The 113,867-nt window shown below is 64.1% G+C and carries 101 protein-coding genes and 2 pseudogenes (2 of these 103 cut by a window edge); 66 read left to right on the forward strand and 37 right to left on the reverse strand.

What is annotated here, in order from left to right:
- Positions 1-1,232, reverse strand: the 5' portion of a protein-coding gene (locus OKW41_RS03635; protein ID WP_429571612.1) for a gluconate:H+ symporter. 145 nt of this gene lie to the left of the window's left edge; the window shows 1,232 of its 1,377 coding nt (coding positions 1-1,232); it begins with the start codon at positions 1,230-1,232; the stop codon falls past the left edge of the window.
- Between the two features lie 247 nt (positions 1,233-1,479).
- Between OKW41_RS03635 and OKW41_RS03640 the strand changes: the two genes are divergently transcribed.
- Entirely contained in the window at positions 1,480-2,463 is a 984-nt protein-coding gene (locus OKW41_RS03640) for a sulfonate ABC transporter substrate-binding protein (RefSeq protein ID WP_429571613.1), read from the forward strand.
- Positions 2,464-2,518: 55 nt separating this feature from the next.
- On the opposite strand, the gene arsC is transcribed toward OKW41_RS03640, so the two are convergent.
- Positions 2,519-2,878 carry an arsenate reductase (glutaredoxin) gene (gene arsC, locus OKW41_RS03645; protein ID WP_018424018.1) on the reverse strand — a complete coding sequence of 120 codons (360 nt, stop codon included), beginning with the start codon at positions 2,876-2,878 and terminating at the stop codon, positions 2,519-2,521.
- 724 nt (positions 2,879-3,602) lie between these two features.
- Between arsC and parA the strand changes: the two genes are divergently transcribed.
- Together parA and OKW41_RS03655 are read left to right on the forward strand one after the other, a co-directional pair.
- Positions 3,603-4,265: a ParA family partition ATPase gene (gene parA / locus OKW41_RS03650; protein ID WP_013092840.1), complete on the forward strand. Its 663-nt coding sequence runs from the start codon at positions 3,603-3,605 to the stop codon at positions 4,263-4,265.
- 24 nt (positions 4,266-4,289) lie between these two features.
- On the forward strand, positions 4,290-5,345 hold the full coding sequence (locus tag OKW41_RS03655) for a ParB/RepB/Spo0J family partition protein (RefSeq protein WP_429571614.1): 1,056 nt from the start codon (positions 4,290-4,292) through the stop codon (positions 5,343-5,345).
- 58 nt (positions 5,346-5,403) lie between these two features.
- On the opposite strand, the gene OKW41_RS03660 is transcribed toward OKW41_RS03655, so the two are convergent.
- The gene (locus OKW41_RS03660) at positions 5,404-6,753 is read right to left on the reverse strand and encodes a replication initiation protein (RefSeq protein ID WP_184057688.1); all 1,350 of its coding nucleotides are present in this window, start codon (positions 6,751-6,753) and stop codon (positions 5,404-5,406) included.
- Between the two features lie 1,979 nt (positions 6,754-8,732).
- On the opposite strand from OKW41_RS03660, the gene OKW41_RS03665 reads away from it, so the two are divergent.
- Positions 8,733-9,962 carry a DNA-binding protein gene (locus OKW41_RS03665; protein ID WP_429571615.1) on the forward strand — a complete coding sequence of 410 codons (1,230 nt, stop codon included), beginning with the start codon at positions 8,733-8,735 and terminating at the stop codon, positions 9,960-9,962.
- Positions 9,963-10,031: 69 nt separating this feature from the next.
- Here OKW41_RS03665 and OKW41_RS03670 read toward each other — a convergent pair whose 3' ends face one another.
- The 3 genes from OKW41_RS03670 to OKW41_RS03680 all read right to left on the reverse strand — a co-directional run bounded on the left by OKW41_RS03670 (position 10,032) and on the right by OKW41_RS03680 (position 12,355).
- Positions 10,032-11,114, reverse strand: coding sequence for a tyrosine-type recombinase/integrase (locus OKW41_RS03670; protein ID WP_429571616.1), 1,083 nt, complete (start codon positions 11,112-11,114; stop codon positions 10,032-10,034).
- A 115-nt stretch (positions 11,115-11,229) separates the two neighbouring features.
- Positions 11,230-11,640, reverse strand: a complete 411-nt coding sequence (locus tag OKW41_RS03675) for a DUF2471 family protein (protein WP_429291929.1) — start codon at positions 11,638-11,640, stop codon at positions 11,230-11,232.
- Positions 11,641-11,707: 67 nt separating this feature from the next.
- A complete protein-coding gene (locus OKW41_RS03680; protein WP_429444759.1) occupies positions 11,708-12,355 on the reverse strand; it encodes a helix-turn-helix domain-containing protein in 648 nt (215 codons plus the stop codon).
- A gap of 137 nt (positions 12,356-12,492) precedes the next feature.
- On the opposite strand from OKW41_RS03680, the gene OKW41_RS03685 reads away from it, so the two are divergent.
- Complete coding sequence (locus tag OKW41_RS03685) at positions 12,493-13,698, forward strand: glycine C-acetyltransferase (protein ID WP_429571617.1); 1,206 nt, start codon at positions 12,493-12,495, stop codon at positions 13,696-13,698.
- Positions 13,699-13,726: 28 nt separating this feature from the next.
- Complete coding sequence (gene tdh / locus OKW41_RS03690; RefSeq protein WP_090810329.1) at positions 13,727-14,758, forward strand: L-threonine 3-dehydrogenase; 1,032 nt, start codon at positions 13,727-13,729, stop codon at positions 14,756-14,758.
- Positions 14,759-14,799: 41 nt separating this feature from the next.
- Here tdh and OKW41_RS03695 read toward each other — a convergent pair whose 3' ends face one another.
- Positions 14,800-15,450: a YceI family protein gene (locus OKW41_RS03695; RefSeq protein WP_429444764.1), complete on the reverse strand. Its 651-nt coding sequence runs from the start codon at positions 15,448-15,450 to the stop codon at positions 14,800-14,802.
- A gap of 123 nt (positions 15,451-15,573) precedes the next feature.
- On the opposite strand from OKW41_RS03695, the gene OKW41_RS03700 reads away from it, so the two are divergent.
- From OKW41_RS03700 to OKW41_RS03710, 3 genes are all read left to right on the forward strand, one after another.
- Entirely contained in the window at positions 15,574-16,239 is a 666-nt protein-coding gene (locus tag OKW41_RS03700) for a TetR/AcrR family transcriptional regulator (protein ID WP_429571618.1), read from the forward strand.
- A 13-nt stretch (positions 16,240-16,252) separates the two neighbouring features.
- On the forward strand, positions 16,253-16,732 hold the full coding sequence (locus OKW41_RS03705) for a DUF1348 family protein (protein ID WP_429444767.1): 480 nt from the start codon (positions 16,253-16,255) through the stop codon (positions 16,730-16,732).
- A gap of 249 nt (positions 16,733-16,981) precedes the next feature.
- Positions 16,982-17,500, forward strand: coding sequence for a hypothetical protein (locus OKW41_RS03710; protein WP_184004560.1), 519 nt, complete (start codon positions 16,982-16,984; stop codon positions 17,498-17,500).
- 664 nt (positions 17,501-18,164) lie between these two features.
- Here OKW41_RS03710 and OKW41_RS03715 read toward each other — a convergent pair.
- The 3 genes and pseudogenes from OKW41_RS03715 to OKW41_RS03725 all read right to left on the reverse strand — a co-directional run.
- A pseudogene (locus OKW41_RS03715) lies at positions 18,165-19,240 on the reverse strand (mechanosensitive ion channel family protein); the annotation flags it as partial.
- Positions 19,241-19,345: 105 nt separating this feature from the next.
- Entirely contained in the window at positions 19,346-19,873 is a 528-nt protein-coding gene (locus OKW41_RS03720) for a paraquat-inducible protein A (RefSeq protein WP_429571619.1), read from the reverse strand.
- A 13-nt stretch (positions 19,874-19,886) separates the two neighbouring features.
- Positions 19,887-20,843, reverse strand: a complete 957-nt coding sequence (locus tag OKW41_RS03725) for a LysR family transcriptional regulator (RefSeq protein ID WP_429571620.1) — start codon at positions 20,841-20,843, stop codon at positions 19,887-19,889.
- A 200-nt stretch (positions 20,844-21,043) separates the two neighbouring features.
- Here OKW41_RS03725 and OKW41_RS03730 point away from each other — a divergent pair, with 200 nt between their 5' ends.
- Positions 21,044-21,667 carry a TetR/AcrR family transcriptional regulator gene (locus OKW41_RS03730; protein WP_429444771.1) on the forward strand — a complete coding sequence of 208 codons (624 nt, stop codon included), beginning with the start codon at positions 21,044-21,046 and terminating at the stop codon, positions 21,665-21,667.
- 60 nt (positions 21,668-21,727) lie between these two features.
- Here the strand turns inward: OKW41_RS03730 and OKW41_RS03735 are convergent, their stop codons facing one another.
- The 4 genes from OKW41_RS03735 to OKW41_RS03750 form a co-directional block, all read right to left on the reverse strand.
- Positions 21,728-22,804, reverse strand: coding sequence for an AI-2E family transporter (locus OKW41_RS03735; RefSeq protein ID WP_429573342.1), 1,077 nt, complete (start codon positions 22,802-22,804; stop codon positions 21,728-21,730).
- 105 nt (positions 22,805-22,909) lie between these two features.
- Positions 22,910-24,451, reverse strand: a complete 1,542-nt coding sequence (locus tag OKW41_RS03740; RefSeq protein WP_429571621.1) for a DHA2 family efflux MFS transporter permease subunit — start codon at positions 24,449-24,451, stop codon at positions 22,910-22,912.
- A gap of 12 nt (positions 24,452-24,463) precedes the next feature.
- Complete coding sequence (locus OKW41_RS03745; protein WP_429573343.1) at positions 24,464-25,630, reverse strand: HlyD family efflux transporter periplasmic adaptor subunit; 1,167 nt, start codon at positions 25,628-25,630, stop codon at positions 24,464-24,466.
- Between the two features lie 56 nt (positions 25,631-25,686).
- The gene (locus tag OKW41_RS03750; RefSeq protein ID WP_429571622.1) at positions 25,687-27,195 is read right to left on the reverse strand and encodes an efflux transporter outer membrane subunit; all 1,509 of its coding nucleotides are present in this window, start codon (positions 27,193-27,195) and stop codon (positions 25,687-25,689) included.
- 190 nt (positions 27,196-27,385) lie between these two features.
- Between OKW41_RS03750 and OKW41_RS03755 the strand changes: the two genes are divergently transcribed.
- Together OKW41_RS03755 and OKW41_RS03760 are read left to right on the forward strand one after the other, a co-directional pair.
- Positions 27,386-28,006, forward strand: coding sequence for a TetR/AcrR family transcriptional regulator (locus OKW41_RS03755; RefSeq protein WP_429573344.1), 621 nt, complete (start codon positions 27,386-27,388; stop codon positions 28,004-28,006).
- 1,622 nt (positions 28,007-29,628) lie between these two features.
- On the forward strand, positions 29,629-29,811 hold the full coding sequence (locus OKW41_RS03760) for a hypothetical protein (RefSeq protein WP_429571623.1): 183 nt from the start codon (positions 29,629-29,631) through the stop codon (positions 29,809-29,811).
- A gap of 561 nt (positions 29,812-30,372) precedes the next feature.
- On the opposite strand, the gene OKW41_RS03765 is transcribed toward OKW41_RS03760, so the two are convergent.
- Together OKW41_RS03765 and OKW41_RS03770 are read right to left on the reverse strand one after the other, a co-directional pair.
- The gene (locus OKW41_RS03765) at positions 30,373-30,777 is read right to left on the reverse strand and encodes a DUF3331 domain-containing protein (RefSeq protein ID WP_429571624.1); all 405 of its coding nucleotides are present in this window, start codon (positions 30,775-30,777) and stop codon (positions 30,373-30,375) included.
- Positions 30,778-30,808: 31 nt separating this feature from the next.
- The gene (locus OKW41_RS03770; RefSeq protein ID WP_429573345.1) at positions 30,809-32,122 is read right to left on the reverse strand and encodes an NAD(P)/FAD-dependent oxidoreductase; all 1,314 of its coding nucleotides are present in this window, start codon (positions 32,120-32,122) and stop codon (positions 30,809-30,811) included.
- 480 nt (positions 32,123-32,602) lie between these two features.
- Between OKW41_RS03770 and OKW41_RS03775 the strand changes: the two genes are divergently transcribed.
- From OKW41_RS03775 to OKW41_RS03830, 12 genes are all read left to right on the forward strand, one after another.
- Entirely contained in the window at positions 32,603-32,779 is a 177-nt protein-coding gene (locus OKW41_RS03775) for a hypothetical protein (RefSeq protein ID WP_429444783.1), read from the forward strand.
- Positions 32,780-33,100: 321 nt separating this feature from the next.
- Entirely contained in the window at positions 33,101-34,456 is a 1,356-nt protein-coding gene (locus OKW41_RS03780; protein WP_429444784.1) for an MFS transporter, read from the forward strand.
- Between the two features lie 35 nt (positions 34,457-34,491).
- Positions 34,492-35,709 carry an acyl-CoA dehydrogenase family protein gene (locus OKW41_RS03785; protein WP_429571625.1) on the forward strand — a complete coding sequence of 406 codons (1,218 nt, stop codon included), beginning with the start codon at positions 34,492-34,494 and terminating at the stop codon, positions 35,707-35,709.
- A gap of 20 nt (positions 35,710-35,729) precedes the next feature.
- The gene (hpaC, locus tag OKW41_RS03790) at positions 35,730-36,251 is read left to right on the forward strand and encodes a 4-hydroxyphenylacetate 3-monooxygenase, reductase component (RefSeq protein WP_429444788.1); all 522 of its coding nucleotides are present in this window, start codon (positions 35,730-35,732) and stop codon (positions 36,249-36,251) included.
- A 2-nt stretch (positions 36,252-36,253) separates the two neighbouring features.
- A complete protein-coding gene (locus tag OKW41_RS03795) occupies positions 36,254-36,958 on the forward strand; it encodes an EthD family reductase (RefSeq protein ID WP_429444790.1) in 705 nt (234 codons plus the stop codon).
- 49 nt (positions 36,959-37,007) lie between these two features.
- The gene (locus tag OKW41_RS03800; protein WP_187612472.1) at positions 37,008-37,928 is read left to right on the forward strand and encodes a LysR family transcriptional regulator; all 921 of its coding nucleotides are present in this window, start codon (positions 37,008-37,010) and stop codon (positions 37,926-37,928) included.
- 171 nt (positions 37,929-38,099) lie between these two features.
- Entirely contained in the window at positions 38,100-39,407 is a 1,308-nt protein-coding gene (locus OKW41_RS03805; protein ID WP_429444792.1) for an MFS transporter, read from the forward strand.
- A gap of 137 nt (positions 39,408-39,544) precedes the next feature.
- The gene (locus tag OKW41_RS03810) at positions 39,545-40,447 is read left to right on the forward strand and encodes a LysR family transcriptional regulator (protein WP_429571626.1); all 903 of its coding nucleotides are present in this window, start codon (positions 39,545-39,547) and stop codon (positions 40,445-40,447) included.
- A gap of 206 nt (positions 40,448-40,653) precedes the next feature.
- A complete protein-coding gene (locus OKW41_RS03815) occupies positions 40,654-41,862 on the forward strand; it encodes a CaiB/BaiF CoA transferase family protein (protein ID WP_429571627.1) in 1,209 nt (402 codons plus the stop codon).
- Positions 41,859-42,635 (forward strand): enoyl-CoA hydratase, encoded by a 777-nt coding sequence (locus tag OKW41_RS03820; protein WP_184004534.1) that lies wholly within the window; start codon positions 41,859-41,861, stop codon positions 42,633-42,635. The genes OKW41_RS03815 and OKW41_RS03820 overlap by 4 nt, the downstream gene beginning before the upstream one ends.
- A gap of 69 nt (positions 42,636-42,704) precedes the next feature.
- Entirely contained in the window at positions 42,705-44,009 is a 1,305-nt protein-coding gene (locus OKW41_RS03825; RefSeq protein WP_429571628.1) for an MFS transporter, read from the forward strand.
- Positions 44,010-44,131: 122 nt separating this feature from the next.
- Entirely contained in the window at positions 44,132-45,100 is a 969-nt protein-coding gene (locus OKW41_RS03830) for a PDR/VanB family oxidoreductase (RefSeq protein ID WP_429571629.1), read from the forward strand.
- A gap of 15 nt (positions 45,101-45,115) precedes the next feature.
- Here OKW41_RS03830 and OKW41_RS03835 read toward each other — a convergent pair whose 3' ends face one another.
- Entirely contained in the window at positions 45,116-46,036 is a 921-nt protein-coding gene (locus OKW41_RS03835; RefSeq protein WP_429571630.1) for a LysR family transcriptional regulator, read from the reverse strand.
- Between the two features lie 175 nt (positions 46,037-46,211).
- Between OKW41_RS03835 and OKW41_RS03840 the strand changes: the two genes are divergently transcribed.
- The 8 genes from OKW41_RS03840 to OKW41_RS03875 are packed head-to-tail and all read left to right on the forward strand — an operon-like array spanning position 46,212 to position 51,500.
- Complete coding sequence (locus OKW41_RS03840) at positions 46,212-47,495, forward strand: aromatic ring-hydroxylating oxygenase subunit alpha (protein ID WP_184037866.1); 1,284 nt, start codon at positions 46,212-46,214, stop codon at positions 47,493-47,495.
- A complete protein-coding gene (locus OKW41_RS03845) occupies positions 47,492-47,992 on the forward strand; it encodes an aromatic-ring-hydroxylating dioxygenase subunit beta (RefSeq protein ID WP_429571631.1) in 501 nt (166 codons plus the stop codon). Before OKW41_RS03840 ends, OKW41_RS03845 begins: the two co-directional genes overlap by 4 nt.
- 9 nt (positions 47,993-48,001) lie before the next feature.
- On the forward strand, positions 48,002-48,376 hold the full coding sequence (locus tag OKW41_RS03850) for a tautomerase family protein (RefSeq protein ID WP_429571632.1): 375 nt from the start codon (positions 48,002-48,004) through the stop codon (positions 48,374-48,376).
- Positions 48,377-48,395: 19 nt separating this feature from the next.
- The gene (locus tag OKW41_RS03855; RefSeq protein WP_429573346.1) at positions 48,396-48,659 is read left to right on the forward strand and encodes a hypothetical protein; all 264 of its coding nucleotides are present in this window, start codon (positions 48,396-48,398) and stop codon (positions 48,657-48,659) included.
- 35 nt (positions 48,660-48,694) lie between these two features.
- Positions 48,695-49,072: a hypothetical protein gene (locus OKW41_RS03860; protein ID WP_184073051.1), complete on the forward strand. Its 378-nt coding sequence runs from the start codon at positions 48,695-48,697 to the stop codon at positions 49,070-49,072.
- Positions 49,065-49,595, forward strand: coding sequence for a nuclear transport factor 2 family protein (locus OKW41_RS03865; RefSeq protein WP_429571633.1), 531 nt, complete (start codon positions 49,065-49,067; stop codon positions 49,593-49,595). The genes OKW41_RS03860 and OKW41_RS03865 overlap by 8 nt, the downstream gene beginning before the upstream one ends.
- Positions 49,592-50,734: an amidase gene (locus OKW41_RS03870; protein WP_429571634.1), complete on the forward strand. Its 1,143-nt coding sequence runs from the start codon at positions 49,592-49,594 to the stop codon at positions 50,732-50,734. Before OKW41_RS03865 ends, OKW41_RS03870 begins: the two co-directional genes overlap by 4 nt.
- A gap of 22 nt (positions 50,735-50,756) precedes the next feature.
- Positions 50,757-51,500 carry an SDR family NAD(P)-dependent oxidoreductase gene (locus OKW41_RS03875; RefSeq protein WP_429571635.1) on the forward strand — a complete coding sequence of 248 codons (744 nt, stop codon included), beginning with the start codon at positions 50,757-50,759 and terminating at the stop codon, positions 51,498-51,500.
- A 28-nt stretch (positions 51,501-51,528) separates the two neighbouring features.
- Here OKW41_RS03875 and OKW41_RS03880 read toward each other — a convergent pair whose 3' ends face one another.
- Positions 51,529-52,218, reverse strand: a complete 690-nt coding sequence (locus OKW41_RS03880) for a response regulator transcription factor (RefSeq protein ID WP_429571636.1) — start codon at positions 52,216-52,218, stop codon at positions 51,529-51,531.
- A gap of 117 nt (positions 52,219-52,335) precedes the next feature.
- Between OKW41_RS03880 and OKW41_RS03885 the strand changes: the two genes are divergently transcribed.
- On the forward strand, positions 52,336-52,872 hold the full coding sequence (locus tag OKW41_RS03885) for a flavin reductase (protein ID WP_429571637.1): 537 nt from the start codon (positions 52,336-52,338) through the stop codon (positions 52,870-52,872).
- A 119-nt stretch (positions 52,873-52,991) separates the two neighbouring features.
- Here the strand turns inward: OKW41_RS03885 and OKW41_RS03890 are convergent, their stop codons facing one another.
- The 3 genes from OKW41_RS03890 to OKW41_RS03900 all read right to left on the reverse strand — a co-directional run bounded on the left by OKW41_RS03890 (position 52,992) and on the right by OKW41_RS03900 (position 55,931).
- Positions 52,992-54,638, reverse strand: a complete 1,647-nt coding sequence (locus OKW41_RS03890; RefSeq protein ID WP_429571638.1) for an NRAMP family divalent metal transporter — start codon at positions 54,636-54,638, stop codon at positions 52,992-52,994.
- A gap of 46 nt (positions 54,639-54,684) precedes the next feature.
- Positions 54,685-54,819, reverse strand: coding sequence for a hypothetical protein (locus OKW41_RS03895; protein WP_018424053.1), 135 nt, complete (start codon positions 54,817-54,819; stop codon positions 54,685-54,687).
- A 731-nt stretch (positions 54,820-55,550) separates the two neighbouring features.
- Entirely contained in the window at positions 55,551-55,931 is a 381-nt protein-coding gene (locus OKW41_RS03900; protein ID WP_429444821.1) for a BON domain-containing protein, read from the reverse strand.
- A 504-nt stretch (positions 55,932-56,435) separates the two neighbouring features.
- Between OKW41_RS03900 and OKW41_RS03905 the strand changes: the two genes are divergently transcribed.
- Positions 56,436-56,558 carry a hypothetical protein gene (locus OKW41_RS03905; RefSeq protein WP_429444823.1) on the forward strand — a complete coding sequence of 41 codons (123 nt, stop codon included), beginning with the start codon at positions 56,436-56,438 and terminating at the stop codon, positions 56,556-56,558.
- 544 nt (positions 56,559-57,102) lie between these two features.
- Here the strand turns inward: OKW41_RS03905 and OKW41_RS03910 are convergent.
- Together OKW41_RS03910 and OKW41_RS03915 are read right to left on the reverse strand one after the other, a co-directional pair.
- Positions 57,103-57,861 (reverse strand): SDR family oxidoreductase, encoded by a 759-nt coding sequence (locus OKW41_RS03910; RefSeq protein ID WP_429571639.1) that lies wholly within the window; start codon positions 57,859-57,861, stop codon positions 57,103-57,105.
- A 53-nt stretch (positions 57,862-57,914) separates the two neighbouring features.
- Positions 57,915-58,877 carry a GlxA family transcriptional regulator gene (locus OKW41_RS03915; protein WP_429571640.1) on the reverse strand — a complete coding sequence of 321 codons (963 nt, stop codon included), beginning with the start codon at positions 58,875-58,877 and terminating at the stop codon, positions 57,915-57,917.
- Positions 58,878-59,140: 263 nt separating this feature from the next.
- Between OKW41_RS03915 and OKW41_RS03920 the strand changes: the two genes are divergently transcribed.
- The 6 genes from OKW41_RS03920 to OKW41_RS03945 all read left to right on the forward strand — a co-directional run bounded on the left by OKW41_RS03920 (position 59,141) and on the right by OKW41_RS03945 (position 64,712).
- Positions 59,141-59,782, forward strand: coding sequence for an HD domain-containing protein (locus tag OKW41_RS03920; RefSeq protein WP_429444829.1), 642 nt, complete (start codon positions 59,141-59,143; stop codon positions 59,780-59,782).
- The gene (locus OKW41_RS03925; RefSeq protein ID WP_429571641.1) at positions 59,770-60,033 is read left to right on the forward strand and encodes a type II toxin-antitoxin system RelE/ParE family toxin; all 264 of its coding nucleotides are present in this window, start codon (positions 59,770-59,772) and stop codon (positions 60,031-60,033) included. The genes OKW41_RS03920 and OKW41_RS03925 overlap by 13 nt, the downstream gene beginning before the upstream one ends.
- Positions 60,034-60,054: 21 nt before the next feature.
- Positions 60,055-60,993: a LysR family transcriptional regulator gene (locus tag OKW41_RS03930; RefSeq protein ID WP_429571642.1), complete on the forward strand. Its 939-nt coding sequence runs from the start codon at positions 60,055-60,057 to the stop codon at positions 60,991-60,993.
- A gap of 155 nt (positions 60,994-61,148) precedes the next feature.
- Positions 61,149-62,342 (forward strand): CaiB/BaiF CoA transferase family protein, encoded by a 1,194-nt coding sequence (locus OKW41_RS03935; protein WP_429571643.1) that lies wholly within the window; start codon positions 61,149-61,151, stop codon positions 62,340-62,342.
- The gene (locus tag OKW41_RS03940) at positions 62,339-63,304 is read left to right on the forward strand and encodes a hydroxymethylglutaryl-CoA lyase (RefSeq protein ID WP_429571644.1); all 966 of its coding nucleotides are present in this window, start codon (positions 62,339-62,341) and stop codon (positions 63,302-63,304) included. The genes OKW41_RS03935 and OKW41_RS03940 overlap by 4 nt, the downstream gene beginning before the upstream one ends.
- Before the next feature lie 76 nt (positions 63,305-63,380).
- Positions 63,381-64,712, forward strand: coding sequence for an MFS transporter (locus OKW41_RS03945; protein ID WP_429571645.1), 1,332 nt, complete (start codon positions 63,381-63,383; stop codon positions 64,710-64,712).
- A 393-nt stretch (positions 64,713-65,105) separates the two neighbouring features.
- Here the strand turns inward: OKW41_RS03945 and OKW41_RS03950 are convergent, their stop codons facing one another.
- A complete protein-coding gene (locus OKW41_RS03950) occupies positions 65,106-65,837 on the reverse strand; it encodes a GntR family transcriptional regulator (RefSeq protein WP_187612458.1) in 732 nt (243 codons plus the stop codon).
- A gap of 170 nt (positions 65,838-66,007) precedes the next feature.
- On the opposite strand from OKW41_RS03950, the gene OKW41_RS03955 reads away from it, so the two are divergent.
- From OKW41_RS03955 to OKW41_RS03970, 4 genes are all read left to right on the forward strand, one after another.
- Positions 66,008-67,228 carry a pyridoxal-phosphate-dependent aminotransferase family protein gene (locus OKW41_RS03955; protein ID WP_429571646.1) on the forward strand — a complete coding sequence of 407 codons (1,221 nt, stop codon included), beginning with the start codon at positions 66,008-66,010 and terminating at the stop codon, positions 67,226-67,228.
- Between the two features lie 153 nt (positions 67,229-67,381).
- Positions 67,382-68,668 (forward strand): MFS transporter, encoded by a 1,287-nt coding sequence (locus OKW41_RS03960; protein WP_429444842.1) that lies wholly within the window; start codon positions 67,382-67,384, stop codon positions 68,666-68,668.
- Positions 68,669-68,671: 3 nt separating this feature from the next.
- On the forward strand, positions 68,672-69,421 hold the full coding sequence (locus OKW41_RS03965) for a 2-keto-4-pentenoate hydratase (RefSeq protein ID WP_429571647.1): 750 nt from the start codon (positions 68,672-68,674) through the stop codon (positions 69,419-69,421).
- Between the two features lie 47 nt (positions 69,422-69,468).
- Positions 69,469-72,501 (forward strand): FAD-binding and (Fe-S)-binding domain-containing protein, encoded by a 3,033-nt coding sequence (locus tag OKW41_RS03970; protein ID WP_429571648.1) that lies wholly within the window; start codon positions 69,469-69,471, stop codon positions 72,499-72,501.
- Between the two features lie 51 nt (positions 72,502-72,552).
- On the opposite strand, the gene OKW41_RS03975 is transcribed toward OKW41_RS03970, so the two are convergent.
- Positions 72,553-73,428: a helix-turn-helix domain-containing protein gene (locus OKW41_RS03975; protein ID WP_429444848.1), complete on the reverse strand. Its 876-nt coding sequence runs from the start codon at positions 73,426-73,428 to the stop codon at positions 72,553-72,555.
- A gap of 227 nt (positions 73,429-73,655) precedes the next feature.
- On the opposite strand from OKW41_RS03975, the gene OKW41_RS03980 reads away from it, so the two are divergent.
- The 3 genes from OKW41_RS03980 (at position 73,656) to OKW41_RS03990 (ending at position 77,356) form a co-directional block, all read left to right on the forward strand.
- Positions 73,656-74,558, forward strand: a complete 903-nt coding sequence (locus OKW41_RS03980) for a DMT family transporter (RefSeq protein ID WP_429444850.1) — start codon at positions 73,656-73,658, stop codon at positions 74,556-74,558.
- Positions 74,559-74,820: 262 nt separating this feature from the next.
- The gene (locus OKW41_RS03985; protein WP_429571649.1) at positions 74,821-77,004 is read left to right on the forward strand and encodes a hypothetical protein; all 2,184 of its coding nucleotides are present in this window, start codon (positions 74,821-74,823) and stop codon (positions 77,002-77,004) included.
- Between the two features lie 94 nt (positions 77,005-77,098).
- The gene (locus tag OKW41_RS03990; protein ID WP_018424067.1) at positions 77,099-77,356 is read left to right on the forward strand and encodes a hypothetical protein; all 258 of its coding nucleotides are present in this window, start codon (positions 77,099-77,101) and stop codon (positions 77,354-77,356) included.
- A 110-nt stretch (positions 77,357-77,466) separates the two neighbouring features.
- On the opposite strand, the gene OKW41_RS03995 is transcribed toward OKW41_RS03990, so the two are convergent.
- From OKW41_RS03995 to OKW41_RS04010, 4 genes are all read right to left on the reverse strand, one after another.
- The gene (locus OKW41_RS03995; protein ID WP_429571650.1) at positions 77,467-79,197 is read right to left on the reverse strand and encodes an FAD-dependent oxidoreductase; all 1,731 of its coding nucleotides are present in this window, start codon (positions 79,195-79,197) and stop codon (positions 77,467-77,469) included.
- Positions 79,198-79,315: 118 nt separating this feature from the next.
- Positions 79,316-80,308, reverse strand: coding sequence for a DedA family protein/thiosulfate sulfurtransferase GlpE (locus OKW41_RS04000; RefSeq protein ID WP_429571651.1), 993 nt, complete (start codon positions 80,306-80,308; stop codon positions 79,316-79,318).
- Positions 80,309-80,717: 409 nt separating this feature from the next.
- Positions 80,718-80,969, reverse strand: a complete 252-nt coding sequence (locus tag OKW41_RS04005; RefSeq protein WP_008921056.1) for a hypothetical protein — start codon at positions 80,967-80,969, stop codon at positions 80,718-80,720.
- Positions 80,970-81,426: 457 nt separating this feature from the next.
- Positions 81,427-82,827, reverse strand: a complete 1,401-nt coding sequence (locus OKW41_RS04010; RefSeq protein WP_429571652.1) for a GntP family permease — start codon at positions 82,825-82,827, stop codon at positions 81,427-81,429.
- A 327-nt stretch (positions 82,828-83,154) separates the two neighbouring features.
- Here OKW41_RS04010 and OKW41_RS04015 point away from each other — a divergent pair, with 327 nt between their 5' ends.
- From OKW41_RS04015 to OKW41_RS04045, 7 genes are all read left to right on the forward strand, one after another.
- Positions 83,155-84,621, forward strand: coding sequence for a sigma-54 interaction domain-containing protein (locus tag OKW41_RS04015; protein WP_429571653.1), 1,467 nt, complete (start codon positions 83,155-83,157; stop codon positions 84,619-84,621).
- A 99-nt stretch (positions 84,622-84,720) separates the two neighbouring features.
- A complete protein-coding gene (locus OKW41_RS04020; protein ID WP_429444858.1) occupies positions 84,721-84,984 on the forward strand; it encodes a hypothetical protein in 264 nt (87 codons plus the stop codon).
- A gap of 540 nt (positions 84,985-85,524) precedes the next feature.
- Complete coding sequence (locus tag OKW41_RS04025) at positions 85,525-85,728, forward strand: hypothetical protein (protein WP_084754379.1); 204 nt, start codon at positions 85,525-85,527, stop codon at positions 85,726-85,728.
- A 143-nt stretch (positions 85,729-85,871) separates the two neighbouring features.
- The gene (locus OKW41_RS04030; RefSeq protein ID WP_429571654.1) at positions 85,872-87,071 is read left to right on the forward strand and encodes a serine hydrolase domain-containing protein; all 1,200 of its coding nucleotides are present in this window, start codon (positions 85,872-85,874) and stop codon (positions 87,069-87,071) included.
- Between the two features lie 125 nt (positions 87,072-87,196).
- Positions 87,197-87,499 carry an H-NS family nucleoid-associated regulatory protein gene (locus OKW41_RS04035; protein WP_184057608.1) on the forward strand — a complete coding sequence of 101 codons (303 nt, stop codon included), beginning with the start codon at positions 87,197-87,199 and terminating at the stop codon, positions 87,497-87,499.
- Between the two features lie 752 nt (positions 87,500-88,251).
- Positions 88,252-89,853: a peptide chain release factor 3 gene (locus tag OKW41_RS04040; RefSeq protein ID WP_013092897.1), complete on the forward strand. Its 1,602-nt coding sequence runs from the start codon at positions 88,252-88,254 to the stop codon at positions 89,851-89,853.
- Positions 89,854-90,024: 171 nt separating this feature from the next.
- Positions 90,025-92,460 carry a GNAT family N-acetyltransferase gene (locus OKW41_RS04045; protein WP_429571655.1) on the forward strand — a complete coding sequence of 812 codons (2,436 nt, stop codon included), beginning with the start codon at positions 90,025-90,027 and terminating at the stop codon, positions 92,458-92,460.
- 42 nt (positions 92,461-92,502) lie between these two features.
- Here OKW41_RS04045 and OKW41_RS04050 read toward each other — a convergent pair whose 3' ends face one another.
- Both OKW41_RS04050 and OKW41_RS04055 read right to left on the reverse strand, forming a co-directional pair.
- Positions 92,503-93,048, reverse strand: coding sequence for a hypothetical protein (locus tag OKW41_RS04050; protein ID WP_184004394.1), 546 nt, complete (start codon positions 93,046-93,048; stop codon positions 92,503-92,505).
- 114 nt (positions 93,049-93,162) lie between these two features.
- Positions 93,163-93,948 (reverse strand): IclR family transcriptional regulator, encoded by a 786-nt coding sequence (locus tag OKW41_RS04055; RefSeq protein ID WP_184037938.1) that lies wholly within the window; start codon positions 93,946-93,948, stop codon positions 93,163-93,165.
- 260 nt (positions 93,949-94,208) lie between these two features.
- Here OKW41_RS04055 and OKW41_RS04060 point away from each other — a divergent pair, with 260 nt between their 5' ends.
- Genes OKW41_RS04060 through OKW41_RS04075 form a run of 4 tightly spaced genes read left to right on the forward strand, consistent with a single transcriptional unit; the run spans position 94,209 to position 97,765 of the window.
- The gene (locus tag OKW41_RS04060) at positions 94,209-95,249 is read left to right on the forward strand and encodes an aldo/keto reductase (RefSeq protein WP_429571656.1); all 1,041 of its coding nucleotides are present in this window, start codon (positions 94,209-94,211) and stop codon (positions 95,247-95,249) included.
- A gap of 7 nt (positions 95,250-95,256) precedes the next feature.
- On the forward strand, positions 95,257-96,087 hold the full coding sequence (locus tag OKW41_RS04065) for an amidohydrolase family protein (protein WP_429571657.1): 831 nt from the start codon (positions 95,257-95,259) through the stop codon (positions 96,085-96,087).
- Between the two features lie 33 nt (positions 96,088-96,120).
- Entirely contained in the window at positions 96,121-96,864 is a 744-nt protein-coding gene (locus OKW41_RS04070) for an SDR family oxidoreductase (protein WP_429571658.1), read from the forward strand.
- A gap of 52 nt (positions 96,865-96,916) precedes the next feature.
- Complete coding sequence (locus OKW41_RS04075) at positions 96,917-97,765, forward strand: ureidoglycolate lyase (RefSeq protein ID WP_429571659.1); 849 nt, start codon at positions 96,917-96,919, stop codon at positions 97,763-97,765.
- Positions 97,766-97,852: 87 nt separating this feature from the next.
- On the opposite strand, the gene OKW41_RS04080 is transcribed toward OKW41_RS04075, so the two are convergent.
- Positions 97,853-98,287: a PaaI family thioesterase gene (locus OKW41_RS04080; protein ID WP_429333103.1), complete on the reverse strand. Its 435-nt coding sequence runs from the start codon at positions 98,285-98,287 to the stop codon at positions 97,853-97,855.
- A 282-nt stretch (positions 98,288-98,569) separates the two neighbouring features.
- Between OKW41_RS04080 and OKW41_RS04085 the strand changes: the two genes are divergently transcribed.
- Entirely contained in the window at positions 98,570-100,192 is a 1,623-nt protein-coding gene (locus tag OKW41_RS04085; protein ID WP_429571660.1) for a methyl-accepting chemotaxis protein, read from the forward strand.
- 132 nt (positions 100,193-100,324) lie between these two features.
- Here the strand turns inward: OKW41_RS04085 and OKW41_RS04090 are convergent, their stop codons facing one another.
- Positions 100,325-100,528, reverse strand: coding sequence for a cold-shock protein (locus OKW41_RS04090; protein ID WP_018424088.1), 204 nt, complete (start codon positions 100,526-100,528; stop codon positions 100,325-100,327).
- Between the two features lie 302 nt (positions 100,529-100,830).
- Positions 100,831-101,964 carry an AGE family epimerase/isomerase gene (locus tag OKW41_RS04095; RefSeq protein WP_429571661.1) on the reverse strand — a complete coding sequence of 378 codons (1,134 nt, stop codon included), beginning with the start codon at positions 101,962-101,964 and terminating at the stop codon, positions 100,831-100,833.
- A 272-nt stretch (positions 101,965-102,236) separates the two neighbouring features.
- Here OKW41_RS04095 and OKW41_RS04100 point away from each other — a divergent pair.
- The 6 genes and pseudogenes from OKW41_RS04100 to OKW41_RS04125 all read left to right on the forward strand — a co-directional run.
- Positions 102,237-102,392: pseudogene (locus tag OKW41_RS04100) on the forward strand (MgtC/SapB family protein); the annotation flags it as partial.
- Between the two features lie 281 nt (positions 102,393-102,673).
- Positions 102,674-104,044, forward strand: coding sequence for a hypothetical protein (locus OKW41_RS04105; protein WP_429571662.1), 1,371 nt, complete (start codon positions 102,674-102,676; stop codon positions 104,042-104,044).
- A gap of 163 nt (positions 104,045-104,207) precedes the next feature.
- Complete coding sequence (locus OKW41_RS04110; protein WP_429444878.1) at positions 104,208-104,366, forward strand: hypothetical protein; 159 nt, start codon at positions 104,208-104,210, stop codon at positions 104,364-104,366.
- A 493-nt stretch (positions 104,367-104,859) separates the two neighbouring features.
- A complete protein-coding gene (locus tag OKW41_RS04115; RefSeq protein ID WP_429444879.1) occupies positions 104,860-105,174 on the forward strand; it encodes a hypothetical protein in 315 nt (104 codons plus the stop codon).
- Positions 105,175-105,388: 214 nt separating this feature from the next.
- A complete protein-coding gene (locus OKW41_RS04120) occupies positions 105,389-106,264 on the forward strand; it encodes a 3-hydroxyacyl-CoA dehydrogenase family protein (RefSeq protein ID WP_429446902.1) in 876 nt (291 codons plus the stop codon).
- A gap of 110 nt (positions 106,265-106,374) precedes the next feature.
- Positions 106,375-106,986 (forward strand): flavin reductase family protein, encoded by a 612-nt coding sequence (locus OKW41_RS04125; RefSeq protein WP_184037964.1) that lies wholly within the window; start codon positions 106,375-106,377, stop codon positions 106,984-106,986.
- A 37-nt stretch (positions 106,987-107,023) separates the two neighbouring features.
- On the opposite strand, the gene OKW41_RS04130 is transcribed toward OKW41_RS04125, so the two are convergent.
- Positions 107,024-108,463, reverse strand: a complete 1,440-nt coding sequence (locus OKW41_RS04130; RefSeq protein WP_429571663.1) for a polyhydroxyalkanoate depolymerase — start codon at positions 108,461-108,463, stop codon at positions 107,024-107,026.
- Positions 108,464-108,692: 229 nt separating this feature from the next.
- Between OKW41_RS04130 and OKW41_RS04135 the strand changes: the two genes are divergently transcribed.
- On the forward strand, positions 108,693-109,346 hold the full coding sequence (locus OKW41_RS04135) for a glutathione S-transferase family protein (protein ID WP_429444885.1): 654 nt from the start codon (positions 108,693-108,695) through the stop codon (positions 109,344-109,346).
- 44 nt (positions 109,347-109,390) lie between these two features.
- Here OKW41_RS04135 and OKW41_RS04140 read toward each other — a convergent pair whose 3' ends face one another.
- Positions 109,391-111,364 carry a methyl-accepting chemotaxis protein gene (locus OKW41_RS04140; protein ID WP_429571664.1) on the reverse strand — a complete coding sequence of 658 codons (1,974 nt, stop codon included), beginning with the start codon at positions 111,362-111,364 and terminating at the stop codon, positions 109,391-109,393.
- A 194-nt stretch (positions 111,365-111,558) separates the two neighbouring features.
- A protein-coding gene (locus OKW41_RS04145; RefSeq protein WP_429571665.1) for a heavy metal translocating P-type ATPase crosses the window boundary here: on the reverse strand, positions 111,559-113,867 show its 3' portion. The gene runs 328 nt beyond the window's last position; the window shows 2,309 of its 2,637 coding nt (coding positions 329-2,637); its start codon lies beyond the right edge, outside the window; its stop codon occupies positions 111,559-111,561.

The raw sequence follows: 113,867 nt of genomic DNA on the forward strand, positions 1-113,867 counted from the left end.
TGGCAGAAGAACACCGAGCCGGCGCCGATCGCGAGTGCCATCAGCGAATTGTGCGTCGCGCTGAGGCCCGCGACGACCGGCGCGACGATGCCGGCCGTCGTCGTCGTGGCGACCGTCGCCGAGCCGGTGGCCTGACGCAGCGCGACGGCGATCAACCAGGCGAGCAAGATCAGCGGCATATGCGCCCCGACCGCGATCTTGCCGATCGTCGCGCTGATGCCCGCTGCGACGAGCGCCTGCTTCAGGCCGCCGCCCGCGCCGATCGTCAGCAACAGCGCGGCGATCGGCGGCAGGCTTTTGCGCATAATGCCCCCGACGCGCTCACGCGCCATGCCGCGCGACCAGCCGAGCGCGACCACCGCGAACAGCACGGTGAGGCCCAGCGCGATCAGCGGCTCACCAAGAAAATTCAGTGTCTCGAATAACAATGTTTCGGGCTCGAGCAGCAGCTTCGCGACCGTGCGGCCGAGCATCAGAATGACGGGCAGCAGGATCGTGATCAGAGAGATCGCGAAGCCCGGCGGCTCGAAGCCGTTCTGCTCGGCGGTGAACAGCTTGCCCATTTCTTCAGGCTCGACGACGTGCATGCGTTTCGACAGCCAGATGCCATACAGCGGACCGGCGAGGACCACTGCGGGAAGCGCCACGATCAGGCCGAGGCCCAACGTCAAACCGAGATCGGCGTGCAACGCGCTGACCGCGATCAGCGGACCCGGATGCGGCGGCAGCAGCGCATGCAGCGTCGTCATACCGGCGAGCGCGGGAATCGCGATGCGCAGAATCGGCTGCTGCGCGCGACGCGCCATGACGAAGATGATCGGCACCATCATCACGAGGCCGACTTCGAAGAACAGCGGCAGGCCGATGAGCAGCGCGACGACGGCCATCATCCACGGCAGCGTGCGCGGGGTCGAGTGCGCGAGGATCGTCGACACGAGCCGGTCGGCGGCGCCCGATTCGGCCATCAACGCACCGAGCATCGCGCCCAGCGCAATGATGATGCCGACGTCGCCGAGCAATGCGCCGGCGCCTTTGCTGAACGCGCTCGCGACTGCTTCGAGCGGCAGGCCGGCCGTGAAGCCCGCCGCGAAGGTGCCGACCAGGATCGACAGGAACGGCGCGAGCTTCAGCACGCTGATGAAAATGATGATCAGTGCTAGTCCAAGCGCGCACGACAGGATCAGTTGGGTGTCGTGGGCGGCCCACGGTGTCAGTGTTGTCGTTACAGGCACGGCGGCTTTTTTCCTCTCTTCGTTTGCAGTTGATCGATGCAGCCGCGAACTGGTGGTCGCGGGCGCTTGTTTTGCCGGTCGATTGTAGCGGGAGGGGATAGGTTGGGCTTTGGGCAATGCTTCGCTACTGCCGCATGATTTGCTTATGCGAATTTATCGGTTCGTCCAGGCCCGCAGACGAATTATCGTCGGAGCCAATCGGACCATCTTTTGGCGTCCGTTAAATTCTTTTTCGACGAGTATTCTCATGTCCCGTGATCCGCTGCTGACGCGCCGTACGTTTCTGGCCGGCGTAGGCGCAACGCTGGCCGCCGCCGCGTTGCCGGTCTTCTCCGCCGCCGCATTTGCCGCCGATGAACATGCAAAAGAACTTCGCATCGGATATCAGAAAGCCGCAAGCACCCTGGTATTGCTGAAGGCGCACGGCACGCTCGAAAAGCGGCTTGCGCCACTTGGCATCGCGGTCAAATGGACCGAGTTTCCGGCTGGGCCGCAATTGCTGGAAGGGCTGAACGTCGGCGCGATCGATTTCGGCTATGTGGGCGAAGCGCCGCCCGTGTTCGCGCAGGCTGCGGGTGCCAATTTCGTCTACACGGCGTATGAAATTCCGACGCCGCACGCCGAAGGCATCCTCGTGCATCCGGACGCGCCAATCAAAACCTTGGCCGATTTGAAGGGAAAGAAGATTGCGCTGAACAAGGGCTCGGATGTGCACTGGTTTCTCGTCGCCGCGTTGCAGAAGAACGGCGTGAAGTTCAGCGAGATCCAACCCGTGTATCTGCCGCCCGCCGATGCACGCGCGGCCTTCGAGCGCGGTGCGGTCGATGCGTGGGCGATCTGGGATCCGTTCCTCGAAGCCGCCAGGCGGCAAACGAACGCGCGGCAGCTCGCCGATGCCGAGGGTATCGTGAGTCACCACCAGTTCTTTCTGAGCGCGCGGCCCTTCGCGCAACAGAACGGCGACGTCCTTGCGATCGTGATCGATGAAGTCGGCAGGGAAGGGGAGTGGGTGCGCGGCCATTACAGCGAGGCCGCCGCCCAACTCGCGCCAATTCAAGGGCTCGACGCGAGCGTGATCGAATCAGGCTTGCGGCATTACGCGCATATCTACAAGCCCGTCGACGCGAACGTACTTGCGGAGCAACAGCGCATCGCGGATACGTTCACCGAACTGCATCTGATTCCGACGAAGATCGTGACCAAGGATGCCGCGCTGTCCGGCAAAGCCTAGCCGCAGCAGTTCGAGTCCGCATTGCCCACATCGTTTTACTTCGACGGCCGCGCGATCAGGCGAAAAGCGCGGCGACATTTTCCGGCGGGCGGCCGATGACCGCCCGTCCGTTTCTGACGACGATCGGTCGTTGCAACAGAATCGGATGCTTCGCCAATGCTTCATAGAGCTGGGCGTCCGTCAGCGACGTGTCGGCAAGATTGAGCTCTTTATATTCAGCCTCGGTGTCGCGGATCATTTCGCGGACGGGACAGCCGAGTTGAGCATTGAGCTTCTCAAGCTCTGCGACGGTGAGTGGCTTCTTCAGATATTCGACGATTTCCGTCGCTTCGTTTGCGGGATTGTAGGTGTTCGCGAGGAGTTCGCAGGTCGTGCGAGATTTGGAGCAGCGCGGGTTGTGGTAGATGGTGATCATGGCTGGATTCGGGGCTTACGCCGTTGAAGGTTGCTGTGACGGTTAGAAGGGTTCGGGAATTTTAGCGGGTGACTTGATGACGAGGCGCGGGATGACTGCGGCATCCGCGTTGTTTGAACCATCGGCGAGGTGGGTCGGTTTATGCGCATAAACCGACGCTGCCTTCGAGGCGAGTGTGATCAGTTTAATGCTGGCACCCTGAGTTCTAGTCCCCCTGAGATTTGCTCGCGCGGGCGCGATTCAAACGACAACCTATATCGCCCGCTGATGAGGTGCCGGATGCACGTTTGCCGCTTGCCGCCATGTCTGGGGAGAATTGGCGTCGGACGAATTCATGACGAATGGTCCCTCCGGGCCAATTGGCACGCGAACTTTATGCGCATAAAGTCTGGCACCTCTCACCCCTTTGGTCGCTCAGACACGTGCGCTCCTTTTCTCTGCACATCAGCCCGAGAATCGCGAACAGTCACCGACGACTGTGCACGCAGTACGCGAGCACTCGTTACTTTCCCTTTGCCGCCGCCGGGCAGCGATCAGCAACGCTTAAGCCCCAGTCCACGCTTGCTCTGATATCCCGCAAGACCCCAGGCACACGTTCGATGCCTCTTTATGCGCATAAACCCTTTGCCGAATGGCCAATTTCCGAACTGCGCTTACGCAAATCATTTGAAATAGCAATTCAACCAGGTAAAATCCATTTGCGTCTAAAAAGAGGAGGTGAAATTTGGCGGCAGAAATCATCGCGGTAACACAACAGAAAGGCGGGGTCGGGAAGAGCACCATCGCGATGCATCTCGGCGCTGCATTTCACGAGAAAGGCAAACGCGTTCTCGTCGTCGACGCGGATGGCCAAAACACTCTGATTCACTGGGCCAGTGCTGCCTCCGACGGCGACATCGGTATTCCATTCGCCGTCGTCAACCTGTCCGAAGCAGGCAGCCAGATCCATCGCGAGATCAAGAAGTTCGTGGCTGATTACGACATCATCGTCGTCGACTGCCCGCCCTCCATCACCGAAAAAGTCTCGGGCGTCGTTCTGCTCGCGGCGAGCGTCGCGGTGATCCCAACTTCCTCGTCCCCTGCCGATTACTGGTCGAGCATCGGGCTCGTCAAGCTGGTCCAGCAAGCGCAGGTCATGAACGAAGACCTGCGAGCCGTGTTCCTGCTCAACAAGACGGAAGAGAAACGGATGCTGACGCGCGAACTGAAGCGCGCGCTCGAAGAACTCGGCTTCCCTCTCCTCAAGACCCAGATTCCCACGCGCGAAGCCTACAAGCAGGCAATGGCGTTAGGGCAAACGGTGCTTCAGATGAACGACCGCGGCGCGAAGCTCGCCGCGCTCGAAGTGCGGGCGTGCGCCAACGAGATCGCCGCCTTGCTCCCGTGAATTTATGCGCATAAAGGACCCTGAATGAAACCGTCCCAGTTCGCCAAAGGCTTTCAAGCACGTCCTGAGACGACCAGCAGCGAAAAGCGCACCGCGCTCGACCGGCTGAATGCGATCGACGGCCTGGTCAGTAACGAGCCGAAAACTCCCGTGATCGCCGGGCGTCCGATTCCGGCCGTCTTGCCGTCGCGTCTGCAGGACGCGGAGATTCCTGATCCGGACAACGAATCGGCGGCCTACCGCGCCTGGAGGCTCGAACACGGCTATCGTCCCGGCCAGATCATCGAACTGGCGCTCAAGACGATCAAGCCGAGCCCGTTCAATCCACGGTACTTCTATGTGAAGTCGTCGATTGCGGAGCTTGCCGTCAATCTGGCGAAGCAGGGGCAGCAGCAGGCGATTCACGTCATTCCCGACTATGACAACCCTGGCACCTACTTCGTCAGTGACGGCGGCAGACGGGTGCGTGCGCTGAAAGAAGCGAACAAGGAGTCGGTGAAAGCGATCGTCATCGATCTGCCGATCGGCATCCAGAGCTACAAGCTCGGTTACGACCTCAACGTGCAGCGCGACTCGCAGACGGTGTTCGACAACGCGGTCGTGTGGCGACGCTTTCTCGACGAGCGGCATTTCCAGAGCCAGAAGGAACTGGCCGAACATCTCGGCCTCGACGAATCGACGGTCGCAGTCGCGCTGTCCATCGCCAAACTCCCGGAAACCGTGATGCAGGAGATGGTCGCGCGCCCTGACCGCTTCGGCTCGAACATGGCGTATCAGGTGGGCCGCTACCACACGGCTCGCGGCGCGGAGGCGACACTGCGACTGATCAACCGGATCCTTTCCGACGATCTGAGCACACGCCAGGTCGCCGACATTGTCAAAGGCCGAGCGACCTCGCAGGAAAGCGCCAAACCGGCGGGCCGGCAGCGCTACGCGCAACGTCTGGAAATCAAGCTTGGTGGTGTGTCGGTCGGCGATCTGAAGTCGTATGGGGACGACCGGCTCGAGTTGCGCCTGAAAGGCCTCACGCGTGAAAAGCGCGACGACATCCTGCGGCAGATCGAGAAGATGCTGAAGTAAGACGTGAGGGCGGTGCGCATGCACCGCCGCCTGGATTTCAAAGGCAGTTATCGACCCATCAGGCCGCGCGCGACTGGCTCAGCGTAAAGGCGAGCAGGTCGCCGTCGGTCGGTTCGCCCCAGGTCCTGCGCGCGAGCCAGTCGAAGAACGCCGTTTCGACGATCTTCGAGTCGAGCCCGCGACGCCGCCAGTCGTCGCGCATGTGCGTGCCGAGTCCCGGCAATTCATCTTCCTCGAACGACTGTCGCGCGATATCGCGCTCCGACTCGCCCTGTTCGTTGTACAACTCGTAGGCCTGCTTGCGACGGTAAGCCGAGTATTCACCGAGCAGACGCGCCTTCAGATCGTCGGCCGGCGACGCCGCGGCCTTGCTGGTGCCGCCACCCGCGGGCAGCGCCTCGACCGGCGGCGCATAGCCTTTCTTCAACGCATCCTTGAACAGCGCCGGCGCACTGCGCACCGGCGGCAGTGACGTGCTGCGCATACGCTGCTCGGTCATCTGCAGCGCCGCGCGGATCCGGTTCTCCTCGCTGTCCGCATAAAGCGTCTGCGCCTCCTTGAGCGGAATACCGATCTTCACCATCCGGTCGACCAGCGTGCTGTCGAACACGTTCGGATGTTCGTCGAGCGCGAGCATCGGCTGCTTGCGCTCGGTCACGCGGAACTGGATTTCAGCGACGCGCCGACCCTCGCGATGCTCGATCAGCTCGACAAAAATGTTCGTGACCGCGTTGACCTCGGCGATGGCCGGGCGCAGGTAGTCTCGCTTGAAATACTTGTACTCGCGCTTCGCCTCGTCGCCGGCTTCGGTATCCGGCGTCCCCGACAGAATCGGCCGCCACCATTCCCAGGTCTCGCGCATCGTCAGGTGGCTGGGGTTGGTCAGGTAGCGCACGCAGATCTCGTAGAGTGCGAGGCCCGCGCTGCTGCGCAGCTGGCTCTGGAACTGCAGACTCAGCCGCGCATACTGAACCGGATCGAGCAGTTTCTTCTTGATCTTCGGCGCAAACGAAAACTCGACCCAGACGCGACGCGTAGTCGGATCTTCGAGAATTTCCGCGTCCGCGATCAGCGTCGAAATACCCCATTTGCGGCCAGGCTTCTGACTCGACGTGCCGGTGCTCCACTCGACCTGCACCGACACCATGCGGCGCAGATGCTCCTTGACGAGCGCGGTGTCATTGGAATCGAACGCGGAATTGGCAACGATGTCGGACAGAAGCGCCCGATAGGTGTCGCCCGATTCATCCGCTTGCTGGGCCACCGCGAGTAACACGTTAAATAGCTTGCGCGTGAGCAGCGTGATCTTGCCGCTCTTGGGCTGGATCGCGATCGCCTCGACGGCTTTGCGCAGCTCAGCCGAGCTCGGGCTGACAACATCGGTCTTTTTCGCGCGCTTCGTGGCCATGCGTCGGGGTGAGGAGGAGATTTCGCGAAAGCATACCGGCTGTGGTGATACGCGTCTATAGCGCCCATCTCACCATTGCCGGTGAAGCGAGTTTACGAAGCGCAACTCACCTCGAGCAACTCCCGAAAACCCTCACCTCCTGTGCGTGCCGCCAGAATCGGGCTCCCCTTGCCGGTCGAGGCGTTTGCGAATCCGGCTCGTTTCGCCGCGTGCCGCAACGGGGAGGACTTGATCCCGAATCTTCTCACCTCAAAAATTTTCGCGGATTTTTTCGAGAACCTCGTGTAAACGGCTGGTGTCCGGGGCGGGTGATGACTTCGTCGTGCGGCCTCGCGATCGTTTCGTCGATCGTCGCGTGCTGCCGGCCGACGCACAGTCCGGATCGATAGATGGAATGCCCGCACGGTATTGGGCCCGCAACGCGGCGTGGGCCAGCGACGGGCGCCCCGTCAGCCCTGTTGTCGGGTGCATCAAGCTTCCTATCGTCGGGCGCGCCATTCGACTGCCTGGTGCCTCCGCTGACGATTCAGCCCTCACTACCGAGAACCTGCCGGCGTTAACCACCTGTTTTGACTTCGAGCTTCGTCCGAAGCTGCCGAAAAAGGGGAGATCCAACCACAGGCAAATCCTCACCGCTCCGATGCTCCCGCAAAAACCTCACCGTAGCACCGCAGAACGGCACAACACGACACGGGCTCATGCCGCGCCAGTACCGCATTTCCCCAATGCAACCCCTGAAAAGCGTCACCTTTGACGTTTACGGAGGCCTCGGCGCCCCCTCCCAAAGAACTCCTGAAAACTCTCACCTTTGCCGGAGGACAGAAAAAAATCAATGATTTCCGTGACTTGCGATAATCCCATCCAGCGCTCGAACCACCGGTGTCCCCGTAAAATCTCACCTTAAGCCCGTTTTTCGCACCGCGGCACTTTTCATTGCGTCCCCATGAATCTCCCGAAAAGACTCACCTTTGCAATCAGAGACCAGGTATACCTACACTCGCAAATCGCCATCCGCCGGGCATCTCCGGCCGATAGCCCGCGTTTCAGTCCCGAATCTCCTCACCTTAACGCGCAGAACCCTATCCAGACCTTCCCGAAAAGCCTCACCTTTGACGGAATCACCGCCCAAATCAGCTCGCGGATCTAGCTGATAGCCAGTTCCCCGAATCCCCTCACCTTTCCAATCGCCAGCGGTTCCTGGCTCCCGTAAAACCTCACCTCAGCAGTATGGATGCTCAAAAAGAAAGCAAAACTGGACCCCGCGCCCCGAAAAATCTCACCTTCGTCTTACGTTTTCTCCCGCCACGGCTCACCAAAGCGGTTAACCACCCCAAAAAACCGGCAAAAAACCACGCTCGCGAGCCTCCCGAAAGCCCTCACCTTGCTGCAGACCAAACCGAACAGACACTTTCGAGGGGTGTCGGGCGCTTCGCGGCTGCGAAGTCCCGCAAAACCTCACCTTTGCCCAAACCCCACGTATACGGTGTTTCCTGAACCCGCTCACGTTCCGTCCCGGAGCCGCTCACCGAGCTTCCCGAACCCCATCACTCGAGTTTCCCGCAGACCCTCACCAAGGCTCCCGCAAAGCTTCACCTTGCTGGCCTGAAAGCCCCGCCAGATAACGGTTCGCCGAGTCGTTAACGTCTTTAACAAGGGTTCAAAGGTGTTTATTTTTATTACTCTCAAGCCTTACACCCGCGAGCCCCGTGAAACAAAGCCCACCACCCCGCAGCCATTGCCGATCAATCGTGAAACAGTGCGCGATCATGCGAAAATCAAATAAAATTCTTCTAATACAATGGCTTATTAGCTATTCTTCGTTTTGTTTCACGGAGAAAAACGGTAGGCGCGTGTTTACTATCGCAATTTGCACGCAAAAGCTCGTCGGTATACGCCAATCCGTTCGCCACCGATAAATCGGTAGCAAACACTACGTAAATTGTTATGATCCATCCAATTCGAGCCACATCGAGGTAAACATGAATCTGGATCAGGAGCGGCAAGCCATTCGCGACGAGCTTGAATCGATGCGTGCGCAGGGCGTGCGCCGCCAGGATCTGTCGCTGCATGCATGCAAACGGCTCTTTTTCGATCTCGGCATCCGGCCATCGATGGCGGCCGTTCGCGATCTCACGCAAACCGGCAGCGCGAGCGACATCCCGAAGGACATCGATCATTTCTGGGAGCGCATCCGCAGCGTGTCGCGGGTCAAGGTCGGAGCGGGCGCGATACCAAAGGCACTGGAAGATCGCGCCGGCGAACTGCTGGGCGCGCTATTCGAAGAAGCGGTCGTGCAGGCCAAAGCGTCGCTCGATGGCGAACGTGAAGAGATCCGCGCGCAGATCAGCGCCGCCGATCTACGCGTACGCGAGGCGGAAATTCGTCGGGATGCGGCCGACGACTCCATCAGGCGCAGCGAAGCGCGCGCCGAAGCCGCGTGGGAGCGGGTTCGCGCACTTGAAACCCAGTTATCGAGCGCGACTACGCACGGCAGCGTTCACCTCGAAGGCATGCAGGCAACCATGCGCCGGCTCGACCAGGAGAACGAGGCGCTGCGGCAACGGCTCGAAAACGAACAGACTGCCAATGCTGCGTTGCGGGACCGGATCGACGCGTTGCACGTCGAATTGCGGCAAAGCACGGAGCGCTATGCACAGCAGATCAAGGATGCGGTGGCCGAAGCCGAGCGGCGCGTCAAGCCGATGCTGGTCGAACTCGACTCGTTGCGTAGCATGGCCGCGACGTATCAGTCCGGCGTGCGTGATGCGAGCCGCAAGGAATTCGAGTTCATTCAGCAGATTGCCGCCGCCAAGGCGCGCGCCGATCGGCTCGACGCGCAGCTGCGCGAGCAGTCGGACGAAGTCGACGCGCTGACGCAAGAAGTCGCCACCCTGCGTGGCCAGCAGGGCATCGATCCAGCCATCGCCGTACTGCTGTGCTCGCTGGTTACTGAGGGACGGCTCACGAGCAAAGAGTTGAGCATAATCGGCACCGCGGCTGACGGCCACGTGACGCTGCCCGCGAGATGCCCGAAATGCGAGGAAGGTGAGCCGGAGCTGTCGCAGGTCGATCACCGTTTCGAACTGTTGTGCCCGGAATGCGAGCACTCTTCCGGCCTCGGCGAATCGCGGCTCGCGGCGGTGAACCAGTTTCTGTCGAACGATGGCTCCACCGCGCCGTCGTCCCGCTCCGTCCACGCGATGCGTTAACCAGAGGCGGCGAATCCAACGGAAAAACGTCAAAGGTGAGGAAATTCGGGACCGCAACGGTGAGGTTCTTCAGGGTTCGCCGGCTCCCGTTTTCCTCGTCAAACGCCCGTCACGGCGGGGCTCGGCCAACGGCGCCGCAGCTGGATCCGGCTCCTCTGTCGCGGGCGAATCCTGCTGATCAATCCAGGTTTGCCACGCGCGATATAGCCGGTTCGCGGACACCGCCTGCACGAAGCCGAGCCATTGACCGACCTGTTCGGCCTCTACTCCGCTTTCGAAAAGGTCCGCCGCAAACGTGTTGCGCAAGGTCTGCGGACTCGCGCGCGATTGGCGCGATGTGGCAATCCCCGCTGCATCGACGAGCGCATCCACCGCGCGCAGCATCGTGGCCTTATGCATCGGCCTGCCCGACGGCGATGCGGGAAACACAAGCTTGCCGGCCAGCTGCGTCAGCCGGCGTTCCGCTAGCCAGGCGTCTAGAATCGCCGTTGCGAACGGCGCGAGTCGCGTGCGCCGCGTCAGCACTGGATTCGCGGACTCGATCGTGACCCACGGCGAGCCCTCTCTCACGCAACTAACCGTAAGCGCTCCCGCTTCGCCCGTCTTCAGTCCTCCGCCCAGAAACACCGCGATCAACGCGCGATCGCGTCGCTCTCTCCAGCGCTGCGCGGTCGACAACGCCGGCAACGGCGCGAACAGCCGCGCGATCAACGCAGTGCGTTCCGCATGCGTGAGAAACCCGGTCGGCTCATTGTCGCGCGCATTGCGCCACGCGGCTTCCCCGTCCTGAGCGATGAAGCGAGCCGGGTTGGTCGACGCCGATTCGATCTCGCGCACGTGATCGAGCACGCGCTCGATAAGTCGCAAATAGCGGATCCGCTGCGTTCTGCGAATCTCGAGGCTGGCGACGAATTCGGCGATCGCGGGCGTGTCGACCGTCGCGAGGCTTTGTTGCCGCGCGCCAAGCCAATCGAGAAACTGCCCCCACTGCGCCTGATAGACCAACGCCGAAGAGCGACGGAAGTGCTGCTTCGCGAGCCACGCATCGAACGCGACCTGCGGGTCGCGACGCCAGTCTTCGCGTTGCTGATCGAACAGATCGGTAGAGGGCGCGGGACGGGGAACGGGGTCGGACAGATGAGGAGGTGACATGAGCAATCCTTCCGTTAGTTGCACCGCTTGGTCCGCGTATTGTAGGCGCTGACCGCCGCAAGGCCGACCGCGAGGAATGGAAGAGGATCCGAGCCACCCCGACGTGGTGCCGCCATTAGCCGCCCCACGCCCGGGCGCGCTTTAGGGGCGCATCGGCCGGCCGTGGCAGCGCCGCCCGGCGCGCCGCTTGCCGCGCCGCTTCCTCGTACGCATTGACGGCAAACGCAAAAACGGCGGGCAATGCGTTGGAGGTGCCGAAATCCACGCCGTCATCGGTTTCTGGATAAGGCAGATCGGACGGGCGCTGGAACAGCCCGAGCATCAGCGCGTCGTGCCGGCTGGCAAAACCGAGATCGGCCAGCGCCTCGGCTTCGATGGCATGGAGCAGACGCCACGTGAGCGGCACCTGCCTGACGATGTAGCGCGCGGCGATGCTGCGCACGATATGTTCGAGATCGCGCGCGGCGGTCTGGAAGCGCAGCGCGGCGAGAGTTTGATCGGTAGGGTCGGTTTTCAAATTGTTCATTCTCGGCTCCAATCGACACCTGATACTGTACAAACATACAGTGCCAGGCGCAACCTGGCCGCACGGCCTAACCGTGAATCACGACCAGCAGCGCTTTCGCCGCGCTCTTGCCGACGTTGCGGATCGCATGCGGAACATCCGCGACATAGCGCGCGGTGTCCGCGACCTTGAGCCGCTTCGTCGCGCCGGCCGCCTCGATTTCGATCGAGCCGTGCAGCACGGTCAGATGCTCGCGCGTGCCTGGCTCGTGCGCGTTCGACACGAGAGCCCCGCCTGGCTGCAGCGTCAACTCGTACCACTCGAACTTGCCGGCCAGCTCGATCGGTCCCCACACACGCAACTGGTATTTCGCTTCATGACCGCTTAGCGTAGGAATATCGTGCGGTCCGGAAACGGCGATTGCCTCAGGCGACTTCGGCGGCGCAAACAGCGAATCGAGGCTTACGCCGAGCGCATTGGTCAGCCGCCATGCAACCGCGATCGTCGGATTGGCCTTGTCGCGCTCGATTTCCGACAGCATCGATTTCGACACGCCGGCCGCGCGCGACAGATCGTCGAGCGTCATGCGCCGCTCGGCGCGCAGCCGTTGAATCTGTTCGCCGACGCGCGGCGGCGCCGCAATCGCCGCACTCGGCGGTAATGCCGCGCTGGCGGAGGTGGGCGCCGCATTGGACGCGGTGCGGCGTGTACCCGAACTTGCCATTTCCTGACCCATCGTTTAGAGTTGTTCGATATACCGGATTTTAGTTCGGAAAAACGAAAATATCCGATAAAGCTGACAACCGACTATAACAGGCCGCCCTTCCCGCGCGCATGCGAATGCGGGCGCCATCACTCTCAGGAGTCCCGTTCATGCGTGACCAATACCTTGCTCATTTGCGCGGCACCCTCGACCAGATCCGCGCCGACGGCTTCTACAAGAGCGAGCGCGTGATCGCGAGTCCGCAGTCGGCCGACGTGCGTCTTGCCGACGGCAGCGACGTGCTGAACTTCTGCGCAAACAACTATCTCGGTCTCGCCGACGACACGCGGCTGATCGAAGCCGCCAAGCAAGGCCTCGACAGCGACGGCTTCGGGATGGCGTCGGTGCGCTTCATCTGCGGCACGCAAACCGTGCACAAGCAACTCGAAGCGGCGCTCGCCGCGTTCCTGCAAACCGAGGACTGCATTCTCTACTCGAGCTGCTTCGACGCGAACGGCGGCCTGTTCGAAACGCTGCTCGACGAAAACGACGCGATCATCAGCGACGAGCTGAATCACGCGAGCATCATCGACGGTGTGCGGCTGTCCAAGGCGAAGCGCTTTCGCTACAGGAACAACGACCTCGGCGATCTCGAAGCGCGCCTGCAGGAAGCCGATGCGGCGGGCGCGCGCTTCAAACTGATCGCGACCGACGGCGTGTTCTCGATGGACGGCATCATCGCGAACCTCGCCGGCATCTGCGATCTGGCCGACCGGTACGGCGCATTGGTGATGGTCGACGACTCGCACGCGGTCGGCTTCATCGGTGAACACGGTCGCGGCACGCCCGAGCATTGCGGAGTGACGGCGCGCGTCGACATCATTACCGGCACGCTCGGCAAGGCGCTCGGTGGCGCATCGGGCGGCTACGTCGCGGCGCGCAAGGAAGTCGTCGAGCTGTTGCGGCAGCGCTCTCGCCCGTATCTGTTCTCGAACACGCTGACGCCGAGCATCGCGGCGGCGTCGCTGAAGGTACTCGAATTGCTCGCCAGCGATGAAGGGGCGCTGCTGCGCGCACGCGTGCGCGAAAACGGCGCGCATTTCCGCCGCGCGATGAGCGCGCTCGGCTTCACGCTCGTGCCGGGCGAACATCCGATCATTCCGGTGATGCTCGGCGACGCGCAACTCGCGGGAAAGATGGCCGATGCGCTGCTGAAGCAAGGCGTCTACGTGATCGGTTTTTCGTTCCCGGTGGTGCCGCGTGGCCGCGCGCGCATCCGCACGCAGATGAGCGCCGCGCACACGCCGGAGCAGATCGACCGTGCCGTCGAGGCGTTCGCGCGCGTCGGCCGCGAGCTCGGCGTCATCACCACGTGATCGCCGCGTGATTCGAATGGAGAAGCAGATGAAAGCATTGGCAAAACTCGAACGCGGACCGGGCCTCACGCTGACCGACGTGAAGAAGCCCGAAGTCGGTCATAACGACGTGATGATCCGCATCACGCGCACCGCGATTTGCGGCACCGACATTCATATCTGGAAGTGGGACGACTGGGCGCAGAAGACGATTCCGGTGCCGATGCACGTCGGCCATGAATACGTCGGCGAAATCGTCGAGATGGGGCAGGAAGTGCGCGGCTTTGCGATCGGCGATCGGGTGTCGGGCGAAGGACACATCACCTGCGGCTTCTGCCGCAATTGTCGCGCGGGCCGCCGGCATCTGTGCCGCAACACGATCGGCGTCGGCGTGAATCGCGAGGGCGCGTTCGCCGAATACCTGGTGATTCCGGCCTTCAACGCGTTCAAGATCCCGCCTGAAATCTCCGACGATCTCGCCGCGATCTTCGATCCGTTCGGCAACGCGACGCATACGGCGCTGTCGTTCAACCTCGTCGGCGAAGACGTGCTGATTACCGGCGCTGGGCCGATCGGCATCATGGCGGTCGCGATCGCCAGGCACGTCGGCGCGCGCAATGTCGTGATCACCGACGTCAACGACTATCGCCTCGAACTCGCGCGCAAGATGGGCGCGACGCGCGCGGTGAACGTGTCGCGCGAATCGTTGCGCGACGTGATGCACGATCTGCACATGACCGAGGGCTTCGACGTCGGACTCGAAATGTCGGGCGTGCCGAGTGCTTTTACGGGCATGCTCGAAGCGATGAACCACGGCGGCAAGATCGCGCTGCTCGGCATTCCACCCGCGCAAACCGCGATCGACTGGACCCAGGTGATCTTCAAAGGCCTTGAAATCAAGGGCATTTATGGGCGCGAGATGTTCGAGACCTGGTACAAGATGGTCGCGATGCTGCAAAGCGGCCTCGATCTGTCGCCGATCCTCACCCACCATTTCAAGGTCGACGACTATCAGGAAGCCTTCGCGACGATGCTCTCCGGCGAAAGCGGCAAGGTGATTCTCGACTGGACCTCTGCCTGAGTCGGTGCTTCGCCGTCAGAACGCTGACGCCCGCAGCGCGCTTACGCGCCTGCGGGCGTTTTCACAAACTCGGCCTGGATGCGCACGTGAATATCGTCGCCGACGGCCGGATACCAGGTAGACAGACCGAACTTCGCGCGGCTGAAATGACCGTCCGCGGAAAAGCCAAGCGTGTCCTTTTTCGTCAGCGGATCGGGCGCGAAACCGTTGAACGTGACGTCGAGCGTGACCGGCTGCGTGACGCCGCGGATCGTCAGATCGCCGCTCAGCGTACCGCGCGCTTCGCCGGTGCGCTCGAAACGCGTGCTCGCGAAGCGGATCTGCGGATAGCGCGCGACGTCGAGCATACTGTCGCTTTTCACCATTTTGTCGAGCAGCGGCACGTTCGTGTCGATGCTCGCGGCGTCGATCGCGACCGACGCCGTGCTGCGGTCGAGGCCGCCGTCGTTCCAGTCGAGCTCCCCCTGCTTGCGATCGAAACGCATCGTAAAGCGCGTGTATTTGAAGTGATCGATATCGAACGTGATGCTCGTATGGTCCTGATCGATGTCGTAGCGTCCGGGCGGCACGCGCGCCTCGTTCTGACTGACCGAATGCGTGAGCACCTGGATCGGCGTGCAGGCCACCGCGCCCAGCAGCGTTGCGCCGAGCAGCGCGCGTACCCACGCGGTGCGAACGAAGGATGGTTTCATCGAAGCGATTCCGGTTGAGCGGTGATCAAGCGATCTCCATCACGATAGCAGCAAGCGCACCCACAGCGCCGAAGCTCGAAGAAAAACTTGACGAGGGAGAATGATCGTTCTACTTTTTCGTCCATGACACACGAAACGATTCCGACCGATCCAAACGACGCGGCCCAGCCCGGCACGGCGCGCGAGCGGCTGCTCGATGCCGCCGAGGCGCTCATCTACGCCGGCGGCATCCATGCAACCGGCGTCGATGCGATCGTGCGGCAGTCCGGCACCGCGCGCAAAAGCTTTTACACGCATTTCGAGTCGAAAGATGCGCTAATCGCGGCCGCGCTCGAACGGCGCGACGAGCGCTGGATGAACTGGTTTATCGCCGGCACGCAACGGCGCGGCAAGGGCGCGCGCAGACGCCTGCTCGGCATGTTCGACGTGCTGCGCGAGTGGTTCGAATCGGCGGATTTTCATGGCTGCGCGTTTCTGAACGCGGCCGGCGAAATCGAATCCGCCGACGATCCGATCCGCGTCGTCGCGCGCAAACACAAGGCACGGCTGCTCGGTTTCGTGCGTGCCGAATGCGACGCGTTCGTCGTGGATGCCGAAATCGATGCGCGTCGCGCGGCGTCGCTCGCGCGGCAATGGCTCGTGCTGCTCGACGGCGCGATCGCGGTGGCGCTCGTGAGCGGCGAAGCCGATGCGGCGCTCGACGCGCAGGCGGTTGGCAAGACCTTGCTCGATGCGGCAGCGAAACCCGCCGCAACCAAACGGCCGCCATCGCGGCGCACCATAACCTGACTGAGGAACCATCATGGCCGATACGATCGAAGCCCGCCCGCCGCTGCCGCCATTCACTCGCGATACCGCGATCCAGAAAGTGCGCGCCGCGGAAGACGCCTGGAACACCCGCGAACCCGAGCGCGTATCGCTCGCGTACACGACGGACAGCGTGTGGCGCAACCGCGCCGAATTCGTGCATGGCCGCGCGGAGATCGTCGGCTTTCTGCGCCGCAAGTGGGCGAAGGAGCTCGACTATCGGCTGATCAAGGAACTGTGGGCGTTTACCGACAACCGCATCGCAGTGCGCTTCGCGTACGAATGGCACGACGATTCGAAAAACTGGTTCCGCTCGTATGGCAACGAGAACTGGGAGTTCAACGAGCATGGTCTGATGGCGCATCGTCACGCAAGCATCAATGACCTGCCGATCCGCGAAGCCGACCGCTTGTATCGCTGGCCGCTCGGCCGGCGGCCCGACGATCACCCCAGCCTGTCCGATCTCGGTCTGTAGACGTTCTCACCACATTCATCGCCGGCGGCGCACCTGATGGGCGCCGCGAACTTCTTCACCGCTTGTTCATCACGGCGCCATCGGTTCTCCGTTATCGTGGCGGTTCCGGCTGCGGGGGCACGTCGCGTGCCCGGCCGGCCGAGCGAGTCCTCGACATCGACCGCACGGCTTCAGGTACAGTGCGCGACGGGCGGCACGCGGATCGCCAGAACACCATGACACCGGCGCTCGACCGGTGACGGAGAAGAAATGCACTTCAGGCAGATGAACAAGAATATCCGGCGCGCCGCGGTGGCGCTTTTCGCCAGCTTCGCGGCGGTCTCCGCGGCGCACGCGGGCAACTGGTGTGACGGCGGTGTATGGGTCGACGCGATGCTCGGCTCGTATCACATCAACCCCGATCCCGATACGCACTTCGAGCAGTTCAATCCCGGGCTTGGCGTCGAATGCTGGCTGAACAACCAGTGGGCGCTGACGGCCGGCGGCTTTCGCAACTCGCTGCGTCGGCCGTCCTACTACGGCGGCGGCGTGTGGGCGCCGGAGTTCGCGCATTGGGGAATCGTGCGGATCGCGGCGATCGGCGGGATCATCTCCGGCTATAACTATGGCAACTGGGGGCTTGGCAGCAATCACACGATCGGCCCGGTGGTCGCGCCGATCGTGATGCTCGAATACAAGCGCGTCGGCGCGAACTTCATCGTCATTCCGCCGATCCCATCGGACAATCTGCCCTTTACGATTGGTTTTCAGCTGAAGGTAAAGTTCTGACGGAGCTCCCAATTGGCAAAAAAGTCGCGACCTACAGAAAAACACTGATTTTTGGAAAAACAGTTGCGACTTGCCCTGCCGAGCGGGAATGCGGCTATTAAAATTTAGCGCTTCGCGCGTGCCAGATTACTTCGTTCGCCGAATGACAGTTGCGACTTCCTTTGTCCGGTGAGGCTTGCCGGCGTTCGACTGAATTGAAGCAATGATCTTGAAAAGGCGAAAATTTGAGTATGATTGCCGCTGAATATTTGGCTGGGCCTTCGATTCAGTATGGGTCAACGTCATTGAAACAATGACAATTTCGCCCAGATGTAAATTGCTGGGTTTAAGGGCGGGGTGCCCGTTGACTTGACTGACAGCCTTTGCAACAAGCGCTTGATGTGTTCCACGAGGAGCGCGGTTGTGTTCTGACCGTGACCTCCTAAAACTACTGCTCAGTGTACCCGTGAGATGGGCGGCCCCAGTTTAGATTCAGCGCACCGTTTGCAGCTGATGAGGACCTCCTGGATTTACTCACCGGACAAGTGAGTGACGACCTCAGTTTCGCTTCAGCGCACCGTTCACAACTGATGAGGACCTCCTGGAATTGCTCACCGCACACGTGAGGGAAGATCCGGTTAGGGTTGCCGTTAGCGAGACCGGTTTGAATATATCTGTATGCGCGTCAGATGCTGCCAGCGTGTTTCCACTCCCGAGAGACGACAGAGCTACCGGTGTCAACTTCCCGCAGGTCTCGAATAATTACAGTCTGCGGGGTCACCAACGTAATGGCCGCTGCACGCAACCGCTTGAGAATGTCGAACAGCAGGTCGCTCTTCGTATCGGCCGTTATCCTGGGGCTGCGAACGGAGCCGGTGACACTCAACGTGATGCCGTCGGCGGCGCGCTGACTGAACATGACCGACGGTGCCGGATGATCAAGTATCGACGGGTGCGCTTCGTACGCCGCGAGCAGCAGATCGCGCACCTGTTCGGGATCGATGTTCAACGGGAAGATGAGCGTGAGGGTCGTGACACCCTGGGTCCGGTTTCCCATCGTCACGTTGCGCAGGTTCTGCGAGATGAGGTGGGAGTTGGGAACGATGACCGTGGACCGGTCGGCGAGCTGAATTTCGGTTGCGCGAGCGTTGATGCGGCGGATGTCGCCCTCGACGCCCGCAATACTGTCCATATCGCCGACCTTGACCGGGCGCTCGGTCAGCAGGATCAGCCCGGAGATAAAATTCTTGACGACTTCCTGAAACCCCAAGCCGATGCCAACCGGCAGCGCGCTGACCGTGATCGCCAGCAGCAGGCTGCGGCCCACCGCGGACATCACCGTCGAAGCCTGTTCGAGGTGGATGTCGTCCAGCCCGAATAGCTGCTTGATGGTTTTGCCGCTGGCATGGTGCGCCGAGAAGAGGTTTTCGCAGATGTACTGGGTGAGCCTGCTCAGCAGGTAGAAGCTGCACAGGACGAGGTCAAACCAGACGAGTTCATAGGTCAGGAATCGTGCAACCGAAATGTAGCCGGTCAGCAGCGACAACAGCGAGCCCACGACGGCAATGGTGACACCGGCGTGGATCAACCCGGCGACGGTCGAACGGACCTCCGGCGGTTCTCCTGCGGCGGTCAGCGCATTACGCACGCGGTTTGCCCGCAGCAGGGCGGCGCCGATGGTCAGTGCGGGACCACCAGCGAGACCACTCCGCGTCCGAGCAGAGTCATCTGCAGACTGGTATCGACTGTTCTGTTGAACTGCTCCACCGTGCCGGAAAGCATGAGCAGGGCGGCAAGTATCCGGGGAATGGCTGGATGGCGCGCGCCACCGGATCGGCCATGACCGTCAGGCGCCACGAGGGTCGGTCACTGCCCAGCAGCGCCCGGCCCAGTCCCGCGATCATCGCTGGAAAGTTTGATGATCGCTACGAGCATGCCAAGTACGCCGACCTCGACGATGCTCCACGGGCGCAGCATCGCAAGCAGCCTCATGCTCCATGCGAAACCCGGCGCCCGGCGTGCGGCGCGCGCAAATGCCAGCACCCAGCCGAGCAGCGCGATCTGCAGAAGCGGTACCACGACAATCATCATCGCAGTGGCGAGCGCAATCGGTGCAACCGCGCCGTGCGCCAGCGCTGCCGCGGACTGCCAGAGCGTCGTCTCGCTGTGCAGGCCCTGCAGGGAGATCCGGATCACCGGGCAGACGTTGGCGATCACGAAGACGATGGCTGCGGCGACGGTTAGCGCGAGCCACCGATCGACATCGAGCTGGCTCGCGCGATACAGGACCGCCGAACATTGCCCGCAGCGCGCCACCTCGCGCGTGGCCAGCGCGCGGCGGCGGTACACGCCGTCACAATGCTCGCAGACGACGAGCGTAGGGAAGGTTTGCATGAGCATCCAGCAATCAGGACGGCCTGCCACTGCCGCCGGCCACCGTCCGCTGCTGCTGGTGGGCCATCTGAGCCGCGCGCGCGTCGAAGTACGACGTCGCATAGTCGATGAACGCCCGGACCTTCGCCGTCATCAGGCCCCTGTCGCGATATGCGAGCCTGATTTCGGCGTCCCCGCTCATGAGCTCGAAGTCGGGCAGCAGCTGTACCAGCCGGCCATCGTCCAGCTCCTTGCCGACCATCGTCAGCGGCAACGCGCCGAGACCAGCACCGCTCATCACCAGTTCCTTGTTCAACGCGGCGTTGCTGGTCGACACGTCGTGTTCGAGTGGCACGGCGATCTGTTCGCCACTGCGCCGGAACCGCAGTTGTGGTTCGCTGATCGACGCAAGTATCGTGACGAAGCGGAATGCGGCGAGATCGCTGGGTATTTGCGGTAGCTTGCGCCCCTGCAGATAGCTGGGCGAGCCCACCACGGCGAGGGGCAGGCGACACAACGCACGGGTGATCGTGAGCTCGCTCGTGAGCATGAACGGCAGCACGATGCCGAGATCGAAGGCTTCCCTGATCAGATCGACTGGCCGTTCCGCCAGCGTCAATTCGAGCTGCACGGCTGGATACCGGGCACGGAACCCGGCGATCAGTGGTGGCAGCTCTATCAGCGCCGCGGTGGTGTGGGCGACGAGCCGCAGTACCCCCGCAGGCTCCCGTGCACGCTGCCCGGTACCGGCCTCGAGCACGTCCAGTTCAGCCACCACGCGCGAGCAGCCGCCGTAAAACTCCTCCCCGGACTCAGTGAGTGCGAGGTGCCGGGTCGTGCGCTGAAAAAGACGCACACCGAGCCTCGTTTCGAGCCCCGTTATCGCGCGCGAGACGACTGCCTTTGAGATGCCCAACGCATTCGCGGCGTGCGTGAAGCTCTGCATTTCGACGACGGTACAAAAGGTCCGCAGCGTTTCGAGGTGGTCCATAAGTGCTCGCAATTCAAGGTAAGTCAAAATGGGTTATAACTATACTGTTCAGTATAGTGAAACGCACTGTTGCCGTCAACGCAAATAAACCGGGTAGTTTTGTTATGATAAGATAGTCAGTATTGATCGGAAACACCGGTCAGGTGCGTCGCCGCCGGCGGCGTCGTCGATCGATCGCATAAACAAAAGGAGAGCCCGGGATGAGGGGGAAAACGGAAGCAAAGCGGCAGGCGATTGTTGACGCCGCGTTCGAGGTGTTCAGTGAGGTGGGGTTCGAGCAGGCGTCGATGTCCGAGATCGCGGCACGGGCAGGCGGGTCCAAAGCCACGCTGTACAGCTATTTCCAGTCGAAGGAAGAGATGTTCACTGAGTTCATGACTGCCGCCGCGCAGGAGGAAGTCCGGGCGGGGTTCGAACTGCTCAGGACCTCGGCGCCGGTTCGCGATGCACTGACGAGCTTCGGCACGCACTATCTGGTTGCGGTGCTGAAACCGCAACTGCTCGCGGTGCGCCGTCTCGCGCATCGTGAAGGCGGCCGGTCGAATGTCGGCGCCCTGTTCTATGAGCGCGGGCCGAAGCTCGGCTGGCAAACGGTGGCTGTCTTCCTGCAGCAATTGATTGACACCGGGCAGCTGCGCAGCTGTAACGCAGCCATCGCGACAGCGCATCTGCGCACGCTGTATGAAGCGGAGTTGATGGAGCTTTGCCTGTTTGGCGTGCCGGCCGATACCAGCCCCCGCAACATCGCGAAGGTCGTCCAGAGAGCGGTCGACGTGTTCATGGCCGCATACGGGCCGACGCACGCCGCACCAACCACGCACTGATTATCCGGCTGCCGCCCGCATTGTCCGGGCGGCAGATCGACATCCAGGGCAAACCGGCGGTCAATCCTTATAGAGCGCGCTGGCCACATAGCGGCGCCGCAGGTCGCCCAGCACCGCTGCCAGGATCGCACTGACCGGCAGCGCGAGCAGCACACCAAAAAAACCAAAAAGCTCGCCAAACGCAAGCAGCGCGAAGATCACTGCGAGCGGGTGCAGCCCGATGCGGTCACCCACGAGTCTGGGAACAAGAAAACAGCTTTCGAGAACCTGCCCAACTCCGTACACGGCTGCGACTGCAGCCAGTCCGTACCAGCCGCCAAACTGCAGAACCGCGGCAAGCAGGGCAAGGGCCAGTCCCAGGGCGAAACCCACGTAGGGGATGAACACCGCGAAGCCGGTGAAGAGTCCAATGGGCAGCGCGATGTCGAGGCCGGCCAGAGTCAACGCTATCGGGTAGAACACGGCGAGCACGCCCATCACGAGCAACTGGCCGCGTAGGTATTGCGACAGCATGTGGTCCATCTCGGTCACGAGTGCCCGGACCTTGCCGACCCAGCGCCGCGGCACAAAGCTTTCCATCCGCGCGAATATCTGGTGCCTGTCGTAAAGCTGATAGAAAAGGACCAGCGGCACCAGTATGACGTTGCTTACCACGGAAAACACGACGTTGCTGCCTGTCCGCACGTACCGCCAGGCGGCGAGCATGACGGTCTGGCCGTCGCCGATCGTGGCGCCCGTCAGCAGGTGGCGGACTTCGACCAGATCGAGTGAGTAGCTGACACCCAGCAGTGCCAGCCTGGGTTGCAGCCACGCGTTCAGGCCTGCGATGAAAACGGGAAAGTTCTTGGCGAGCTCGGGTCCTTCCTTGTGCATCACGGCGAACGCAAGCAGCGGCAGCAGGGTCAGGAGCAGTGCGAAGAGGAGCATCATCAGCAGGACGGCAACTGCACGCGGCACACGCTGGCGCACCAGCCACTCGACGCCCGGCTGCAGCATGTACGCGATGAGCGCGCCGAGCAGGAATGGCGTCAGAACCGGGCGCAAGATCCACAGAAGGATACCGAGGCCAGCGGCGATGGCGCCCCACACGAGGATCTGGCGCTGATAGGAAGTCAGGATCATGGTCGGGAGTCGTATTCAGGTGACCCGCACGCGACAGGCAAACGCGGCGGCGTATCGAGGGGGCATCAGTCGTCGTCATTCAACACCAGCGAAGGCAGGGGGCGCGCCCCCCGTTGGCCTTCAATGTGCCTGTGACGTATCCGCGACACGCGTCGGTCTGGGCGCAAGCCAGATCGCCAGCGCGCCGACGATGAAGCAGCATGCGATGTTAAAGAAAAGCTGGTTGGTGGCGAGCATCACCGCCTGCGACTCGACCATGCTGCTGATCTGCGCCTGCGCCTGATCCGCACTCCAGCCGGAACCGGTCAGCGAGGACATGAAGTGGCCGGCCTGATCGACCAGGCCCGACAACTCCGCGCGGTTGAACTTGGTCTTGTCCTCCCACAACGTGTTGACGACCGACGTGGCAATCGCCCCGCTGAAGGTCCGGCAGAAGCTCATCAGTCCCGCCGCCGACGCCGTTTCGGGCTCGTCGACACTGCTCAGGCCGATGCTCGTCGTCGGCACGAAGAAGAACGGCAGGCCGATGCCTTGCAGCAGCAGCGGCAGTGCCACCTGCCAGAAGTCCATGTCCGAATTCGCATGGGTGCGGAACAGCGTCACCGAGCCGAGCAACATCACGCCGGCAAACACGAGCCAGCGTCCATCGAACTTCGTCGACAGCCTGGCGGCAAACGGTGCGGCGACCACCGCGAAGATGCCCGTCGTCGCCTGGGCATACCCGGCCCACGTGGCCGTGTACCCCATATTGTTCTGCAGCCACAGTGGCGTGAGCACGGTGGCGCCGAAGTACGCGCCGAACGCCAGCGACATGGTGACCACACTCGCGGCAAAGCCGCGATGACGGAACACCCGCAGATCGACGATGGGATTTCGCTCGGTCAGCTCCCAGATGAGGAAGGCGAGGAAACCAATCACCGCAACGATCGCGAGGACGCGAATTTCCATCGAGCTGAACCAGTCCTTGTCCTTGCCATCATCGACCATGATCTGCAGCGCAGAGACCCAGATGATCAGCAGCACGAGCCCGACCGTGTCGATCCGCATCCGGATCTTCTCCGATTCGAAGCGCTTGAGCATCATCCATCCGGCGTATCCGCAGATCAGCGACACAGGCACGTTGATGAAGAAGATGTAGGACCAGTGGTAGTCGTCGCAGATGATACCGCCCAGCACCGGGCCCATCACCGGCGCAATCAGTGTCGTCATGCTCCACAGGCCAAGCGCCGCGGCGGCCTTCTCCTTCGGAAAGATGCGCAGCAGCAGGGTTTGCGAGAGCGGCATGAGCGGGCCGCCCGCGAGCCCCTGAAACACACGGAACAGCACCAGCGTGCCGAGCGACGTCGCCATTCCGCACAGTGCCGAACCCAGTCCGAACATGATCAGCGCCGTGATGACCACGCGCACCGTTCCGAAGCGACTCGCAAGCCAGCCGGTCAGCGGCACGGTGATCGCTTCGGCCACCGCGTAGGACGTGATGACGTACGTGCCCTGGCTGGTCGAGGAGCCGAGTGAACCCGAAATGGTCGACAACGACACGTTCGCGATGGTGCGGTCCAGCACCGCGACGAAGTTGGCGGCGGCGATCATCAACGCCGCGACAATCAGCATTGGGCCGGACAGCGGCGGCAATGCGATGTCATTGACCTGAGTGGAAGACATGATGGCGCATCCTTAGTGTGTGGACGCGTCGTTGCCGCCGCGCGTGTCGACCGTCGCTTCCATGGACAGGTTGATACCCAGCGGATGCGCGCGAAGCTCGGCCGGCTCGATCCTGACGCGCACCGGCAGGCGCTGCACGACCTTGATCCAGTTGCCGGTCGCGTTCTGCGCGGGGATCATCGCGAACGCGGAACCTGAACCGCCCGAGAAACCCTCGACCTTGCCGTGATAGACGACCTTGCTGCCGTACAGGTCCGACTTCAGTTCCACCGGCTGACCGATGCGCACCTTGCCGAGTTGGGTTTCCTTGTAATTCGCATCGACGTAGACGGATTCGATCGGCACGACTTTCATCAGTGTGGTGCCGGTCTGAACGCGCTGACCCACCTGAACCTGGCGGCTCGCGACGACACCGTCGACCGGCGCGCGCAGCACGGTGCGTTCGAGATCGACGCGGGCCTGATCGCGCTTCGCGCGTGCGAGCAGGACTTCCGGATTGGTATCGACCGTCGTGTCCGCAATCAGCACCTTGTTCGCCTCGAGCGAGCCGACTGCGGCGTCGCGGCTTGCCTTCGCCTGCAAGGCCGCAGCGCGGGCTGCGTCGAGCGCCGCCCTGGCGGTGGCAGATGCAGCGCGCGCGTTGCTCAGCTCTTCGCCGGATACGCTGCCGGTGTGGGCTAGCACTTCGCGACGCTGCAGGTCGATCGCCGCGCGGTCAAAGTCGGCCTGGGCCGAGGCGATCTGCGCGGCCATGCGGGATTCGTCCGCTGCGCGCGCACTGACTTGCGCGCTCAGTTGCGTATCCGTCGCGACATAGCCGCGCACCTTGCGTTCGGCGCGGCCCAGATCGGCTTCGGCCTGCGCCAGCGCAATCTTCGCGTCGGTGTCGTCGACGACGGCCAGTACGTCGCCCTTGTGGACCTGCTCCGTATTCACGACCGGCACGCTTTTGACGATGCCGCTGACCGCCGGCGTGATCGATGCGACTTCGGCCGCGGTGTAGGCGTTGTCGGTCGACACGTAATGCGAGGCGACGAAGTGCCAGTAGCTCGCGTACCCGAGACCGGCGACGAGAATGGCGCCGCCGAGCAGCGCGAACAGCTTCTTGCGGTTCGAAGGGGGAGCGCCGGCCGCAGCGCCGGTATCGACGGGAGCAGCGGAAGCGGGCGAGTCCGGCATCAGCGACTCGCTGGTTTTGACGAATTGGGTTTCAGACATGATCGGAGTCCTTGAAATCAGCTTTGCTTGTTGGGATGGGTTGCGTCGGTCGCGGCCGGCGTGCTGGCCTGAAAGCCGCCGCCGAGTGCGCGCACGAGCGCGACATCGAGCGAGAAGGTGCGCGACTGGATATCGGCGAGCTGGCGCTGCGCGGAAGTCATCGTGTCGGCGGCGTTCAGCACTTCGAGGTAACCGGCAAGGCCGGCGCGATAGCGATCGAGCGCGACCTGGTGCGCCTGGGCGGCGTCGTCGTAGGCGGCTTGTGTCGCTTGCAGCCGATCCGCCAGCGCGCGTTTGCTTGCGGCAACGTCAGCGACGTCGTGCAGCGCCTTGGTCAGCGTTTCGTCGTAGTTCGCGACCGCCTCGTCGTAGGTCGCCCGCTTGCCCCGCAGTTCGCCGCGCAAACGTCCGCCGTTGAAGATGGGCAGCGTGATCGCCGGCCCGAAGTTGCCGGCCAGCGAAGCCGCGTTCGTCAGCATGTTCAGGCCAAGCGACTGGAAGCCGATCGACGCGCCGAGCGTGATGTCCGGGTAAAACCCGGCTCGCGCGACGTCGATCCGCTTCGCCGCCGCCTCTACGCGCAGGCGTGCAACGACCACGTCCGGGCGACGGCCAAGCAGGCCGAGTCCAAGGTTGGCGGGCATGCCGGCAGGCTGGGTCAGGTCGACGGCCGGACGCTCGATACGCAAGCCGCGGTCGGGACCAGCTCCCATCAATGCGGCGATCTGGTTGCGCTCGAGTGCAATCGATTCGTCCAGCGCGAGCAGGTCGGCCTGCGCGCTTTGCTGCTTCGATTCAGCCTGCTTCACGCCGGCCTGCGTTTCGAGCCCGTTCGCGAAACGCTCCCGGAACAGCTGCGCGGATTGCGTGCGCACCTGCAGTGCCGCCTGCGCACTATCGCGCTCGGCGAACAGACGCGCGAGGTCGGCATACGCTGCGGCGATCGACGCGGAGAGAACCATGCGGGCCTGCGCCGCATCGGCGCGCGCCGCTTCGAGTTCCGACGTGGCGGCGGCTAGCGAAGCGCGATTCTTGCCCCAGAAGTCGATTTCGTAGCTGAAGTCGAGCTCGGCGCTGCCGTAGGGGCGCCATCCGTGGGGAACGAAATCCGAGGGAATACCGTTGTTGTAGCTCTGCTTCTTCTTTTCGACCGAGCCCTGCGCGCTGACTTCGGGCAGCAGCGCCGCGCCCGCCACCTGCGCCGACGCCTCGGCGTTATGCAGCCGCGCCTCGGCAGCCGCCAGCGTCGGCTCATCCTTGAGCGCCTCTGAAATCAGGCCGTTCAGTTGCGGATCGCGATAGCCGAGCCACCACTGGTCGGTGGGCCACGCGGACGCGGTGCCGGCCTGCTTGCCGGAGCCCGCACCGAGACTTTCTGCCGTCTCGTACCTGCTGATGTCCTTCGTTACCGGCTTTTGCGGCATGTCAGGCAGTTGCGCGCAGGCGCTCGCCACGATGGCGAAGGCGAACGCGACGGCCAGCCTCACTGGTTTGTGCTGCATCCCAACCTCGGTGCTCTCTTGCATGATCCCCTGCTCCCTCGCTCCGTTTACAATACTGCACAGTCTAGTTATCGCGATCGAAGATGTCCAACAACAAATAAACTGTACGGTTCAGGTATGGTAAAATTGCAACGTTGAAGGTCGAAGGCCGGCCACGGGCGTGCCGCCGGCCATGTCATTGATCGGTCGTGCAGACCGGAGGAGCGCATCAAAGATGAGGGTAAAAACAGAAGCAAAGCGGCAGGTGATCGTTGACGCCGCGTTTGAGGTGTTCAGTGAATTGGGGTTCGAGCTTGCGTCGATGTCGGAGATTGCGGCGCGGGCAGGCGTGTCAAAGGCCACGCTCTACAACTACTTCAAGTCGAAGGACGAGATGTTCACCGAGTTCATGGGCGTCGCCGCGCTACAGGGAACAGAAGCTGCACGCGCGCAACTGAAGACCACCGTGCCGGTTCGCGACGCACTGGTGAGCTTCGGCAAGCACTGTCTGGTTGCGCTGCTGACACCGCAACTGCTCGCGGTGCGCCGTCTCGCGCATCTCGAAGGTGGCCGGTCGAACGTCGGCGCTATGTTCTATGAGCGCGGGCCGAAGCCCGGCTGGCAAACGGTGACGGACTTCCTGCAGCAATTGATTGACGCCGGGAAGCTGCGCCGCTGTAACGCAGCCATCGCCACAGCGCATCTGCGCGGGCTGTATGAAGCGGAGTTGCTGGAACTCTGCCTGCTGGGGGTGCCGGCGGATACCAGTTCCCGCAACATCGCCAAAGTCGTTCAAAGAGCGGTCGACGTATTTCTGGCCGCATATGGGCCGACGGGCGGGACTGATGCCGCATAGGCAGGTGCCTGAACGGTCGCGAACTTGGGAGACGGCAAGCGAACCGCCATCGTGTCGCCAGGTGAACGGTTCACCCTGCCCAGCGTCGGCGAAATCCGCCGTTTGCAACGCCTGACATGGGTATCAGCCTGTTCCGGAGCCAATCGTCACGATGAATGGCCCGTGGACGGCTACTCCGGATCATGCCCGGATGGCACGCACGCCGATCGCGGTCGATGCTCTCGCCGAAACCCGCAGGCAGCCGGCGAAGACGCCGCGCCTTATCGAATTGCTGAGGAATTGCTGAGGAAGGGTTGAGAGCAGTCCATTGCTGAACCAACCACGGTCTCGCGGCCAGCGATCTGCGGACGTCATGAACGAATCGCCGGCAATCGCCGTCATGCATCGCATGCGCCTACGGCTACGAACAGGATCCCAGTAGCCGCGACATTCGCCGGTCTCCCCAGGTATGGCTGCGCGGGTTGCGTAGCCATATGGGGTTATTTCGGAAGCTGGGTCGGGACTTGCGCCGACGCTTGTGTCGGAAGCTGCGGAGGTTGCGGAAGCTGCGGCCCACCTTGTGAAAGCTGCTTCGTGGACGGTTGCCCGGCGGACGCTGGCTGCTGCGACGGCAATTGCTGCGGCAGATTGCTTTGCGCAAGCACGGATGTGCTGGTAAGGAAGGCGAACAGTACAAGGAAGGTCTATTTCATTTCAATTCTCTACCGTTGGTTGTCTTGATTTTGATGCGATTAGCAGCCGCGGGCCGTATCAACGCGCGGCCAAGGTTGCCTTGTAACGCCAGGACGCTGTTGCGGTACTGAAGTCGACGGGGCTACCCGACGCTACGTTGTCTGACGGGAGGGGAGCGGACGAACTAGTCACCCCGCCGCAGCTGTTGAACGCTTGCCGCTGGGCTTCCACGCGGGCTAACACCGCCTGAAAGTCCATTGCATGATGTGTAGTCGCGCTCGTGCGGTCATGGTAGCCGACCGTTTGACGCTGAACCGGTTGCACAGCCGCTTGCTCATAGGTTTGGGGACCGCTGCTGCTAGCGAATGCGGCGGTCGAGAAGGACAAGATCGACGCGACAACAGGGACGGGGATGAAGGTCTTCGACTTTGGCATGATCAGACTCCATATCGAGCGTCGGATGCAGGAGACGCGGTGTTTGGGGAACAACGGTCTGGCGAGGCATGAGTGCTGTTTGCCAGTTCGTTGCCAGTCTAGTCACTTACCGTCGGCTTACAAGCATCTCCGGGGCAACGGATAGTTGCCGTCGCTGCAAGGTTTTAGCCGATTGCCCTGGAGCGGTGCGCAGTTCTTTAGTGTGTCCGGAGGCAGGGGCCGTGCGGACCATCTGAATGACACGCAGCACATTTGCTTCGACGCTATCCAGCCGGGCGTTACGCAAGCGGGATCAGCCGTCGAGCGTGCACGCTTCAATCGAAGTTCGTTGCCAAGACCGCTACGTGAATATTGGAATACCTTCCGCTTGTTGTTCTGATGCCAGCGATTCGCGGTTCGCACAAACCCGTATATTGAAGATCTTGCAACTCATAATTACGCGCGTCGAATGGCGGCGCGCTTTGCTTATACTGCATCCATCTGACACACACTTCGCTATTTACGCAGGAATACTTATGGCACACCAACTCACGTTCCAGATCGGTTCATCGAACACGGACGTCATTCACGACATCGTTCAGCACGCGTTGCGCAGCGCTGCTACGGCCTCCACCACGAATGGGGCTATCGATGTGCTGGGCCAGGCGCTACTCGAGGTCGAGCGCCTCGCCGCGCACACGCCCGTCCTGACGCACTGAGCCCTCTGCGCGCAACGACGAAGGCCACTCGATCACTCGCCCAATGGGGCATTTATGACGGTTCTGTTGGCTGGTGGAGTTACCGCCATTCCCCCTTGACGCGGATCAAGCGCCGAACGCGGCCCATGCTGGGGTTCAACACTTTCGCTGTGCCCGGACCCTTGACCGACATCGGATTGGCAACTTTTTTGCACGATCCATTGCCGGTTTCGCCTTCGTGACCATTTGCCCACGCGTCTATAACGGCGCGATTCGGAGATCGTGACAATCACTTTCGCATGGGGGCGGATTTGACCAGACGATCTCGACAGGCTAGCTGGATATGTAGCGCGCCGGCCAGCACAAGCTCCGTTCGACACCCTCAACCTACAAACTAAACACGTCGAGTCGCGCAAGATTTGCAAACGTCCCTCGCACACCTGTTAAGCGACGTTCGCGCGCATCGGCGACGTCCTGTATGTGGCTCGAGGATACAAGTTGACTGATCGGTCGCGGGCAGCAACTGCGCTGTCGCGCAGTGTTGATCCGGGAAGGATCAACAGCGAAAAACGCCCGCGAAAATCAACAAGATGGATCGCTAACGGCGAGCTCGACTAATGTTGCGAGCATCATGGCAGCCGCGTTTGCGGGAGGCGGTTCGAGCTTTGTGGGGCGGTAGATTACATCGCCTGCGGCGATGCCTTGTCCGCTCAAAGCGCATATACCCGATCGTTTCGCTGTTTCACGGCGCCAAAGCTGCTCGCCGTACCTGCAACAACGAGGGTCGGTCCACGATACGGTGGCTGTTCGTGGACCAGGTCGATCGAGCAGCGCGATCGCAACGTCGCCATTCTTGACCGGCAGACTGCTCGATCCACGCGAATCGACTATATGCCTGACCCGAGCCGCCAATTGTTGCGCACATCCCCAATCGAGTTGGCCCACTGTGCGCTGCCATGCAGTGTCGACCGTCACGCATTGATCCATGGCAGTACTCCTGTCAAAAGCCAGGTGGCGTTCAGCTCAGCCGTATCTTCGGCTGCACCAAGCCGTTAATCCGCTCGGCAGTCCACAGCATCATGGCCTTGCCGAAACCGTGCAAAGCCTGCTGATGCTGTCGATACAGCATGGCGTGACTGAGCTGCGCGAATCGGCCCTTGATAAACCCGCCGCGGAAGAATCCGAACTGCCCGAGCGTCCCAAAAGCGTTGTAGTCGCTCAGCGACACGAGCGCGCCGAAGTCGTGAAATGCAAAGTCGGGCAATGATCCCCCGCCGAGCCAGTCCGGCAAGTGCTTCGCGAGGTGTTGTGCCTGTTGCGTGGCGACTTGCGCCGTGGGTGCGAGAGGACGTTCGTTGCCGGCGAGCGTCAACGTCGAGCAGTCGCCGAGGGCGAATAGTGTGTCGTCGTCCTGTGCCTGCAGGGTTGGCCTGACGGTGATCTGATTGGAACGATTGCTCTCGATCCCATCCAGTTTGCCTAGAAAATCAGGGGCCTTGACGCCCGCCGCCCATACCATCAAATCCGCCGGTTGCTTGCTGCCGTCGGCCAACCGGAGTCCATCGGGTTCGGCGGCGGTCACTCGCGTGCCCGTTCGGACCGTGAAACCGATATGCCGTAACTGTGCCTCGCTGGACTCCGACACCGCCGGCGGAAATGCCGCCAGTACGCGCGGTGCGCTTTCATAAAGGGTGAGCTTCAGACGTGAGCGGATGCCGGGGTCGCCGTAACTCGACGCCACTTCGAGTAAGCGGCTCAATTCCGCTGCCAGTTCGACGCCGGTCGCTCCGGCGCCGACGATAGACACGCGCAACGGGCTATTCGTCACAACGCTCTGGAATATACGGATTCGCAATGCTTCGTTGAAAACTTCAGCCTGTGCCTGGCTGTCAATGAAATGGCAATGATCACGTACGCCTGGTGTGCCGAAGTCGTTGGCGCGACTGCCTAACGCAAGAATCAGCACATCGTATTCGATCGTGCGCGGCCCGATCACGACCTCCCCCGACGGCGAACGCAGCGCAGCCAGCTTCACGATACGCGCATTGCGGTCCAGGCCTTCCATTTCGCCCGGCTGATAGTTGAAGCCGTGGTCGCGGGCGTGGGCGAGATAGATGACCTGCTGTTGCTGGACATCGCGAGTGCCTGCCGCGATGGTGTGCAGCATGGGCTTCCAGATATGGGTTGCACTTTTGTCGATCAACGTGACCTGACCGCGGCCGCTGCGGCCAAGCGTGTTGCCCAGCCTGGTCGCGAGCAGAAGTCCAGCGATGCCGCCGCCGACGATGACGATCCGGGTGGTCTGGCGCGTTGTCAAATATCTCTCTTGCATGATTCCCTGCTCCCTTGCTCGCTTTTTCAATACTGCACAGTATAGTTATCTAAGACGTCCGCGTCAAGTTAAATGAACTGTACGGTTCAGATATGGTAAGATCAAAACATTGAAAGTCGAAGGCCGGTCACGGGCGTCGCCGCGGTCGGCCATGTCGTTGATCGGTCGTGCAGACCGGAGGAGGAGCGCATTGAAGATGAGGGTGAAAACAGAAGAAAGGCGGCAGGTGATCGTTCACGCCGCATTTGAGGTAATCAGCGAATTGGGGTTCGAGCAGGCGTCGATGTCCGAGATTGCGGCGCGGCAGGCGTGTCAAAGGCCACGCTCTACAACTGATAACTGAGAGGCGCCGTAAGCAACGTGGGCGATCGCCCCAGGTGAGGTTTTTCGGGAGCCAAAGGCTTCCGTTCTACCCGGATTGAGCAATTGCCGCGAGCGCGAGGTCTCGAATGCGGGGTCGACCTCCTGGAACTCCTCACCATGGCGCACAAAGCGTCGTTCTCTCGACTCCTGGAAATCCTCACCATCCTGGAAAACCTCACCTCAACAGGCTCGCTTCAACTTTTAACCCTGCATTCCAGCGTGCATTTCGCGCACTGGACACCGACGCGCTCCGCGCTCGCAGGTCCGAAACGCAATCGTTCACCGCAACGCTGAAGCCAGCGAAGCACGTGCTGCGCGCTTCGACGCACCTCATCCCCATCGCCGTTCCGACGCACACCGCGTGAGCCGTCGCGCATCCCGCCCACCGCTCCCGTAAACCCTCACCGTAGCGCCACATCCTGGAACTCCTCACCATTCGCGCGTCGCTCGGTCCGGGCGTCGCCCATGCACGCCATTCATATCGACCATTTTTGGCCCGAATTTGACCGCGTTTATCGCCGCTCATATCGTGCAGCCATGTCGTCCGGATGTGATTCGCCCCGCTGCGTAGAGCCATCGTCATGCGGGAACCTCAATCTTCGTTCTCCCTGAGCCATGAACTCTGACGCCGTGAATTCCGATCTGAGCGCGCCGCTCGCATCACGCCGATCCGCCGCCGCGACGAGCGGCGTACGACGTGCGGTCACGACCGCCGTGCTGGGTCAAATCCTCGAATGGTATGACTTCTTCCTGTATGGAACGGCCGCCGCGCTGGTATTCGGCAAGCTGTTCTTCCCCGTCGGCAGCGATCCGCTCACCGGCACCATCGCCGCGTTCGGCGGTTTCACGGTCGGCTTCATCGCGCGGCCGATCGGCGGTGTGCTGTGCGGACATCTCGGTGACCGCTACGGGCGCAAGCTCGTGACGATGCTGACGCTGTTCGCGATGGGCACGGCGACTATGTTGATGGGCGTGCTGCCCACCTACCAGCAGATCGGCCTCGCCGCGCCGGCGCTGCTCGTGTGTCTGCGCATCGTGCAGGGGCTCGCCGCGGGCGGCGAATGGAGCGGCAGCATCCTGCTGATCCATGAGAACGCGCCGCAATCGAAGCGGGGCGCGCTCGCCGCATGGAGCCCGTGCGGCGCGGCGCTCGGCTTCGTGCTGTCGACCGGTGCGTTCCTGCTGGTGCAGAACCTGTCGTCTGCCGATTTCCTGAGCTGGGGCTGGCGCATTCCGTTCCTCTGCAGCGCCGCACTCGTCGCACTGGGCTTGTGGATGCGCCGCTCGGTCGGCGAAAGCGCCGCGTTCGCTCGAGCGAAGGCAACGCGTCGCGATACCCGCATGCCGGTGATCGAAGTGTTGCGGCAATGTCCTCGCGAAGTGCTGACGATCTTCGGTTTGCGCTTCGGCGAAGGCGGTGCGTCGTACATCTTCTTCGCGTTCTCGATCGCGTATGGCCAGTTCCTCGGCATCAAATCGAGCTGGATGCTCGGCGGCCTGACTCTTTCGATGCTGCTGATGATTCCGTTTTCGCTGTTCTTCGGCTACCTGACCGACAAGGTCGGACGCAAGCCCGTGTATCTCGCCGGCGCGATCGCGATGGTGCTCGTCGCGTGGCCGTACTTTGCGCTGCTCGGCTCCGGCGAATACTGGAAAGTGATCACGGCCCTTGTGCTGGCGAACAGCCTCACCCTCGGCATCCTCGAAGGCGCGCAGCCCGCGTTCATCAGCGAACTGTTGCCGGTACATCTGCGCTTCTCGGGGCTTGGCATCGGGCGCGAAATCTCCTCGGTGCTCGGCGGCGGCCTGTCGCCGATGATCGCCACGGCGCTGCTCGCGCACTATCGCAGCGCGACGCCGGTCGCTCTGTATCTCGGCGTGCTCGGCCTGATCACCGTGATCGCGACGCTGCTCGCCCGGGAGACCTATCCGAAAGCGATGCGCATCGAAGCGCATCAGGAAACCGACTGACATCGTTCACATCACTGAATCAAGAGGTAACGCGCATGCACGCCGTTCATACCGCCAGCGCCCGCGCTTGCACCGCCGACGCACCCATCATCGACACGCAGGAGGACTACCCTGAATACTCGGGCCCGCTGTCGCTCGATGACCTGATCACCGAAGTCGAGCGTCGCCGCGACGAGTTCGATGCGGTTTCACACGTCCCGCGCGACATGATCCTGAAGATGAAGCGCGCGGGCATCTTCCGCGCGAGCACGCCGAAACGCTTCGGCGGCGACGCGCTGCCGCCGCCACACTTTCTGGCGATGCTCGAACGCATCGCGATCGCCGATGGTTCGACCGCATGGGTCGCGGCCTTTGGCTCCGCGAACACGTATCTTGCGTCGCTGCCGGTCGAGACTCAGGCCCGCATCTACGCGTCCGGTCCAGACCAGGTTTTCGCGGGCGGTCTGTATCCCCTGCAACCGGCCGAGCGTGCGCCCGGCGGCTACGTCGTGTCGGGTCAATGGCGTTTCGCGAGCGGCTGCAAGGGCGCGGACTGGATCGGCGTCGGCATCGGTGGCGCGCCGGGCAAGGTCGGCGACACGAACGCGGGCAAGCCGTTCACGGCCGTGTTTCCGGCGAGCGAAGTCGAGATCGTCGACAACTGGAACGTGGTCGGCATGCAAGGCACCGGGAGCCACGATCTGCGCCTGAAAAACAAGTTCGTCGACGAGCAATGGACCTTCGTGCGCGGCGGTGCGCCGCTGATCGACGAGCCGCTCTACCGCTACCCCGCCGTCGCATATCAGGCACAGGTGCATGCGGCTGTGAACCTCGGGCTCGCGCGCGCGGCGCTCGACCTGCTGGCCGGTATGTCCGGCGTAACCAGAACGACGACCGGCGCGCCGCGTCTTGCCGACCGCGCGTACTATCGCTCGGGTCTCGCGCAGGCCGAAGCGAATCTGCGCAGCGCGCGCGCGTTCTTCTTCGAGTCGGCGCAAACTTCGTGGCGCACGGTCATGGCGGGCGACGCCGTATCGCCCAGCGAGGCCAATCTGCTGCGGCTCTCCGCGACGCATGCCGCGCATACGTGCGCCGAGGTGGTCATGCAGGCGTACAAGATGGCTGGCATCGGCGCGATCTATCGCGAGAGCCGCATGCAGCGGATGGTGCGCGATTCGATCGTCGTCACGCAGCACGCGTTTCTCGGCGAGGGCACCTACGACGCGTCGGGCGCGCTGTTCGTCGGCATACCGCCGGTCACGCCCTATCCCTGAGCGACGTAGGAGCGACTGTCATGACGCACGACGAAACGCGCACGCACTTCCGCGACGCGATGGCTTGCCTCGGCGCGGCCGTCAACATCATCACGACCGATGGTCCGCGCGGGCGCTGCGGCATCACCGCGAGCGCGGTCTGTTCGGTGACCGATATGCCACCGACCATGCTGGTGTGCATCAATCAATCGAGCTATGTGCATGACGTGATGCACGAAAACGCGAACCTGTGCATCAACATCCTTGGCGCGCACTGCCAGGACCTCGCGCGCGTGTTCGCCGGCATGACGGGTTGCTCGATGGACGCGCGTTTCGATCAATGCGCGTGGCAGCCGGGAGCGCTCGGCGCTCCGGTGCTTTGCGACGCGCTCGCGAGCCTCGAAGGACAGATCGTCGACAGCAAGACGGTGGGCTCGCACTCGGTGATGTTCGTGCGGATCGAGCGGATCGCCACGGCCGATGACGGCGATGGCCTCGTCTACTTCGGCAGGCAGTTCCATCGGCTTGCGCGTGCCGGTGTCGCGGCTTGCGAGGAGGCATGACAATGCAGGTCTGTCTCTTTCTGATCGGCGCGAGCGACGCGCGGCAATCGCTCACGGACCCGCCCGCGCTGCTGCGGGCCGCCACGCAAGTCGCGGGGCTGCGCAAGCTGATCGTGCACGAGCCGATCGCGGGACAGGTCGATGCGCGTATCGCGCCGGCGGCGGATGCGCCGTCGTGCGCGCTGCAGTGGTACTTCGACGAACTCGAGCCGCTCGAAGCCGCGCTCGAACCTGACGGCGCGATCGCGCACGCGTTGCATTCGGCCATGCGCGCCGAATTCAGCCCGCAAAGCTTCTCGCAGCAGGTGATGGCCGTGCGCATGTTCGCGCCACCGCAGGCTGCGTCGGTCGAAGACAACGCGCAACGCTGCACCTATCTGGTCGCATACGAAGGCGTCGCGCAAGACTTCAACGCGTGGCTTACGCACTATCTGGCGCATCATCCGCCGTTGATGCTGCGATTGCCGGCGCTGCGCGAAATGGAGATCTACACGCGCATCGACAGCCGCAGCGGTTTGCCGTTTGCGCGCGCGAGCGCGCTGCAACGCAACAAGGTCGTGTTCGACGATGCGAGCGCGCTCACCGATGCGCTCGCGTCGCCGGTGCGCGATGCGATGCGCCGCGACTTCCACGCGCTGCCGCCGTACAGCGGGGCAACGCCGCATTTTGCAATGCGCAGCATCTACGGTAACCTCGCCGCATATTGACCGGCGCGTCGCGCTGCCAGCGACGTGCCTTAGTTTGCGAGAGCTGCGCATGAACAAGCTGAATCCCGGCATCGCCGATCTGAATCTTCTGCGCGTGTTCCTCGCGATCTGGGACCTGCGCAGTCTGACGGCGGCCGGCGATCGGCTCGGTCTCACGCAACCGGCGGTCAGTCATGCGCTGCGTCGTCTGCGCACTCTGTTCGAAGACCCGCTGTTTTCGCGCACGCCCAACGGCATGGTCCCCACCGATGCCGCGTACCGCCTCTATCCGCCGCTCGCGCAAGCGTTCGCGATCATCAACGAAGCCGTGCAGCAGCTGGCGAAGTTCGAGCCGTCGACCGCGCGACGGGTGTTTCGCGTGTCGATGTCGGACATGTCGGAGTTCTACTTCTTGCCCCCGCTCGCCGCGCTGCTCGATCGCGAAGCGCGCGGCATCCGCATCGAGGTTGCCAATGTGCCGGTCGAGTCGGTCAGCGCGGCGATGCGCGCCGGCGAAGTCGATCTCGCGCTCGGCTATGTGCCGGGTCTCGACGCGGGCTGCGTGAGCCGGACGCTGTTCGTCGACGAGCACGTGTGCGTGGTGCGCGCCGGTCATCCGCTGCGCAAGACGAGGCCGAGCCGCGAAGATCTGACCGCGCTACGCTACGTGTACGCGAGCACCAATGCGACCGGGCATCGGATGGTCGAGCAATGGCTCGACGAGCTGAACCTGAAGCGCGAGGTCGTGCTGCGGCTGCCGCATTTCGTCGTCGCGCCCGAGATCGTGATGAATACCGATCTTGCCGTGATCTTTCCGAAAAGCATCGCGAAGCGCTTCAACCGCGGCAAGGCGTTCCGGATTCTGCCGCTGCCGTTTCCGCTGCCGCCGATCGAAATCCAGGTGCACTCCCACTCGCAGTTCGCGGCGGACCCCGGCATCGCGTGGCTGCGCGAGACCATCCATACGATGTTTCATCAGCCGGCACGCTGAGCGCCCGTGAGCTTGCCCGCGGGTGCCCGGGCACGACGGGCATATTAGCTGCACTGATACCCGCCCTGCTTTTCGGCTAATTTGACGCCACTATCTGTCGCCTCGACACTGCGTATCGTGCGAAGCCTTTTCTGAAAGGCCGCCATCCCCCCACTTCAGATGCGAGCAGACATGTCCTCCGTTCAATCCCCGATCACGGCCGGGCGCGCCACGGCAGAGTCGGATCGCGCACTCAGGAAAATCATCATTGCGTCGGTGGCCGGCAACGCGATGGAGTGGTACGACTTTTTCGTGTACGGCACCGCGGCTGCGCTCGTGCTCGGGCAACTGTTCTTTCCCGCGCACGCGGACCCGTTGATCGGCACGATCGGGGCGTTTGCCGCGTTCGCGATCGGCTTCGTCGCGCGTCCGCTGGGCGGCATCGTGTTCGGGCATATCGGCGACCGCTATGGACGCCGCGCGTCGCTCGTCTGGACGCTACTGATCATGGGCTTTGCGACTTTCGGCATCGGGCTGTTGCCGACCTATGAGCACGTCGGTCTGGCCGCCCCCGCGGCGCTCGCGGGCTTGCGCTTGCTGCAAGGCATCGCATCAGGTGGCGAATGGGGCGGCGGCGTGCTGATGATCAGCGAGAACGCTCCGCCCGAAAAACGCGGCTATTTCGCGGCGTGGAGTCAGCTCGGCGTGGGCGGCGGCTTCGTGCTGTCGGCGGGCGCGTTCCTCGCGGCGCAAGCGCTGCCGCACGATCAGTTCATGTCATGGGGATGGCGTCTGCCGTTTCTCGCGAGCATCGTGATTTTCGCGCTCGGCGTGTACATCCGTCACAACCTGCCGGAGAGCCGCGACTTCGAGAACGCTGAGAAAGCCGGCAAGACCGCGCATATGCCGGTGCTCGAAGCGATCAAGCGTCACCCGAAAGAGATCCTGATGGCGATGGGTCTGCGGGTCGCGGAAAACGGGGGCGCCTATATCTTTCTCGCGTTCTCGCTCGTGTACGGCAAGTTCGTGGGCATTTCGAATTCGGTGATGCTGACCGGCGTGATGCTCGCGATGGTCGTCGAAATGGGCGCGATGCTCGCGTGGGGCAAGCTGTCGGACCGCATCGGGCGCAAGCCGGTGTATATGATCGGCGCGGTGTCGCTCGCGGTGATGGCGTTTCCGTTCTTCTGGCTGCTCAACACGCAGTCCACGCCGCTGATCTGGCTCGCGCTTTTGCTCGGCACGGCGGTCTGCCACGGCGCGATGATCGGCACGCTGCCCGCGCTTGTCGGCGAACTGTTCAGCACCGAAGTCCGCTATTCCGGCGTGGCGCTCGGTCACGAAGTCGCGTCGATCTTCGCGGGCGGCCTGTCGCCGCTGATCGCGACCGCGCTGCTCGCGCACTACCAGGCCTACTGGCCGGTTGCCGTGTTCCTCATCGTGCTCGGTCTCATCACAGTCGTGACGCTGAAGTTCACGCACGAAACGCGTCAGCCGTAATGCTTCGCCTGCCTGGCGTGCAAGCCTTCGCGCCGGTGACGTGTATCGCGCGAAGGCTTCGCTTTGGCCCGCGCAGTCCGAGGTAAAGGAGTGCGGTAACATGGCACTCCCCCAAGACCCGCTCCTCATGTCAGCGCATGAAAGTCGACACCACCACCGTTCGTCTCGTCGTCGCGATGGTCGAAGAGGGCAGCATCTCGCGGGCGGCAAACCGGCTGGGGCTCGCGGTGGCGGCGGCGTCGCGGCGCGTGTCGGATCTCGAGGAGCAACTCGGCACGAAGCTCTTCAGGCGCGTACCGCACGGCGTGGAAATGACCGAGTCGGGTGGCAGGCTGCTCGGCTATCTGCAGCAGGTCGACACGCTGGTGGACCGGCTCGCGAGCGAGGCGCAGGCACTCGTGAGCGGGTTCGACGGACGCATCGTGATCGGCGCGCCGAAAGCCGTGATCATCGAGTTTCTCGCCGCGGATATCGCCGCGATCCGGAATGCTTATCCGGGCATCTCGCTGAAGATCGTCGAAGAGAACAGCCGCATCGTGCAGCAGATGTTGCGCGACAAGATGATCGACATCGGCATCTACGAAAAGAAGAGCGGCTTTCTCGATCTGCCGCAAATGCGCTATCGCGAGGACCGGCTGGTGCTCGTTTATAGCCGCGCACATTTCCATCTTGATCCGCAGCCGATCACGCTCGACGCCTTGCTCGAGCTTCCGCTCGTCAGCCTCGGCAAGGGATCGGCAATCCTTGCCGCCGTGCAGCGCGCGTTTCACAGCCGCGGCCGCCGCTTCGATTGCGACTATCTGGTCAATGGTTTCGACACGATGCTCGCCGTCGTGCGGCACGGGCTCGGCGTGGGTCTGATGCCGCCCGACGTGCTGCGCAGCTTCCATCCCGAGGACGGCCTCGGCGTCGTCGAGCTCGCGGGTGACTGGCATCAACGTAGCTACGTACTGTCTTGTGTGGAAGGACATGCGCAGGCGCAGACGCTGCGCAACGTCGAAGCCGCGCTCACGGCCGGACGGCGCGTGGCAGGCCGCTGAAGCGCGGGCGCAGCAGTTCCTGCGCTCGACGCCCTCGACTGCAAAGCACCCCCTTCGTCTTTTGCGAAACCAGGTATGACCGTCGCATTCTTGCGGCGGCACCCTCGCGTGCGCGACAGTTGACGCACGCCAACACGGTGCTGCAACGGCCGGCCGCGCGACGCGCTTCGCGCGACAGCGGCCCGGCAGGAAAAACAGGAGACGACATGAAGCAAAGCCACGCACAAACACCATCCAGCGACGACGCGGATACGGACAACCGGCCGTTGCCGCTGCAGGGCATCCGTGTGCTCGACGTCAGCCAGGTGATGGCCGGCCCGTTCGCCTGCATGATGCTCGCCGATCTCGGCGCGGACGTCATCAAGGTCGAACCCCTCGAAGGCGACCAGACGCGCGGCGCCATGGGCTTCAAGATGAAAGGCCCGGACAGCATGGGCTTTCTGAACATGAACCGCAACAAGCGCTCGGTCGCGCTGGACCTGAAGACCGACGAAGGGCGCGAGTTCTTCTGCAAGCTGGCCAAGACCGCCGACGTGATCGTCGAGAACTATCGGCCCGGCGTGGTTCAGCGGCTCCGGATCGATTACGAGACGATCCGTGAAATCAACCCGAAGATCGTCTACGCGAGCATTTCGGGCTTCGGTCAGAGCGGCCCGTGGTCGCAGCGCCCCAGCTTCGACCTGATGGCGCAGGCCATGTCCGGCGTCATGAGCGTGACGGGCTACAAAGGCGGCAAGCCCGTGAAGGCCGGCGTGCCGGTGGCGGACATCGGCTGTGCGCTGTTCGCCGTGTACGGCGTGCTTTCCGCTTATATCGGCGCGCAGAAGACCGGGCAGGGGCAACACATCGACGCGTCTCTGTTCGATTCGGCGATGGCCTTCTCGATCTGGGACATGTCGGATTACTGGGGAACGGGTGTCGAGCCGACGCCGCTTGGCACAAGCAACAAGATGAGCGCGCCGTATCAGGCCGTGAAGGCGCGCGACGGTTACTTCGTGATGGGCGCAACCAACCAGAAGCTGTGGTCACGTCTTTGCGAACTGCTGGAGCGGACCGATCTGCTGACGAATCCCGAGTTCGAGACCGTTTCCCTGCGCCTGAAGAACCGCGAAGCGCTGATCGAATCGCTCGAGAAGTCGTTCGGCCAGCGCGACTGCGAGGCATGGATCGAGACGATGCTGGCCGCGGGCATTCCCGCCGGACCGATCCTGTCGTATCCGCAAGCCTTCAGCAGCGAACATGCGCAGTATCGCCGCATGTGCATGGAGATCGACCATCCGGTTGAAGGCAAGGTCAAGAACATCGGCTTTCCGGTCAAGATGCTCGGTACGCCGCAGCGCGTGCGACGCCATCCGCCGCGGCTGGGCGAGCACAACGACGAGCTTTACGCAGAGATCAACGGGGCCGCGAAATGAGCGAAGCGACGAGTGAGAAAGTCAGGCTCGAACGTCTGACGGAGTCGGTCGCGCAGATCGTGATCGACCGCCCCGAGCGGCACAACGCGATGTCGATTCCGATGTACGAGACCTTGCTGGCATTGATCGACCAATGCCGCGCGGACGAAACCGTAGGTTGTATCGTTCTACGCGGCGCGGGCGGCAAGTCCTTTATCTCGGGCACCGACATCGACTACTTCCGCGACTTTACGGCAGGCTCGCAGGGCGTCGAATACGAAGCGCTCGTCGAACAGGTGATCGACGCGGTCGAACGCATTGCGGTGCCCACCGTCGCCGCGATCGACGGTTGGGCCGTGGGTGGCGGACTCGCCATCGCTACCGCGTGTGACTTCCGCATCTGTGCGGAGGGCTCGCGCTTCGGCGCGCCGATCGCAAAGACGTTATCGAACACGCTGTCGTCACGCAATCTCGCGAGGCTCGTGGCGGCATTCGGCGTGCCGCGCGTGAAGAAGATGCTGCTGCTCTCCGATTTCCTCAGCGCCGCCGAAGCGCACGCGTGCGGCTATGTGTATGACGTCACGGCGAAGGAACAGGTCGGCAACGCGGCGTGCGCGCTCGCCGAGCGGCTCGTTGCGCTATCGCCCGTGACGCAGCATGCGGTCAAGGAGAGCTTGCGGCGCATCGTGATCGATCAAAGCCTCGCAGACGAGGATCTCGTCGAGCAGGTGTACGGCAGCCAGCGGTTCCGCGACGCCGTCGCGGCCTTCGGCTCGGGAACGCCGAAAGGCTGAGCGTCCCGGATCGCACGCGCAATCGCGTGGCTTCACCACAAAAAATAAACCGCATCTGGAGGACGACACATGAAACGCCTGTCGCTGAAGGCCACCACCACCGTGCTGGTGATGTTGTGCCTGATGTATTTCATCACCTATGTGGATCGCGTCAACGTCAGTACGGCAGCGGGGCAGTTCAAGAGCGAGCTCGGCCTCAGCAATACGCAGCTCGGCATCATTTTTTCGGCATTCGCGTATCCGTACGTGATCTTCCAGTTTGTCGGCGGATGGGTCAGCGACCGCTTCGGCGCGCGCCGCACGCTGCTTGCATGTGCGGCAATCTGGGCCGTGGCGACCGCGCTGACCGGCATGGCGGGCGGTTTCGCTTCGCTGATCGCGGCGCGCCTGCTGCTGGGTCTCGGCGAAGGCGCGACGTTTCCGGCCTCGACCAGCGCGATGGCCTCGTGGATCGCCCGTGACAAGCGCGGCATGGCACAGGGCATCACGCACTCGTCCGCGCGGCTGGGCAACGCCATCGCACCGATGCTGGTCCTCACGCTGATGACCGCGTTCAACTGGCGCTTTTCGTTCTATCTGCTCGGTGCAATGAGCGCCGTCTGGCTGGTCCTCTGGTATCTGACCTACACGGAGCGTCCCGTCGATCACCCGCGCATCACGCGCGCCGAACTGGATAAACTGCCGCCTCCCAGGACGCGTCCGATCGATCCGCGCGGCACGTGGATGCGCCTGTATAAACGCATGGCACCGATCTCGGCGGTGTACTTCTGCTACAACTGGATCCTGTGGCTGATGCTCGACTGGATGCCGCTGTACTTCATGCATTCGTTCCACCTGAACATCAGGAAGGCCGTGGTGTTCACCTCGGGCGTATTCGTGGCGGGCGTGATCGGCGATCTCGTCGGCGGCATAGTGAGCGACCGCCTGTTGCGCAAGACCGGCAACGTCAAGCTTGCGCGCAGCTATCTGGTGGCCTCGTGTATGGCGTTGACCGCGCTGTCGCTGGTTCCCGTCGTGCTGCTGCACGATCCGATGATTTCGCTGATCTTCCTTGCCGCGGCGATGTTCTTCAACGAAATGAACGTCGGCCCGATGTGGGCGATTCCGATGGACGTCGCCTACGATCGCTCCGGCACGGCCAGCGGCATCATGAGCGGCACCGGCTTCACTGCGGCGATCGTGAGCCCAGTCATCGCCGGGTTGGTCGCCGACCGGTTGCACAGCTGGGATCTGACGTTCGTACTGTCGATCGGCGTGATGCTCTTCGGCATCGTGCTGAGCTTCTTCATGAAGCCGAACATACCGTTTTCGAATGACGCGACGCAGCCGCGCAGCGAATCGCAACGCAAGGAGGACGCGCTGTCGGGCGCTTGACACTTCAGCATAAAATAAATCGCATTGATGTAAGCACGGTTTTTCAATCTATTTTGCTTATCCGATGCGGGGCGCTAATCTCGGCATATCGTCCCCCCCAAGGAACACATCGGAAGGCAATCATGCAAGCTTCAACCCTGAAAGTCCGCGTCGATGCTTTGTGCGAAGAAGCGCACGGCGTCCGCTCGTTCAGCATTTCGCGGCTCGACGGGCTGCCGTTCGAGCGCTACGAACCCGGCGCCCATATCGACGTCACGAGTCCTTCGGGCGTCACGCGGCAATACTCGTTGTGCGGCGACCCGGAGTGTATCGAGTCGCAGATTTTCGCGGTGAAGAAGGAGGAGCAATCGCGCGGCGGCTCGCGCTCGCTTCATGAAGAGGTGAGCGTCGGCACCGAACTGTCGGTCGGCGCGCCGCGCAACCTTTTTCATCTCGAAGAAAGCGCGGACGAGCACATCCTGATCGGCGCGGGCATCGGCATTACGCCGTTGCTGTCGATGGCTTATCGGCTCGCCGCGCGGCACGCGCGTTTCACGCTGCACTATTTCGCCCGCAGCGAGGCGCACGCGGCCTTCATGACGCTGCTCACGCGCGAGCCGTTCGCACGGCACGTGAAGCTGCATTTCGGCGTGCAGCCCGAGGAGCTGAAACCCGCGCTCGATGCGTGCCTGCTCGATGCCGGCGCGAACGCGCATGTCTACACGTGCGGTCCCTCGCCGTTCATGGATTTTGTCGTAGCGAGCGCTCAGCAACGCTTGCCCGCGGAAGCGATTCATCTAGAACGTTTCAAGGCGGAGCCGGCTCCCGTGGCCGAAGCATCGCTCGATAGCTTCGACGTGCAATTGGCGAGCAGCGGTCAGACCGTGCGAGTCGATGCGAACACGTCGATCGTCGACGCGCTCGCGTCGATCGGTATCGAAGTGGACACGTCATGCGGCGAAGGCGTGTGCGGTACCTGCATGGCCGATGTGGTCAGCGGCGAGCCCGAGCATCGCGATCACTGCCTGAGCAAGGCCGAGCGCGCAAGCAATAGCGTGATCTGCTGCTGCGTGTCGCGCTCGCGAACCCCCGTGCTCGTGCTCGACCTCTGATTCACCTGCGCGCAATCACATTTTCTCGAATCCCGCGAGGATCTCGGTGATGAGGCCACGCATCCACGCGATGCCTTCGTCTTCGTGGAAGTGCTCGTGCCAGTGCATCGTCACGGCGGCCTTCGGCAGCGGCACGGGCAGTGCATAGATCCGGAACGCGTCGCCGCGGTTGAGGATATGCGCGAGCCGTTCGGGCAGCGTCGCGAACAGATCCGTCGCGGCCAGCACGCCAGACACCGCGACGAAGTGCGGCAACGCGAACGCGATGTTGCGGCCGACGCCTTGCGCACGCAGCGCGTCGTCGAGCGCATGGTGGCTATGTTCGAGCGAGCGCACCTGGATGTGCGACGCGGCCAGAAACCGGTCGAGCTTCAGCGTGTCACCGCTCGGCAGGTCGCGGCGCTTGCGCGTCATGCACACATACGATTCCTCGAACAGCAGGCTATGCCGCGTGCGCGGCAGCAGCGACGGCAGATTGCCGATCGCGAAGTCCAACCGGCTCGAGCGCAGCGCCTCTTCGATCTCCTCCACCGGCAATGGCTCGACGACCAGCTTCACGCGCGGCGCGGACTTCTGCAGCGCCGCGCACAGCGCGGGCAGATAGGCCATTTCGCCCGCATCCGATAGCGACAGACGAAACGTGCGCGTGCTCCACGCCGGATCGAAACGTTCCGCGTAACGCAGCGCCTGACGCACGGTATCGAGCGCGTGGCCGACGATTTCCGCGAGCTCGAGCGCGACGGGGGTCGGCTGCATACCCGCGCGCGTGCGGATAAAGAGCGGATCGTCGAACATCGTGCGCAGACGGCCGAGCGAGTAGCTGACCGCGGGCTGCGACAGCGCGAGGCGTTCGCCCGCTTTCGTCAGGCTGCGCTCCTCGACGATCGCCTGAAACACCCTCAGCAGATTGAGATCGACGTGGTCGATGGAGGTCATGGGGTCTCTTGTGATATCAGCCGAACTTATTCGGCAACCTGTTTTTAATCGATTTGACGCATGATCGTCGCAAAGCGAGACTGATGTCAACGAGAGGATGCGCTGATGTGTTGCACGCGACTCGTCGCGTCGATGTGCGTCTTCATTCCAACCACGCAACTGTTCCCCGCATACGATGAGTACGCCGACCTATCAAACCATCGACACCAGCGCTTTAGCCAGGCGCGCCGAGGCCGATCGCATCGCGCCTTCCCTGTACTACGATCCCGAGCTGTTCGAAGTCGAACTGGAGCGCATTTTCTACAAGACGTGGATCTGGGTCGCGCATGACAGCGAGCTGCCGAAGCCTGGCGATTTCATCACGACGACGATCGGCCGGCAGCCGGTGATCGTTGTGCGCGACAAGAGCGGCGCGGTCAACGTGCTGCAAAACCGCTGCCGGCATCGCGGCGCGACCGTGTGCGAAGAGCACAAGGGCAATGCGAAGGGCTTCACGTGCCCGTATCACAGCTGGTCTTATGCGCTCGACGGCACGCTGCGCGCTCTGCCGTACGGCGACGGTTACGAAGGCGTCTGCGAAAAGGGCGATCTGCCGCTGAAGAAGCTGCGCGTGGGCGTCTATCAGGGCCTCATTTTCGCGAGCTTCAACGAAACGATCGAACCGCTCGAAGACTTCCTCGGCGGCGCGAAGCCGTGGATCGACCTGTTCATGAAGCAGGGCGCGGGCTATCCGATCAAGGCCAACGGCGAGCACAAGTTCAAGTTCAAGGGCAACTGGAAGATCCAGCTCGAAAACACGACGGATCTGTACCACTTCCCGGTCGTGCACAAGTCGTGGATGAAGTCGATCGACGACGAGACCGCCGCCGCGATCACGAGCTTCATGACGAGCGACCAGGCGTTCTGCCGCTCGCTCGGCAACGGTCACAGCCTCGCGGTGCTGATGCCCGAGATCGTCGATCTGGACCGCGACGATGGCGCGCCGCTGCCCGAGCGCTTCAGCGAACTCGCCGCGCAACTCGCGCAAAAGCACCCGCCGGAAGAAGTGCGCCGCATCGTGCGCTCGCTGATGGGCGTCGGCTTCAACCTGAACCTGTTCCCGAATCTCGCGCTGTCGATGGCGTTCTTCCGCGTGCTGCGGCCGATTTCCGCCGAGGAAACGGAGATTCGCCACGTCGCGCTCGCGATGGACGGCGGTCCTGAAGAAGCGAACCGCGTGCGCCTGCGCATTCACGAGCACTTCCAGGGCCCGTTCGGCTTCGGCAGTCCCGACGACGCCGAAGCGTGGGAGCGCGTGCAGCGCGGCTCGCATGCGGGACCGGACGTACCGATCCTCGTCAATCGCGGTCTGAATCGCGAAACGACCGCCGCGAACGGCGAGAAAACCGCCCACGCAACCGATGAAACCGGCATGCGCGAAGCCTACAAGCAATGGCGCGCAATGATGGAGCAGGCATGATGGACGACAGAAACGCACTCTTTTCCCACCAGACCTTTGCGCGCGCGATCGAGTTCATCTGGCGCGAAGCCGAATTGCTCGATCGACGCGACTATCGCGAGTGGCTCGAGTTGTGGGACCCGGCGGGCCACTACGTGGTGCCGATCGATCCGAAGGCGACCGATTACGCGGCAACGCTGAACTACGCGTACGACGATCAGCACATGCGCGAGCTGCGCGTGCAGCGCATGACGTCCGGCTATTCGGCATCCGCGTCGGATGCCGCGCGCACGGTGCGCACGGTGTCGCGCTTCACGCTCGCGAGCGATAGCGCGGACGTGGTCGAAGTGAAGTCGTCGCAGATCATCATCGCGTACAAGCGCGGCACGTCGACGATCTTCGCGGCCGATCTGACGCACAAGATCAGCATGGCGAGCGGCGAGCCGCGTCTCGTCGAGAAAGTGATCCGCCTGATCGATTCCACCGATGCGCTGAGCGCGATCGGCTTCCTGCTCTGACCGGTCATCATGCCGACACTCGAAGTGTATTTGCCGCAAGGCCATGCGGACGAACGCAAGGCGAAGCTGATTCAAGGGTTGACCGATGCGACCGTCGAGGCAATCGCCGCGCCCGCGGAGTCCGTGCGCATTCTGCTATCGGAGCTGGCGGCAACGAACGCCGGTCTTGCCGGCAAGCTCACGCCTGCCGCGTTGCCGGTCATCATCGCAATCCTGATAGCGGGTCGCACCGACGCGCAGAAAGTCGCGTTGATTGCCCAGCTATCCGAAACGATCGCCGCGATCCTCGACGTGCCGCTGCCTTCCACGCGCGTGATGATCAAAGACATTCCCAACACGGACTTCGGCATCGGCGGCAAGACTGCGCGGGCGCTGGGCCGCTAGCTTCGCGATGCGCTCAGGCTTGGGACTGCAGGCGCAAGTGCTGGCGGTCGTCAATCTCGGCCTCGCGCGCGCGGCGCTCACGCAGATCGCGCGGGAAGGCGCCGACGTCGTGAACCGCGCGTATCGGCTGGGCGGCACGGTGGCGATCTATCGCAACCATCCGCTGCAACGTCTCGCGCGCGATGCGATGGTCGTCACGCAACACGCCTTCCTCGGCGAAGGCAATTACGACGGAGCCGGCGCCGTGTTCGTCGGCGTGCAGGCGATTCCCGGCTACCTGTGAGCTCTCTTCAATCAATCGAACCAAGGAATGGTCCCATGAGCGACAACCGAAACCTGCCTTTGCGTGTGCTGTTCTGCTGCGGCGTCTCGCAGAACTTCTTCGACTTGCCGCGCGAACAGATCGGCGAAGTGTGGCAAGCGTACGGCAAGATGCTGAACGCGATCGAAGCGATGGAAAACGTGCGCGTGCTGGGCGTGATGGACGACGATCGGCTCGTGGTCGGCAACGCCGATGGCGCGCCGTGGACGTTCTACATCATGGCCGACGTCGCCGACTTCGATACCGCGGTGGCCGTGTGCAATCTGTATCGGACGACGCCGGTCGGTGACTACAACCTGTGGCGCTACGGCAAGATCGAGGCGCGCGTGGGCCGTGCGCTGACGGTGCCGCCAGCGGTCGCCAACCATGCGTGACGCGATGACCGATCCGGCTATCGACGCGCTGCTCGCGCGCGTCAAAGCGCTAGAAGCACAGAACGCGGTGCGTAAGACGATCGCGCGCTATATGGCGCTGTGCGATGTGCCCATGCGCGCGCTCGAAGGCGAGGCGCTCGCCGCGCTGTTCGCCGAAGACGCGATCTGGGAAGGCATCGGCCCGCAGTACGCGAACAAGTTCGGGCGTCTCGAAGGGCCGGCGCAGATCGTCGCGATGCTGCAGCGTTATCTGCCGCCCACGCCGCACTTCGCGACCAACGTACACTTTCTGACTGCGGAGCATATCGAGGTGAACGGCGACACGGCGAAGGGTCGCTGGATCATGTTGCAGGCTTCGGGTTATGTCGATGCGAAAGCGGAGCTGATCGCGGCGCGCCTCGAAATCGACTTCGTGCCCGCCACTCACGATGCGGGCGCGACATGGCTGATCCGCCATTTCCGTACCGAGCGTCTTTTCGATGCACCGTGGCAAGTCAACCCGGCCCAGGGAGTTTCGGCATGAGCGCATTTCTGCAGACATTCGATCTGAGCGCGACGGACAACGCCGACGCGCCGACGATCGCGATCAAGGACAGCATCGACGTCGCCGGCTACGCGACGACCGCGGCAAGCCGCGCGCTTGCCGACGCACCGCTTGCATCGGAGCACGCCGAAGTCGTGCGGCGTTTGCTCGACGCCGGCTGGCGCGTCACTGGCAAGACCAACATGCACGAACTCGCGTTCGGCATGACCGGCATCAACGACTTTTCCGGCACGCCGGTCAATCCGCAGGACGCGGCACGCATTCCGGGCGGATCGTCGAGCGGGTCCGCGTCGGCGGTCGGGCAGAAGTTCGTGGACGCCGCGCTCGGTACCGACACCGGTGGCTCGGTGCGCGGTCCCGCCGCATGCTGCGGCGTTATCGGGCTGAAGCCGACGTTCGGCCGCGTGTCGCGGCACGGCGTGGCGCCGCGCGTCACGACACTCGACTGCGTTGGACCGATTACGCGCGAGACGGACACGCTGATTCGCGTGATGACGGCGATCGATCCTTCGTTTCGCGCTGACGATGCGTGTCGAGACGTTTCGCAGTTGCGCATTGGCATGGTCGCAGTCGACGCGGATGACGACATCGCCAAAGCAATCGCCGACGCTGTCGGAAAGTCCGAACTCGCCACGCAAGCGATCGAACTCGCGTCGCTGAAGGACGCATTCACGGCCGGCCTCGCGGTGATCAACGCGGAGACATCGCGCGCATTTGGCCATCTGGTGGCAAGCGGCAAGCTCGGCGCCGATATCGAAGCGCGCCTGCGCGCGGCCGCGGCCACGAGCGCCGCCGATCTCGACGCGGCGGAACGCGTGCGCCGCACGTTCACTGACGAAGTGGACCGCGCGCTCGACCGGGTCGACGTACTCGTGCTGCCGACGCTGCCTGCATTGCCGATCACGCTCGAAGCGGCACGCGCAGGCACGTCGGTGATCGGCATGTCGTCGTTGATCCGGCCGTTCAACCTGAGCGGGCATCCAGCGCTGAGCCTGCCCGTTCCGATCGAACGCTCGACGCTGAAGGCGGGCCTGCAAATCATCGGTCGCAAGAACGACGACGAAACGGTGTGCGCGGTCGCCGCGCACCTCGATGCGCGCCTCGCGCAATCCGCCTGAACGCAATCAAGGAGTCAGCAACATGTCGAACAGAATCGTGCTCGTGACGGGCGCCGCGCGCGGACTTGGCGCCGTTGTAGCGCGTCGTTTTCACGAAGCAGGCTACAGGGTCGCGCTGGCCGATATCGCGATCGAACCCGCGCAAGCGCTCGCGCATGAACTCAGCAGCGACGGCTCGAGCGCCTGCGCAATCCGGCTCGACGTCACGCGCAAGGTGGACTTCGAGGCGGCGCGCGACGCGTTGCTCGAACGTTGGGGCGGCGTGGACGCGCTCGTCAACAATGCGGGCGCCTCGAAGGTCGTGCCCGTGATGGACATTACCGCCGAGCAGTTCGATCAGGTCATCAACGTGAATCTGCGCAGCGTGCTGTTCGGCTGCCAGGTATTCGGGCAGTACTTCGCGCAGCGCGGCGTGGGCCGCATCGTCAATGTCGCGTCGCTGGCGGGGCAGAATGGCGGCTCGGCAACGGGCGCGCACTATGCGGCCGCGAAGGGCGGCGTGCTGACGCTGACCAAGGTCTTCGCGCGCGATCTCGCCGCGCGCGGTGTGACAGTCAACGCGATCTCGCCGGGGCCGCTCGATTTGCCGCTCGTTCACGAGAGCGTGGCGGCGGGCAAGCTGGCAAAAGTGATCGAAGCGATACCGGTCGGCAAGCTCGGGGCCGCGTCGTATGTTGCCGATGTCGCGGTGATGCTCGCTTCCGGTGACGCTTATTTCGCCAATGGCGCGTGCTGGGACGTCAACGGAGGCCTGTACATGCGCTGATGCGTCTGCAAGGGCCGAGGCGGCCGGGTCATTCCGGCCGCTCGTCCGACGGGCTCCATACTTCGAGCACGCCGCGCACGAGGGTCGGAATCGACGAAGCGCCGAGCTTTTCCTTGATGCTCGCGCGATGCACGTCCACGGTTTTCACACTGATCGACAGATCCACCGCGATGACCTTGCTCGGCTTCCCCTCGATCAAACCGTGCAGCACTTCCTTCTCGCGCGACGTGAGCGAGTTGATCCGCTCACGCAGTTCGAGTTGGCGCATGTGTTTCGCGTGACGCTGGGACGCGAGTTTCATCGCGCGTTGAATGCGCTCGAGCATCTGCTGCGAGTTGTACGGCTTCTCGACGAAGTCGATCGCGCCGTGTTGCAGAGCGCGCACCGACATCGGGATATCGCCGTGGCCGCTGACGAAAATGATCGGCAAGGTTGCGCCGCGACGGTTCAGTTCTTCCTGCACGTCGAAGCCGCTCACCACCGGCATGCGGACGTCCAGCACGAGACAGCCGGGCACGTTGATGTCGAAGGCGCGCAGGAAATCCGCGGCGCTGACGAAGCCCTGCGACTGGATGCCGACCGATTCGAGCAGCCACGCGAGCGATGTGCGCATGCCGCTGTCGCCGTCGACGATATAGACGATGGGGGCGGCATCGGTGACGGGGGGCGGTCGCTTCGCGGCATTGGAAATGGGCAGACGCGTGCATGGAAAAGGCACGCGGGAATGATCGTCAGAGGGCTTTCATGATAGCCGGCCGAAAAGCGGCCGCAAAGCCTCGCTAACACTACCGGTTCATCTTGCGATGACTGGCAACCGAACACCGGAGACTTCAATATGTCGGGCCAACCAGTACGAGCTGATGCCGGGATCGATGAAAACCGCCAGCAGTTCAGACAGGCGATGGCGCACCTCGGCGCGGCGGTCAACGTGATCACCACGGCGGCCCCGCACGGCTGCTGCGGCATCACGGCGAGCGCGGTGTGCTCGGTCACCGACACGCCGCCGACGCTGCTGATCTGCCTGAACCGGTCGAGCGCGATGCACGCGGTGTTCGTCGGAAACCGTGATGTGTGTATCAACGTGCTGCCCGCGAGCCTCGAAAGTATCGCGCGGCACTTTGCGGGCATGACCAGTCTTTCGATGGAGGATCGCTTCAAGCTGCCTGTCCGGGATCAGGGAGAGAACGACGTGCCGGTGCTGCGCGGCGCGCTCGCGAGCTTGCAGGGGAAGATCGTGGAAGCGAAGGAAGTCGGCTCGCACTCGGTCATGTTCGTGGAGACCACGCAGATTCGCGTGCGCGCCGACGGTGACAGCCTGATTTACTTCGACCGGAATTTTCACCGGGTGCCGCGCGCGTGGAAGGGGCAATGAGTCATTTGAAGCGCTGCCGGCCAGCTCGGGCTCCGGCAGCGCTTACGTTGTCGCTCCGGACATGGCTCCCGTAAAACCTCACCATTACCCGGACCTCCTGGAACTCCTCACCATTCGCACTACTTCAGCAACGCCATCTGCACGACCTTGACGATCACGAGCGCGATCGCGAGCAGCAGATAGCCGCGCAGCACGCTCATCCAGACGCGTTTGGTTAGCGTCAGACGCGGCGGCGGCAGTTCGTCGAGCGGCGGCATGCGCCACGTGTTGCGGGCGTCCTTCGCATAGAACGGAGCCGGCTCGGCCGCGGACTCGCCGCGCAGCTTGCGCATCCCGAAGCTCGCCACATACCCGACGACCGCGAGCAACGTGCCGCCCGCCAGGACTTCGATGATCGTTTCCGCCGCGATGTCCGGATAGATCACCGACGCGGTCAGGATGATCGACAGCATCACGAGCACCCAGATCACCGCGCCGGTAAACAGATTGAGCTTCTTCGAATTGGCCCACGGACCGAGCACCGCGCGATCGTTGCACAGCAGCAGCAGGAACACGGTCGCGCTCGGCAGCAGTACGCCGGCGAGCGTCTGCACCGCTTCGGTCAACAGACCGAGCGGGCTGCCTGGAATCAGCACCAATGCCGCGGCGGCCGCGACGATCGCGAAGTACACGACGTAGAAGCCCTTCGCATCCGACACGCTACGGTGCAGCGAATGGCGGATCTTGAACACGTCGCCGATCGCATAGGCGGTCGATAGCGACACAGCCGCCGCGCCGATCACGCACGCGTCGAACAGTGCGATCGCGAACAGCACGGCCGAGGTACGTCCCGCGTATCTCTCGAGACCAGCGATCACACCGCCCGCGTCCGTGAAGTTGCCGAACCCGGGCCGTCCGTCGAACAGCGCCGCGCTGAACGAGATCATCGCGACCGCGCCGATCAGCACGAACACGATGCCGATCCACAGGTCGGCTTTTTCGTAGTTCATGAAGCGCGGCGTGATGCGCTTGTCGACCACATAGCTCTGCTGGAAGAAGAGCTGCCACGGAGCAACCGTCGTGCCGACGATGCCGATTACGAGCAGCATCACGTCGGACAGCTTCGAGTGCGCGGGCCAGTTCGGAATGAAGAAGTCGCGCGCGATCTGGCCGACCGGCGGGTGAATCGACACGAGCACCGGCACGAGCAGCAGGCTCAACACGCACAGCGCGACCGCGAAACGCTCGAAGCGGCGGAAGTCGCCGGTGCTGACGGCGGCCATCGTCAGCGCCGCGGCGATACACACGCCCGCGATCTTCGAGACGCCGAAGAAGTCGAGCACGAACGTGATGCCGATGAATTCCGTCACGATGGTTAGCGCGTTCAGCAGGAACAGATCGACGACGCTGAACGCGCCCCAGAACTTGCCGAAGCGCTCGAAAATAAGCCGCGCGTGGCCCACGCCCGTGACCGCACCGAGCCGCAACACCATCTCCTGATTGACGAACAGCACCGGCACCAGCAACAGCATGGTCCACAGCAACGTGGTGCCGTAGTTCTGGCCGGCCTGCGTGTAGATGCCGAATGCGCCCGCGTCGTTGTCGCCGACCATCACGATCAGACCGGGGCCGAGGATCGCGAGCAGCGTGCGCAGGCGCGCCCACCAGCTCGTGCGTGGCGCGATGTCATGGTGAGCGATCGTGCCGAGCGCGCCCTTGATATCGCCGACGTGTGCCGAATCGAGCACGGCGCTGCGCGCGGAGGAAATGTTCGTCGGAGTAGACATCTCGTTCTCTCCTGGTTGTATTTGTCGAAGGTCGGATCGCGAAACGCTATGCCACGCGCGACATCACGCGACGGCAGAAGGCGATGAACGGATGCGGTGCGTGTAGCACGAGCATGCCGTCGTAATGGGCACGCGATTCCTGCACACGCGGGAACTGCGAAAGAAGGAGGCCGAATTGCATGAGGGATCTCCGTGCGCCGGTTTCGACGCGCTGGTGGAAAGCCAGCAGACACGGAGGCCGCGTATGTCCGGGCGCGGCGGTGGAGGTCTACTCGCTTTCCTCAGTTGATAGAACGGGGAAGCGGCATAAGGGATAACTGTCACTGTCGGGCATGGCGGCTCCTTGTCGGTGTGTAGCGGGGACTGCGTTCGAGCGTCTGAAGCGTTCGCTACGCACGTTCGCTACGCACGTTCGCTACACACGTGTTTATCCACGCGTTCGCGCGCACTGCGTTGAACTGTTTGCGTTGACTGACAACGCGCGCGCAAACGCGACCGCAAGCGCAAGGCTCGCGATGCGACGCCGTATCGGCGCGGGAACGCGCGTGAACGCGGCGTTCGTCATGCGGATACGACGTTACTTTAGGTGCACGGGAAGAAACTGCGGCGCGCACCGTCTGCCAACTGGCAAGACGGCGGCTGATGAAGAGAGCGCGGACGTCCTGCCGGTCAGGCAGCGAATCTGTTCGAAAGTCGGCTACTGCAGGTGTCCAAGGCATGAGCCCCATTGGTGATGATTTTTCAATTCTAGGGTTCGCCTTCCGCCGAGGTCAACCTGTTTCTTAAGCAGAGCAGAAAAAATGTGCGGCGCGCGACGGTGGGCACTTTGAATGACATGCGGGTCGAGGCCGATATAGGGGGGAGGTCGAACAGGCGGCACCGATCCGTCCGGCCGATGCCACCACGCCGTGCTCACTGATTGGCGCGCCGTCGCTCGGTCAGCCGGTTATGCACGCTTCTGACGCCGCGAACCGATCGCGCGGCGTTGCCGGCTCGCGCGATTTGCGATTGCCGCGGCACCGTGCCGGTCAGCGTAACGATGCCGTGACGCGCTTCGACGCGGATGTTCGCCGAATTGAGGTTCGTGGTGCGCGTGAAAGCGCGGCGGACGTCGCGTACGATTGCGCTGTCGGACCGGTTGTTGTTCCGGTTCGAAGCCGCTGGGACCGACTGGCTTTGCATCGACGCATCGTTCGGCATCTCGCGCGTCTGTGCGTGTGCATAGGTCGCGCAAGTCGCGATGGCCACCGCGAACATTGCACCGAGGATTCTGCTCGCGCCGTTTGTTTTCATTCTTCCTCCTTTGCCGGTTTGTCAGGAACTTCCGTTCGAGCCGCGTGCTGCCAGCGGAGAAGAGGCGGCGCAACGCACTACCGCCTCGCGACGAGTAATCGACCGTCGGCTCCGATTATATTCTGCGGCGCACGCGCCGATAGCGATAGGTGAGAAGATTCGGGAGCCGCCGAGGTGAGAATATGCGCACCTGTACGCGCACTTCAAAGTTGAAGGTGAGGGAATTCGGGAGTCGCCTGGGCGGTGCTACAAATTGCGAATGGTTTCCTGAGAAACTAATATCGCATTCCCAACCTTGCTTCCTTTTCGTCAGGTTCGCCCACGTCGATGCAACGTTTCCGTCAGAGGCGTCATGCGGTCCGACCGTCTCGCCGGAGGCCGGCGAAGGCGGCGCGCACAAGAGACAAAGGCGCTGCTCGAACGCGAGACGGTCGACGAAGACCGTCGCATCATCTGATCGCGTTAAGCGATGCCGCACAGGCGCTCGTCCCCGAACTCGCGCAATTGGACGATCAGAATAACGACGAATTTTGCGGCCATCTGCCCGCGCAGCTTAGAACGGCAATCGTCGACGCGATGAAGAACGTCGTCGCGGTGCGCGGGCTGAAGAACGTGCCGATCGAATGAACGTGGCGCGTGCATCGCGTCAAAGGTGAGGACTTTCGGGAGTCGCGCGCGGGCGGTTCTTTTGCAACTAACCGGCCGGGCCAGGAACGGCACAAACCGCGCGGCAAGAGGCTCGCGGGACTGCGCGCATTTATGCCTGTCAGCCATAGGTGAGGATATTCGGGAGCCGTCGATGCTGTATCGGGCGACAGCCCGTCGTGCTGATGTGCAAAACGCGCTTCATGCAGTCGCCGATCATGGCATCCGTCGCGGTGACCGTGCGCCGGCTGTGTAACGTAAGTCGTTGAATGTCCAGGCGATCTGCCGCGTACGCGGCCGGCATCGGCGAAGCGATCCGGCTGCGTTCGATCAAAGGTGAGGGATTTCGGGAGCGGTGTGTGAGCGCCGCAATGCGCACGCTGAAATGCCTCCTCGAGTCCTCTTTTCACCTCAAAGGTGAGGCTTTTCGGGGGCAATGGCGACGGTAGCTGACGCCGATCCGCCACTGCTCCGTGCTTGAGGTGAGGATTTTCGGGAGCGCAAATACCCGGCGGCAATAGCCCGTTCAGGCCGATTTCGCGATCTCGCGAATGTCCGCGACCGGCGTCTGCCCGAACGCATCGCTGAGCGCATAGTCGATCAGCTGCGCCGCGCATTGCTCGGGCGTCGACAGTTGGCCGTTGCGCTTCAGCTCGTCGAAGCGCTGGCGCATCGGGAACTGCTCTTCGCCGCTACCGCGAATTTGCGCCTGCATGTCCGTATCGATCACACCCGGCGCGAGGCTGCAGATGCGCAGCGCGCGATTCGCGTCGAGCGCGACGGCGCGCGCGTGATGATCGAGCGCGGCCTTGGTCGCGCAGTAGATGCTCCAGCCCGGATACGCGTTGCGCGCCGCGCCGCTCGAAATGTGCACGATGCGGCGGTCGGTTGCGTCGACGGCCGCGGCGGCGAGCGCGCTCGCGAGCATCAGCGGCGTCGCGACGTTCAGGCTCACCGCGTCCGCGACGCTCGCGGCGTCCTGTCCTTCGATGGGCCCGATCGGCTGCATCATGCCCGCGTTGTTGATCAGCAGCACCGTCTGCGCGCCGCGCACGAAGTTGCTCAGTGCGTCGGTGGCTATCCATTGCGCGACGCGTGCGGGCTCGGCCAGCGGCAGCTCGATCTCTTCGAGCCGCGCGGCAAAGCGCGCCTTCAGCGCGGCATGCCGCGAGCGCGACAGACCCAGCACCGTGACGTTGCGCGCGAGCAGTTCTTCGGCGAGCGCTGCGCCCAGGCCGCGCGTATGGCCGGTGACGATCGCGCGAATCGGAGAAGAGGAGGTCATGTCGTTCCTGGTGATCGTTGACGTGCAGAGTCGACGATTTTCTCACGCCGTATTCACACGGGGCGAAAGCGCCCGCGATACTGCACCGGCGTCACGCCAAGCCGCTTCGTAAACACGATGCGCATGCGGTCGGCGGTGCCGAAGCCGCAATCGTAGGCGATCGTCTTCAGCGCCGCGGCGCTGCTTTCGAGCAGCTTGCGTGCGGCATCCACGCGCGCGCGTTCGACGAATTCATGCGGCGTCACGCCGGTTTCCTGCACGAACACGCGCGCGAAGTTACGCGCGCTCATGCCCGCGACGTCGGCGAGCTGCTTGACGGTGAAGCTGTCATGGATACGCGCCATCACGTGCGCCTGCACTTTCGCGGCGGGCGAGGTGTCGTCGGCGGGCGCGGTCAGATAGGGGCTGAATTGCGACTGACCGCCTTGCCGCTGCGCGAACACGACGAGCCGCTTGGCGACCGCGAGCGCGGTATGCGGAACGTGATCCTCGGCCACCAGCGCGAGCGACAGATCGATGCCGGCCGTCACGCCCGCAGAGGTGACCAGCGGCCCGTCGCGCAGATAGATGCGATCGAAGTCGACCCGCGCGCGCGGAAACTGCGCGGCGAGTTGCGCGGCGTGCTGCCAGTGCGTCGTCACATGGCGCCCATCGAGCAGGCCCGCGTGACCGAGCGCGAAAGCGCCGGTGCAGATCGAGCCGTAGCGGGCGCAACGTGTCGCGACGTTGGCGAGCCAGTAGAGCAGGCGCGCGTCCGGCACTTCGTTGTGCGGTAGCGCGGGACCGCCGGCGACGAGCGCGAGATCGAACGGTTCGCGCGACTGCTCGAAGGTCGCGTCCGCCACCAGCGTCATCCCGTTCGACGCGCGCAGCGGCGCCGGGTCCGCGGCCAGCAGCTTGACCTCGTAGTGCCGCGTGGGCGCGACGAAGCGGTTCGCTTCGGAGAACACGTCGACGGGACCGGCGACGTCGAGTGCCTGCACTCCTGGGAAGATCGCGATCGCGACGGTGGGCATCGGATGACTTCCTTTGACGGGGAACGTGAAGGGCACGCCGCGGCAGTCAACGCTGTGCGTTTGGCAGTGTTCAACGGCTCGCCGCAATTGTTCGCGGCGCCGCGCTGGCCAATACTGGATCGGTCGGACGCGCGGTCTCACAGGCAGGCGACAGGCATCGACATCACGGCGCGGACCAGCATACCAAAACGCGCTCTGAAGCCGCAGCGCGCGTCCCGTTGATTACTTTCACATTCACGTTCGCATACGAAGGAGTACGCCGCATGACCACGACGATCGCAGGTATCCAGATTCCCGACAGCATGATGGCGCGTGAAGCCACCGAACTCGTGCGCGACACCGAAACGGAGTTGCTGTATCACCATTCGCGGCGCGTGTTTCTGTTCGGCGCGCTGGCCGGGCAACGCAAGCAGCTGAAGTTCGCCCCCGAACTGCTGTACATCGGCGCGATGTTTCACGACATGGGCCTCGTCGCGCCATACAGCAGCGAGCAGGAGCGCTTCGAAGTCGACGGCGCGAATGCCGCGCGTGAATTTCTGCGGCGGCATCGAATCGGCGAGGACGAGATCGAGCAGGTGTGGACCGCGATCGCGCTGCACACGACACCAGGCATTCCGCAGCATATGAAGCCGGTGGTCGCGCTCGTCACGGCGGGCGTCGAAATGGACGTGCTCGGCCTCGCCTACGACGAATTCAGCGAACAGCAGCGCGAGGAAGTCACGCATGCGCATCCGCGCGGCGCACACTTCAAGGAAGGTATCATCGATGCGTTCGCGCACGGCACGATCCACAAGCCGCACACGACGTTCGGCAACGTGAAGGCCGACGTGCTCGCGCTGAAAGACCCGCATTATCATCGCGAGAATTTCTGCACGATGATTCTGGGTTCGGCGTGGAAGTCGTGAAGGGCTGTTTGCGGCAGGACGACAGGGATTTCCCGCTCGCGGAACGCGCGTTGCAAGCCATCCGCGATGGTATCGCCACGCCGCGCACATCGCCGTTCACTTGCCGAGAGGTTCAGCGCGATACGCCGTTTTTGCGCGAGTTGCTGATCGCATTCGGTCGCGCGGGCTACGTCGCGCTGTTCGAGATCGACGGCAACCAAACCGTGACCATGTTGGCGGTGCGCCATCAGCTAGAGGATGATTGTCACTGACCGAACTTTCGTCGCCGCGCCATGGTCATCAAAAACCTTCTCCGCAAGCTCGACCTCACCACGTTGCAGCTCTTTCTCGCCGTCTTCGAAGAGGGCACGCTCACGCGTGCCGCCGAGCGCGAGGCGATCGCCGTGTCCGCCGCCAGCAAGCGGCTGGTCGAACTCGAACAGGCGGTCGGCGCGTCGCTATTCCAGCGCAACGCGCGCGGCATGACGCTGACGCCGGCCGGCGAAACGCTGTTGCATCACGCGCGCCGGGTGCTGCGCGACATCGAGAGCATCGGCATCGAACTGGCCGGCCATGCTAGCGGCGTGCTCGGCTATGTGCGGATGATGGCGAACCTGTCGGCGATCGTCGAATTTCTGCCTGAAGATCTGCGCGCGTTCCAGTCGTTGCACGAGCGCGTGAAGGTCGATCTCGAGGAGCGGCCGAGCGGCGGCGTCGTCAAAGCCATCGACGAAAGCCTCGCCGATCTCGGCATCTGTTCCGGCGACGCCGATACGCGCGAGCTGCACGTCGAGCACTACCGACGCGATTCGCTCGTGATCGTGATGCGCGACGATCATCCGCTCGCGGCACGCACGAGCATCGCGTTCGCCGAAACGCTCGATGGCGATCACGTCGGCCTGCATTCGGCGAGCTCGATCAACGCGCGCACCCACCTCGCGGCGCGCCAGGCCGGCAAGCCGCTGCGCCTGCGCATCCACGTGCCGGGCTTCGATGCGGTGTGCCGGATGGTGCAGGCTGGCATGGGCGTCGGCGTCCTGCCGCAAAAGGTGCATCAACTGATGGGCCGCCCGCTCGGCCTCGTCGGCATGCCGCTCGACGACGATTGGGCCGAGCGCAGCCTCGTGCTCGTCGTGCGCGACGTCGATGCGTTATCGCCGGTGAGTCGGCTGCTGTTCGATCATCTGCGCACGGTCGAGGCGCGGGAAGCGGCAGCAGACGCTCAAACCTAACCCGCTTCCACCACCACCCAGTCTCCGCGCCGGGCCCGCAGCCGCCGCTGAGCGTTCTCCGTTCGCGAACGGTCGTTGGCGAATTGCGGTTGGACGCCGCCACCACGCCGCTCCTAAGCTGTCTCCCAACACGAAACGAGTTCGGAGACAACAACATGGGTGGACCACTGCAGGGTATTCGCGTCGTCGAGATCGGCACCCTCATCGCCGCGCCGTTCGCGGCGCGCCTGATGGCCGAGTTCGGCGCCGACGTGATCAAGATCGAAGCGCCCGAAACCGGCGACCCCCTTCGCAAATGGCGCAAGCTGCACGAAGGCACGTCGCTGTGGTGGTATCTGCAATCGCGCAACAAGAAGTCCGTCTGCGTGAATCTGAAATCGGCCGATGGCGTCGAGGTCGTCAAGCGCCTCGCCGCCGATGCCGACGTCGTGATCGAAAATCTGCGCCCCGGCGCGCTCGAAAAGCTCGGCCTCGGCTGGGACGTGCTACACGCGCTGAATCCGAAACTGACGATGGTGCGCATTTCCGGCTACGGTCAGTCCGGGCCATATCGCGACCGGCCAGGCTTCGGCGCGATCGGCGAGGCGATGGGCGGCATCCGCTACACGACCGGCGAAGTGGACGGCGCACCGGCGCGCGTCGGCGTGAGTCTCGGCGATTCGCTCGCGTCGCTGCACGGCGTGATCGGCGCGCTGATGTCGCTTCTGCGCGTGAAGACAGGGCAGGGCGAAGGCCAGGTGGTCGATGTGTCGCTCGTCGAGAGCGTGTTCAATCTAATGGAAAGCCTCGTACCCGAATACGACCTGTTCGGCCATGTGCGTGAGCGCAGCGGCGGCGCGCTGCCGGGCATCGCGCCGTCGAACACCTATCGCACCGAGAACGACGGCTATGTCGTGATCGCGGGCAACAGCGATCCGATCTTCAAACGCCTGATGCACCTGATCGGCCGCCCCGATCTCGCCGATGATCCCGCGCTCGCGCACAACGACGGCCGCGTGAAGCAGGTTGCGATGCTCGACCAGGCGATCACCGCATGGACCTCGCACCACGCGACCGGAGACGTGCTCGCCGCGCTCGAACGCGCCGAAGTGCCGGCGGGGCGCATCTATTCGGTGGCCGACATCGTCGCCGATCCGCATTACCAGGCGCGCGACATGGTGCTGCAGGCGCAATTGCCTGGCGGCAGGTCGGTCAAGATGCCGGGCATCGTGCCAAAGCTGTCGGACACGCCGGGCGAAGTGCGCTGGCAAGGACCGGCACTCGGCGAGCACACCGGCAGCGTGCTCAGCGAGCTTGGATTCGCCAACGAAGACATCGAGCGGCTACGTCGCGAGGGAGCAGTGCAATGAATACCGCGATCTTTTCCACGCTCGAGGCTGAGTCGTTCGAGCAACTGATCGTGCAGGAAGTCGCTCCGCGCGATGGCCTGCAGATCGAGCCCACGTGGGTCGAAACCGCTGACAAGATCGCGCTGATCAACGGGCTATCCAAATGCGGATTCACGCGCATCGAAGCGGGCTCGTTCGTGTCGCCGAAAGCGATTCCCGCGTTGCGCGATGGCGAAGCCGTGTTTCAGCAGATCGAGCGGCAACCCGGCGTGATCTACGTCGCACTCGTACCGAATCTGAAGGGCGCCGAGCGCGCATTGTCCGCGCGCGCCGACGAACTGAACCTCGTGATGTCCGCGAGCCAGACGCATAACCGCGCGAACATGCGCATGAGCTGCGAGTCGTCGCTCGCGGCGTTCGACGACATCGTGCGTCGCGCGATGGCCGCGGGCGGGCGGCTCAACGCGACCGTGGCGACCGCGTTCGGCTGTCCGTTCGAAGGGCGCATCGACGAAGATCGCGTGATCGGCATCGTCGACGCGTATCGCGAGATGGGCATCGAGGGCATCACGCTCGCCGATACCACCGGTATGGCGAATCCGCGCCAGGTGGCGCGGCTCGTCAAGCGCACGCTCGAGCGGCTGCCGGCCGCCGCGCTCACGCTGCACTTTCATAACACGCGCGGCCTCGGTCTCGCCAACGTGCTCGCCGCGTATGAAACCGGCGCGCGCCGCTTCGATGCGGCGCTCGGCGGGCTCGGCGGCTGCCCGTTCGCGCCGGGCGCCTCGGGCAACATCTGCACCGAAGACCTCGTGAATCTGTGCGACGAAATGGGCATCCCGACCGGGATCGACCTGCCGAAGCTGCTCGCGCTGTCGCGCGGTCTGCCTGCATTGCTCGGCCACGACATGCCGGGGCAAGTCGCCAAAGCGGGTCGCAATTGCGACCTGCATCCGGTGCCCGACTGCATTCAGCAGATCTGAACCGCAACCCGACAAACCAACCCTCAACCGATCAAACGACCGGACGGCACCGCCGAATCCGGCATTGGAGACAAGCATGAGTGACCTTGGCGTAGTGGCGGGCACTACCCGCGAACATGGCGCGGATGATCTCGCGGCCATCGTCCGCAAAGTCGCGTGGCGGCTGATGCCGCTCATCATGATCTGCTATCTGTTCGCATTCTTCGACCGCATCAATATCAGCTTCGCGAAGGTCCAGCTGCAAAGCGATCTGGGCTTGTCCGACACCGCGTACGGTCTCGGCGCGAGTCTGTTCGTGATCGGCTACGTCCTGTTCGAGGTCCCAAGCAATCTGTTCCTGTATAAGGTCGGCGCGCGACGCTGGATCGCGCGGATCATGATTTCGTGGGGACTCGCGACCGCGGCAATGGTGTTCGTCAACAACGAATGGCAGTTCTACGGGCTGCGCTTCGTGATCGGTGCGATGGAAGCGGGCTTCGCGCCCGGCGTGCTGTACTACCTGACGCTGTGGTTTCCGACCGAATACCGCGGCCGCATCACGTCGATGCTGTTTCTCGCGTCGGCGTTGTCGGGGCTGGTCGGCGCACCGCTCGCGGGGCTTGTGATCGGCCATATGGACGGCGTGCTCGGCATGCCCGGTTGGCACTGGCTGTTCCTGCTCGGCGGCTTGCCGTGCGTCGTGCTCGGTCTGCTGGTGCTGAAGCTGCTGAAGGATCGCATCGACGACGCGGGCTGGCTGTCGTCGGCGGAAAAGAGCCTGCTCGCTGGGCAGATCGCGCAGCAAAGCCGCCCGGCAGAGACCGGCCATTCGCTGCTGGGCGCGCTGAAAACGCCGGGCTTCCTGACGCTTGGGCTCGTGTACTTCCTGATTCAGGTCGCCTCGTACGGCCTGAATTTCTGGGCACCGCATCTGATTCACGTGGCGGGCACGAAGAATCCCACCGTGGTCGGGCTGCTGACGGCGGTGCCTTATGTGTGCGGCGCGATCTGCATGGTCGTGGTCGGGCGCCTGTCGGACGCCAGCGGCGAGCGGCGCAAGTTCGTGTTCGGGCTGCTGTTGATGTCGGCGCTCGGCTTCTTCGCCGCGGGATTCTTCGACAAGCAGACCACCTTGCTGGTGGTCGCGCTTGCCGTGATGGGCGCGGGCGTGGTCGCGTCGATCCCGGCATTCTGGGCGCTGCCGCCAAAGCTGCTGACGGGCGCGGGCGCCGCGGGCGGTATCGCGTTGATCAACACGCTCGGGCAACTCGGCGGGATCGTGAGCCCGGTGATGGTCGGACGTGTGAAGGATCTGACCGGCAGCACGACGCCGGCGCTGTATGTGATCGGCGCGATGAGCGTGGTGTGCGCGCTGATCGTGCTGTATGGGTTGCCGGAGTCGTTGCGCAGTCGTGAAACGACGCAGTGAAATCGAGGGTGGAGGGCGCGGCCGTTGGCTTGCATCGCGTGAGGTGCCGCGCTGCTGCCCGCTCCCGCATCCGCGCACGATAGGCCTGCCGTATCAAACACTTGGCAGGCCTGTGCGCAGGTTGTCCACAAGCTTGTTCCCAAATTATGTGGACAACTGGACTTCGAGTTCGGCGCGAGTGAAACGGCATCCTTGCGAAGCCCACTCGCCAGTATCACGGACTCCGTAGCGACGCTCACTGCCTACGCGTGCACCGCGCGCAGATAGTTCTCATGCTTCAAGCACTTAAGCTCGCTGTGCGAAGGTTGTCCACAGGCTTGCCAACAATTTAGGTGGACAAGTTTTGTTGCCGACGGAGTGGCGAGGAGCGGGATTCGGCATCAGTTGTGCGCATCACGCCTTCAACCCGGAGGCCGAAGCGACCACCTCCTCCTGCACCTGCACCTGCAAAACCGCATCCCGCTTATCGAGCAGATGCTGCCGCAAAATCGCGCTGAGCTTCTTGCCGTCGCGAGCCTCGAGCGCCTTCAGCATTTCATCGTGATCGTGAATCGCGCGGTCCCACTTCGGCGTCTGATAGTTCGAGCGAAAGCGCAGCGCCTGCAGCCGCCGGTTGACCGACACATACGTCTGCCGCAGCGCCGAATTTCTCGCCGCTTCGTTGATCTTGTCGTGGATCGCCTGGTTGCGACTGTAGTAGCCCGGCAGATCGTTCTGCGCACGGCACGCCAGCATCGCGTAATGCAGCGCCTTGATCTCTGCGAGTTCGGCCGCGGTGATGCGCTCGGCCGCGAGTTCGCCCGAAAACGCTTCGAGGCCGCTCATTAGCTCGAAGGTCTCACGCACCTCCGCTTCCGACATCTTCGATACCGACGCGCCCCGGTTCGGCGAAATCTCGATCAGACCTTCGGCAGCCAGCACCTTCAGCGCCTCGCGCAGCGGCGTGCGCGAAATGCCGAGCGTTTCGCACAACTCCCGCTCGTTCAGTTTCTTGCCGGGCTCCAGCGCTCCCTCGACGATAAAGCGGCGAATGTGCTCCACCACCGTGTCGTGCAGGCGCTGACGCTCGACCTTCGGCATCAGCGGGGCAGCGGTCAGACCCGCGTCGAAATCCGAATTTTGCATACAAAAATCCTCAGCTTCACATGAATTGGATTTTATCGGAACCATATCGATTAGTTAATCCATGCGCGCACGCGGGTAAACACGGGCCCTAGAGGCCAATTTTCGTCTTGGGAGCATCACGGTTCGTCTGATATAGTTTTTTGCATGCAAAATTCAATTGGAGGAGTTCGATGCTGAAGCTAGATTTTCATCCCGCTGGCCGTCATTTCCTGCAGATTCCGGGGCCGAGTCCGGTGCCCGATCGCATCCTCCGCGCGATGAGTTATCCGACCATCGACCATCGCGGACCCGAATTCGGCGAACTGGGTCTCAAGGTGCTCGACGGCATCAAGAAGATCTTCAAGACGCAGCAGCCGGTCGTCATCTATCCGGCGTCCGGCACGGGCGCATGGGAAGCCGCATTGTCGAATACGCTGAGCCCCGGCGATCACGTGCTGATGTTCGAGACCGGCCACTTCGCGACGTTGTGGAAAAAAATGGCCGAGAAGCTCGGCCTGAAGCCCGAATTCCTGGGGCTGCCAGGCATCGAAGGCTGGCGGCGCGGCGTGCAGCCGCAGATGATCGAAGAGCGTCTGCGCGCCGACACGCAGCATGCGATCAAGGCGGTCTGCGTCGTGCACAACGAAACGTCGACCGGCGTCACGTCCGACATCGCCGCCGTGCGTCGCGCGATCGACGCCGCGGGCCATCCGGCGCTGCTGCTCGTCGACACGATCTCCGGTCTCGCGTGCGCTGATTACCGTCATGACGAATGGGGTGTCGACGTGACCGTGTCGGGCTCGCAAAAGGGCTTGATGCTGCCGCCGGGCATTAGCTTCAACGCGATCTCGCCGAAGGCGATGGCCGCCAACCAGCACGCCAGGCTGCCGCGCAGCTTCTGGGACTGGGCGGAAATCGTCGACATGAACAAATCCGGCTATTGGCCGTACACGCCGAACACGAACCTGCTGTACGGGCTGCATGAAGCGATCGAAATGATTCTCGGCGAAGGGCTCGACAACGTGTTCGCGCGTCACGAGCGGCTTGCCGAAGCGACGCGCCGCGCGGTGCGCGCGTGGGGGCTCGAAATCCAGTGCGCCGATCCCGCCGTCTATAGCCCGGTGCTTACGGGCGTGATGACGCCCGGCGGCGTCGATGCCGACGCGGTGCGCAAGCTGATCTACGAACGCTTCGACATGTCGCTCGGCACGGGCCTCGGCAAGATGAAAGGCCGCATGTTCCGCATCGGCCATCTTGGCGATTGCAACGATCTGATGCTGCTCGCGACATTGGCTGGCTGCGAAATGGGTCTGCGACTTGCTGGCGTGCCGCTCAAGGAAAGCGGCATGCCGCCCGCAATGGAGTGGCTGAGCCAGGCACCGAAGACGCCGGGGTTGAAGGCCGCGGCTTGATTGTCGGGCGCAGGGAGCGCTTCCCTCATCGAGCCGCGCGCAGAACGCGGCCAGAACAACATGCAATGCGTCCATAGCGGCCTCGCGGCCGACGGGCGACGACGCAGCGCGCCACTTCAGGCGCGCCGTCGACAGATGCCATGGAGAGAGACGATGAAGCGGTTTCGTTTGACCAGTGCGACCAGTATCGTTCTAGTGATGCTCTGCATCATGTACTTCATCACGTACCTCGATCGCGTGAACGTCAGCACCGCGGCGGCGGGTTTCGGCAAGGAATTCAATCTCACGCATACGCAGGTCGGGCTCGTGTTCTCGGCCTTCGCGTATCCGTATCTGGTGTTTCAGGTGATCGGCGGCTGGGTAAGCGATCGCTTCGGCGCGCGACGCACGCTGCTGTTCTGTGGCGCCATCTGGGGTCTCGCGACGGTGTTCACGGGCTTCGCGGGCGGGCTCGCTTCGTTGCTCGCCGCGCGGCTCGTGCTCGGTTTCGGTGAAGGCGCGACGTTCCCGGCTGCAACGTCGGCGATGTCGCGCTGGGTCGCGAAGGAAAAGCGCGGCTTCGCGCAGGGCATCACGCACGCGGCGTCGCGAGTCGGCAACGCGGTCGCGCCGGCGCTCATCGTGATCGTGATGACCAACTGGGGCTGGCGCGAATCGTTCTTTATCTGCGGCGCGCTGAGTCTGGTGTGGGTGGTCATGTGGGCGGTCACGTTCACCGAGCATCCGAAAGATCATCCGCGCATCACGGCCGAGGAACTCGCGGTGCTGCCCACGCCGAAGCCGAAGGTCTCCGGGCTGCCGTGGGGCAAGCTGTTTCGCCGCATGACGCCGGTCACGATCGTCTACTTCTGCTACGGCTGGACACTCTGGCTGTTCCTGAGCTGGATTCCGCTGTACTTCCTGCACAACCACCATCTGCAATTGCAGAAGTCGGCGATCTTCGCGTCGGTCGTATTCTTCGCCGGCGTGATCGGCGACACGCTCGGCGGCATCGTCACCGATGCGATCTTCAAGCGCACCGGCAGCCTCAAACGCGCGCGCAGCTGGATGGTGTCGGTGTGCATGCTGTTCTGCCTGCTGTCGCTGATTCCTCTGATGTTCACGCATGACCTGACGCTGTCGATTGCCTGTCTCGCGTCGGGCTTCTTCTTCGCCGAGATGACGATCGGCCCGATGTGGGCGATCCCGATGGATATCGCGCCGGAATTCTCCGGCACCGCGAGCGGCATGATGAACACGGGTTCGGCGCTCGCCGCGATCATCTCGCCGGTGATGGGCGGCTTTCTGATTGACCACTTTGGCAACTGGGATCTGCCGTTCGTCGGCAGCATGTTGCTGATGGGCATCGGCGTCGTGCTCGCGTTCCGCATGCAGCCCGAAAGCCGCTTCGAAGTCGGCGCGTCGGAGAAGGCGCACGTTTCCACCCGGATGGGCGTGTAAAACATGACTTCATCATTGAGCCAGCTGCTTGCCGATGCGCGTCGCAATCGCACGGTGCTCGATACGTTGCCGCCGGAGCTGCTTCCTTCCGATGCCGACGCGGCCTACGCAATCCAGCACGAAATCTTGAGGGCGTGCGGCGCGCGAATCGGCGGCTGGAAGATCGGCGCGAAATCGGCGAGCGGACCGATTCAAGGCGCGCCATTGCCCGACACCGATCTGCACGCCGACGGCGCGCGTCTGTCGCGCGAAGGCTTCGCGCCGCTCGGGCTCGAACTCGAAGTCGCGTTCCGTTTCGGCCGGCGTTTCGAGCCGTCCACGAAACCGTACCGCGAGGACGAAGTGCTCGCGGGCATCGGCTCGATCGGCGCGACCATCGAGATCGTCGCGAGCCGCTATGCCGCGTGGCCCGCCATCGACAAACTCGCGCAGCTTGCGGACCTGCAAAATCACGGCGCGCTGATCGTCGGTGAATTCACACGGTATCGCGAGGATTTTCCGTTCGTCGCGCCGTCGCTGCGCTTCGCGTTCAACGGAGGCAATGTCGTCGAAACGACGCCCGCGAATCCGGCCGGCGATCCGCGGCGGCTGTTGACGTGGCTCGTCAATCACGCGAGTTCGCGCGGCATTGCGGTGACGCCGGAGACGCTGATCACCGCCGGTTCGTACAGCGGCATGTTCTTTCCGCGCGAGGCGGGCGACGTGAGCGGGCATATCGAAGGACTCGCGCCGGTGCATCTGACGCTGTACTAGGTAATTCGAGCTGCGCGGTTCAGGCGCGCTCCTCACAGGCCGACGAAATGACGAATCCCACTGCGGGCTTGCTCGTCAAGCCGATCCATCTGGTCCCCTCCGCCGCGCGCGCAACGAGTCCGCTCGCGCAGCATCTGCGCAAAGCGCTGCGCGGCGACGTGCTGTTCGATCTCGCCAGCCGCGGCCGCTACGCGACCGATGCGTCGATCTATCAGATCACGCCGGTCGGCGTCGTGGTGCCGCGCGATCAGGACGACCTGCGCATCGCGCTCGATATCGCGCGCAGCGAGAAAGTACCGCTGCTCGCGCGCGGCGCGGGCACGAGCCAGTGTGGGCAGACGGTCGGCGAAGCGCTGGTGGTCGATACGAGCAAGTGGCTCAACAATATCGTCGCGTTCGATGCCGACGCGCGCACCGTGACGGTCGAGCCCGGCGTCGTGCTCGATCATCTGAACGCGTGGCTGAAGCCGCATGGACTGTGGTTCCCGGTCGATGTATCGACGGCTGCCCAGTGCACGATCGGCGGCATGGCCGGCAACAACTCGTGCGGCTCGCGCTCGATCGAGTACGGCAACATGGTGCACAACGTCGACGCGATCGACGCGATTCTCGCCGACGGCAGCGAAGCGCGCTTCGCGTCGCTGCGCGAGCCGCCGCAAGGCGAGCGCTTGCAGCAGATCGTCGCGGGCGTAACGCGGATCGCACAGCGCGAGCGTGACGAAATCATCGCGCGCGTGCCGAAGGTGCTGCGCCGCGTCGCGGGCTACAACATCGATCTGTTCGATTGCCAGAATCCGCGCGCCTATACCGATGACGGCAGCGCGAACCTCGCGCATCTGCTGGTCGGCTCGGAAGGCACGCTCGCATTCAGCCGGCAGATCACCTTGAAGCTCGCGCCGCTGCCCGCGCACAAGGCGCTTGGCGTGGTCAACTTTCCGACCTTCCGGCAGTCGATGGCGCTCACGCAGCACATCGTCAAGCTGAAGCCGGTCGCTGTCGAACTCGTCGATCGCACGATGATCGATCTCGCGTTTAGCAATCCCGCGTTTCGTCCGGTGATCGAGAAGGCGCTGGTCGGCGAGCCGCAGGCGATTCTGCTCGTCGAATTCGCGGGCGAGGATCGCGACGCGCAGCTCGCGTCGCTGAAGCAGCTCACGGAGTTGATGGGCGAGTTGGGCCTGCCCGATGCGGTCGTCGAGATGCCGGACGCAAATGCGCAAAAAGCGCTGTGGGAAGTGCGCAAGGCTGGTCTCAACATCATGATGAGCATGAAGGGCGACGGCAAGCCCGTGTCCTTCATCGAAGATTGCGCGGTGCCGCTCGAACATCTGGCCGACTACACGAGCCGGCTGACCGACGTGTTTCATCGCCACGGCACCGAAGGCACGTGGTACGCGCATGCGAGCGTCGGCACGCTGCACGTGCGGCCGATTCTCGACATGCGCCGCGACGGCGCGACGAAAATGCGCGCGATCGCCGAGGAAGCGGCCGCGCTCGTGCGTGAGTACAAGGGCGCGTATTCCGGCGAGCATGGCGATGGGCTATGCCGTGGCGAATGGGTCGCATGGCAATACGGGCCGCGGCTCAACCAGGCGTTCAGCGAGATCAAGGCGTTGTTCGATCCGGACAACCGCTTCAATCCCGATAAGATCGTGCGTGCGCCGAAGATGGACGACGCGCGCAATTTCCGCTTTGCGCCGGGCTATCGCGAACAGCGCATCGAAACGGCGCTCGACTGGTCGACGTGGAACGTGAAGCGCGATCCGCTGACGGGCGCAGAAAGCGCGCCCGGCAGCGGCGACGATCTGAGCGGCGGCCTCGCGAAAGCGGTCGAGATGTGCAACAACAACGGCCACTGTCGCAAGTTCGACGCGGGCACGATGTGCCCGAGCTATCGCGTGACGAAGGACGAGCAACATTTGACGCGCGGGCGGGCCAACACGTTGCGGCTCGCGATTTCGGGGCAGCTCGGCGAAAGCGGGCTCGCGAGCGATGACGTGAAGGAAACGCTCGACCTGTGCGTATCGTGCAAGGGCTGCAAGCGCGATTGCCCGACCGGCGTCGATATGGCGAAGTTCAAGATCGAGGCGCGCGCGGCGCGTGTCAAGACGCATGGGGTGCGGCTGCGCGACAGGCTCGTCGCGTTCATGCCGCGCTATGCGGGCGCGGCGAGCCGCATGCGGAGGCTGCTGGCGCTCGCGGACAACGTGCCGGTGCTGTCGGCGTGGTTCAAGCGCTCGGTCGGATTCGCGACCGAGCGGAGTTTGCCGCGGTTCAAGAAGGCGTTTCTGGCCGATGCGGTGTCCGCGAAGCCAGCACGCAACGCTGCGCAGGCGTCCGCGCTGAAAGAAGTCCTGCTGTTCGTCGATACCTTCAACAACCACCTCGAGCCCGACAACGCGCGCGCCGCGCAACAGGTGCTCGAAGCGGCGGGCTACACGGTCCACTTCAATGCACGCCCGGGAGAGCGTCCCGTGTGTTGCGGCCGCACGTTTCTCGCGGCGGGTCTCGTCGACGAAGCGAAAGAGGAAGCGCGGCGCATGCTCGAGCTGTTCAGGCCGTTCGTCGAACGTGGCGTGCCGGTGGTGGGGTTGGAGCCATCGTGTCTGCTGTCGTTGCGCGATGAATTTCTGCAGTACGGTTTCGGCGAAGAGGCGCAGCGCCTCGCGCAGCACGCGTTTCTATTCGAGGAATTCCTCGTGCGCGAAGAAAAGGCCGGACGATTGCAGCTCGAATTGAAGCCGCTGCCGATGCAGCAGGCACTCGTGCACGGCCACTGCCATCAGAAGGCGTTCGACGCATTCACGCCGGTGCAGACCGTGCTGAAGTGGATTCCCGAATTGAAGGTATCGACGGTCGAATCGTCGTGCTGCGGCATGGCCGGCAGCTTCGGCTATGAAGCGGAGCACTACGCGAGCTCGCAGGCGATGGCCGAGCTGTCGCTGCTACCCGCGGTGCGCAAGCTGGACGCGGCCACGGTGATGGTCGCCGACGGGACTAGCTGCCGGCATCAGATTCACGACGGCGCGGGCGTCGACGCGATCCACGTCGCGCGCGTGCTGGCGATGGCGCTGCGATGACACGGAGCTAACCGCAAAGCGAAACTCAAACGCGAATCTCAAACGCGAATCTCAAACACCGATAGCCTGCCGGAACCCACTCGGCGTTACCCCGACAGCCTCGCGAAACCGGTGACTAAAGTGACTCGCATTTGCATAGCCACACTGCCCGGCGATCTGCGCGAGCGGCAACGTCGTCGTGCGCAGCAGCGTGCGCGCGCGATCGAGCCGCTGCCGCGCGATCCAGGCGGCGGGCGGCAACCCGAACGACTCGCGAAACATCCGCGCAAGATGAAACTCCGACAGCGCCGCGACACCCGACAACTCCCCGAGCGTCAACGGCTGCGCAAGATGAATGTCGATATAGTCGCGCAGGCGGCGCCGCGTCGCGGCCGACAGCCCGCCTTTCAGCGCCACGTTCGCGCGCCGTACGCCTTGGCCGCGCAATAGCAGGCTCAGCACTTCGTGCGCGGTCTCGTTGGTGCGCAGCAGACCGTCGGGACTTTCCCACTCCTCGTTGACGAGCGACTGACACAGACTCGCAATGCGCGGGTCCTCGAAATAGGTGCGATCGGCGAGCGTCAGTTCGCGCGGTTCGCGGTCGAGCTCCTGCACCGCGCGTCGCGTGAAATGCTCGGGCAGGAAGTACAGATGCATGAAGTGCATGTGGCCGCGCACCCACCAGCGCGATTCGTGATCGCCGGGCAGTGCGCACAGCCGCGACGGTGCGCCGTAGTGGCCCGGCATTTTCTGGCGCTCGGTGCGATAGCCGCCGTCCAGATAGCACGACAGCGTGTGATGGCCTGGCCGGTCGTAGACGGTCTCGTCCTCCTTCGTGTCGCGAGTCCATAGCGCGATCGCGAGTCCGTCGCCGAGCCACGCGAAGCGGTCCAGATGCGCGTTCGCACTGGCGAGCGTGTGACAGACCGACTGCAGGCCAAAAGGCATGCCGGCGGTGGATATCACGGGGACGGACGGGGTGGGGTTCACGGCTGCGCGCGGAGGTTTTCCGGTGTAGGGTGCTGGTTGAGCGGCCAGTATACGGCGCGTCCCGTCAGCCTGCGCATCGGCGCGAAAAAGTGCGCAATTTTGGACAATTGCGGGCGGCGGCGCGGTTCCATAGTCGGGCTTTCTGCGCGTCATCGCAGTCCGTCATTGCAGTCTGAGGCCCGACCATGAATCTCCTCCTTTATGCCATCACCGTGCTGATCTGGGGCACCACGTGGATCGCAATCAAATGGCAACTCGGCGCGGTGCCGCCACCGGTATCGATTGCGTGGCGTTTCTGGATCGCCGCGCTGCTGATGTTCGCACTGGCGCGCATCATGCGCCGCCCGATCTGGCCGCCGCGCGACGCCTGGCGCTACCTCGCCGCGCAGGGTCTCGCGCTGTTCTGCCTGAATTTCCTGTGCTTCTACTACGCCGAACAGCTCGTGCCGAGCGGGCTCGTCGCGGTGGTGTTCTCGACCGCGCCGCTGCTGAACTCGATCAACGGGCGGCTGTTCATGGGCCGGCCTCTGCAGCCGAGCGCGATTGCGGGTGCGTTGCTCGGGCTCGTCGGCATTGTCTGTCTGTTCGTGCAGCAGATGGCCGGGCATCTCGGCGATCACACCGCATGGCTCGGGCTCGGCGTCGCGTTTCTCGGCACGCTGTGCTTCTCGGCCGGCAACCTGCTGTCGAGCCGCATGCAGTCGATGGGCCTGCATCCGTTCGCGACCAACAGCTGGGCGATGCTGATCGGTGCGGCGGTCCTGACGCTCGGAAGTCTGTTCGCCGGCTATTCATTCGCGGTGGAACCGTCAGCGCGCTATCTCGGTGCGCTCGCGTATCTCGCGGTGTTCGGCTCGGTGATCGGCTTTACGGCGTACTTGATGCTCGTCGGCCGTATGGGCCCGGAGCGGGCCGCCTATTGCACGGTGCTGTTTCCGATCGTCGCGCTCGCGGCATCGACGCTGTTCGAGGGATATCGGTGGTCAGCGCTCGCGGTGGTCGGTCTAATGCTCGTGGTGGCCGGCAATCTGGTGGCGTTCGATCTGACGCGGCGGATTTTCGAGCGTCTCCGGGCGGCGCGGACATGATGAGCGTCTCGCTCAAGGTGAGGATTTACAGGAGCAGAAAAAGCGACTGAATCTCTGATCGGTGAGTCTTTACGGGAACCGGTTTTTACCGGTTTCGTGAAGGAAAGATTGTGTCGGAAACATGATTCGATGCAAATGGAATGAATTCGATGGATCGGCATTCAATAATCATTTTTTCATCAATAAATTTACTATTTTTATATGAGAGGATAAAACGCCAAATCTGATGTGCGCGTCTCGCGCCTCGCAAGGACCGACTGCCGTGAAGCCTTTCTCTCGCCTTGGCTTGGCCGTGGTGTTAATCCACAGCCTGATCTCGCCGAATGTTTCCGCGCAATCCCAATTGAATTACACGACCTCATGGATCGGTAATAGTTTCGGATTTGGCGACGGCAAATGGATGCAGCAGGATATTCAGGCCATTAGCGTCGGCGCCAATGGCACCGTTTATACGAATGCGCCGTGGGACGAAAGCGGCAGTGAAATCGCCGCCTATCAGGGGGGCGACAAGCTCGCGGTCGCCGGTTCGACGCATGGCTGGGGCGCGGCCGGCGGCGATGCGGTGACGGTGAATCACACGTACCTGTACGCGGCGATGTCGATCGGCAACGAGAACAATGCGCTGGTCGGCGCCGACTATCCGCCGGCCAATCAGACCTGGTACGGCATCACGCGACGCACGCTTGCGAATCTCGCGACCGGCGCGCCGTTTTCCGGCGGCATCGGCAATAGCGCGAACGCGACGAAGAACAGTTTCGTCGCGGTCGATACGGTGAAGACTGGCACCGACGCGAGCATTCGCGGCCTCGCCGCAACCGACAGCGAGCTCTACGTGGCCGACACGTACGGTAACCGGATCGCCGTGTACGACGCGCAGTCCATGCAGCCGCTGCGTTCGTGGAGCGTCGTGTCGCCGGCCCGCATCGCGATCGACACCGACTCGACGCTGTGGATCATCAGCGGCTTCGGCACGGGCAATCTGAGCATCCTGCACTACCGCGCCGACGGCACCGCGCTCGCCGGTCCATTGACACTGCCCGCCGGCACCGTGCCGAGCGACCTCACAGTGACGCCATCCGGCCAACTGCTGGTCGCCGACGACGGCGTTTCGCAGCAGATCCTCGTGTTCAACAAGGGCGCGGGCGGCCAGATGCAGGCGGGCCCGTCGATCGGCACGCGTAACGGCATTTTCCACCCGGTGCGCGGCGTGCCCGGCGATACGCGTTTCAACGGCATCACCGGCATCGGCGTCGACGCGGCCGGCAATCTGTACGTCGCGCAAAACGGCGAGGGACCGCGCGCGCTCGGCTCGGCATCCGTAGGGCAGGGCGCAGTGCTGGAGAGCTACGTGTACGGCAGGCGCGTGCTCAACTGGCGGCTCTACGGTCTGAGCTTCGTCGATAGCGGCGCGTTCGACCCGGCAACACCCGCTTCCATCTACACGGGCTCGAAGCGCTTCACGCTCGATTACAAGCAGCCGGTCGGCCACGAATGGTCGTATGCGGCGTTCACGCTCGATCGCTTCGACTACCCCGACGACCCCGCGTTTCACGAGCCGCGCGGCGTGCGTGGCGAACCGATGGTGCGCAGATTCGATGGCCAGCGCTTTCTCTATACGCTCGATCCGGGCGCGCACTATCTGAACATCTATCGCTTCGATGCCGCGCATGGCGAGATCGCGATACCGTCGGGGATGCTCGCGCAGAATCCGCTGCCCGGCGCATGGCCCGCCGCGCAACCGACGTACGGCGAATGGATGTGGCGCGACAGCAATGGCAATGGCGCCGTCGACGCGAGCGAGATCAGCGGCAATCCGTCGACCGGCAGCACGGTCGGCGACGGCTTCTGGTGGGTCGACGAACCCGGCAACGTGTGGCTTGCCACGCCATTGAGCGGCGTGCGCGAGATGCCGCTGCAAGGTCTCGACTCCGCCGGCAATCCGATCTACACGTACGCGAGTGCGAAGATGTTCGCGATGCCCGCGCCATTCACGCGGCTCGCGCGGCTCGTCTACGTCGCAGCGACCGACACGATGTATCTGTCCGGTTTCACGAGTGCGATTCCGTGGGACCCGACGCACTGGAAGGAAGCGGGTCCGGTGCTGGCCCGCTACGACAACTGGAGCAGCGGCAACCCGACGCTGACATACACGGTCTCGCTGCCGTGGAACACGCAAAGCGATCCGCAGACCACCACGGTCGGCGTCGCGGTGGCGGGCAACTATATCTTCGTTGCCGAGCTGTACACCGATCGCATCGACGTCTACGACGCGCGCAACGGCACTGCGGTCGGTTACATGACGCCGGGCGCGAGCGTCGGCGGCACGAGCGGCTGGGTCGACGTGTATCTCGGCATCAGCGCGGTGCAGCGCGATAACGGCGAGTACGTGGTGCTGGTCGAAGACGACGCGCGCGCGAAGCTGCTGATGTATCGCTGGACGCCTTGACGTGGATCGCTGTCGCGCCGAACACGAATAGACGGCGGCGCACGATCGGTATATAACAACCTTACCGATGCACTCAACGGAGCGATGTTCGATCATGACGCAAGACGTTTCTCCCAAGCCGCCCTCCGACGATCGTCCCGAGATCGAGCAGCTCGACGCGGCGCTCAGTCACGTCGATCAGCAGGTGTCGTCAGGCGGCATTGCGTCGGGCGCCGCGAAAGGCATTGTGTACAGTCTGATCGAAACGCTTGGTGCGCTGGTCGGCGATCCCGATCTGCCGGAGCACGCGCGTTCGGGTTACGAAGGATTGCTGGAGGCCGCGCGCGAGTTGCGCGCGAAGTTGGACCGCTGAGTGGACTGCTGAACACGCGGGTCCGCTCCGGCGCAAGCCATCGTGCCGTCTGTTATACAAAAGCGCACTGTGTAACTCACCGTGTGCTTTTTTTTCATGCTCCCTGAGGCTCACGCCCCGAGCGCCACCTCTGCACCGCTCGTCTGCGCCAGCAACTGGTGAATCTGCGCGACCACGGCCGCGCCTTCGCCGACCGCCGCGGCCACGCGTTTCGTCGAACCGGCACGCGCATCGCCGATCGCATAGACTCCTTCGACCGTGGTCCCGAGATCGCACGCGGTGGCCGAGCCATGCGCGCTGATGCCGGTCAGCACGAAGCCTTTCGCGTCGAGCTGCACGCCGCAGGTACGCAGCCATTCAGTGTTCGGGTCCGCGCCGGTGAACAGAAACAGATGCCGGGTGTCGAAGTGATCGACGCCGCCGGGCAGCGGCCGCTTCAGCGCGACCGACACGAGCCCGTCCTCATCGCCTTCGAGCCGGCCGACTTCGGAATTCGGATGCACGAACACGTTCGGCAGCGAGCGGATGCGGTCGATCAGATAGCGCGACATCGTCGCCTCGAAACCGCTGCGGCGGATCAGTACGTGAACCTTGGCCGCGTGCGTCGCCAGATAGACGATCGCCTGGCCGGCCGAATTGCCGCCGCCAACCAGCACGACCTCCTGGCGCTTGCACAGCTTCGCCTCGACCGGCGACGCCCAGTAGTAGACGCCGCGTCCGTCGAAGCGCTCGAGCCCGTCGAGCGCCGGGCGCCGGTACACGGCGCCGCTCGCGATCACGATCGCCTGCGCGCTGATGTGGCCGCCGCATTTCAGCTCGAGCCGATACGGCGACTGCCCGCAATGCAGCGCTTTCACGTTGACTGGGATCGCAACGTGCGCGCCGAACTTCTGCGCCTGCACGAACGCGCGGCCGGCGAGCGCCTGGCCCGAGATTCCGGTCGGAAAGCCGAGGTAGTTTTCGATGCGCGAGCTCGCGCCCGCCTGGCCGCCCGGCCCGCGGCTGTCGAGCACGATCACCGAAAGTCCTTCGGAGGCCGCGTACACCGCGGCGGCAAGTCCCGCCGGCCCCGCGCCGACGATCGCGACGTCGTACACGTACGTGTCGTCGAGATCGGGCAGCATACCTAAGCGAGTGGCAAGCTCCGGCATGCTCGGATGACGCAGCACCGAGCCGTCCGGGCAGATCACGAGCGGCAGGTCCTCGCGCTGCGCGGCGAACTGCTCGATCAGACGCAGCGCGTCTTCGTCGCGTTCGTCGATCACGGAATGCGGATGGCCGTTGCGCGACAGGAAGCCTTGCAGCGTCACGAGCCGTGCGTCGCTGCTATTGCCGATCAGGATTGGCCCGCCCGCGCCCTTTTCGATCAGCGACACGCGCCGCAGAATCAGCGCGCGCATGATGCGCTCGCCGAGTTCCGCTTCGGCGACGATCAGCGCGCGCAGGCGCTCGGGCGGAATCAGCAGCGCTTCGACGGCGCTGATCGCGAGGCCGTTCACGAGCGCGGGCTTGCCCGACAGCTGCCCGACCTCGGCCAGAAAATGCCCGGCGCCGTGCTCGCCGATCAAGACTTCTCGGCCGATGCCGTCACGCTGATAGACCTTCACGCGTCCTTCGAGCAGCACGAACATGCCGGGCCCGGTGTGCCCGGTCTCGAACAGCAGTTCGCCGGACTTCCAGTGACCGATCTCGCCGAAGCGGCGCAGCCGGTCGATCTCGGCGCAACTGAGCTGCGGAAACATCTGGTGCATGCGCGTCGATAGCGACGAAAACGGCGCGTCGGCGACGACCCCCTGCTGTCCTTCCACTTCTTGAGTCGAAACGTCCTGAGTCGAAAGCATTGAACCGCTCCTTCGATATTCATTGCACGATTGAACGCGAGGCAACGCGATGCGCGCTCGCACGCCGGGACGAGCCGTGCCGCGCGCGTCAGGCGGACGATGCCGTCGCTGATTACGGCTAAACGGCTTTGGGCGCGATGTCGTCGACCGCGACTTCCGGCGGCGGCATCGCGGGCAGCGAGTCGACCGGCTTGCCCGAATCGCGCCAGGCTTCCATGCCGCCGCGCAGCGGCAGCACGTCGGAGAAGCCGGCTTCGTTGAGCTGCTTGGCCATCCATGCCGCGGAAATCTCGTTCGGGCAGGAGCAGTAGATCACGAGCTTCTGATCGTGCGCGTAGGTGGCGACGATGTCGCCGAGTTGCCGTTCATCGGCGAATTGCGCGCCGGGGATCACGAACGGATCGAGCTTGCGCTTCTCCTCCGAACGGATGTCGAACACGACCGGCGCCCGGTCAGCCGCGAACAGCTTCGCGAGTTCGTCGACCTCGATGCGCGCGGACGCGAGCTTCGCGATCAACTGACGGCGCCGGATCCACCGGTACACCGCGTACAGCACCAGCAACGCGACGACGACGAGCGCCGCCGTACGCCCGAGCCGCCCGGCAATCGCGAACAGCATGTCGATCTGCCGCGCGAACAGCGCGCCGATGATCAGCCCGGTGCCGGACCACAGCGCGGCGCCGACGCCGTCATAGGTGAGGAAGATGCGGTAGCGCGTGCCCATCGCGCCGGCCATCGGGATCGACACGATCGACAGCCCCGGCACGAACTTCGCGACCGCCAGCACGCGCACGCCCCAGCGGCCGAAGAAGCGCTCGGTCTTTTTCACGCAGGTGTCACGCGACAGCGACAGCCGGCAGATCGTCTTCAGCGTATTGCCGCCGTAGATGCGGCCCGCGACGTACCACGCGCTGTCGCCGATCAGCGTCGCGAAGATCGACAGCACGAGGACCGGCAGCAGTTGCGTGCCGACCGAGCCGGGGTGCATGGCGGCCATCGCGCCGAACAGCACGAGCGACGGCATGGCCGGCACCGGCAGCCCGAGCGCGGCGGCCAGCACATTGAGGAAGACGAGCGCCGGTCCATATTGCGCGACGAGGTCATGTAGCATCGGTTTAACATCCGCGGCCCTTGCGGGCGCAGCGCGGTAAGGAATGCAAAGGGGAATGCAAGGATTATGGACGTATTTTCGAGACGTGCAACCGGCCCGGAAATTGGCCCGTCTTCTGGCTGCGATCAGGTCGCCATATGTGGCCGCATGCCTCGATACACAAGCGTGGCAACCGCTTGTGACAAGTTGCTGAAGGCCGGGTAAGCGCGCTCGACGAGACGCGCGAAGGCGTTTGCAAAAACCCGTAGGGAAAGCGGGGATTGGCGGCGTGAGCGGAACAAACGGAAGCACGGCGACGCGCGCAGGCGCGCCTAATGCGAACAATCCCGCGCTGACGCGTCGAAGCGCGACGCAACCGGCGCGAGAGGCTGCCGAGTCACGCGACGGTCACACCCGCCGCGCGCCTGCTTCACTGACGATGATTGTGCTGCTCGCCCGGCAACTCGGCGCCATGCGCGCGGATCGCGGCGATCAGCTCCGCGGGCGTGATTTCGTAGCGCACTTCGCGATGTATGCCCGGCTTGCGCTCATCGACCTCGATCAGCAGGATGCCTTTGCCGTCTTCGGTCGATTCGAGGCGCAGCGAGCGAAGTTCGCGCGCCGTTGCGTCGTCGTATTCGGTGAGCAGGGCCATTGACCCGGAGGACCCGGTGATGCGCATCGAAGTTGTCCTTGTTGCGTTGGTGATGGAACCATTGTACGGGGCGGACGGCGTGCCGTCTGCCGCGTCGTCGTGCCGTGTTGCGTCTGCCTCTGTCTCGCCGGGGTTTTAGTCGAGTGTGACGCTGCCGCTAGCGGATTCGCGGTTGCGGAGCGAGCAACCAGTTTAACGCGACTCCTCGTCGCGACGGCCGCATTTTTCATGCCCCGCGGTGGCGCGACGCGCGTTCGGGTTTTGTCATGCGGGTGACGCGGGGGCGGGCTAGGAGGCGTTGGGCGCGCGCAAAAAAATAGCCCGTCCGGACAGGGACGGGCCGTTAAACGCCGTTGTTACTCGGGTCAGCCTGCCCTTGCAACATTGGGCGCTGACGACTCCATCCTGGTGCTTCGTTGGCGGGCTGTCGAGGTGGGAGTAATGCGGATCTATCAGATCAAAGTACTGTTTTCCGGTTCGACGTTCACACGAGGCCGGTCGCGTAATACACCGCGATCACGAAGAACACCGCGAGCGTCTTGATCACGGTGACCGCGAAAATGTCGCGATACGACTGCCGGTGCGTGAGACCCGTCACGGCGAGCAGCGTAATCACCGCGCCGTTGTGCGGTAGCGTATCCATGCCGCCGCTCGCCATCGCGACCACGCGATGCAGTACTTCGAGCGGAATATGCGCGGCTTCCGCACCCTTGATGAACGTATCCGACATCGCGGCGAGCGCAATGCTCATACCGCCCGAGGCCGAACCCGTGATGCCCGCCAGCGTGCTGACCGACACCGCGGCGTTGACGAGCGGATTCGGAATGCTTTTCAGCGCGTTGCTGACGACGAGAAAGCCCGGCAGCGCCGCGATCACACCGCCGAAGCCATATTCCGACGCGGTGTTGAGCGACGCCAGCAGCGCGCCCGCCACTGCCGCCTTGGTGCCCACCGCGAAGCGCTGGCTGACGCGACTGAACGCCGTCACGACGACCATCACGATGCCGAGCAGCAGCGCGCCCAGCACGGCCCAAATCCCCACGAGAGCCTTGACGCTCGTTTCGACCGGTGCATGCAGCCCCGGCAGGATGTCCGGGGTGACCGTGAAGGACGGGCCGTACCAGGTCGGAATCCAGCGCGTCAGCAGGAAGTTCGCGACGCCGACCATGACGAGCGGCGCGACCGCCAGCAGCGGATGCGGCAGTTGCTTCGACTCGACGCGCTCCGGCTCGTTGACGAGGTCGGTGCCGTAACCCTCGCCGGTCGCCATCGCGGCGCGGCGGCGCCATTCCAGATACGACAGACCGACCACGATGATGAACAGCGAGCCGAGCACGCCGAGCGTCGGCGCGGCCCACGAGGTGGTCTTGAAGAACGTCGTCGGGATGATGTTCTGGATCTGCGGCGTGCCGGGCAGCGAGTCCATCGTGAACGAGAACGCGCCAAGCGCGATCGCGCCGGGCATCAGCCGCTTCGGAATGTTGCTCTGGCGATACAGCTCGGCCGCGAACGGATAGACCGCGAACACGACGACGAACAGCGACACGCCGCCGTAGGTGAGCAGCGCGCACACCGCGACGATCACCGCGTTAGCGCGCGAGCGGCCGATATAGCGGATCGCGGCCGCGACGATGGACTCCGAGAAGCCCGACAGCTCGATCACCTTGCCGAATACGGCGCCGAGCAGAAACACCGGGAAGTACAGCTTCACGAAGCCGACCATCTTGTCCATGAAGATGCTCGTGAAGACCGGCGCGACGGCGGCGGGATCGGTGAGCAGGACGGCGCCGAGCGCCGCGATCGGCGCGAACAGGATCACGCTGTAGCCGCGATACGCAGCGAACATCAGAAACGCCAGCGCGGCGATAACGATGAGAAAGGTCATTGAGTCTCCATAGCCTGGTTGTTCTACATGTTTGCCGTCCCGATCGAGCGACGGCGGGGCGCGGTCGGAACGCAGGTTCCATGCCATGCCTGCCGTTTTGCTGCTGGCCCGCCGTGGCGCATGGCGCGGCCGCGCAGCGGCGGGCCGAGGCATCGTTGGCGGATTGTACCCAAGCGTCTCCGAAACGGGACTTCCCTCCGGTGAAGAACACCTGAAACCAGGGTAAGTCATGATGCATAAGGCCTATCGTGTGTCTCAATTTGGAGATAAATTCGTCCACCGATTGAGATTGATGCAATCAAAACGATAAGCGGAGACAGCGACAGCATGTTGACCGACTGGACGGGCCTGCCCGCCACCTATGACGACGTGCTTCGTCGGGCGATGGATTCGCTGTTTCGGACGTTCGAAAACTTCAGCGAAGGCACCTTCATCGTCGATGGGCAGGCGCGCGTCGTCTGGATCAACAAGCGGTATGCGGCGCGCTTCGGCTTTGCTGACCCGCAGCAGGCGATCGGCCGGGATTGCGAAGCGGTGATTCCAAACAGTCTGATGCGCGAGGTCGTCAACACCGGCAAGCCGATCCTGCTCGACATCATGGAGACCGATCGCGAGCCGCTCGTCGTCACGCGCCTGCCGCTCAAGGACGATGCCGGCGTGACGATCGGCGCGGTCGGCTTCGCGCTGTTCGACGAGCTGAAAGCGCTGTCGCCCCTCTTTTCGCAGTACTCGCGGTTGCAGCAGGAACTGATCGCGACGCGTCAGTCGCTTGCGCAGGCGCGCCGTGCGCGCTATACGTTCGGCAGCTTCGTCGGCACGAGCGCGGCGTCGCTCGAAGTGAAGCGCCAGGCGCGGCGCGCGGCGCAACTCGAAGCGCCGGTGCTGCTGCTGGGTGAAACCGGCACCGGCAAGGAGCTGCTCGCGCATGCGATTCACGGCGGCTCGGCGCGCGCGCACAAGCCGCTCGTCAGCGTCAACGTCGCGGCGATTCCCGACACGCTGCTCGAAGTCGAGTTCTTCGGCGCAGCACCCGGCGCGTACACCGGCGCGGATCGCAGGGGGCGGGTCGGCAAGTTCGAGCTCGCCAACGGCGGCACGCTGTTTCTCGACGAGATCGGCGACATGCCGCTACCGTTGCAGGGCAAGCTGCTGCGCGTGCTGCAGGACAAGGAATTCGAGCCGCTCGGCTCGAATCGGATCGTGCGCGCGGATGTGCGGATCATCGCGGCGACATCGGCCGATCTGCCGGCGCTCGTCGCGGCCGGGCGTTTTCGCGCGGACCTGTTCTACCGGCTCAACGTGCTGACGATCCATGCGCCGGCGCTGCGCGAGCGTCCGTCCGACATCGAGGCGCTTGCCTACGCGATGCTCGAGGAGTTGGCCGCGCAGGCAGGCGGCGGCAGCCACTTCGAATTGCACGACGACGCGTTGCGCCTGCTGTGCGCGTACGACTGGCCCGGCAACGTGCGCGAACTGCGCAACACATTGGAGCGCGCCGTGATGCTGTCCGACAGCGAGCGCATCGACGCGCGCGTGCTCGCGCCGTTCATCGGCTCGGGGCAGGGCGGCGCGGCGGCACCGGCGCGGACCCCGTCTGTCGCGGCCGCCAGCGTGGACGTGGCCGCCACCGCCGAACCCACCTCGTGGAGCGACGCGATGGCCGCGTTCGAAAAGCGCTTTCTCTGCGACGCGTTGCGCGCGAACGGCGGCCGCGTCATTGACACTGCGAAACAGATCGGCATGGGCCGCGCGACGCTGTACAAGAAGATCGCCGCGCACGGCATCGACGTTTGACTCGCCGCGCCCGGCCAGCCGCGCCGCGCCAACTGACGCAGCACGAGAACAGCGTGGCACAATCGCGAGATCGAAAAACAAGACGTGACCGGGGTCTCCATGAAATGCCTTTCCTTCTTCGCGCGCCGCTCGCGCGGCATACTGGCCGTCGGCGCGATCGTCGCGCTTGGCGGTTGCAGCAGCAGCGCGCCGTTGTTCCTGCCGGACGGCCGTGCGACCACGCTCGTGCAATGCCCGGTCGGTTCCGACTCGTGCTCGCAACAGGCGGCCGCCAGTTGCAATGGCGCATTCGACGTCGTGCGCCAGTCGAGCGAGGGCGGCACGTTGAGCCTGATCTACGCCTGCCGCGCGACCGCGAAGTAAGCACCTGATGCCGTGCCGGTGCAATGCCGGCGCGCGCGGCCGGCCGATCCGTTGGCGGCCTTCGGTTTTTTTTCACCTGTTCCCAGTTATTCCCTGCCGATTCCCGATGCGCTCGCTGACCACGCTCGTGTCATTCCGGTTACCACATGGCCGTCATAAATTCATGCGCCTAATGTGTGCCCGATAAGCGGTTAGCATGCGAATTGGGTAAGTAAGCCACATGCGGCATTTTTACAACGTTGAGTCACCGCGCACCGATTATCCTTTGCGCCCGGACCACGATTTATCTTTACCTTCGGGGCGTCGAACGAAGTCAGTGCGCCAGGCAACGGAACGTGAAATTTGACAGCAGTATTCTTTTTTAAAACGTGGGGGATTTAACCCAGGCGAGCAGAAATTGCCGGTTTTTTCCGACAGAGGAGAAGTTCAGGAAGGTTTTTCGCTACTGGCGGGCATTACGTCGGGCCGCGCGGGCCAACGCGGCTTCATGCTTTCGATTTTTTTGCTTCAACACTAATTCAATAAAATCCGGGGAAAGCAATGAATCATCAGCAACTCGAAAAAGACATCGAGCATCTTGAGCACATAATTTCCCATATTTCCGCAGAAGACCGTATTCCTTTGTCTTACTGGCGTAACCGCCTTCAGCACGTTTCCGGCGCGGTTCTCGTGCCGGCGCAGGCAACTCGCGTCAAACGCCTCGATGCCGCGCTTTGCGCGTTGGAAAAACGGCAGAAAGCCTAATGTCATCATTGTGTCCGCCAATCGGGATCGGCAATTAGGAAAGCCGTCGTGTGCGCTTTCGCCGGACAGGTTTTATCTTTCGGTTTGATCGCCCAAAGCGACCTGGGCGCGCGCACGTTTGCTTTTACCGACACAGGATAAACATGCGGATAGCAGGACTTGCCGCGACCCGGCTCGCGACGCTGACCAACGCGATGCAGGGCTACGTGGAGCGGGGCGAAGTGGCGGGGGTGGTGTCGCTCGTATGGCGGCGCGGCGAAATCGGCTACTTCGAACCGGCGGGCCTACGCGACGAAGCCGCGCAATTGCCGATGGAGCGCGACACGCTGTTTCGCATCGCGTCGATGACGAAGCCGGTGACGAGCGCCGCGATCATGATGCTGATCGAGGAAGACCGCCTCGCGCTCGATGCGCCCATCTCGCGGTGGCTGCCCGAGCTTGCCGCGCCGCGCGTGCTGCGTGACCCGACCGGCCCGCTCGACCAGACCGACCCGGTACGCGCGCCGATTACGGTGCTCGACCTGCTCACGCATCGCGCGGGTTTCGCGTATCACTTCACGGCGACGGGGCCGCTTGGCGAAGCCTACGCCGCCGCGTTCAACGGCTTCGAGGCGAGCGGCGACAACAGCGCGTGGCTCGCGCGTATCGCCGCGTTGCCGCTGATGTTCCAGCCCGGCTCGCGCTGGCACTACGGCGTGGCGACCGACGTGCTCGGCGTGCTGATAGAACGCGTGAGCGGCATGACTCTTGGGCAGTTTTTCCGCACGCGCATTTTCGCGCCTCTCGGCATGCGCGACACCGCGTTCTGGGTGCCCGACGCACAGCTTGCGCGCCTCGCCACCGCGTACAACATCGATCCCGGCACGCGGCGCCGTGTGGTCGAGGATCATGCGGCGGCGAGCCGCTGGGCCAATCCGCGACGCTTTCAGAGCGGCGGCGGCGGGTTGGTCTCGACCGCCGAGGATTATCTGCGATTCGCGCAACTGCTGCTAGGGCGCGGCCGCGTCGGCGACACACGGCTGCTGTCGCATCGCTCGGTCGACCTGATGCGCAGCAATTTCCTGAGCCGCGACCAGCGCCGCCTGCCTGCCTTCGGTCATGTGATCTGGGCGGGGCAAGGCTTCGGCCTCGGCCTGTCGATCGTCGATGATCCGGCGCAGCAATTGCCGCTCGGCTACCGCTCGCTCGGCTCGTTCGGTTGGCCCGGCGCGTACGGCACGAGCTGGTTCGCCGATCCGGTCGAGAACATGATCGGCCTGATGCTGATCCAGCGCCGCTCGATCGACCCCTTCCCGATGGCCATCGACTTCGAACGCCGCGTCTACGATGCGATCGACGATTGAGCGGGGCCGCCGCGCATGCGCTCGGCCGCGCGATTCACTATCCTGTGGTTTATTCGTCTGATAGTGTCCGCCAACCATTCATCGCGATTCATCGCAGTGCGTCCAACCGAGGGGGGAACACCGGCATGGCCTCTTACAAACAGCTGACTGCGCAACTCGAAAAACTTCACAAGGAAGTCGCAGCCGCGCGCGAAAAAGAAGTCTCGCAAGCTATCGCCGATATCAAGCAGAAGATTGCCGAATACGACCTGACCGCCGAAGAACTCGGCTTGACGAGCGCCTCGCCGAAGCCGCGCCGCAAGTCGTCGACGACGACGTCCGTCGCCAAGTACCGCAATCCGAAGACCGGCGAAACCTGGAGCGGCCGTGGGCGCTCGCCGGCCTGGCTCGTCGGCAAAAATCGCGAGCGGTTTCTGATCGAAGGCTGAGCTTCGTCGTGGGCTCCGATGCGTCCGTATTCTCTAAAGTGATGCGTGGTTTGATCCGTTCCGCACCGTTGCAAAGGTCCCGAAAACGCTCACCTTTGCGTGACGCCTGAACGTACACGGCGATATTTACCGATGCATTCGAACCTCGCGGGATGCTTCGGTGAGCCAGGCTTTGTCGCGCGACGCACCTCCGCGGGTGCGAATCGCCATCGTGCCGCACCGCCCCGCGCCGCTCGCCGTAAACCCGCGACAGCCTTTTCTGGCGGGCGTTTCCAGGTGTCGAGCCGGAACCTGTTCATAGCGGTGCGAAGCTTTATCGCCGTTTTCCTGCGCATCACGTTGGTGGCGCCCGCGACCTGGCAGGTGCGTGCACGCGCTTCGCGATCCTCACCTTTGACCGCAAATCGATATTCGCCGCCGTAGGTCCCGAAAACGCTCACCTTTGCCAGAAGCATGCGCGGCGCGCCGACGCTCGCGCCGTCGCCCCGTCCGGCGCCGGAGCCCTTTCCCCCGGCCGTCGCGCCAGACGTGTATCATTCGCACCTTGCGCCGTTTTGCGCCAGCGATTCCCGCATTGTCGAACGCTGGGTCGTGACCCGTTCGCCACCCGTTTTCGGACGCGGTGCGAGCGCCGGCCGATCCGGGCCCGCGCCCGATTCTCGCAGCTCGACGCCGCCGCGCCACGCGCGGCATACCGGCCGCCCACGGCCGCCGGGAACCGCCTGAACCCCTTTCCGTGACCGCCAGACCCGATGTCAGTCTCCGAACTCAAACGCCGCCGCACGTTCGCGGTCATTTCCCACCCGGACGCGGGTAAAACCACGCTCACCGAAAAACTGCTGCTGTTCTCGGGCGCGATCCAGATCGCCGGTACCGTGAAGGGCCGCAAGAGCAACCGCTACGCGACGTCCGACTGGATGGAAATCGAAAAGCAACGCGGCATTTCGGTCGCGAGCTCGGTGATGCAGTTCGAGTACGGCGATTGCGTGATCAACCTGCTCGACACGCCGGGCCACGAAGACTTCTCCGAGGACACCTACCGTGTGCTGACCGCGGTCGACGCCGCCGTGATGGTGATCGACGGCGCGAACGGCGTCGAAGCGCAGACGCTGAAGCTGCTGGAAGTCTGCCGCAGCCGCAAGACGCCGATCGTCACGTTCATCAACAAGCTCGACCGCGAAGTGCGCGAGCCGCTCGAACTGCTCGACGAGATCGAGCAGCACCTCGGCGTGGCGGCGGTGCCTTTCACATGGCCGATCGGCATGGGCAAGGATTTCCAGGGCGTCTACGACGTCCAGCGCGATCAGGTGCGCGTGTTCCGCGCCGGTCAGGACACGGCCGGCGGCGCGGTCGAAACGCTGCAGGCACTGAGCAACGAGGAAGGCGAGCGCCGTTTCGGCCACGCGTGGGTGCGTGCGAAGGAAGAAATCGATCTGATCAGCGGCGCGACGCCCGAGTTCGACCGTGAGCAGTTCCTCGCCGGCCAGCAGTCGCCGGTGCTGTTCGGTTCGGCGATCAACAACTTCGGCGTGAAGGAGATTCTCGACGCGCTGGTCGACCTCGCGCCGCCGCCGTCGATGCGCATGACCGTGCAGCGTCCGGTGCAGCCGGAAGAGTCGAAGTTCACCGGCGTCGTGTTCAAGGTGCAGGCGAACATGGACCTCGCGCACCGCGACCGCGTCGCGTTCATCCGCGTGTGCTCGGGGCGTTTCGAGCGCGGCATGGCGGTGAAGGTCACGCGCTCGAACAAGACGTTCCGCGCAAACAACGTGGTCACGTTCCTGTCGCAGCGTCGCGAGACGGTGAGCGAGGCGTATCCGGGCGACATCATCGGTATTCCGAACCATGGCACGCTGAGTCTCGGCGATACGCTGACCGAAGGCGAGCAGCTGCAGTTCGTCGGCCTGCCGTTCTTCGCGCCGGAAATTTTTCAGACCGTCGAAGTGGTCGATCCGATGCGCGCGAAGCAGCTCGGCGAAGCGCTGAAGCAGCTCGGCGAGGAAGGCGCGATCCAGGTGTTCCGTCCCGAAGCGGGCGGTCTGATGATTCTCGGCGCGGTCGGGCAACTGCAGTTCGAAGTGGTGTCGCACCGTCTGTCGACGGAATACAAGGTCGACGTGCGCATGGCGCCGGCGCGTTACCGGCTGTCGCGCTGGGTTACCTGCGACGATGCGGCCGAACTGCGCCGCTTCACCGACTCGTACTCGGCGCGAATCGCGCTCGATGCGTCCGATGCGCCGACCTATCTGGCCTCGCACGTATCGGAGATCGAAGTCGCGCAGAAGGCGTGGCCGAAGATCGTGTTCAACGAGTTGCGCGAGCACTCGGGGGCGCCGTTCAGAAAGGCGATGTAAAACCACGAGTCCGCTGGTTTCGAAGCGAAAAAGCCGCGTCGTTCGACGCGGCTTTTTACTTTTCCGCCGCAACAACGTCCCGCACCAGCGCGCGACTTCGCCTATGCTGACGGAACCACCCGCCTCGCCGCGAAGCCGGCTCCAATTCCTGTCCAACCGCATGGTGCGCCCGTGACCGTTCGCAACCTCGACGCCTTGTTTCGCCCGAAATCCGTCGCCGTGATCGGCGCGTCCGAGCGGCCGGGCAGCACCGGCGCGATGGTCTGGGCGCGTGTGCTGGAAGGCGGCTTCGACGGCCCGCTGTGGCCGGTCAATCCGAAGCACGCGACGCTCGGAGTCCACCCGGTGATTCCCGACGTCGGCGATCTGCCGCAGGCGCCCACCGTCGCGGTGATCTGCACGCCGCCCGCGACGTGGCCCTCGCTGATCCATAAGCTCGGTGGCATGGGCACGCGCGCCGTAATCATCGTCGGCGAGGTGCGCAGCGATGAAGACCGGCTCGAGCTGCGGCACGCGCTGTCGGCGGCGCGGCCGCATCTGTTGCGCATCGTCGGACCCGGCAGTCTCGGCGTGGTGTCGCCGGCGCTCGGCGCGCATCTGGGCGCGCCGTCGTGCACGGTCAAGGCGGGCGGTGTCGCGTGGGTGTCGCAGTCGAATGCGCTGACCAACGCAGTGCTCGGCTGGGCACGAGCGCGCGGGCTCGGTTTTTCGCACGCGGTGGCGCTCGGAGCGGAGGCCGACGTCGATGCCGGCGACGTGCTCGATTACCTCGCGAGCGACCCCGGCACCCGCGCGATCCTGCTCGAACTCGACAGCGTGCGGGCGGCGCGCAAGTTCATGTCGGCCGCGCGCGCGGCGGCGCGCAACAAGCCGGTGCTCGCGCTGCGCTCCGGCCGCGACGATCCCGCCGACGGTCTCTACACAGCGGCGTTCCGGCGCGCGGGCCTCGTGCGCGTCGACGCGCTCGACGATCTGCTCGACGAAATCGAAACGCTCGGCGTCGGCCGCGTGGCGGCGGGCGCCACCGCCACGCTGATCACTAGCGACCGCGGTCTCGCGACGCTTGCGCGCGACGCGTTCACCGCCGCCGGCGGCCTGCTCGCGCCGTGGCCGGCCGCGGCGTCGGACGCGCTGCGCGAGGCGCTGCCGCTCGCGGTCGGCGGCAATCCGCTGCTGCTCGGCGACGGCGCGCGTCCTGAGCACTTCGGCACCGCGCTGAAGCTGCTCGGCGAGTATCGCGAGACCGGCACCGCCGTCGTGGTGCACGCATCGACGCATGGCGCGCCCGTCGACGACGTCGCGCAGGCGCTGATCGAGCATCAGCGCTTTGCGTATCGCGGGCTGCTCGCGTGCTTTTTCGGCGGTGTCGATGCGACGAGGCGCGACGCGCTGCATGCGCAGGGCATCCCGGTGCACACGACGCCGCAGCGGCTCGCGCGTGCCTTCGCCCGTCTGGTCGATTACCGGCTGGGCCGCGAACTGCTGATGCAAACGCCGGAAGGCCTGCCTGCGCAGATTCCCGAGTCGATCGACGCCGCCCAGGCGCAGGCTCGCGAAGCGTTGGCGGCGGGCGCGAGCGAGCTTGCCGGGGCGGCGGCGGCGTGGTTTCTATCGCGGTTCGGGTTGCGGGTGGAGGGCGCGGAAGGAGGGGGCGCCCACGCGTCGGGCGCCGATGCCGACGGCGCCGCAAAACCCATCGTCGACGTCGCCGTCGAACTGCACGACGACGACAACTTCGGCCCCGCGTTCCGCTTCGCCGCACCGCCGATCGACGGCGTTTCCAGCGGGTTGCACGTGTACGGCCTGCCGCCGCTCAATCCGATGCTCGCGCGCGACATCGTCACGCGTTCGCACTACGCGAGGCTGGTCGCGCCGGAGCCGACGCTCGCGGCGTTGACGGCGGTGTCGCAAGCGGTTTGCGACGTGCGCGAGATCGTCGGCCTGTCGTTGAAGCTCAGGGTCTACCGGGACCGCGTGACGGTGGTCGATCCCGTGTTGCGGGTCGGCGCGCAGCGCAGCCGTCTCGCGATCGTGCCGTATCCGCGCCGCTTCGAGGAAACGATCGACTGGCAGGGGATGCGTGTAACGGTGCGGCCGATTCGCCCCGAAGACGAAAACGCGCATCGCGAGTTCGTGCAGGCGATGACGCCGGAAGATTTGCGGCTGCGTTTTTTCGGTTCAGTCGGCGCGTTCGACCACTCGCAACTCGCGCGCATGACGCAGATCGACTACGACCGGGAAATGGCGCTGATCGCGACGGTCGACAACGAAGACGGCGTCGCGCGGACGCTCGGCGTGGTGCGTGCGGTGGCCGATCCCGACAACGAGACGGCCGAATTCGCGGTGACCGTGCGCTCGGATCAGAAAGGGCGGCGCCTCGGCCAGTTGCTGATGCAGCGGATCATCGCGTACGCGCGGGCGCGCGACACGCACTGGCTGATCGGTGAAGCGTTGCGCGAGAACACCGCGATGATCGCGCTCGCGAAGGCCAGCGGCTTCACGATCACGCGGACCGATGACCCCGGTGTGGTCGGCTTCCGGATGGCGCTCGACGAAACGGCGGGGGCGGACCCGAAGTCCGCCGCGCAGAACCAGCCGGCGCGTTGAGCGGCTGACGTCGCGAGCCGCTCAACGCATGGCTTCACCGCCTCACGCCGCCAGCTTCTGCGCCGCCTCATCGACCTGCGCGCGCGTGACCGACAGCTCGTCGAGCCATGCCTGCGCATACACGGCGCCGGTTTCGCGTTCGAGCCGCGCGATCGTCGCGGCGCAGCGGTTCGCGTCCTTCAGCGTCGAAATGAACGCTTTCACCGACTCACCGCCCTTGAACGCGTCGAACAGCGGCACGCGAATTTCGTCGGGCAGCGCACGGGTGGTCCATTGGTACGGCTTGCCGTTGAACGTCAGCGACGGCGGCAGCACGCGCTCCTTGCGCGCGGCCGGAATCAGGCCGTAGGTGCGCGCCGCTTCGCCGATCTGCTCGGGCGAAAACAGCTCGTCGGGCGTGATGTGGAACTGCTGGATGAAGGTCTCGATGCTTTGCATCGCGGCGGCGCGGTCGTCGCGGCGCTTCTGCGCGTGGGCGACGATGTCGCGCAGTTCGTCGGCTTCTTCGGCGGTGATCGTGAAGCTCGACTGCTTCTGCTGGAGTTCGGAAAAACGCTGGAATTCGGAATCGGTCAGAAGTTTGGCCATTGCTCAATCGATGCGCACGCATGAGCCCGTCATGCGGCGTTATTTTGGAAGGGCCGCCATTCTAAACCATGTGCGCGTGCGCGCCGCCGCGCACCTTACCGCGCAACTTACCGATCACGCCGCCTGTTCGCGGAACATCGACAGCGCCTGCACCGTGTCGCGCAGCAGCGTGGTGGCCGCTTCGAGCGTCGGCGCGACGTATTCGTCGATCCGCCGCAGATACGGGCAGGTTAGCACCGCGATCGCCTGTCCCGACGGCGCAAGTATCGGGAACGTCACGTCGGTGACGCCGAAGGTCTGCTGGCTGTCCTTCTGCCAGAAGCCCGCCGCGCGGATGCGCTCGCAGGCCTCCTCCAGCGCGTCGAGATCGAGCGTCACTTCGCCCTTCACCTTCGTGTGCTCCGCCAGCATCTGCTGGCGCTGCTCGACGCTCTGGAACGCGAGCATCACGCGCCCCGAACCGGTGTCGATCAGGCCGACCCGCGAACCGAGCCGCACTGACATGCCCCATGTGCCCGGTCCGTCGACTTGCGCAATCACCAGCAGGTTGCCGCGGTCGTAGACGACGAGGTGGCAAGACTGCTCGGCCGCGTCGGCGAAACGCTGCATCAGCGGCAGCGCTTCTGCGATCAGCCGGTTCATTGGCGGATGACGGTGCGCGAGCGCGAACAGCTTCAGGCTCAGCGAGTAGCGGTCGCCAGCCGCCGAACGCACCACGTATTGGCGCGCGACGAGGCGTTCGAGCATCCGGTACATCTCGCTCGCGTTGCGGCCCAACTGCCGCGTGATTTCGGCGCGCGTGAGTCCTTCCTTCTGCTCGGACAGTAGCTCGAGAATGTCGAGGCCTTTATCCAGCGCGGGGGCGCGATAGCGGTCGTCGTCCTTGTCTTCGGCGTCCATCGTGAGGGTCGGAGAATTCGGTGTGGAGTTCTTATTATCTGGTGTGCGCGGGCGAGTGCGTAGCATTTCGCGAACTGGATGGCCTATGTCCAGGGAAAACCTAGGCATCCGCGCCGCGTAGTTTTCTTGACTTGGAAAAATTCGAATATGAATAATACGTTCATTGGTGAATGAATGCACTTCCCAAGCGGTGCGCGGAGTGTGACCGCCGCGCCCTCGCAGCCGCATGGTAAAAAGACCACAAATCTGGAGACACGCTCATGTCGGCATCGATCGTATCGAAAATCGGGCAGCGGCGCCGTATCGGCCGCGGCTCGTTGCAGGTGAGCGGACTGGGGCTCGGCACGGCGCCGCTCGGCGGCCTGTACCGCGACCTGTCCGACGAGGAGGCCCAAGCGACGATCGCCGCCGCCTGGGACGCGGGTGTGCGCTACTTCGACACCGCGCCGCACTACGGCAACACCAAGGCCGAGCATCGGCTCGGCGCCGCGCTGCGCCACTATCCGCGCGGCGAGTATGTGCTGTCGACCAAGGTCGGCCGCCGCTTCGTGCCGCGCACGTCGCCATTCGACGACCGCGAAGGCTGGCAGAATCCGCTGCCGTTCGAAGCGATTTACGACTACACGCACGACGGCATTCTGCGTTCGTTCGAGGACAGCCAGCAGCGCCTCGGCATCATCGATATCGACGTCCTGCTCGTGCATGACATCGGTCGCGTCACGCACGGCGACCAGCATCCGTACTACTGGCGGCAACTGACCGAAGGGGGCGGCTTCCGTGCGCTCGAGCGCCTGCGCTCGACGGGCGCAATCAAGGCGCTCGGCCTCGGCGTCAACGAGGGCGCGGTGATCCTCGACGCGATGGCCGAGTGCGATATCGATTGCGCGTTGCTCGCGGGCCGTTATACGCTGCTCGAGCAGACCACCCTCGACGACCTGCTGCCCGCCTGCGAGGCGCGCGGTGTCAGCATCCTGCTCGGCGGCGCGTTCAATTCGGGCATTCTGGCGCGGGGCGTCGAAGGCGATCTGAAGTTCAATTACGGCGCCGCGCCGCCCGAGGTGATCGAGCGCGTCGCGCGTCTGGAGGCGGTATGCCGCGCGCATGACGTGCCGCTCGCCGCCGCCGCGTTGCAGTTTCCGTATGCGCACCCGGCGGTCGCCACCGTGCTGACCGGCGCGCGTAGCGCCGACGAATTGCGCGAGAACGTCGCGTCGTTCGAGCTGCCGATCCCCGCGGCCTTGTGGTCCGCATTGCGCGACGCGGGCCTGCTCGACCACCGTGCGCCCGCGCCCGAGGACTGATCCGACCATGCCGATCGACGCTCACCAGCACTACTGGGACCCCGCGCGGGGTGACTCCGAGTGGCTGACGCCGGAGTTGAAAATCCTCTACCGGCCGTTCGGGCCTGATGATCTGAAGCCGTTGCGCGAACAGGCCGGCATCGAGCGGACCGTGGTCGTGCAGGCCGCGCCGACGCTCGACGAAACCCGCTACCTGCTCGACATCGCGCGGCACGAGCCGTCGATCGCGGGCGTGGTCGGCTGGGTGCCGCTGTTGTTGCCGAACGCGCCCGATCTGATCGAGGTGCTCGCGCGCGAGCCGAAGTTCAAGGGCGTGCGGCCGATGCTTCAGGATCTACCCGACGACGGCTGGATCGCGAACCCCGATCTCGCGCCGGCGATCGAGGCGCTGATCGCGCACGATCTCGCGTTCGATGCGCTGATCTACGCGCGTCACGTGCAATACGTCGAGATCTTCGCGCAGCGTTTTCCGGCGCTGCGCATGGTGGTCGATCATGGCGCGAAGCCGCCGATCCGCTACGGCCAGGCGGGCTACCCGGTATGGCGCGACGCGATCACGCGGCTGGCCGCGCTGCCGCAGGTGCACTGCAAGCTGTCGGGTCTCGCGACCGAGGCCTCGCCCGGCTGGACCGAGGACACGCTGCGGCCCTACGTCGAGCATCTGCTGAACACGTTCGGTCCCGCGCGGCTGATGTGGGGCAGCGACTGGCCGGTGCTCGAACTGAACGGCGACTATTTGCTCTGGCATTCGGTGGCGACAACGCTCGTCGCGTCGTTGAGCGACGCCGAGCGTGACGCCGTGTTCGGCGAGAACGCCGCCGCGTTTTATCGGCTTTGATTTCGTTAGCAGCCCATTCAACTGGAGTCGTAGATGACACAAAGACTGGCCGGCAAAACGGCCCTGATCACCGCGGCGGGACAAGGTATCGGTCTCGCCACCGCCGAACTGTTCGCGCGCGAAGGCGCGCGCGTGATCGCCACCGATATCCGCATTGACGGACTCGCCGGCAAGCCGGTCGAGGCGCGCATGCTCGACGTTCTCGATGGCGCGGCGATCAAGGCGCTCGCCGCGGAAGTCGGCACGATCGACGTGCTGTTCAACTGCGCGGGCTTCGTACACTCGGGCAATATCCTCGAATGCAGCGAGGAGGACTGGGATTTCGCGTTCGACCTCAACGCGAAGGCCATGTACCGTATGATTCGCGCGTTCTTGCCGGCCATGCTGGAGAAGGGCGGCGGCTCGATCATCAACATGTCGTCGGCGGCGTCGAGCGTGAAGGGCGTGCCGAATCGCTTCGCGTACGGCGCGTCGAAGGCCGCGGTGGTCGGGTTGACGAAGTCCGTCGCTGCGGATTTCGTCACGCGTGGTGTACGCTGTAACGCGATTTGCCCGGGCACGGTGTCCTCGCCGTCTCTCGAACAGCGAATCGCCGCGCAGGCTCAGGCGCAGGGCGCGTCGCTCGATGCGGTGCAGGCCGCCTTCGTCGCGCGTCAGCCGATGGGCCGCATCGGCAAGCCGGAGGAGATCGCCGCGCTCGCGCTGTATCTCGCGTCCGACGAGTCGTCGTTCACGACGGGCCAACTCCATGTAATCGACGGCGGATGGTCGAACTGATTCTGATTGACTGACGAACCGAACACTACTGAACGTAAAGGGAAGTGCAACGATGAAACTGCTTCGTTACGGGCCGAAAGGCCAGGAAAAGCCGGGCCTGCTCGACGCGCAAGACAAGATTCGCGATTTGTCGAAGGTAGTGGGCGATATCGACGGCGTTGTGCTCGGCGATGAAAGTCTCGCGAAACTGCGTGCGCTCGATCCGGCAACGCTCCCGGTCGTCGAAGGTAATCCGCGCGTTGGACCGTGCGTCGGCAAGATCGGCAAGTTCATCTGCATCGGCCTGAACTATGCGGATCACGCGGCGGAATCGAATCTGCCGGTACCGGCCGAACCGGTCATCTTCAACAAGTGGACGAGCGCGATCAGCGGCCCGAACGACGACATCGAAATCCCGCGCGGTTCGAAGAAGACCGACTGGGAAGTGGAACTCGGCGTCGTGATCGGCAAGGCGGCGAAGTATGTCGACGAAGCAAACGCGCTCGAGCACGTGGCCGGCTACTGCGTCATCAACGACGTGTCGGAGCGCGAATGGCAGATTGAGCGCGGCGGCACGTGGGACAAGGGCAAGGGCTTCGACACGTTCGGCCCGATCGGCCCGTGGGTCGTCACGCGCGACGAAGTCGCCGATCCCCAGAACCTGAGCCTGTGGCTCGAAGTGGACGGCCATCGCTACCAGAACGGCAGCACGAAGACGATGATCTTCAGTGTCGCGAAGCTGGTGTCGTATGTGTCGCAGTGCATGAGCCTGCAGCCGGGCGACGTTATCTCGACCGGCACGCCGCCGGGCGTCGGCATGGGCGTGAAGCCGAACCCGGTGTTTCTGAAGCCGGGGCAGACGGTGCGTCTGGGTATCGAAGGGCTGGGCGAGCAGACGCAGAAGACTTACGCGGCGGAGTAACGCGCTTTCTCTTTCCGTCATATCGCTGTGAAATGAAAGGCCGTTCCTGTTTCGCGCAGGAGCGGCTTTTTTCATGGCGTCGCGGCTTTAAGCCCCCGCCTCCTGCTCCCCGTTCTCTCCAATCCGATTCACAGTCCCCTGCGCAACCGCCACCAGCTTCTCGCGATTCCCCTCCATCACGAACACGCTGCACTGGCAGGTCGCCTGATGCCTGCCCGCATAGACCACACTGGCGCGCGCGATCAGCGTGCCCTTCACTGCCGGGCGCAGATAATTGATCTTGTACTCACCGGTCACGACTCTCGGACCCAGCGACAGCGCGCCAGCGAACGTCAATGCATTGTCGGCGAGATAGCTGATGACGCCGCCATGCACGAAGCCATGCTGCTGCCGCAGTTCATCTCGAATCGGCAGGCACAAGGTGAGCTCGTCGCTGCCGGCGTGCATCAACTCCGCGCCTAGCAGCATGCTGAACGGCTGGGCGTGCAGTGCGCCGCGCGCCCGGTCGAGTAGGTCGGTCATCGTGGTTCCTTCGTGCAGGGTCTGGGTAGTACATCGGTGCAACAAAACATCCGCGCGGCGTGCGTCACGCGGTCCCTACCCACTCTAGGAAGTGCCGCTGCGCTGCGCAAGGTGATTCCGCGCGACCAGCGACGCATTGTTGCGCAAAACAACCGCAATCGCGACGATCGACGATGAAACCCGCACGTAGAGCGCTTTTTGCGGGAATTGGCCTCAAGCCGCCAATCGGCCTGCCGTTAACCCTGGTGTACCCCCGTCATCCTTTGTTCCCAGGTGTCCACGATGTTCGGCAAGATCAAGGTCGCATCCGGCCTCCTATGTGTTCTGGCCGCGTTCTGCGTCTTCCAGCTCGTCACGGTCGGGTTGGGCTTCTGGTCACTGACGCGCACGCACGACGACGTCGGCGATCTGTCGAACATCGCGTTGAAGCAGGTCGACGCGGTCAACCAGACGACGCAGCGCCTGATGGACGCGCGCATCAACCTGTCGCGTGCCGGCACGCGCATGGTGCGCGGGGGCACCGAGCCCACGGACATCGTGCAGCACGCTCGCGAACAGCTCGCCGCCGCCGATCAGTCTTTCGCGGCCTTCATGAGCGCGCAGAAGACCAGCGACGAAAACAGCGCGCGCGCCGCCGCGCTCGCCGAACGCTACAAGACGCTGCATGGCGCGCTCGCGGAGCTCGCGCAGTATCTCGACTCGAACAACATCCAGGCCTTCCTCGATCAGCCGACGCAGTCGTTCCAGGACGCCTATCTGGCGGAAGTGCACAACTTCGGGCAATTCGGCGACGCCGCGAGCCGCGCGTCGCTCGAATCGATCGATGCGCGCGTGGCGGCGTTTCGCATCGTCAGCGTGGTGATTTTGCTCGTACTCGTCGCTGGCACGCTCGCCGTCTATACGGCGCTGCGCCGCGGCGTCGTGGCACCGCTCGAGGAAGCGGGCCGCCACTTCGAGCGCATCGCCCAAGGCCGTCTCGATCAACCGATCGCCGCACGCGGCAGCAACGAAATCGGCCGTCTGTTCTCGGGCCTCGCCACGATGCAGGCAAGCGTCGCACGCACCGTCAAGAGCGTGCGCGAATCGGCCGACTCGATCCATCTTGGCGCCAACGAGATCGCGACCGGCAACGCCGATCTGTCGGCGCGCACCGAAAACCAGGCTGCATCGCTCGAGGAAACGGCATCGAGCATGGAGGAACTCACAGCGACCGTGCGCCAGAACGCCGATCATGCGCGCGAAGCCAATGCGCTCGCCGAGACCGCGCTTGACGCGACGTCGCGCGGCAGTGAAGTCGTCAATCAGGTGGTCGACAAGATGCGCGGCATCGCGCAGAGCTCGGACAAGATCGCCGAGATCATCTCGGTGATCGACGGCATCGCGTTCCAAACCAACATCCTCGCGCTGAATGCCGCCGTCGAGGCGGCGCGCGCGGGCGAGCAGGGCCGCGGCTTCGCGGTCGTGGCCGGCGAAGTGCGCGGCCTCGCGCAACGCAGCGCGCAGTCGGCGAAGGAAATCAAGACGCTGATCAGCGAATCGGTCGCGGAGATTCAGGGCGGCTCGACGCTCGTCGAGCGCGCCGGCGAAGCGATGAGTCATGTGTCGGCGTCGATCTCGCGCGTCACGCAGATGATGGCCGAAATCAGCGCGTCGTCGCTCGAGCAGAGCACCGGCATCGAGCAGGTGAATCAGGCGGTCGTGCAGATGGACGAGATGACGCAGCAGAACGCGGCGCTCGTCGAGCAGGCCGCGGCGGCGGCTGCTTCGCTGCATCAGCAAACCGAGCAACTGAAGCAGGCCGTTTCCGTGTTCGAAATTTCTGAAAGTGTGTTGCGTACGCAACAGCGCGGAGCAATGTCCGTCGCAAATGCTGAATTCGCATTGACCGGGATGCACGCCCTTTAAAGCGGCGACGCATGAAAACGACGCAGAAATAGAAAATGGCTCGCGTAAAGCGAGCCATTTTGCATTAAACGCAAGCGCCTGTAGAGGCACCTATCGTGACGTCCAAGTCTGTCTCAAAGTACCCAAAGGTACTTAGACCGGCTGGATGTTCGCAGCCTGCTTGCCCTTCGGGCCTTGCTTGACTTCGAACGACACTTTCTGGTTTTCCTGCAGGGACTTGAAGCCCGAAGACTGGATTTCCGAGAAGTGTGCAAACAGGTCTTCGCCGCCGTCGTCCGGGGTGATGAAGCCAAAGCCCTTTGCATCGTTAAACCACTTAACAGTACCTGTTGCCATTTTTGATCCAAATAAATGTTGTGTATTGCATCGCGACCGCAATTGCTCGAAGGCGAGAGCGAGCGCGAGGGGAGAGTTGTATCACGTCTTTATGACAGACGCCAATCAACCTGCATCCGGGTATTCCCCGGTTTTGATGTTTTTTCGCGCTTTGAGAACGTCTGACGAGAGCTTTTTTGCGCCAGGGTTTACCAGCGACACTAAATTTCTCTCGCGACCCGGCGGCGGACATTCGTCCGTGCGTGCCGCACTTTATTGAGACGATCAAGCGTTGAACTTCATCTATCACTGGCCAAATTCGGCTAAGTTCCCGCTCGAAATTCGGCGTCCACAGGCAGCGCCGCGTAGGCGGTGGCCAGATGATATGGCGTCGTTGACGGCATGTCCGTACGTGCAATTTCGCCGCTCGACGTCTTGCATTCGAACCAGCCGTGTTCATGCAAAAAGCATCGCTGAAAACGTGCGATCTGTTGCGGCAGCGCCGCGCGCACGGCAGGATCGTCGTGACTGGCGAGCGCGCGCAGATATTCCGTCTGCGCCCAGATCCGCTGGCTCGCGTCGCTGACCTTGCCAGCCTCGTCGAGCGATGCGCACACGCCGCCGTTGTCCGGGTTCACGCCATGCTGCTGCGCGAAGGTGAAGGCGCGCGCCAGCGCGTCGGTTAGCCCGGTGCCATTGAACAGCGCGCCCGCCTGCCTGACCAGCCAGTACCACTCGAACTGATGTCCCGGCTCCAGACGGTTGCCGCTCGCGCCGATCGGCAATTCGGCGATACAGCCGCTCGGCGCATGCACGAAGTGTCGCGCGACCGCGCCAGCGAGGCGGCGCAACGCGGCGCCGAAGACGTTGTCCCGCGTCGCCTCGCAGGCGGCGAGCCACGCTTCGGTCAGGTGCATCAGCGGATTCTGCAACGGCGTGCCGGTGACCTTCGAAAAGTCGAGGTTGAGCGCGGCGTTGAACAGATCGCCGTCGGCGGCGAAGTTCGACTGGATCAGCGCGGTCGTGCTGTGCACGAGCTTGAGCGCATCGAGGTTGTCGGAGCGCCGCGCGTATTCCGCGCAAGCGAACACGACGAACGCGTGCGTGTAGAGGTCCTTGGTGGTGTCGAGCGGCACGCCGAGCGCGTCGACGCTGTAGAACCATCCGCCGTGATCGGCGTCCCGAAAGGTGCGGGTCAGCGAATCGAACAGCACGCCCGCGTGTACCATGTCGCCCGCTTGTGCAAATGTGAACAGCTGCCGCGCGCATGCCATCGCCCGATAGCGTTGCGCGGGCAGCGGCTCGCCTCCGGTGGCGTCGAGCGCTTCGTAGGGCAGCTGCAACGCGTGATTGAAGCCGGGCCCGCGCCACATCGGCAGCACCACGTTCGCGAAGTGCTCGCGCAGCGCGGTCACGGCGGTGGTCGTCGAAGCAGGGGGAGGGGGCGTGCTTGGCATCGTCGGTTGGTTCGGGCGCGCAACGCGCAGTGTGTCGAGGCAGCGTTCAGGGCGGCGTTTCAGGATCCCGCTCGCCGAGACTGCTGCGGTGTGCGGCCTAGCATAAAGCAAACGCCTCGCGCTGACACCTTGGGTCAAGCATCCGAAATGCTCGGCGCCGACACCGGGCGACAGACGCATCAGGCGCGACAGATGCACGAGCCGCATGGAATGCGCAACGCGAGGCGCACTGAGCTGCCGCCGCCGCTCATTTCGGATAAGGAGGAACAACAATGCCCGGTAATCTCGAACTCATTTCCCGTCTCGTGCTGGCCGCGATGCTCGGCAGCGTGATCGGCTACGAGCGGGAGCGGTTGTCGTGGGCGGCGGGCTTGCGCACGCACATGTTGGTCTGCGTGGGCTCGGCGCTCATCATGATCGTGTCCGCGTAATTCGTGATGCAGCAAAGCGACGATGTGAACGAGTGCGACGAAGTGATCATCACGCTGCATCGCGTGTCGAATGCGGAATACGAGTCGACCTGCGCTCGGCTTCGGCAATGGCAGGGCGTGCGGGAATTCCAGGGCGACGACGCGAAAGGGCGCAAATCGTCGGGGAATGGCTTCGGCACGGGCGGAGCGCCATGCGACAATGCTGGCTCTAAATATTCCAATGGCAATGACAAGCGGCATCCGGCGCCCCGTTCCTGGCGACGACCGCTTTTTCCTCTATGGCAGATTCCGCAGCATCCCCGCAGTCCATGCCCCCGCGCGTCGCTTCGAAGAAGCAGCGCCAGGGCGCCGTCTCCACCGAAACCGAAAACAAGCTGGCGCGCGCGGCGCGCTCGGCGCAACGCCTCGCGCAACTGAGCGGCGTCGCGCGCGACGACAGCACGCTCGACCTGTTCCCCGACGATCCGATCCGCGCGACGCTCGAGGCGATGAACATCGACGTCCGCCAAGGCACGCTGCACGGCTTCGAACTGCCGGACGTGGTGCTGCAGGCGGTCGGCGCATTCGATGAACTCGGGTCGCTCGACAAAACTGCGCGCCGCGCACCGCGTGCGGCGAAGCTGGATGCGTCGATGCCGGTGAACGGGCAGTTGAGCGGGTTTGACGTCGAGCCGGTGATGGCGGTTGCGGATGCGTCTGCAAACAAGCCCGCGAACGAGCCCGCGAACGGCGCCCCCGACAGCTCAGCGCCGAACGCCGCAGCAAACACCGACGACAAACCCGCGGCAGTGTCGCGTGAGCCATCCGCGCCGCTCAGCTCGGCGATGGCCGCCGCGACCGTCGCGCGCAGCGTGACCGCGTTGCGCCAGGCGGCCGAAGCGGAGTCGGCTGCAACGGCGGGCGCGGGCAAGCCACAGCAGCGTTTCGTCGCGACGTTCGCGAAAGCCGCGACGGCATCGCGCGATGCTGCAGCTGCTACCGCCCCGGCTTCGCTTGCAACGTCCGCTGCGACCGACGGCAGTAGCATGAGCCAGTCCGCCGACGAGCCCGCGACGCGTACACAATCCGCCTCGCCAGAGGCCGTGACCACGAAACGGGACGACAAGCTCTCCGCCACCGCGCAGTTGACGACACCCCGGTCCTCGTCCGCAGACAACCACGCCGGATTCGCCACTTCCTCGCGCGACGCGCGCCGCACCGACGCGGCCGCCGCCGCACTACGCTCGGAGCCGGAACTCGACCGCGCGCGTGCCACCGCGTTCGCCGATACGGTCGATGCGCTCTATGGCGTGATCGCCGATCAACGCCGCGCCGCGACCGATCATTCGCGGCGCGTGAAATGGATGCTGTCGATCGTGGTCGGTGCGCTGCTGGTGACGGTGGCTATCGGCATCGCGCAGACGCTGCTGCTGATGCGCCTCACGCGCGAGACGACGGCGCAGCAACACCGCATCGAACAGATGATGCAGAACCAGCAAGCGGCGATGGTGAGCCTGCTCGACGTGCATGCGGCGACAGTGAACGCCGCGTCGGCGCCCGCGGCCACGACCCCCACCGCAGCACCCCCCGCCGCGCCCCTACAGCCCAGCGCGACGCCGACGCGCGCGCGGCACGCTCGCGCTTCGCACGGGCGCCCGCCGAGTCACTAAATCGGGGACGTTGTCGCCATGCAACACCTCCCGGCCCAATGACATCGAGGCAACCCGCCGCAGCGAAAATTTGCTGCATTGCACTAGCTTTTCCCTAGGGAAAACCCCTATAATCGCGACTAAGGGAAAACCCTAGCAATGCAGTCACTAACCGGGAGTCGCCATGAGCTACATCTTTGCACTGTTCCAAAAGGTCAGCGACCTCTTTGCGTCGCCCCATCTGCCGCTGGATTCGGACTATTCGTACGCAGCGCGTGCCCGTGAAGCACAGCGTCTGCGCCGCGCGCAGGCCACGCTGTTCGGCATCAAGCTGACGGACTAAAACCACCCGCACCTCCCGAGCGCGCGACAACGCGCCGGGCGCGCACCTCGAGTGCGCTTCTCATTGGGCCACTATTCGCGAAACGCGGATCGTGGCTTTTTGTTTTTTGGGGCTCTCTTATCGCGATGCACCATTGCGCAACGAGACAGACGTATCAGCGCCAGGCCCCATGTCTGTCCGGCTCCTTGCGAAATATTTCGGGGCCGAAATGAATGTAACCAGCTTTCGCGCTGATTCAGCGAGTCTAATGAAAGCATCGCCCCTAAGCCTTTGTTGAATGAAGCGCGAAAGCGACACCGCGCTTCCATCATCAGGCCCCATCTATGAAATGCTCGCTTACAAGTGCTAACGTCTTCACGCGATCCGGGCCGCTAAAGTGAGTCTCAAGCGTACGGCGTCTGGTTCGGCTCACAAGCGAAGCGAACGAAGCGAATCGCACGATCCGAGCAAACACGGACGCTGGCCTGGAATAAAACTTTGACGGGAGGTCATTATGAAAAACTTTGGCAAGGCATCGCGCTCGCTGATCGCAACGCTGCTCGCGGGCGGCGCACTCGTCGCGGCTGGTAGCGCATTCGCGCAAGACCGCGTGATCGTCGAACACGGTCCGGCACCAGTCGTGTACGGCCAACCGCATATGATGCCGGTGGGCGTGTCGATCAACATGGGCTGGCATGGCGATCGTTACTGGGACGGCCACCGCTACTGGGAGCACGACGAGTGGATGCGCCATCATCCGCGCGACTACGATCCGCACCACCGCGGCGGCGATCGCGACGATCACCGCCCGCCGCCCCCGCGCTACTAAAGCGCGCCTGATGGCGCCGCAACAGGCGGCGTGAGTCCACGAAGCCGGTCTTCCCTCGAGGGGAAGGCCGGCTTCGTCGCATTTGGGCGTGCGACTCCGACCGTGGTATCGCAGCGTGCTGCGCTATGCTTCGGGGCTTTCATCGACGGCAGCGGGAGCGCGTGTGGACAAGACGACACAGGATGTAGCGATAGGGGTGGTGGGCACGGGACTGATGGGCGTCGGCATTGCGACGCAGGCCGCGTTGCATGGATACCGGACGATCGTTCACGACGTTGATCCGGCGCGACTCGCGAGCGTCGCGCCGAAAGCGCAAGCCGTGCTCGACGAACTGATCGACGCGGGCCGTATCGACGATGCTGCCAAACAGGCGGCGCTCGCGCGCATCGAAACCAATGCGCGACTCGATGCGATCGGGCAAGCGCGCTTCGTGATCGAGGCGATTCCCGAAGTGCTCGAACTCAAACACCGCCTCTACGCGACGCTGACCAGCCTGCTCGCCGATGATGCGATCCTCGCGAGCAACACCAGCGGCTTCCCGCCCGACCAGCTTGCCACCCCGCTGCGCGCGAAAGAACGCTTCGTGATCGCGCATTTCTGGAACCCGCCGCACATGATTCCGCTCGTCGAGGTCGTGCCGGGCACCGAGACCGCGCCCGAAGTCGTCCAGCAAACCGCCGGACTGATGAGCGCGATCGGCATGGAGCCGGTCGTGCTCGCGAAGGCGATTCCGGGCTTCGTCGGTAATCGGCTGCAGTTCGCGGTGCTGCGCGAGGCGTTGCACATCGTGCGTTCGGGGGCAGCGACGCCCGAGGTCGTCGATCGCGTGATGAAAGCTTCGCTGGGACGCCGCTGGGGCATCGTCGGACCATTCGAGGGCGCGGACATGGGCGGACTCGACACGTTCGTCGACATCGCGTCGCATTTGATGCCGCGACTCGCGAAAGACGAGGACGTGATCGATCTGCTGCGCGCGCAGGTCGACGCGGGGCGTGTCGGCGTGCGCAGCGGCGCTGGGTTTCATGACTGGGATGAAGCGCGCATCGCGCGGGTAAAGGAAGGGCGCAAGCGCGTGATCGGGCGCGGCTAGTGCGGTATAAATAGCCGTTCCGTGCCTGGTACTCCGCCGCTTTTCGCGCTAACTGACACACGCGTCGCAAGCGAACCTAAATCAACTCCAAGCCAACCCCAAGCCACTTCATGTCTCACTACTTCTACGACCCCGCCGCCGGTCACGGCCTGCCGCACGATCCTTTCAAGGCGATCGTCGCGCCGCGGCTGATCGGCTGGATTTCGTCGCGCGATGCCGAAGGCACGCTCAATCTTGCGCCATACAGCTTTTTCGGCGCGTTCGCGACCTTTCCGCCGATCATCGGTTTTAGCAGCGAGGGCCGCAAGGACAGCCTCGCCAACATCGAGGCGACCGGCGAATTCGTTTGGAATCTCGCCACCCGGCCGCTCGCGGAGCAGATGAACCGCTCGTCGGCGCCGGTCGCGCCGCACGTCGACGAGTTCGCATTGGCCGGGCTCACGCCGGCGCCGGGCCGCAACGTGGCGGTGCCACACGTGGCCGAATCGCCGGCGGCGCTCGAATGCAAGCTGCTGCAGATCGTGCGTCTGCACGATGTCGACGGCAAGCCGATGGACAACTATCTGTCGCTCGGCCAGGTGGTCGGCGTGCATATCGACGACGCGTATCTGAAGGACGGCCTGTTCGACACGCACGCCGCGCAGCCGATCATGCGCGCGGGTTATCGCGCCGACTATGCGCAGATCGGCGAGATGTTCCAGATGATCCGGCCAACGGCCTGAACTCGCCCACAGCAGCTTCCGCTGATTAGCGGATCGCTCAAGGTGTCACCGGCGGCGGCTTGCGTGGGGACTGCGCGGACATTTTTGCCGCGGAGTCGCTGTTGCCGCTCCCGCTCCCGCCCACGGGCGCATCCACTTCAACCTCGACGACCGCAGCCGCGACCGGCGCGGCCGCCGTGACTTCCGCCGCAATCGCCGCGGGCACCGGCTGGATCGGGCGCGCACGCGAACTGACGAGCACCGCGCGCGGTTCATTGTCGTAAATCACGGCCCGCACGCGCGGATAAATGTCCCGCTCCCAGCGACGTCCGCTGAACACGCCGTAGTGGCCGACGCCCGTTTGCACGTGATGCGTCTTCAGATACGGCCGCAGACGATCGCACATGTCCTGCGCGGCGAGCGTCTGACCGACCGCGCAGATATCGTCCTTTTCACCTTCCACGGTCAGCAATGCGGTGCGGCGAATCTTCGACGGCTCGACCAGACGCCCCTCGACTTCGAGCGCGCGTAACGGCAGCGCATGCTGCTGGAACACGGTGTCGACGGTCTCCAGATAGAAGTCGGCGGTCAGATCCATCGTCGCGAAGTACTCTTCGTAGAACGTGCGAATCGTGTCGGCTTTCCGCGGATCGCCCTTGCCGCGCTCGTAGTACATCGTTTCGAACGAGTCGGCGTGGCGGCCCGGATTCATCGCCATGAACGCGGCCAGCTGCACGAAACCCGGATACACGCGACGGTGCGCACCGGCAAACCCGAACGGCACCGCGCTGATCAGATTGCGCTCGAACCACTCGATCGGCCGGCTCCTGGCCAGTTCGTTGACGCGCGTCGGATTGATGCGCGTGTCGATCGGGCCGGCCATCAGCGTCATGCTGGCCGGCTGCGCGGGATGGTCGTCGGCGGCCATCAGCGCGACGGCGGCGAGCGCTGCGACGGTCGGTTGACAGACCGCGAGCAGATGCGTGCCGGACCCGATCGCCGCGGTGAAGTCGATCACGTGGCGCACGAATTCATCGAAGCCGAAGCGGCCTTCGCCGAGCGGCACGTCGCGCGGGTTGTGCCAGTCGGTGATATAGACGTCGTGCTCGGTCAGCATCGTGCGCACGGTTGCGCGCAGCAGCGTCGCGAAGTGGCCCGACATTGGCGCAATCATCAGCACGCGCGGCTGCGGCGTTGAAAGCACGGCGTCCTTGCGAAAATGCAGCAGCGAGCAGAACGGCGTGCGCGCGACGACTTCCTCGACCACCGCGACCGGCTCGCCTTCGGTGACGACGCTGCCGATGCCGAACGGCGGCCGCTTCGGCGTGAGTCCGCCGAGCATGAGAAGTTCGCACGTCGCGCGCAGCGAGCGTCCGTGCGGCGTAGCCGCGAATGCGGACCACGCATCGAGCGAACGGTTCGCCAGCGCCGCGCCGTGCCGCAGCGGTAGCAGCAGGTCGGCGCAGGCCTGATAGGCGGGATAGGCGAACAGATTCATACTTTCACTCGAATGCGCCAGAAAGCCAGGAACTCGAATAAAAGCAAGTGATGCGCCAGGCGCTGGCGCGCGTTGCCCCCTGTGTCGCGTCATATCTGCGTGGGTCGGCATATCACTTGCGTGCATAGGCGAAATGGGCCGGCCTTGCCGCGCTTTGGTGCGCGCGCGCACCGCGGCGTGCATGGGTGCAGGCACGCGCGGCGCGATGCCCGATCTGGAGGACACACGTATGGGAAATACTACGCTCACGATAAGCAGCAGGAATTATTCGTCGTGGTCGCTGCGCGGCTGGCTGCTGACGAAGTTCAGCGGCTTGCCGTTCGAAGAAATCGTGGTGCCGATCGACGACCCCGCGACGCGCGCCGAACTATTGCTGCTGTCGCCGTCGATTCTGGTGCCATGCCTCGTGCACGACGGCGTCAAGGTCTGGGACACGCTTGCGATCGCCGAATATCTGCACGAGCTGAAGCCGCAAGCCGCGCTGTTGCCGCACGAGATCCGCGCCCGCGCGCATTGCCGCTCTATCTGCGGCGAGATGCATTCGGGGTTTGCGTCGTTGCGTTCGGCGCTGCCGATGAACCTGAAGGCGCATTTCCCGGGCTTCAAGGTATGGGCGCGCGCGCAGTCGGATATCGAGCGGATCGTGACGATCTGGCGTGAATGTCTGAAGGAGTACGGCGGCCCGTTCCTGTTCGGCGAGCGGACCGCCGCGGACGCGATGTACGCACCGGTGGTTACGCGTTTCGTGACATATGACGTGCAACTCGATCCGGATATGGTCGAATACGGGCAGCGCATCATGGCGCTGCCCGAAATGCGCGAGTGGATCGCGCTCGCGCGTCAGGAGGTCGAGGAGATCGATGAACTGGACGTCGAGTTCTGAGCGCGGCGGCCGCCGTCCGCGGCCGTCCGCATCAAGCAGATCCGTCAGCCGCGCTCGCCTTCGAGCTTGAACACGCTGACCAGTTGCGCGAGCCGCGCAGCCTGCTCGCGCAACTCGGCCGCCGCGGCTTCCGCATCGACGACGATCGTCGCATTCTGCTGCGTCGCCTCGCCGATCTGCGTGACCGCCAGGTTGACCTGTTCGATGCCGCCCGACTGCTCGCGCGACGCGACATTGATTTCGCTCATGATCGCGCGGACCTGACCGACCTGAGTGACGATTCCCTGCATCGTCGCGCTCGCTTCTTCGGCGATGCGAAAACCGCTGTCGACGTTCGCGCTCGACACCGCGATCACCCCCTCGATCTCCTTCACCGCCGCCGCGCTGCGCTGCGCGAGCGCGCGCACTTCCGACGCGACGACCGCGAAGCCCTTGCCGTGCTCGCCCGCGCGCGCCGCTTCGACGGCCGCGTTCAACGCGAGGATGTTGGTCTGGAAGGCGATGCCCTCGATCACCGTCGTGATCTCGGCGATCTTCTGCGACGAGCGGCCGATCTCGCCCATCGTCGACACCACGCGCTCGACCGCGCGGCCGCCTTCGAGCGCGGCGTCGGCGGCGTGGGTGACGAGGGTGTTCGCTTCGGTCGCGTGATCGGCATTCTGCTGCACGGTCGACGTGATCTGCTCCATGCTCGCCGCGGTCTCTTCGAGGCTGCTCGCCTGGGTCGCGATGCGCATCGCGATGTTGCCGCTGCCGGTGGCGATCTTCTCGGTGCCCGCCGACATGTCGACCGACGCGTTGCGCACCTGCGCGACGATGCGCGCGAGGCCTTCGCCGATGCCGTCGATCGCCAGCATCAGGCGGCCGATCTCGTCGGCGCGCGCGCGGCCGTGCTGCGCGACGCGCACGCTCAGATCGCCCGCGGCGAGACGCTCCGACGCACGCGCGGCTTCGTCGAGCGGACGGCTGACGAGCCGCCGCACCGCGACGAGGAACACGATCGCGAACAGGCCGACCAGCGCGAGGCCGAGCAGCATGAAGGCGTTGCGGGTGCGCACGACCTCGGCCATCACTTCGTCGCGCGGCGCGACGCCGCCGACGAGCCACTGCCACTCCGGCACCGTGACGAACGACACGAACTTGTCGCGCGCGTCGCTCTCGCCGAGCGTCGCGTCGGCCGAGCGGTAGTCGAGCTCGCCCTGCTTCATGTCGAGCATGCGCTGATACGGCGCGTTGGCGTCGTCGGCTTTCTGGCCCGCGGCGGCCGGATGCACGAGCAGCTTGCCGCGCTCCGCGCCGCTCGACGCGTCGAGCACGAAGTAATAGCCGCTCGCGCCGATCTTCAGCGCGTGGATGCCGTCCTGGACCGACTGAATCTCCTTGTCCACGTCGACGCCGACGAACAGCGCGCCGATCACGCGGCCGCTCGCGTCGGCGATCGGCCGGTACTGCGTGATCATGCGCTTGCCGAACAGCATGGCGAGGCCGGTGTACGAGCGGTTCGCGAGCAGCGGCGCATACGCCGGCCCCTTGCGGTCGAGCAGCGTGCCGACCGCTCGGGTGCCGTCCTGCTTCTTCAGCGAGGTGGTCACGCGCACGAAGTCGTCGCCGCTGCGCGCAAACACGGTCGCGACCGCGCCGCTGCGTTCGAGGAACTGGTCGGGAATCGTGAAGTCGAGATTCATCACCTTGCCGCCGGCCTTGAAAGTCGGCGTCGCGGTGCTCCCGATGTCGACTTTCTGCGTGTCGTCGAGCGAGAAGTCGGTGGGCAGGAAGCTCGCGAACAGCGCCATCGACCGATCGACTTCGGCCGACAGCGCCTTGTCGAACAGCTCTATCATCGCGGCGATCGAGCGGTCTTTTTCGGCGATGCGGGCGAGCACCTGGTCGCGCACCTGGTCGCCGGCGGCGCGCGCGAGCGCCCACGCGAAGGTGCTGATAATCAACGCGACCAGCACGCAGGAGAGCACGGCAAGCCGCGCGCCGACGCTGGCGCGGCGCAAGAAGAGAAAGTTCATGGGCAGGCGTGAAAAGGGGACAGGCGACGCGCGCGTCGGGCATGGCCGCGAACGGCATCGATTTACTGGTTTACGGCTCGGGAGACGGCAGCTTTAGGGCGACTGAAAGCCGCCCGTAATAGGCTGAAAGGGGCCACAAAAAACGGGCCCCGAAAAAGGGACGAGGCGGAATGCGGAAGGTGTTGCTGCGTTGCTCAGCGCACCGGATCGACGGTTCGGCCGGGCGCGCTTCGCCACGTCCGCAACAACAACGCATTGGTGACGACGCTGACGCTCGAAAACGCCATCGCCGCGCCCGCGAGCATCGGATTCAGCAAGCCGAACGCGGCCAGCGGAACGCCGATCAGGTTGTAGACGAATGCCCAGAACAGGTTCTGCTGGATCTTGCGCCAGGCTCTGCGCGAGATGTCGATCGCGTCGGCGACGAGCGCCGGGTCGCCGCGCATCAGCGTGATGCCGGCGGCATGCATGGCGACGTCGGTGCCGCTCGCCATCGCGATGCCGATGTCGGCGGCGGCGAGCGCGGGCGCGTCGTTGATGCCGTCGCCCGCCATCGCGACGATGCCGGCGTGGCGCATCTTCAGGTCGCGGATCACGCGGGCCTTGTCGTCGGGCAGCACCTCGGCGTGGAATTCGTCGATGCCGAGCGCCCGCGCGACGCTCGCCGCACTGCCGCGGTTGTCGCCAGTCACGAGCACGCTGCGGATGCCCATCTGCGCGAGCCGCGCGACGGCCGCGCGCGCGGTCGGCTTCACCGTGTCGCCGAACGCGATCAACGCGAGCACTTCGGGGGCGTGAGGCGCGCGCGTCATCAGCCACGACACGGTGTTGCCCGCCGCTTCGAGTTCCTGCGCGCGCGCGGCAAGCGCGGTCGGCAGCGCGATGTCGAGCTCGCGCAGCCAGCACGTGCTGCCGAGGGCGAGCGTGCGGCCGTCGACGTCGGCTTCGACGCCCCGGCCGGCGACGGCGCGAGAGGCGGTGGCGCCTGGCCCGCCCTCGTGTTCGCCGGCCATTTGCCCGAGCTGAGCCTCGTGCGCGCGCATCACCGCTCGCGCGAGCGGATGATCGCTATGCCGCTGCACCGCCGCCGCGAGCGCGAGCGCTTGGTCGCGGCTCGAGCCGCCGATCGGCTCGAACGCCGTTACCGATGGTTGGCCGAGCGTCAACGTGCCGGTTTTGTCGAACGCGACGATCGACACGCGATGCGCGATTTCCAGCGCTTGCGCGTCCTTGATCAGCACGCCGTGGCGCGCGGCGACGCCGGTGCCGGCCATGATCGCGGCGGGCGTCGCGAGGCCGAGCGCGCACGGGCAGGCGATCACCAACACCGCGACCGCGTTCAGGATCGCGGTTTCCGCGCCCGCGCCGGCGAGCAGCCAGCCGATCAGCGTTAGCGCGGCGAGCGCGAGAATCGCCGGCACGAAGACTTCGCTGACGCGGTCGACGAGCCGCTGGATCGGCGCCTTCTCGGCCTGCGCGCTTTCGACCAGCCGGATGATGCGCGCGAGCGTCGTCTCCGCGCCGATCGCGGTGGTCGTCACCACGAGCGCGCCTTCGCCGTTGATCGAGCCGGCCGTGACGGCGTCGCCGGTCTGTTTCGGCACCGGCAGGCTTTCGCCGGTGATCAGCGCTTCGTCGATATGCGTGCGGCCTTCGAGCACCGCACCGTCGACCGGTACGCGCTCGCCCGGCCGCACGATCACGACGGTGCCGACCCGCACCTGCGCGAGCGGCACCTCGCGTTCGCCGGCGCCGTCGCGGATGCGCGCGCGCTCGGGGCGCAGCGCGTTGAGCGCACGGATCGCGTCGGTGGTCTGGCGCTTGGCGCGCGCCTCGAGCCACTTGCCGAAGCGCACCAGCGTGATCACGACCGCCGATGCCTCGAAGTACAGATGCATCGTGTCGCCCGGATGCATCGCGAGTTCGTAGACGCTGATGCCGTACGCCGCCGATGTGCCGAGCGCAACCAGCAGGTCCATGTTACCCGCGCCGGCGCGCACCGCGCGCCAGGCTGCGCGATAGAAGCGCGCGCCGAATACGAACTGCACGATCGACGCGAGCACGAATTGCAGCCAGGCTGGCAGCATCGCGTGGAGGCCGAACCATTCGCCGAACATCGGTGCGACGAGCGGCAGCGTCAGCAGCGCGGACGCAACGACGCTCGCGAGGTCGCGGCGGGTTTGAATCCGCTTGCGGTCGACGACGGGGGCGTGGGTCGTGTCGAGGATGTCGCTTTCGTCGCCGGACGCGGCGATAGCTGCCGTTGTCCTGGTTGGAGCGGCAGCAGCGGGCGGCGCGCTCAACGTCGCTTCGTAGCCAGCTTTCCTGACGGCGGCGATCAGCGCGCCGGTATCGGCGGATGCGGTGCCTTGTGGATGAACGGTGGCGGTTTCGGTCGCCAGATTGACCGACGCGCGCGCGACCCCAGGCACCTTCGCGAGCGCTTTTTCGACGCGCAACGCACAGGCTGCGCAGGTCATGCCGCCGATCTCCAGTTCAATGG

Source organism: Paraburkholderia sp. UCT70 (assembly GCF_050434085.1).
Classification (GTDB): domain Bacteria; phylum Pseudomonadota; class Gammaproteobacteria; order Burkholderiales; family Burkholderiaceae; genus Paraburkholderia; species Paraburkholderia tuberum.

What these genes read in the sequence shown, in the direction of transcription:
- OKW41_RS03640 (WP_429571613.1), top strand. Translation starts at nt 1,480, where the DNA reads ATGTCCCGTGATCCGCTGCTGACGCGCCGTACGTTTCTGGCCGGCGTA.
- arsC (WP_018424018.1), bottom strand. Translation starts at nt 2,878, where the DNA reads ATGATCACCATCTACCACAACCCGCGCTGCTCCAAATCTCGCACGACC.
- OKW41_RS03655 (WP_429571614.1), top strand. Translation starts at nt 4,290, where the DNA reads ATGAAACCGTCCCAGTTCGCCAAAGGCTTTCAAGCACGTCCTGAGACG.
- OKW41_RS03660 (WP_184057688.1), bottom strand. Translation starts at nt 6,753, where the DNA reads ATGGCCACGAAGCGCGCGAAAAAGACCGATGTTGTCAGCCCGAGCTCG.
- OKW41_RS03665 (WP_429571615.1), top strand. Translation starts at nt 8,733, where the DNA reads ATGAATCTGGATCAGGAGCGGCAAGCCATTCGCGACGAGCTTGAATCG.
- OKW41_RS03670 (WP_429571616.1), bottom strand. Translation starts at nt 11,114, where the DNA reads ATGTCACCTCCTCATCTGTCCGACCCCGTTCCCCGTCCCGCGCCCTCT.
- OKW41_RS03675 (WP_429291929.1), bottom strand. Translation starts at nt 11,640, where the DNA reads ATGAACAATTTGAAAACCGACCCTACCGATCAAACTCTCGCCGCGCTG.
- OKW41_RS03680 (WP_429444759.1), bottom strand. Translation starts at nt 12,355, where the DNA reads ATGGGTCAGGAAATGGCAAGTTCGGGTACACGCCGCACCGCGTCCAAT.
- OKW41_RS03685 (WP_429571617.1), top strand. Translation starts at nt 12,493, where the DNA reads ATGCGTGACCAATACCTTGCTCATTTGCGCGGCACCCTCGACCAGATC.
- tdh (WP_090810329.1), top strand. Translation starts at nt 13,727, where the DNA reads ATGAAAGCATTGGCAAAACTCGAACGCGGACCGGGCCTCACGCTGACC.
- OKW41_RS03695 (WP_429444764.1), bottom strand. Translation starts at nt 15,450, where the DNA reads ATGAAACCATCCTTCGTTCGCACCGCGTGGGTACGCGCGCTGCTCGGC.
- OKW41_RS03700 (WP_429571618.1), top strand. Translation starts at nt 15,574, where the DNA reads ATGACACACGAAACGATTCCGACCGATCCAAACGACGCGGCCCAGCCC.
- OKW41_RS03705 (WP_429444767.1), top strand. Translation starts at nt 16,253, where the DNA reads ATGGCCGATACGATCGAAGCCCGCCCGCCGCTGCCGCCATTCACTCGC.
- OKW41_RS03710 (WP_184004560.1), top strand. Translation starts at nt 16,982, where the DNA reads ATGCACTTCAGGCAGATGAACAAGAATATCCGGCGCGCCGCGGTGGCG.
- OKW41_RS03720 (WP_429571619.1), bottom strand. Translation starts at nt 19,873, where the DNA reads ATGCAAACCTTCCCTACGCTCGTCGTCTGCGAGCATTGTGACGGCGTG.
- OKW41_RS03725 (WP_429571620.1), bottom strand. Translation starts at nt 20,843, where the DNA reads ATGGACCACCTCGAAACGCTGCGGACCTTTTGTACCGTCGTCGAAATG.
- OKW41_RS03730 (WP_429444771.1), top strand. Translation starts at nt 21,044, where the DNA reads ATGAGGGGGAAAACGGAAGCAAAGCGGCAGGCGATTGTTGACGCCGCG.
- OKW41_RS03740 (WP_429571621.1), bottom strand. Translation starts at nt 24,451, where the DNA reads ATGTCTTCCACTCAGGTCAATGACATCGCATTGCCGCCGCTGTCCGGC.
- OKW41_RS03745 (WP_429573343.1), bottom strand. Translation starts at nt 25,630, where the DNA reads ATGCCGGACTCGCCCGCTTCCGCTGCTCCCGTCGATACCGGCGCTGCG.
- OKW41_RS03750 (WP_429571622.1), bottom strand. Translation starts at nt 27,195, where the DNA reads ATGCAAGAGAGCACCGAGGTTGGGATGCAGCACAAACCAGTGAGGCTG.
- OKW41_RS03755 (WP_429573344.1), top strand. Translation starts at nt 27,386, where the DNA reads ATGAGGGTAAAAACAGAAGCAAAGCGGCAGGTGATCGTTGACGCCGCG.
- OKW41_RS03760 (WP_429571623.1), top strand. Translation starts at nt 29,629, where the DNA reads ATGGCACACCAACTCACGTTCCAGATCGGTTCATCGAACACGGACGTC.
- OKW41_RS03765 (WP_429571624.1), bottom strand. Translation starts at nt 30,777, where the DNA reads ATGGATCAATGCGTGACGGTCGACACTGCATGGCAGCGCACAGTGGGC.
- OKW41_RS03770 (WP_429573345.1), bottom strand. Translation starts at nt 32,122, where the DNA reads ATGCAAGAGAGATATTTGACAACGCGCCAGACCACCCGGATCGTCATC.
- OKW41_RS03775 (WP_429444783.1), top strand. Translation starts at nt 32,603, where the DNA reads ATGGCGCACAAAGCGTCGTTCTCTCGACTCCTGGAAATCCTCACCATC.
- OKW41_RS03780 (WP_429444784.1), top strand. Translation starts at nt 33,101, where the DNA reads ATGAACTCTGACGCCGTGAATTCCGATCTGAGCGCGCCGCTCGCATCA.
- OKW41_RS03785 (WP_429571625.1), top strand. Translation starts at nt 34,492, where the DNA reads ATGCACGCCGTTCATACCGCCAGCGCCCGCGCTTGCACCGCCGACGCA.
- hpaC (WP_429444788.1), top strand. Translation starts at nt 35,730, where the DNA reads ATGACGCACGACGAAACGCGCACGCACTTCCGCGACGCGATGGCTTGC.
- OKW41_RS03795 (WP_429444790.1), top strand. Translation starts at nt 36,254, where the DNA reads ATGCAGGTCTGTCTCTTTCTGATCGGCGCGAGCGACGCGCGGCAATCG.
- OKW41_RS03800 (WP_187612472.1), top strand. Translation starts at nt 37,008, where the DNA reads ATGAACAAGCTGAATCCCGGCATCGCCGATCTGAATCTTCTGCGCGTG.
- OKW41_RS03805 (WP_429444792.1), top strand. Translation starts at nt 38,100, where the DNA reads ATGTCCTCCGTTCAATCCCCGATCACGGCCGGGCGCGCCACGGCAGAG.
- OKW41_RS03810 (WP_429571626.1), top strand. Translation starts at nt 39,545, where the DNA reads ATGAAAGTCGACACCACCACCGTTCGTCTCGTCGTCGCGATGGTCGAA.
- OKW41_RS03815 (WP_429571627.1), top strand. Translation starts at nt 40,654, where the DNA reads ATGAAGCAAAGCCACGCACAAACACCATCCAGCGACGACGCGGATACG.
- OKW41_RS03820 (WP_184004534.1), top strand. Translation starts at nt 41,859, where the DNA reads ATGAGCGAAGCGACGAGTGAGAAAGTCAGGCTCGAACGTCTGACGGAG.
- OKW41_RS03825 (WP_429571628.1), top strand. Translation starts at nt 42,705, where the DNA reads ATGAAACGCCTGTCGCTGAAGGCCACCACCACCGTGCTGGTGATGTTG.
- OKW41_RS03830 (WP_429571629.1), top strand. Translation starts at nt 44,132, where the DNA reads ATGCAAGCTTCAACCCTGAAAGTCCGCGTCGATGCTTTGTGCGAAGAA.
- OKW41_RS03835 (WP_429571630.1), bottom strand. Translation starts at nt 46,036, where the DNA reads ATGACCTCCATCGACCACGTCGATCTCAATCTGCTGAGGGTGTTTCAG.
- OKW41_RS03840 (WP_184037866.1), top strand. Translation starts at nt 46,212, where the DNA reads ATGAGTACGCCGACCTATCAAACCATCGACACCAGCGCTTTAGCCAGG.
- OKW41_RS03845 (WP_429571631.1), top strand. Translation starts at nt 47,492, where the DNA reads ATGATGGACGACAGAAACGCACTCTTTTCCCACCAGACCTTTGCGCGC.
- OKW41_RS03850 (WP_429571632.1), top strand. Translation starts at nt 48,002, where the DNA reads ATGCCGACACTCGAAGTGTATTTGCCGCAAGGCCATGCGGACGAACGC.
- OKW41_RS03860 (WP_184073051.1), top strand. Translation starts at nt 48,695, where the DNA reads ATGAGCGACAACCGAAACCTGCCTTTGCGTGTGCTGTTCTGCTGCGGC.
- OKW41_RS03865 (WP_429571633.1), top strand. Translation starts at nt 49,065, where the DNA reads ATGCGTGACGCGATGACCGATCCGGCTATCGACGCGCTGCTCGCGCGC.
- OKW41_RS03870 (WP_429571634.1), top strand. Translation starts at nt 49,592, where the DNA reads ATGAGCGCATTTCTGCAGACATTCGATCTGAGCGCGACGGACAACGCC.
- OKW41_RS03875 (WP_429571635.1), top strand. Translation starts at nt 50,757, where the DNA reads ATGTCGAACAGAATCGTGCTCGTGACGGGCGCCGCGCGCGGACTTGGC.
- OKW41_RS03885 (WP_429571637.1), top strand. Translation starts at nt 52,336, where the DNA reads ATGTCGGGCCAACCAGTACGAGCTGATGCCGGGATCGATGAAAACCGC.
- OKW41_RS03890 (WP_429571638.1), bottom strand. Translation starts at nt 54,638, where the DNA reads ATGTCTACTCCGACGAACATTTCCTCCGCGCGCAGCGCCGTGCTCGAT.
- OKW41_RS03895 (WP_018424053.1), bottom strand. Translation starts at nt 54,819, where the DNA reads ATGCAATTCGGCCTCCTTCTTTCGCAGTTCCCGCGTGTGCAGGAATCG.
- OKW41_RS03900 (WP_429444821.1), bottom strand. Translation starts at nt 55,931, where the DNA reads ATGAAAACAAACGGCGCGAGCAGAATCCTCGGTGCAATGTTCGCGGTG.
- OKW41_RS03910 (WP_429571639.1), bottom strand. Translation starts at nt 57,861, where the DNA reads ATGACCTCCTCTTCTCCGATTCGCGCGATCGTCACCGGCCATACGCGC.
- OKW41_RS03915 (WP_429571640.1), bottom strand. Translation starts at nt 58,877, where the DNA reads ATGCCCACCGTCGCGATCGCGATCTTCCCAGGAGTGCAGGCACTCGAC.
- OKW41_RS03920 (WP_429444829.1), top strand. Translation starts at nt 59,141, where the DNA reads ATGACCACGACGATCGCAGGTATCCAGATTCCCGACAGCATGATGGCG.
- OKW41_RS03930 (WP_429571642.1), top strand. Translation starts at nt 60,055, where the DNA reads ATGGTCATCAAAAACCTTCTCCGCAAGCTCGACCTCACCACGTTGCAG.
- OKW41_RS03935 (WP_429571643.1), top strand. Translation starts at nt 61,149, where the DNA reads ATGGGTGGACCACTGCAGGGTATTCGCGTCGTCGAGATCGGCACCCTC.
- OKW41_RS03940 (WP_429571644.1), top strand. Translation starts at nt 62,339, where the DNA reads ATGAATACCGCGATCTTTTCCACGCTCGAGGCTGAGTCGTTCGAGCAA.
- OKW41_RS03945 (WP_429571645.1), top strand. Translation starts at nt 63,381, where the DNA reads ATGAGTGACCTTGGCGTAGTGGCGGGCACTACCCGCGAACATGGCGCG.
- OKW41_RS03950 (WP_187612458.1), bottom strand. Translation starts at nt 65,837, where the DNA reads ATGCAAAATTCGGATTTCGACGCGGGTCTGACCGCTGCCCCGCTGATG.
- OKW41_RS03955 (WP_429571646.1), top strand. Translation starts at nt 66,008, where the DNA reads ATGCTGAAGCTAGATTTTCATCCCGCTGGCCGTCATTTCCTGCAGATT.
- OKW41_RS03960 (WP_429444842.1), top strand. Translation starts at nt 67,382, where the DNA reads ATGAAGCGGTTTCGTTTGACCAGTGCGACCAGTATCGTTCTAGTGATG.
- OKW41_RS03965 (WP_429571647.1), top strand. Translation starts at nt 68,672, where the DNA reads ATGACTTCATCATTGAGCCAGCTGCTTGCCGATGCGCGTCGCAATCGC.
- OKW41_RS03970 (WP_429571648.1), top strand. Translation starts at nt 69,469, where the DNA reads ATGACGAATCCCACTGCGGGCTTGCTCGTCAAGCCGATCCATCTGGTC.
- OKW41_RS03975 (WP_429444848.1), bottom strand. Translation starts at nt 73,428, where the DNA reads ATGCCTTTTGGCCTGCAGTCGGTCTGTCACACGCTCGCCAGTGCGAAC.
- OKW41_RS03980 (WP_429444850.1), top strand. Translation starts at nt 73,656, where the DNA reads ATGAATCTCCTCCTTTATGCCATCACCGTGCTGATCTGGGGCACCACG.
- OKW41_RS03990 (WP_018424067.1), top strand. Translation starts at nt 77,099, where the DNA reads ATGACGCAAGACGTTTCTCCCAAGCCGCCCTCCGACGATCGTCCCGAG.
- OKW41_RS03995 (WP_429571650.1), bottom strand. Translation starts at nt 79,197, where the DNA reads ATGCTTTCGACTCAGGACGTTTCGACTCAAGAAGTGGAAGGACAGCAG.
- OKW41_RS04000 (WP_429571651.1), bottom strand. Translation starts at nt 80,308, where the DNA reads ATGCTACATGACCTCGTCGCGCAATATGGACCGGCGCTCGTCTTCCTC.
- OKW41_RS04005 (WP_008921056.1), bottom strand. Translation starts at nt 80,969, where the DNA reads ATGCGCATCACCGGGTCCTCCGGGTCAATGGCCCTGCTCACCGAATAC.
- OKW41_RS04010 (WP_429571652.1), bottom strand. Translation starts at nt 82,827, where the DNA reads ATGACCTTTCTCATCGTTATCGCCGCGCTGGCGTTTCTGATGTTCGCT.
- OKW41_RS04015 (WP_429571653.1), top strand. Translation starts at nt 83,155, where the DNA reads ATGTTGACCGACTGGACGGGCCTGCCCGCCACCTATGACGACGTGCTT.
- OKW41_RS04020 (WP_429444858.1), top strand. Translation starts at nt 84,721, where the DNA reads ATGAAATGCCTTTCCTTCTTCGCGCGCCGCTCGCGCGGCATACTGGCC.
- OKW41_RS04025 (WP_084754379.1), top strand. Translation starts at nt 85,525, where the DNA reads ATGAATCATCAGCAACTCGAAAAAGACATCGAGCATCTTGAGCACATA.
- OKW41_RS04030 (WP_429571654.1), top strand. Translation starts at nt 85,872, where the DNA reads ATGCGGATAGCAGGACTTGCCGCGACCCGGCTCGCGACGCTGACCAAC.
- OKW41_RS04035 (WP_184057608.1), top strand. Translation starts at nt 87,197, where the DNA reads ATGGCCTCTTACAAACAGCTGACTGCGCAACTCGAAAAACTTCACAAG.
- OKW41_RS04040 (WP_013092897.1), top strand. Translation starts at nt 88,252, where the DNA reads ATGTCAGTCTCCGAACTCAAACGCCGCCGCACGTTCGCGGTCATTTCC.
- OKW41_RS04050 (WP_184004394.1), bottom strand. Translation starts at nt 93,048, where the DNA reads ATGGCCAAACTTCTGACCGATTCCGAATTCCAGCGTTTTTCCGAACTC.
- OKW41_RS04055 (WP_184037938.1), bottom strand. Translation starts at nt 93,948, where the DNA reads ATGGACGCCGAAGACAAGGACGACGACCGCTATCGCGCCCCCGCGCTG.
- OKW41_RS04060 (WP_429571656.1), top strand. Translation starts at nt 94,209, where the DNA reads ATGTCGGCATCGATCGTATCGAAAATCGGGCAGCGGCGCCGTATCGGC.
- OKW41_RS04065 (WP_429571657.1), top strand. Translation starts at nt 95,257, where the DNA reads ATGCCGATCGACGCTCACCAGCACTACTGGGACCCCGCGCGGGGTGAC.
- OKW41_RS04070 (WP_429571658.1), top strand. Translation starts at nt 96,121, where the DNA reads ATGACACAAAGACTGGCCGGCAAAACGGCCCTGATCACCGCGGCGGGA.
- OKW41_RS04075 (WP_429571659.1), top strand. Translation starts at nt 96,917, where the DNA reads ATGAAACTGCTTCGTTACGGGCCGAAAGGCCAGGAAAAGCCGGGCCTG.
- OKW41_RS04080 (WP_429333103.1), bottom strand. Translation starts at nt 98,287, where the DNA reads ATGACCGACCTACTCGACCGGGCGCGCGGCGCACTGCACGCCCAGCCG.
- OKW41_RS04085 (WP_429571660.1), top strand. Translation starts at nt 98,570, where the DNA reads ATGTTCGGCAAGATCAAGGTCGCATCCGGCCTCCTATGTGTTCTGGCC.
- OKW41_RS04090 (WP_018424088.1), bottom strand. Translation starts at nt 100,528, where the DNA reads ATGGCAACAGGTACTGTTAAGTGGTTTAACGATGCAAAGGGCTTTGGC.
- OKW41_RS04095 (WP_429571661.1), bottom strand. Translation starts at nt 101,964, where the DNA reads ATGCCAAGCACGCCCCCTCCCCCTGCTTCGACGACCACCGCCGTGACC.
- OKW41_RS04105 (WP_429571662.1), top strand. Translation starts at nt 102,674, where the DNA reads ATGGCAGATTCCGCAGCATCCCCGCAGTCCATGCCCCCGCGCGTCGCT.
- OKW41_RS04110 (WP_429444878.1), top strand. Translation starts at nt 104,208, where the DNA reads ATGAGCTACATCTTTGCACTGTTCCAAAAGGTCAGCGACCTCTTTGCG.
- OKW41_RS04115 (WP_429444879.1), top strand. Translation starts at nt 104,860, where the DNA reads ATGAAAAACTTTGGCAAGGCATCGCGCTCGCTGATCGCAACGCTGCTC.
- OKW41_RS04120 (WP_429446902.1), top strand. Translation starts at nt 105,389, where the DNA reads ATGGGCGTCGGCATTGCGACGCAGGCCGCGTTGCATGGATACCGGACG.
- OKW41_RS04125 (WP_184037964.1), top strand. Translation starts at nt 106,375, where the DNA reads ATGTCTCACTACTTCTACGACCCCGCCGCCGGTCACGGCCTGCCGCAC.
- OKW41_RS04130 (WP_429571663.1), bottom strand. Translation starts at nt 108,463, where the DNA reads ATGAATCTGTTCGCCTATCCCGCCTATCAGGCCTGCGCCGACCTGCTG.
- OKW41_RS04135 (WP_429444885.1), top strand. Translation starts at nt 108,693, where the DNA reads ATGGGAAATACTACGCTCACGATAAGCAGCAGGAATTATTCGTCGTGG.
- OKW41_RS04140 (WP_429571664.1), bottom strand. Translation starts at nt 111,364, where the DNA reads ATGAACTTTCTCTTCTTGCGCCGCGCCAGCGTCGGCGCGCGGCTTGCC.